At 72.9% G+C, this 114,435-nt stretch carries 93 protein-coding genes, 3 pseudogenes and 1 riboswitch (1 of these 97 only partly in view); of the genes and pseudogenes, 40 read left to right on the top strand and 56 right to left on the bottom strand.

All coding sequences use genetic code 11. The annotated features are described in order from the left end of the window. Together ACIBEA_RS05190 and ACIBEA_RS05185 are read right to left on the bottom strand one after the other, a co-directional pair. On the bottom strand, positions 1-819 hold the 5' portion of the coding sequence (locus ACIBEA_RS05190) for a GMC family oxidoreductase (protein ID WP_399258144.1). Its footprint begins 756 nt before the window's first position; 819 of the gene's 1,575 nt are visible here — the first part of the coding sequence; it begins with the start codon at positions 817-819; its stop codon lies off the left edge, out of view. Continuing rightward, positions 816-2,318: an aldehyde dehydrogenase family protein gene (locus tag ACIBEA_RS05185; protein WP_399258142.1), complete on the bottom strand. Its 1,503-nt coding sequence runs from the start codon at positions 2,316-2,318 to the stop codon at positions 816-818. The genes ACIBEA_RS05190 and ACIBEA_RS05185 overlap by 4 nt, the downstream gene beginning before the upstream one ends. Positions 2,319-2,557: 239 nt before the next feature. Between ACIBEA_RS05185 and ACIBEA_RS05180 the strand changes: the two genes are divergently transcribed. After that, positions 2,558-4,069, top strand: a complete 1,512-nt coding sequence (locus ACIBEA_RS05180; protein ID WP_399258141.1) for a glutamate synthase subunit beta — start codon at positions 2,558-2,560, stop codon at positions 4,067-4,069. Positions 4,070-4,299: 230 nt separating this feature from the next. Here the strand turns inward: ACIBEA_RS05180 and ACIBEA_RS05175 are convergent, their stop codons facing one another. The 9 genes and pseudogenes from ACIBEA_RS05175 to ACIBEA_RS05135 form a co-directional block, all read right to left on the bottom strand. Then, entirely contained in the window at positions 4,300-5,139 is an 840-nt protein-coding gene (locus ACIBEA_RS05175) for a PaaX family transcriptional regulator C-terminal domain-containing protein (RefSeq protein ID WP_399258139.1), read from the bottom strand. Positions 5,140-5,213: 74 nt separating this feature from the next. Beyond that, on the bottom strand, positions 5,214-6,011 hold the full coding sequence (locus ACIBEA_RS05170) for an Asp/Glu racemase (protein ID WP_399258137.1): 798 nt from the start codon (positions 6,009-6,011) through the stop codon (positions 5,214-5,216). Positions 6,012-6,067: 56 nt separating this feature from the next. Next, positions 6,068-6,985, bottom strand: coding sequence for a fumarylacetoacetate hydrolase family protein (locus ACIBEA_RS05165; protein ID WP_399258135.1), 918 nt, complete (start codon positions 6,983-6,985; stop codon positions 6,068-6,070). A gap of 68 nt (positions 6,986-7,053) precedes the next feature. Further along, a complete protein-coding gene (locus ACIBEA_RS05160) occupies positions 7,054-8,166 on the bottom strand; it encodes a cupin domain-containing protein (RefSeq protein WP_399258133.1) in 1,113 nt (370 codons plus the stop codon). Further along, positions 8,163-9,236, bottom strand: a complete 1,074-nt coding sequence (locus ACIBEA_RS05155; RefSeq protein ID WP_399258131.1) for a carbon-nitrogen hydrolase family protein — start codon at positions 9,234-9,236, stop codon at positions 8,163-8,165. Before ACIBEA_RS05155 ends, ACIBEA_RS05160 begins: the two co-directional genes overlap by 4 nt. A 37-nt stretch (positions 9,237-9,273) precedes the next feature. Continuing rightward, positions 9,274-11,565, bottom strand: a complete 2,292-nt coding sequence (locus ACIBEA_RS05150) for an FAD-dependent monooxygenase (protein ID WP_399258129.1) — start codon at positions 11,563-11,565, stop codon at positions 9,274-9,276. Beyond that, positions 11,556-11,909 (bottom strand): annotated as a pseudogene (locus ACIBEA_RS05145) (acyl-CoA thioesterase); the annotation flags it as partial. The pseudogene ACIBEA_RS05145 and the gene ACIBEA_RS05150, both read right to left, overlap by 10 nt. Before the next feature lie 93 nt (positions 11,910-12,002). Beyond that, a pseudogene (locus ACIBEA_RS05140) lies at positions 12,003-13,637 on the bottom strand (AMP-binding protein); the annotation flags it as partial. Between the two features lie 136 nt (positions 13,638-13,773). Then, on the bottom strand, positions 13,774-14,241 hold the full coding sequence (locus ACIBEA_RS05135; RefSeq protein ID WP_399258126.1) for an ATP-binding protein: 468 nt from the start codon (positions 14,239-14,241) through the stop codon (positions 13,774-13,776). Between the two features lie 295 nt (positions 14,242-14,536). Between ACIBEA_RS05135 and ACIBEA_RS05130 the strand changes: the two genes are divergently transcribed. Together ACIBEA_RS05130 and ACIBEA_RS05125 are read left to right on the top strand one after the other, a co-directional pair. Further along, positions 14,537-15,496 carry an alpha/beta hydrolase fold domain-containing protein gene (locus ACIBEA_RS05130; protein WP_399258123.1) on the top strand — a complete coding sequence of 320 codons (960 nt, stop codon included), beginning with the start codon at positions 14,537-14,539 and terminating at the stop codon, positions 15,494-15,496. Between the two features lie 128 nt (positions 15,497-15,624). Next, positions 15,625-16,416 (top strand): phosphatase PAP2 family protein, encoded by a 792-nt coding sequence (locus ACIBEA_RS05125; RefSeq protein WP_399258121.1) that lies wholly within the window; start codon positions 15,625-15,627, stop codon positions 16,414-16,416. Positions 16,417-16,429: 13 nt separating this feature from the next. On the opposite strand, the gene ACIBEA_RS05120 is transcribed toward ACIBEA_RS05125, so the two are convergent. The 3 genes from ACIBEA_RS05120 to ACIBEA_RS05110 form a co-directional block, all read right to left on the bottom strand. Then, entirely contained in the window at positions 16,430-17,437 is a 1,008-nt protein-coding gene (locus ACIBEA_RS05120; protein WP_399258119.1) for a LacI family DNA-binding transcriptional regulator, read from the bottom strand. A gap of 207 nt (positions 17,438-17,644) precedes the next feature. Further along, a complete protein-coding gene (locus ACIBEA_RS05115) occupies positions 17,645-19,252 on the bottom strand; it encodes a carboxylesterase/lipase family protein (protein ID WP_399258117.1) in 1,608 nt (535 codons plus the stop codon). A 118-nt stretch (positions 19,253-19,370) separates the two neighbouring features. Further along, positions 19,371-20,102: a phosphatase PAP2 family protein gene (locus tag ACIBEA_RS05110; RefSeq protein WP_399258115.1), complete on the bottom strand. Its 732-nt coding sequence runs from the start codon at positions 20,100-20,102 to the stop codon at positions 19,371-19,373. 799 nt (positions 20,103-20,901) lie between these two features. Between ACIBEA_RS05110 and ACIBEA_RS05105 the strand changes: the two genes are divergently transcribed. The 3 genes from ACIBEA_RS05105 to ACIBEA_RS05095 all read left to right on the top strand — a co-directional run bounded on the left by ACIBEA_RS05105 (position 20,902) and on the right by ACIBEA_RS05095 (position 24,878). After that, on the top strand, positions 20,902-22,167 hold the full coding sequence (locus ACIBEA_RS05105) for an MFS transporter (protein ID WP_399258113.1): 1,266 nt from the start codon (positions 20,902-20,904) through the stop codon (positions 22,165-22,167). A 72-nt stretch (positions 22,168-22,239) separates the two neighbouring features. Beyond that, the gene (surE, locus tag ACIBEA_RS05100; protein WP_399258111.1) at positions 22,240-23,157 is read left to right on the top strand and encodes a 5'/3'-nucleotidase SurE; all 918 of its coding nucleotides are present in this window, start codon (positions 22,240-22,242) and stop codon (positions 23,155-23,157) included. 152 nt (positions 23,158-23,309) lie between these two features. Continuing rightward, on the top strand, positions 23,310-24,878 hold the full coding sequence (locus ACIBEA_RS05095; protein ID WP_399258109.1) for a carboxylesterase/lipase family protein: 1,569 nt from the start codon (positions 23,310-23,312) through the stop codon (positions 24,876-24,878). Between the two features lie 92 nt (positions 24,879-24,970). Here the strand turns inward: ACIBEA_RS05095 and ACIBEA_RS05090 are convergent, their stop codons facing one another. The 4 genes from ACIBEA_RS05090 to ACIBEA_RS05075 form a co-directional block, all read right to left on the bottom strand. Next, entirely contained in the window at positions 24,971-27,886 is a 2,916-nt protein-coding gene (locus tag ACIBEA_RS05090; protein WP_399258107.1) for an ATP-binding protein, read from the bottom strand. A gap of 151 nt (positions 27,887-28,037) precedes the next feature. Beyond that, the gene (locus tag ACIBEA_RS05085) at positions 28,038-29,387 is read right to left on the bottom strand and encodes a cytochrome P450 (RefSeq protein ID WP_399258105.1); all 1,350 of its coding nucleotides are present in this window, start codon (positions 29,385-29,387) and stop codon (positions 28,038-28,040) included. Positions 29,388-29,401: 14 nt separating this feature from the next. Beyond that, positions 29,402-30,334, bottom strand: a complete 933-nt coding sequence (locus ACIBEA_RS05080) for a terpene synthase family protein (protein WP_399258103.1) — start codon at positions 30,332-30,334, stop codon at positions 29,402-29,404. A 479-nt stretch (positions 30,335-30,813) separates the two neighbouring features. Then, entirely contained in the window at positions 30,814-31,764 is a 951-nt protein-coding gene (locus tag ACIBEA_RS05075; protein ID WP_399258101.1) for a VanW family protein, read from the bottom strand. 225 nt (positions 31,765-31,989) lie between these two features. Here ACIBEA_RS05075 and ACIBEA_RS05070 point away from each other — a divergent pair, with 225 nt between their 5' ends. Beyond that, positions 31,990-32,700, top strand: a complete 711-nt coding sequence (locus ACIBEA_RS05070; protein ID WP_399258099.1) for a YitT family protein — start codon at positions 31,990-31,992, stop codon at positions 32,698-32,700. 30 nt (positions 32,701-32,730) lie between these two features. Here ACIBEA_RS05070 and ACIBEA_RS05065 read toward each other — a convergent pair whose 3' ends face one another. Together ACIBEA_RS05065 and ACIBEA_RS05060 are read right to left on the bottom strand one after the other, a co-directional pair. After that, positions 32,731-33,993: an MFS transporter gene (locus tag ACIBEA_RS05065; RefSeq protein WP_399258097.1), complete on the bottom strand. Its 1,263-nt coding sequence runs from the start codon at positions 33,991-33,993 to the stop codon at positions 32,731-32,733. Beyond that, positions 33,990-35,360 (bottom strand): GH1 family beta-glucosidase, encoded by a 1,371-nt coding sequence (locus tag ACIBEA_RS05060; RefSeq protein WP_399258095.1) that lies wholly within the window; start codon positions 35,358-35,360, stop codon positions 33,990-33,992. Before ACIBEA_RS05060 ends, ACIBEA_RS05065 begins: the two co-directional genes overlap by 4 nt. A 274-nt stretch (positions 35,361-35,634) precedes the next feature. On the opposite strand from ACIBEA_RS05060, the gene ACIBEA_RS05055 reads away from it, so the two are divergent. Continuing rightward, positions 35,635-36,030, top strand: a complete 396-nt coding sequence (locus ACIBEA_RS05055) for an ATP-binding protein (protein ID WP_399258093.1) — start codon at positions 35,635-35,637, stop codon at positions 36,028-36,030. 54 nt (positions 36,031-36,084) lie between these two features. Here ACIBEA_RS05055 and ACIBEA_RS05050 read toward each other — a convergent pair whose 3' ends face one another. Continuing rightward, a complete protein-coding gene (locus tag ACIBEA_RS05050; RefSeq protein ID WP_399258091.1) occupies positions 36,085-36,312 on the bottom strand; it encodes a DUF6296 family protein in 228 nt (75 codons plus the stop codon). 133 nt (positions 36,313-36,445) lie between these two features. Here ACIBEA_RS05050 and ACIBEA_RS05045 point away from each other — a divergent pair, with 133 nt between their 5' ends. Next, positions 36,446-36,895, top strand: coding sequence for an SRPBCC family protein (locus ACIBEA_RS05045; protein ID WP_399258089.1), 450 nt, complete (start codon positions 36,446-36,448; stop codon positions 36,893-36,895). Positions 36,896-36,900: 5 nt separating this feature from the next. Further along, the gene (locus ACIBEA_RS05040) at positions 36,901-37,725 is read left to right on the top strand and encodes a DUF1206 domain-containing protein (RefSeq protein WP_399258087.1); all 825 of its coding nucleotides are present in this window, start codon (positions 36,901-36,903) and stop codon (positions 37,723-37,725) included. A 36-nt stretch (positions 37,726-37,761) separates the two neighbouring features. Here ACIBEA_RS05040 and ACIBEA_RS05035 read toward each other — a convergent pair whose 3' ends face one another. From ACIBEA_RS05035 to ACIBEA_RS05025, 3 genes are all read right to left on the bottom strand, one after another. Further along, on the bottom strand, positions 37,762-40,116 hold the full coding sequence (locus ACIBEA_RS05035) for a SpoIIE family protein phosphatase (RefSeq protein ID WP_399258085.1): 2,355 nt from the start codon (positions 40,114-40,116) through the stop codon (positions 37,762-37,764). Next, positions 40,113-43,646 (bottom strand): HAMP domain-containing protein, encoded by a 3,534-nt coding sequence (locus tag ACIBEA_RS05030; protein ID WP_399258083.1) that lies wholly within the window; start codon positions 43,644-43,646, stop codon positions 40,113-40,115. Before ACIBEA_RS05030 ends, ACIBEA_RS05035 begins: the two co-directional genes overlap by 4 nt. 195 nt (positions 43,647-43,841) lie before the next feature. After that, positions 43,842-44,189 carry an STAS domain-containing protein gene (locus ACIBEA_RS05025; RefSeq protein WP_399258081.1) on the bottom strand — a complete coding sequence of 116 codons (348 nt, stop codon included), beginning with the start codon at positions 44,187-44,189 and terminating at the stop codon, positions 43,842-43,844. 189 nt (positions 44,190-44,378) lie between these two features. Between ACIBEA_RS05025 and ACIBEA_RS05020 the strand changes: the two genes are divergently transcribed. From ACIBEA_RS05020 to ACIBEA_RS05005, 4 genes are all read left to right on the top strand, one after another. After that, the gene (locus tag ACIBEA_RS05020; protein WP_399258078.1) at positions 44,379-45,296 is read left to right on the top strand and encodes a SigB/SigF/SigG family RNA polymerase sigma factor; all 918 of its coding nucleotides are present in this window, start codon (positions 44,379-44,381) and stop codon (positions 45,294-45,296) included. Between the two features lie 145 nt (positions 45,297-45,441). Further along, on the top strand, positions 45,442-46,410 hold the full coding sequence (locus ACIBEA_RS05015; protein ID WP_399258076.1) for an anti-sigma factor RsbA family regulatory protein: 969 nt from the start codon (positions 45,442-45,444) through the stop codon (positions 46,408-46,410). A gap of 171 nt (positions 46,411-46,581) precedes the next feature. After that, the gene (locus ACIBEA_RS05010; RefSeq protein WP_399258074.1) at positions 46,582-47,025 is read left to right on the top strand and encodes an ATP-binding protein; all 444 of its coding nucleotides are present in this window, start codon (positions 46,582-46,584) and stop codon (positions 47,023-47,025) included. A 154-nt stretch (positions 47,026-47,179) separates the two neighbouring features. Next, positions 47,180-47,629, top strand: coding sequence for a CBS domain-containing protein (locus ACIBEA_RS05005; RefSeq protein WP_399258072.1), 450 nt, complete (start codon positions 47,180-47,182; stop codon positions 47,627-47,629). Between the two features lie 230 nt (positions 47,630-47,859). On the opposite strand, the gene ACIBEA_RS05000 is transcribed toward ACIBEA_RS05005, so the two are convergent. The 9 genes from ACIBEA_RS05000 to ACIBEA_RS04960 form a co-directional block, all read right to left on the bottom strand. After that, positions 47,860-48,288: a hypothetical protein gene (locus tag ACIBEA_RS05000; protein WP_399258070.1), complete on the bottom strand. Its 429-nt coding sequence runs from the start codon at positions 48,286-48,288 to the stop codon at positions 47,860-47,862. Positions 48,289-48,402: 114 nt separating this feature from the next. Further along, on the bottom strand, positions 48,403-49,737 hold the full coding sequence (locus ACIBEA_RS04995) for a hypothetical protein (RefSeq protein WP_399258068.1): 1,335 nt from the start codon (positions 49,735-49,737) through the stop codon (positions 48,403-48,405). Between the two features lie 222 nt (positions 49,738-49,959). Beyond that, on the bottom strand, positions 49,960-52,737 hold the full coding sequence (locus ACIBEA_RS04990; protein WP_399258067.1) for an AfsR/SARP family transcriptional regulator: 2,778 nt from the start codon (positions 52,735-52,737) through the stop codon (positions 49,960-49,962). Between the two features lie 105 nt (positions 52,738-52,842). Next, on the bottom strand, positions 52,843-53,859 hold the full coding sequence (locus tag ACIBEA_RS04985; protein ID WP_399258065.1) for an ArsR/SmtB family transcription factor: 1,017 nt from the start codon (positions 53,857-53,859) through the stop codon (positions 52,843-52,845). 255 nt (positions 53,860-54,114) lie between these two features. Continuing rightward, positions 54,115-54,558 carry a hypothetical protein gene (locus tag ACIBEA_RS04980; RefSeq protein WP_399258063.1) on the bottom strand — a complete coding sequence of 148 codons (444 nt, stop codon included), beginning with the start codon at positions 54,556-54,558 and terminating at the stop codon, positions 54,115-54,117. Between the two features lie 45 nt (positions 54,559-54,603). Continuing rightward, entirely contained in the window at positions 54,604-55,419 is an 816-nt protein-coding gene (locus ACIBEA_RS04975) for a 3-hydroxybutyrate dehydrogenase (RefSeq protein WP_399258061.1), read from the bottom strand. 79 nt (positions 55,420-55,498) lie between these two features. Further along, positions 55,499-56,551, bottom strand: a complete 1,053-nt coding sequence (locus tag ACIBEA_RS04970) for an alpha/beta fold hydrolase (protein WP_399258059.1) — start codon at positions 56,549-56,551, stop codon at positions 55,499-55,501. Positions 56,552-56,703: 152 nt separating this feature from the next. Further along, positions 56,704-58,113 (bottom strand): APC family permease, encoded by a 1,410-nt coding sequence (locus ACIBEA_RS04965; protein WP_399258058.1) that lies wholly within the window; start codon positions 58,111-58,113, stop codon positions 56,704-56,706. Positions 58,114-58,421: 308 nt separating this feature from the next. After that, entirely contained in the window at positions 58,422-58,700 is a 279-nt protein-coding gene (locus tag ACIBEA_RS04960) for a WhiB family transcriptional regulator (RefSeq protein WP_399258056.1), read from the bottom strand. A gap of 170 nt (positions 58,701-58,870) precedes the next feature. Here ACIBEA_RS04960 and ACIBEA_RS04955 point away from each other — a divergent pair, with 170 nt between their 5' ends. Next, complete coding sequence (locus tag ACIBEA_RS04955) at positions 58,871-60,283, top strand: serine hydrolase domain-containing protein (protein ID WP_399258054.1); 1,413 nt, start codon at positions 58,871-58,873, stop codon at positions 60,281-60,283. Here the strand turns inward: ACIBEA_RS04955 and ACIBEA_RS04950 are convergent. The 3 genes and pseudogenes from ACIBEA_RS04950 to dhaK form a co-directional block, all read right to left on the bottom strand. Beyond that, on the bottom strand, positions 60,268-60,618 hold the full coding sequence (locus tag ACIBEA_RS04950) for a PTS-dependent dihydroxyacetone kinase phosphotransferase subunit DhaM (protein WP_399259032.1): 351 nt from the start codon (positions 60,616-60,618) through the stop codon (positions 60,268-60,270). The two genes, ACIBEA_RS04955 and ACIBEA_RS04950, sit on opposite strands and share 16 nt — an antisense overlap. Positions 60,619-60,786: 168 nt before the next feature. After that, positions 60,787-61,437 (bottom strand): annotated as a pseudogene (gene dhaL, locus ACIBEA_RS04945) (dihydroxyacetone kinase subunit DhaL); the annotation flags it as partial. Between the two features lie 107 nt (positions 61,438-61,544). Beyond that, positions 61,545-62,543 carry a dihydroxyacetone kinase subunit DhaK gene (gene dhaK, locus ACIBEA_RS04940; RefSeq protein ID WP_399258052.1) on the bottom strand — a complete coding sequence of 333 codons (999 nt, stop codon included), beginning with the start codon at positions 62,541-62,543 and terminating at the stop codon, positions 61,545-61,547. Between the two features lie 262 nt (positions 62,544-62,805). Between dhaK and ACIBEA_RS04935 the strand changes: the two genes are divergently transcribed. After that, positions 62,806-63,924, top strand: coding sequence for a glycerol dehydrogenase (locus ACIBEA_RS04935; RefSeq protein WP_399258050.1), 1,119 nt, complete (start codon positions 62,806-62,808; stop codon positions 63,922-63,924). An 18-nt stretch (positions 63,925-63,942) separates the two neighbouring features. On the opposite strand, the gene ACIBEA_RS04930 is transcribed toward ACIBEA_RS04935, so the two are convergent. Further along, positions 63,943-66,114 (bottom strand): SpoIIE family protein phosphatase, encoded by a 2,172-nt coding sequence (locus tag ACIBEA_RS04930; RefSeq protein ID WP_399258048.1) that lies wholly within the window; start codon positions 66,112-66,114, stop codon positions 63,943-63,945. 19 nt (positions 66,115-66,133) lie between these two features. After that, positions 66,134-67,567, bottom strand: coding sequence for an MFS transporter (locus tag ACIBEA_RS04925; RefSeq protein WP_399259031.1), 1,434 nt, complete (start codon positions 67,565-67,567; stop codon positions 66,134-66,136). Between the two features lie 128 nt (positions 67,568-67,695). On the opposite strand from ACIBEA_RS04925, the gene ACIBEA_RS04920 reads away from it, so the two are divergent. The 6 genes from ACIBEA_RS04920 to ACIBEA_RS04895 all read left to right on the top strand — a co-directional run bounded on the left by ACIBEA_RS04920 (position 67,696) and on the right by ACIBEA_RS04895 (position 73,680). Further along, positions 67,696-68,625, top strand: coding sequence for a LysR family transcriptional regulator (locus ACIBEA_RS04920; RefSeq protein WP_399258046.1), 930 nt, complete (start codon positions 67,696-67,698; stop codon positions 68,623-68,625). A 45-nt stretch (positions 68,626-68,670) separates the two neighbouring features. Next, positions 68,671-69,912: a glycosyltransferase gene (locus ACIBEA_RS04915; RefSeq protein WP_399258044.1), complete on the top strand. Its 1,242-nt coding sequence runs from the start codon at positions 68,671-68,673 to the stop codon at positions 69,910-69,912. A gap of 148 nt (positions 69,913-70,060) precedes the next feature. Then, positions 70,061-70,288, top strand: coding sequence for a FeoA family protein (locus ACIBEA_RS04910; protein WP_354381035.1), 228 nt, complete (start codon positions 70,061-70,063; stop codon positions 70,286-70,288). Next, on the top strand, positions 70,285-72,516 hold the full coding sequence (gene feoB, locus ACIBEA_RS04905) for a ferrous iron transport protein B (RefSeq protein ID WP_399258042.1): 2,232 nt from the start codon (positions 70,285-70,287) through the stop codon (positions 72,514-72,516). Before ACIBEA_RS04910 ends, feoB begins: the two co-directional genes overlap by 4 nt. After that, positions 72,513-72,851 carry a FeoC-like transcriptional regulator gene (locus ACIBEA_RS04900; protein ID WP_399258040.1) on the top strand — a complete coding sequence of 113 codons (339 nt, stop codon included), beginning with the start codon at positions 72,513-72,515 and terminating at the stop codon, positions 72,849-72,851. Before feoB ends, ACIBEA_RS04900 begins: the two co-directional genes overlap by 4 nt. Positions 72,852-72,930: 79 nt before the next feature. After that, positions 72,931-73,680, top strand: a complete 750-nt coding sequence (locus tag ACIBEA_RS04895; RefSeq protein ID WP_399258038.1) for a class I SAM-dependent methyltransferase — start codon at positions 72,931-72,933, stop codon at positions 73,678-73,680. Between the two features lie 19 nt (positions 73,681-73,699). On the opposite strand, the gene ACIBEA_RS04890 is transcribed toward ACIBEA_RS04895, so the two are convergent. Beyond that, a complete protein-coding gene (locus tag ACIBEA_RS04890) occupies positions 73,700-74,683 on the bottom strand; it encodes an alpha/beta hydrolase fold domain-containing protein (protein ID WP_399258036.1) in 984 nt (327 codons plus the stop codon). Positions 74,684-74,878: 195 nt separating this feature from the next. Between ACIBEA_RS04890 and tdh the strand changes: the two genes are divergently transcribed. The 3 genes from tdh (at position 74,879) to ACIBEA_RS04875 (ending at position 78,199) form a co-directional block, all read left to right on the top strand. After that, a complete protein-coding gene (gene tdh, locus ACIBEA_RS04885) occupies positions 74,879-75,907 on the top strand; it encodes an L-threonine 3-dehydrogenase (RefSeq protein WP_399258034.1) in 1,029 nt (342 codons plus the stop codon). 153 nt (positions 75,908-76,060) lie between these two features. Beyond that, the gene (locus tag ACIBEA_RS04880) at positions 76,061-77,272 is read left to right on the top strand and encodes a glycine C-acetyltransferase (RefSeq protein WP_399258032.1); all 1,212 of its coding nucleotides are present in this window, start codon (positions 76,061-76,063) and stop codon (positions 77,270-77,272) included. A 12-nt stretch (positions 77,273-77,284) separates the two neighbouring features. Further along, on the top strand, positions 77,285-78,199 hold the full coding sequence (locus tag ACIBEA_RS04875; RefSeq protein ID WP_354381028.1) for a LysR substrate-binding domain-containing protein: 915 nt from the start codon (positions 77,285-77,287) through the stop codon (positions 78,197-78,199). A gap of 25 nt (positions 78,200-78,224) precedes the next feature. Here ACIBEA_RS04875 and ACIBEA_RS04870 read toward each other — a convergent pair whose 3' ends face one another. Further along, the gene (locus ACIBEA_RS04870; protein WP_399258030.1) at positions 78,225-78,602 is read right to left on the bottom strand and encodes a putative quinol monooxygenase; all 378 of its coding nucleotides are present in this window, start codon (positions 78,600-78,602) and stop codon (positions 78,225-78,227) included. Between the two features lie 59 nt (positions 78,603-78,661). On the opposite strand from ACIBEA_RS04870, the gene ACIBEA_RS04865 reads away from it, so the two are divergent. The 3 genes from ACIBEA_RS04865 (at position 78,662) to ACIBEA_RS04855 (ending at position 81,963) form a co-directional block, all read left to right on the top strand. After that, on the top strand, positions 78,662-79,021 hold the full coding sequence (locus ACIBEA_RS04865) for a MerR family transcriptional regulator (RefSeq protein WP_399258028.1): 360 nt from the start codon (positions 78,662-78,664) through the stop codon (positions 79,019-79,021). Between the two features lie 63 nt (positions 79,022-79,084). Further along, entirely contained in the window at positions 79,085-79,486 is a 402-nt protein-coding gene (locus ACIBEA_RS04860; protein ID WP_399258026.1) for a hypothetical protein, read from the top strand. A gap of 8 nt (positions 79,487-79,494) precedes the next feature. After that, a complete protein-coding gene (locus ACIBEA_RS04855) occupies positions 79,495-81,963 on the top strand; it encodes a DUF4132 domain-containing protein (protein WP_399259030.1) in 2,469 nt (822 codons plus the stop codon). A 96-nt stretch (positions 81,964-82,059) separates the two neighbouring features. Here ACIBEA_RS04855 and ACIBEA_RS04850 read toward each other — a convergent pair whose 3' ends face one another. Beyond that, positions 82,060-82,848, bottom strand: a complete 789-nt coding sequence (locus ACIBEA_RS04850; RefSeq protein WP_399259029.1) for a DeoR/GlpR family DNA-binding transcription regulator — start codon at positions 82,846-82,848, stop codon at positions 82,060-82,062. A 187-nt stretch (positions 82,849-83,035) separates the two neighbouring features. Between ACIBEA_RS04850 and ACIBEA_RS04845 the strand changes: the two genes are divergently transcribed. The 4 genes from ACIBEA_RS04845 (at position 83,036) to ACIBEA_RS04830 (ending at position 86,554) form a co-directional block, all read left to right on the top strand. Further along, complete coding sequence (locus ACIBEA_RS04845) at positions 83,036-83,938, top strand: SIS domain-containing protein (RefSeq protein WP_399258024.1); 903 nt, start codon at positions 83,036-83,038, stop codon at positions 83,936-83,938. Then, entirely contained in the window at positions 83,935-84,780 is an 846-nt protein-coding gene (locus ACIBEA_RS04840; RefSeq protein WP_399258022.1) for a class II fructose-bisphosphate aldolase, read from the top strand. Before ACIBEA_RS04845 ends, ACIBEA_RS04840 begins: the two co-directional genes overlap by 4 nt. Before the next feature lie 90 nt (positions 84,781-84,870). Next, positions 84,871-86,061 carry an acyl-CoA dehydrogenase family protein gene (locus ACIBEA_RS04835; RefSeq protein WP_399258020.1) on the top strand — a complete coding sequence of 397 codons (1,191 nt, stop codon included), beginning with the start codon at positions 84,871-84,873 and terminating at the stop codon, positions 86,059-86,061. A gap of 124 nt (positions 86,062-86,185) precedes the next feature. Next, positions 86,186-86,554 carry a VOC family protein gene (locus ACIBEA_RS04830; protein WP_399258018.1) on the top strand — a complete coding sequence of 123 codons (369 nt, stop codon included), beginning with the start codon at positions 86,186-86,188 and terminating at the stop codon, positions 86,552-86,554. A gap of 17 nt (positions 86,555-86,571) precedes the next feature. On the opposite strand, the gene ACIBEA_RS04825 is transcribed toward ACIBEA_RS04830, so the two are convergent. Then, positions 86,572-87,711 carry a PucR family transcriptional regulator gene (locus ACIBEA_RS04825; RefSeq protein WP_399258016.1) on the bottom strand — a complete coding sequence of 380 codons (1,140 nt, stop codon included), beginning with the start codon at positions 87,709-87,711 and terminating at the stop codon, positions 86,572-86,574. Between the two features lie 87 nt (positions 87,712-87,798). Here ACIBEA_RS04825 and ACIBEA_RS04820 point away from each other — a divergent pair, with 87 nt between their 5' ends. The 3 genes from ACIBEA_RS04820 to ACIBEA_RS04810 all read left to right on the top strand — a co-directional run bounded on the left by ACIBEA_RS04820 (position 87,799) and on the right by ACIBEA_RS04810 (position 91,296). Then, a complete protein-coding gene (locus tag ACIBEA_RS04820) occupies positions 87,799-88,854 on the top strand; it encodes a ferredoxin reductase (RefSeq protein WP_399258014.1) in 1,056 nt (351 codons plus the stop codon). 7 nt (positions 88,855-88,861) lie between these two features. Beyond that, a complete protein-coding gene (locus ACIBEA_RS04815) occupies positions 88,862-89,980 on the top strand; it encodes a fatty acid desaturase family protein (protein ID WP_399258012.1) in 1,119 nt (372 codons plus the stop codon). A gap of 89 nt (positions 89,981-90,069) precedes the next feature. Beyond that, positions 90,070-91,296 (top strand): VWA domain-containing protein, encoded by a 1,227-nt coding sequence (locus tag ACIBEA_RS04810; protein ID WP_399259028.1) that lies wholly within the window; start codon positions 90,070-90,072, stop codon positions 91,294-91,296. A gap of 32 nt (positions 91,297-91,328) precedes the next feature. Here ACIBEA_RS04810 and ACIBEA_RS04805 read toward each other — a convergent pair whose 3' ends face one another. The 7 genes from ACIBEA_RS04805 to ACIBEA_RS04775 are packed head-to-tail and all read right to left on the bottom strand — an operon-like array spanning position 91,329 to position 98,655. Beyond that, positions 91,329-92,759, bottom strand: a complete 1,431-nt coding sequence (locus tag ACIBEA_RS04805) for a cytochrome P450 (protein ID WP_399258011.1) — start codon at positions 92,757-92,759, stop codon at positions 91,329-91,331. Positions 92,760-92,796: 37 nt separating this feature from the next. Then, positions 92,797-94,047: a beta-ketoacyl-ACP synthase II gene (gene fabF / locus ACIBEA_RS04800; RefSeq protein ID WP_399258009.1), complete on the bottom strand. Its 1,251-nt coding sequence runs from the start codon at positions 94,045-94,047 to the stop codon at positions 92,797-92,799. Next, entirely contained in the window at positions 94,044-94,523 is a 480-nt protein-coding gene (locus ACIBEA_RS04795) for an SCP2 sterol-binding domain-containing protein (RefSeq protein ID WP_399258007.1), read from the bottom strand. The genes fabF and ACIBEA_RS04795 overlap by 4 nt, the downstream gene beginning before the upstream one ends. Beyond that, positions 94,520-96,205 (bottom strand): FAD-dependent oxidoreductase, encoded by a 1,686-nt coding sequence (locus ACIBEA_RS04790; RefSeq protein WP_399258005.1) that lies wholly within the window; start codon positions 96,203-96,205, stop codon positions 94,520-94,522. Before ACIBEA_RS04790 ends, ACIBEA_RS04795 begins: the two co-directional genes overlap by 4 nt. Continuing rightward, positions 96,202-97,206 carry a hypothetical protein gene (locus ACIBEA_RS04785; RefSeq protein ID WP_399258003.1) on the bottom strand — a complete coding sequence of 335 codons (1,005 nt, stop codon included), beginning with the start codon at positions 97,204-97,206 and terminating at the stop codon, positions 96,202-96,204. The genes ACIBEA_RS04790 and ACIBEA_RS04785 overlap by 4 nt, the downstream gene beginning before the upstream one ends. Positions 97,207-97,210: 4 nt before the next feature. Next, complete coding sequence (locus tag ACIBEA_RS04780; protein ID WP_399258001.1) at positions 97,211-98,347, bottom strand: 3-oxoacyl-[acyl-carrier-protein] synthase III C-terminal domain-containing protein; 1,137 nt, start codon at positions 98,345-98,347, stop codon at positions 97,211-97,213. Between the two features lie 47 nt (positions 98,348-98,394). Continuing rightward, positions 98,395-98,655, bottom strand: coding sequence for an acyl carrier protein (locus ACIBEA_RS04775; protein WP_399257999.1), 261 nt, complete (start codon positions 98,653-98,655; stop codon positions 98,395-98,397). Between the two features lie 478 nt (positions 98,656-99,133). Between ACIBEA_RS04775 and ACIBEA_RS04770 the strand changes: the two genes are divergently transcribed. Together ACIBEA_RS04770 and ACIBEA_RS04765 are read left to right on the top strand one after the other, a co-directional pair. After that, positions 99,134-100,810, top strand: coding sequence for a carbohydrate binding domain-containing protein (locus tag ACIBEA_RS04770; protein ID WP_399257997.1), 1,677 nt, complete (start codon positions 99,134-99,136; stop codon positions 100,808-100,810). A 46-nt stretch (positions 100,811-100,856) separates the two neighbouring features. Then, positions 100,857-101,639 (top strand): aminotransferase class IV family protein, encoded by a 783-nt coding sequence (locus ACIBEA_RS04765; RefSeq protein ID WP_399257995.1) that lies wholly within the window; start codon positions 100,857-100,859, stop codon positions 101,637-101,639. A gap of 46 nt (positions 101,640-101,685) precedes the next feature. Here the strand turns inward: ACIBEA_RS04765 and ACIBEA_RS04760 are convergent, their stop codons facing one another. From ACIBEA_RS04760 to ACIBEA_RS04730, 7 genes are all read right to left on the bottom strand, one after another. After that, complete coding sequence (locus tag ACIBEA_RS04760; protein ID WP_399257993.1) at positions 101,686-102,390, bottom strand: hypothetical protein; 705 nt, start codon at positions 102,388-102,390, stop codon at positions 101,686-101,688. 152 nt (positions 102,391-102,542) lie between these two features. Next, positions 102,543-103,322, bottom strand: coding sequence for an enoyl-CoA hydratase (locus ACIBEA_RS04755; RefSeq protein WP_399257991.1), 780 nt, complete (start codon positions 103,320-103,322; stop codon positions 102,543-102,545). Then, positions 103,319-104,281 (bottom strand): 3-hydroxyisobutyrate dehydrogenase, encoded by a 963-nt coding sequence (mmsB, locus tag ACIBEA_RS04750; protein ID WP_399257989.1) that lies wholly within the window; start codon positions 104,279-104,281, stop codon positions 103,319-103,321. Before mmsB ends, ACIBEA_RS04755 begins: the two co-directional genes overlap by 4 nt. Beyond that, positions 104,278-105,363, bottom strand: a complete 1,086-nt coding sequence (locus tag ACIBEA_RS04745; protein ID WP_399257987.1) for an enoyl-CoA hydratase/isomerase family protein — start codon at positions 105,361-105,363, stop codon at positions 104,278-104,280. Before ACIBEA_RS04745 ends, mmsB begins: the two co-directional genes overlap by 4 nt. Beyond that, positions 105,360-106,505, bottom strand: coding sequence for an acyl-CoA dehydrogenase family protein (locus tag ACIBEA_RS04740; protein WP_399257986.1), 1,146 nt, complete (start codon positions 106,503-106,505; stop codon positions 105,360-105,362). The genes ACIBEA_RS04745 and ACIBEA_RS04740 overlap by 4 nt, the downstream gene beginning before the upstream one ends. A 4-nt stretch (positions 106,506-106,509) precedes the next feature. After that, positions 106,510-108,009 (bottom strand): CoA-acylating methylmalonate-semialdehyde dehydrogenase, encoded by a 1,500-nt coding sequence (locus tag ACIBEA_RS04735; protein WP_399257984.1) that lies wholly within the window; start codon positions 108,007-108,009, stop codon positions 106,510-106,512. Positions 108,010-108,218: 209 nt separating this feature from the next. Further along, a riboswitch (cobalamin riboswitch) is annotated at positions 108,219-108,405 on the bottom strand. 137 nt (positions 108,406-108,542) lie between these two features. Next, the gene (locus tag ACIBEA_RS04730; protein ID WP_399257982.1) at positions 108,543-109,949 is read right to left on the bottom strand and encodes a short-chain fatty acyl-CoA regulator family protein; all 1,407 of its coding nucleotides are present in this window, start codon (positions 109,947-109,949) and stop codon (positions 108,543-108,545) included. A 322-nt stretch (positions 109,950-110,271) separates the two neighbouring features. On the opposite strand from ACIBEA_RS04730, the gene aceA reads away from it, so the two are divergent. From aceA to ACIBEA_RS04715, 3 genes are all read left to right on the top strand, one after another. Further along, on the top strand, positions 110,272-111,609 hold the full coding sequence (gene aceA / locus ACIBEA_RS04725) for an isocitrate lyase (RefSeq protein ID WP_399259027.1): 1,338 nt from the start codon (positions 110,272-110,274) through the stop codon (positions 111,607-111,609). A gap of 127 nt (positions 111,610-111,736) precedes the next feature. Further along, the gene (aceB, locus tag ACIBEA_RS04720) at positions 111,737-113,329 is read left to right on the top strand and encodes a malate synthase A (RefSeq protein WP_399257980.1); all 1,593 of its coding nucleotides are present in this window, start codon (positions 111,737-111,739) and stop codon (positions 113,327-113,329) included. After that, complete coding sequence (locus ACIBEA_RS04715; protein ID WP_399257979.1) at positions 113,326-114,258, top strand: 3-hydroxybutyryl-CoA dehydrogenase; 933 nt, start codon at positions 113,326-113,328, stop codon at positions 114,256-114,258. Before aceB ends, ACIBEA_RS04715 begins: the two co-directional genes overlap by 4 nt. Positions 114,259-114,435 lie beyond the last annotated feature (177 nt).

Raw genomic sequence — 114,435 nt, 5'->3', positions numbered from 1 at the left:
GTGCAGCAGCAGTCGCGGGGTGTCGACCGCGCCGGCGCACACGACCACCTCGCGGCGGGCGAGGACCAGCGACTCGGCGCCGTCCGCGGACCGTACGTGCACCCCGCGCGCCCGCGTCCCCTCCAGCTCCAGTCGGTGCGCCCAGGTCTCCAGCAGCAGGGTGAGGTGGGGCCGCTCGGCCATGACCGGGTGCAGGTAGGCCACCGACGCCGAGGAACGCTTGTTGTCCTGCGGGTGGTAGGCGAGGTCGAAGAAGCCGACGCCCTCGTGGAAGGGCTTGGCGTTGAACCCCTCGATCCGGGGCACGCCCAACGCCTGCTCGGCCGCCGCCACGAAGTCGCGTGCGATGGCGTTGCGGTCGGCCTCGCCGACGGGGACGATGTTGTTCAGCAGCCTGTCGAAGTAGGGGTCCATGGCGGCTGCGTGCCAGCCCTCGGCCCCCGCGTCCGACCATTCGTCCCAGTCCGACGGAAGCGGCTTGAAGGCGATCAGCGTGTTGTGCGAGGAGCACCCGCCGAGCACGCGGGCCCGGCTGTGCCGGATGTGCGAGTTGCCGCGCGGCTGCTCGGTGGTGGGGTAGTCGTAGTCGAGTTCGCCGCCGAGCAGCCCCATCCAGCGCCGCAGGGTGAGCACGTCGGGGCGGTCGACGTCGCTCGGCCCGCCCTCGATCACGGCGACCGTGACGTCGGGGTCCTCGGTCAGCCGGGAGGCGATCACCGAACCGGCGGTGCCGCCACCGACGATGACGTAGTCGAACTCCCGAACGGTGCCGGGGGCGGGCTGTGCCGGGGCGGTCCCCGGGTGTGACTGCGCCGTCATGCGGAGCTCTCCTCTCGGCCCGCGAACCAGCGGACGGGGCGGGGTGCGAGGTTCTGGTAGACGTGCTTGGTCTCGCGGTACTCGGCCAGGCCCGAGGGCCCGAGCTCGCGCCCGATCCCGGACTTGCCGAAGCCGCCCCACTCGGCCTGCGGCAGGTAGGGGTGGAAGTCGTTGATCCAGACCGTGCCGTGGCGCAGCCGGCCCGCCACGCGGCGGGCGCGACCCTGGTCGGCGGTCCACACCGCGCCCGCCAGCCCGTACTCGGTGTCGTTGGCGAGGGTCACCGCCTCGTCCTCGGTGACGAAGGTCTCCACCGTCAGCACCGGCCCGAAGACCTCCTCGCGCACGACGCGCATCCGGCGGTCGCAGCGGTCCAGGACGGTCGGACGGTAGAAGTAGCCCGGCCCCGCCGGGCGTTCGCCGCCCGCGCGCAGCACGGCGCCCGCGGCGAGCGCGGAGGCGACGTACGACTCGGTGCGCTCGCGCTGGGCGGCGGAGACCAGCGGGCCGCACTCGACGCCCGGGTCGGTGCCCCGGCCGAGTCGGATCCGCTCGGCGCGGCGGGAGAGTTCGGCCACGAACCGGTCGCGCACCGACGCCTCGATGATCAGCCGGGAACCGGCCGAACAGACCTGGCCGCTGTGCATGAAGGCGGCGTTGAGGGCCTGGTCGACGGCCGTGTCGAAGCCGGCCGCGGTCGCGCAGGCGTCGGCGAAGACGACGTTGGGGTTCTTGCCGCCCAGTTCGAGGGCGAGCTTCTTCACCGTGTCGGCCGCCGCGTGTGCGACCTTCGTACCGCTGTCGAGGCCGCCGGTGAAGGAGACGAGGTCGACGTCGGGGTGGGCGGCGAGCCGCGCGCCGACGGGGTCGCCGGCGCCGGTCACCAGATTGGCGACGCCGGCCGGCAGCCCGGCCTCCACCAGCAGCTCGATCAGGACGACCGTGCTCAGCGGGGTCAGCTCGCTCGGCTTGATCACGAAGGTGTTGCCCGCGGCGAGCGCCGGGGCCACCTTCCAACTCGCCTGGAGCAGCGGGTAGTTCCAAGGGGTGATCAGGGCGCACACGCCCACCGGCTCGTGCACGACCACGCTGTGGATCTCCGGCGATCCGGCGTCCACGACCCGCCCGCCGCCCTCGCCGAGGACGAGATCGGCGAAGTACCGGAAGGCGTCGCTGACGCAGTCCACGTCCGTGCGGCCCTCCGCGAGGGTCTTGCCCGCGTCCAGGCTCTCCAGGAGCGCGATCCGCTCCCGCTCGCGCTGGAGCAGGTCGGCCGTGCGCCTGAGCAGCGCCGCGCGCTCGGCCACCGGGGTCCGCGGCCACGGGCCGTGGTCGAAGGCGGCGCGCGCCGCGCCGACGGCGTCGTCCGCGTCCGCGACGGCGCCCTCGGCGACCACCGCGAGGACACTGCCGTCGGCGGGATCGAGGACCTCCCGCGTGGCGCCCGTCGAGGACGGCCGCCACCTTCCGGCGGTGTGGATGCTCTGCTGCTCGGACACGACGCGCTGTACCTCCGGATATCGCACCGCGGCCTGCCCGCGGTGTCGGTACGGTGCGGCTCGCGTGCCCCGGCTTTCGCCACTCATGTCCCACACGTCACGGGAAGTGACTGGTGTCACGTGCAGGTGACCGGCCCGAGAGCTTCGGGAAGGGGCGATTCCGCCGCCGGGAACTGTGGACGAACCGGGCGTAACCTGGTCGGACCGCCGTATCCGCACGGGAGTCATGGAGGCGGCGCATGACCGACCCGTTCGGCTTCCTCAGGACACCGCGACGCTCCGTACCGGCGCGCCCCGCCGACGAGCGGCTCGGCGACTGGTGCGAGGTCCACGCCGGGCAGAGCTCGCTGCCCCTGGTGTCCGAGCAGGCGAACCGCTGCATGGACTGCGGCATCCCCTTCTGCCACGCGGGCTGCCCGCTGGGGAACCTCATCCCCGAGTGGAACGCCTACGCCGCCCACGGCGACTGGCGGGCCGCCTCGGACCGGCTGCACGCGACGAACAACTTCCCCGAGTTCACCGGCCGGCTCTGCCCGGCGCCCTGCGAGGACGCCTGCGTCCTGGCGATCAACGCCGATCCGGTGACCATCAAGAACGTCGAACAGGCCATCGCCGACCAGGCCTGGGCGCACGGGTACACCGCCCCCGCGCCGCCCGCCCGCCCCAGCGGCAGGTCCGTCGCCGTCATCGGCTCCGGCCCCGCCGGTCTCGCCGCCGCCCAGCAGCTCCGGCGCGCCGGGCACGACGTCGTGGTCTTCGAACGGGCCGACCGGATCGGCGGACTGCTCCGCTACGGCATACCGGCCTTCAAGATGGAGAAGTCGCACCTGGACCGCCGCGTCCAGCAGCTGCGGGACGAGGGGACCGTCTTCCGCACGGACGCGGACGTCGGCGGCCGGATCGACGCGGCCGGGCTCCGGGCCACCCACGACGCGGTGATCGTCGCGGTCGGCGCGACGGAGCGCCGGGAACTGCCGGTGCCCGGCCGCGGGCTACGGGGCATCCACCAGGCGATGGACTACCTGACCGAAGCCAACCGCGTCGCGCAGGGCGACCTCGCGGCGCCCGGGGTGAATGCCGAGGGACGCCACGTGGTGATCGTCGGGGGCGGCGACACCGGCTCCGACTGCCTGGGCACCGCGCTGCGCCAAGGCGCCCGCTCGGTGGTCCAGCTCGACATCAACCCGGAACCGGGCCCCACCCGCTCCGCCGCCCAGCCCTGGCCGCTGTACCCGAAGGTCTACCGGATCTCCCATGCCCACGAGGAGGCACGGAGCCGCGACGGCGCCGACCCGCGGGCGTTCTCCAGCGCGACCGTGCACTTCGAGGGCGACGCCGAGGGGCGGGTGCGCGCCCTGCACCTGACCGCGGTGGAACCGGCGGAGCGCCGCTCCCTCCCCGGCACCGAGCGGGTGATCGAAGCCGGGCTGATCCTGCTGGCCCTGGGGTTCACGGGCCCCGAGCGGGCCTGCCCCCTGGGCGAACAGCTCGGACTCACCCGCGACGAACGGGGCAACTTCGCCCGGTCCGCGGACTTCGCGGCGCTCGGGCAGCCGGGCCGGCCCCCGGAGGGGGTGTTCGTGGCGGGCGACGCCGGGCGCGGCCAGTCGCTGGTGGTGTGGGCGATCGCGGAGGGCCGCTCCGTGGCGGCCGCCGCCGACCGCTACCTGACCGGCCGCACCACTCTGCACGCGCCGGTCCGGGCCCAGGACGGGCCGCTGCTCCGGCCGCCCGACGGACGCGCCTGGTGACGCGGGCGCTGGGCGGGGGTCGGGGCCTTGGCCGGGGGCCGGGCCGGGGCCTTGCCGGGGGCAGGGGGCAGGGGGCCGGGCCGGGGCCGGGGCCGGGCAGGAGTGTCTCCTCGGCTCGCGGCTGCGGGGTTGTCGGAGAAAGCGGGCGGTGGGGACCGCTCGTCATGCGGGGACACTCCTGCCCGGCCCCGGGCCCGGCCCTACTGGGGCAGGGGCGGTGGGGAGGGGGCCTACGGGGTGGTGGGCGGAGCTGCGGCGATCACGTTCTGTACGTGGCGCAGGCTCGGGCCGGCGAGCACCTCGTGGAGTTGCTGGAAGACCTGCCGTGCCCCGATGGCGTTCCAGTCCGCGGGCAGCAGCTCGGCGGGCAGGCCGGGGTCGAGGTAGGGCAGGCGGCGCCAGGCCGTGAGCATCGGCACGTAGTGGCGGAACGCCTCGGCCGGGTCGGTGTCGCGCTGCCCGGCCAGCCGCGCGGCGACCGGCGCGTACGCGCCGGTGAACTCCGCGTACTGCCCCTGGATCGCGGGGAAGTCCCACCAGGAGCTGACCGCCCCGGGCAGGTCGCTGAAGGCCGCGTAGTCGGCCGCCGCGAAGAGGTGGACGTACTCGCTCAGCCCGAGCCGGACCAGCACGGCCCGCGCGTCCTCCAGCACCCGGCCCGGCGCCAGCCACACGCCGGAGGCGATGTTGCCGAAGCCGAGCCAGGTCAGCCGGGTGCGCAGCTGGTAGCGGTGGGACCGCTCGGACTCCGGTACGGAGAACACCGCCAGGGCCCAGCCGTCCGCCAGGTCCGCCGGCTCCAGGCTGGCGAAGATGCGGCGGTCGCCCGCGTCGAAGACCGGGTGCACGGCCGGGCTGAGCCGGTACCCGGTGGCGCCGCGCCGCTCCGGTTCCAGGACGCCCTTCTTCTTGAGTCGCGAGATCGCCGAGCGGACGGCCTGGCTCTCCACGTCCAGCTCCGACATGAGGGTGATCAGGTCGGCGATGGAGATCCAGCCGCCGATGCCGCGCAGAAACGCCCCGTAGACCGTGTTGATCAACGAGCTGGGCCTGAGGGGGCTGTCCGACATGATCGCCTTCCGTTGGATGCGGTGGCGATCCTACCGAGCGCCCGGGCCCGGCACCCGGCGCGGTCCCGGCCGGCTCAGCCTCCCGAGGCGGCCCCCCGGACCAGCGGCGCCTCGGCGTACGCACCGGACAGCAGGTGCCCGGCCCCGGGCGCGACGGCGGGCAGATCGAGGGCCCGCAGCAGCTGGTGGGCCGTGCAGACGGCCGCGGAGACGACCGGCTTGCCCAGGATCTGCTCCGCCTCCTCGATGGCCCCGAGCGAGGGCATCTGCACGCAGGCGGAGAGGACCACCGCGTCCGCGTCCCCGTGGTCGAGGGCGCGGGCCAGCTCGGGCAGCCGGGCCGGGTCGTGCGCGGCCACGTCGAGGTTGTTCGGTATCTCCAGCGCCCGGTAGTCCAGGACCTCGATCCCCTCGTGGGTGAGGTAGTCGACGACGGTCCGGGTGAGGGGGCGCATGTACGGGGCGAGCAGCGCCACCTTCCGTGCGCCCATCGTGTGCAGGCCCTGCACCAGGGCCCCGGCGCTGGTCACCACGGGCGCGGGCGCCGCGTTCTCCACGGTCCGCGCGTGCAGCCGCTGCTCCGCTTCGCGGTGGTAGCCCAGGCCCATGCTCATGATGGCCACGAGACAGGCGTAGCCGAGTACGTCGACGTGCGCGTCGGACAGCTCGACGGCGCAGCGGTCGGAGTCGGCGTCCATGGCCCTGAGCTGCTCCGGCGTCACGTGCGTCATCCGCATGCGGCTGGAGTGGAAGGTGAAGCGCTCCGGTGCGACGCGCTGCCGGGCGCGCAGGATGGCCGGCACCTCCGTCTCCATCGTGACGTTCGAACTCGGCACGATCTGGCCGATGCGGTAGGTGGGCGGATGCGGCATGTGGGCTCCTCGGTTCGGTACGGCGACGGGCGCCGCGGGCGGGCGCGGCTGGAAGGTCAACGGGCGTCCACGACGGGGTTGGTGAGGGTGCCGATGCGCTCGACGGTGGCCTCGACGGTGTCGCCCGGCACCAGGAACTCGGGCGGGACCATGCCGGCCCCGACGCCCGAGGGGGAGCCGGTGGCGATCACGTCGCCCGGCTCCAGGGTCACGCCGGAGCTGATGTCGGCGATCAGGCGGGCGATCGGGAACAGCATGTGGCGGGTGTTGGACTTCTGCTTGGTGACGCCGTTGACGCGCAGGTCGAGGTCCAGCGCCATCGGGTCGGGGATCTCGTCGGCCGTGACCACGACGGGCCCGAAGGGGGCGTAGGAGTCCTGGCCCTTGGAGAAGAACCACTGGCCCGAGCGGCGCTGGTCGCGGGCGCTGATGTCGTTCACGATGCTGTAGCCGAAGACGTGCTCGTACGCCGCCTCCTCGCTCACCCGGAAGGCGGTGCGACCGATGACCACGGCGAGTTCGCACTCCCAATCCAACTGGGCGGTGAGGTCGCCGTTGTGCAGCACCGGGGCTCCGGGCCCGGTGACGGCGGTGGCGGGCTTGCTGAACAGGACCGGACGCGGCGGGAGTTCCTTGTCCGTGTCCAGGCTGCGGCTGGATTCCGCGACGTGTTCCACGTAGTTGAGACCGACCCCGATGATCTTTCCGGGCCGGTGCGGGGCGCACAGCCGGACGTCTTCGATCCGGTGGACGGCGTGCCCGGGCAGCGCACCGCCGAGGAGGGCGCGGACGACGTCCAGGGCGGCGGGCCCGGCCTGGACGAGCGAGAGCAGGTCCGGCGGGATCCGGACGCCCGCGTGCGCGGCCAGGGCGGCGAGGTCGTGCACGAGGCCGTCGCGCTCCGCGCCCAGGCGCGGCGCGGGGTCGACGGGCCCGCCGGCGGGGGACCCGGTGGTGAAGGTCAGCAGTCGCATGGTGTCTCCGGGAGTCGGGGAAGGGAGAGGGGAGGGAGAGGGGGAGGGGAAAGGGGCGGCGCGCGCGGTCAGGAGGTCGGTTGGTGGCCGCCGTTGTCGGCGTAGACCTCTTCGCGGTGGAATCCGAGCGAGCGCATGACCGGGAAGTCGTTGAAGGAGAAGAGGCAGGCGTCCTCGGCCGGGTCGAGGTTGTGGTGCTCGTGCCAGGCCCAGGACGGCACGCAGAAGACGTCGCCCTCCTGCCACGCGAAGCGCTGCCCGGCGATCACCGAGACGCCGCGCCCCTTGGCCACGGTGTAGATCACCGATCCCGTGTGGCGGTGGGCCAGCGTGGCCTGGCCCGGCCGCAGCAACTGCATGTGCGCGCCCATGGTGGGCATCACCGATCCGCCGGTGACCGGGTTGGTGTACTCCGCGATGATCCCGTCGTAGGGGGACCCCTCGGTGGCCCGGGCCAGGCCGAGCAGCGCCTCGTACGTCGCCTCCCACGGATAGGCGAGCAGCGGGGAGTAGGGCCGGGTCCAGCGCTCGACGCCGTGCGGGAGCAGGTTCGCCGCGTACGTCAGGACAGAGGAGTTGATCACCTTCCCGGGCTGCTGGTACAGCTCGGGGTGGACCTCGTAGAAACCGGCGTCGAGGGCGTTGACCAGCGGGATGTCCAGCCCGTCCTGCCAGATGACCGGGGCGTCGTCCGCGTCGTTGCCGTGCTCGTGCCAGGTGCCGTTCGGGGTGATCGCGAAGTCGCGCGGCCCGACCTTCAGCTTCTGCCCGTCGACGATCGTCCACGCACCGGTGCCCTCGTGGACGAAGCGCAGCGCGGCGGCCTGGTGGCGGTGGGCCGTCATGGCCTCGCCGGGGCCCATGATCTGCAGGCCCGTGTAGAGCAGCCCGGCCGCCGCGCTCACGTCCTTGCGGCCGGGGTTGACCAGCATGACCACGCGGCGGCCCGCGTCGTCCGCCTTGACCAGGGCGAGCGCCTTGTGGACGAGCGGGCGCAGCTCCTCGTAACGCCAGAGCACGGGAACGGACCGGGGCTGCGGGTACCAGGGTTCGATGTCATTGGCGACGGTCCACAGCGCACCCGCCTCGCGCGCCGCGAGCTCGGCGTAGTAGGCGGTGAGCTCGGGGGTGTCGAGGACCCGTGCGCGGCCGAGCGCGGTGTCGTCCTGTTCGGGGGTCATGCGTCCTCCTCGGGAAGGGCGGTCGTCCGGGGACCGGATCGGGGTGCGGTGGAGGGGATGGTGGCGGGCGTGGTGAAGGGGGCGGTGAAGGTCACGGGCGTGCGCGGCCGGTTGTCGACTTCGAGGTGGAAGACGTCGAAGCGGTTGTAGTGACCGGTGATGTCGTGCATCTGCTTGGGCTGGATGCACCGGCCCAGGTCGATCTCCGCGTAGACGATGCCCTCGTCGTCCACCAACGGCGGCGTGACCGGTCGGCCGTCGGGGCCGAAGATGCCGGACAGCGCGCTGCGCGGGCGGCCGAACAGGGCCCGCAGCTCCTCGTCGTCCCCCGCGAGGAGATCGATGATCTCCGGGGAGACGGTGGAGCAGGCCACGACGGAGAAGACCTTGCCCTCGAAGCTGTGGGCGGCCGTCCGCACGGCGATGGCATCGGCCATGTCGTAGTCGGCGGGCGCCACGGGCAGGGCGATGTAGCTGGAGGCGTGGACGAGCTCGCCCTGCGCGAGGAGGGCGAACCGGGCCAGCGTGTTGGTGTTCTCGCCGCAGGCGAGGGCGCCGAGCGGGCCCACCGGGGTCCGGTGGACGCGCAGCGAGCTGCCGTCGCCCCCGGTCCAGGTGAGCTTCTCGGCCCAGGTCGGCACCAACTTGCGGTGTACGCCCAGGAGTTCGCCGTCCGGTCCGATGGTCAACAGGGTGTTGTACAGGACGCCGAGGCTGTTCGGGCCGCGCTCGTTGATCCCGATGACCAGGACGACGCCGTACTCGCGGGCCGCCGCGCGCAGGGTGTCGACGTGGGGGCCGGGGAGGTCCACGGAGGCCCGGTACAGGCGCTCGAACCAGGGCGAGCCCTGCACCGGGTTCATGGTCCAGTTCCAGTACGGGTATCCGGGGACGAACACCTCGGGGAAGACGACGAGCGTGGCGCCGTTCCCGGCGGCCTCGGCGATCAGGGCGACCGCCTTGTCGACGGTGGCGCCGGGGTCGAGGTAGACCGGGGACGCCTGGACGGCGGCCGCCGTGAAGCGGGGCAGGTCGTACGGGGGTGGGTCGTACGGGGGTGGGGTCTCCACGGAATCTCCTGGTGGTCAGCAGGTGGTCAGCAGGTGGTCAGCAGGCGGGCACGGGGAGCCGGGGGCGCCAGCGCTGGTGCACCGGCGCGGCGGCCTGCCGCAGCAGTTCGAGGCGGGGCGGCACCCGGTCGGTACGGGCCGCCGGCGGCCGGCCGCTGCCGGCGGCCCAGGAACGGGCCCAGGGCGCCGCGGACCCGCGGTAGCCCTGGGCCGCGGCCGCGTGCAAGGTCCACAGCGGGTCGTGGAGCTGGGCGCGACCGAGGGCGCACAGGTCGGCCCGGCCGGCCAGGATCACCGAGTTCACGTCGTCGTACGTGGAGATCGCGCCGACGGCGATGGTCGCCAGCCCGGTGGCGTTGCGGATCAGGTCGGCGTACGGCGTCTGGTAGCTGCGGCCGAAGCGCGGTCGTTCGTGGGCCACGACCTCACCGGTCGAGACGTCGATCCCGTCCGCGCCCGCCGCCCCGAGGGCCCGGGCGATCTCCACGGCCCCGGCCTCGTCGAGGCCGCCCGCCGCCCAATCGGTCGCCGAGATCCGCACCAGCAGCGCCTTCCCGGCGGGCCACACCGCCCGTACCGCGCCCAGCACTTCGAGCGGGAAGCGCAGCCGCCCGGCCGGACCCGCGCCGTACGCGTCGGTGCGCCGGTTGGTCAGCGGCGACAGGAAACCGGACATCAAGTGGCCGTGACCGTACTGGAGTTCCAGGGCGTCGAAGCCGGCCCGGTCGGCGCGCTCGGCCGCCCGCACGAAGTCCCGCACGATCAGGTCCATGTCCGCCCGGTTCGCCTCGCGCGGCACCGGGCCGTGCTCGTCCCAGGCCAGCGCGGACGCCGCCAGCGGTGAGCCGTCGGCGGCCCGGCGGCCGGCGTGGGTGAGCTGGATGCCCAGGCAGGCGTCCGACTGGCCGTGGACCAAGCCGGTGATCCGCCGCCAGGCGGCCTCCTGTTCGTCGGTCCACAGCCCGGGACAGCCGGCGTCGGTGCGGCCCGCGGAGCTCACCGCGGTCATCCCGGCCAGCACCAGGGCCGGTCCGCCGAGGGCCTGCGTGGCGAGGTGCACCAGGTCGAAGTCGCCCGGCACCCCGTCGCGGGCCGTGGACAGTGCGACGGGCGCCGCCACGACCCGGTTGCGCAACCGCAGACCGCCCAGCGTGAACGGCCGGAACATCGGCGGCACCGGGGCGGAGGCGTTGACGGCGGTGGTGAAGCCCTCGTCCCGCGCGCGCAGGCCGTCGTAGGTGACGCGCCGGCTGCGGGTCAGCAGGTTGAAGGCGAACTGGTGCGGATCCTGGTCGGTGTACCGGTGGAGGTGCTCGAACCATTCGAGGCTGGCCTGGGCCGCCCGCTGGGTGGACTCCACGACGGGCCTGCGCTCCTCCTCGTACGCCGCCAACGCACTCGGCACGTCGGGGTGTTCGTGCAGGCAGGCGGCGAGGGCGAGCGCGTCCTCCATGGCGAGCTTGGTGCCCGAGCCGATCGAGAAGTGCGCAGTGTGCGCGGCGTCCCCGAGCAGCACCGTGTTGCCGTGCCGCCAGGTGCGGTTGCGCACGGTGGTGAAGCGCAGCCACTTCGAGTTGTTGGGCAGCAGCCGGTGCCCGTCCAGGTGGGCGGCGAGGATCTCCTCGCAGCGGCGGATGCCCTCCTCGTCGCTCGCGCCCGGCGGCAGGTCGAGCTCTTCGGAGCGGTCGAAACCGCCGCGCCGCCACGCCGCCTCGTCCATCTCGACGATGAAGGTGGAGCGGGTGTCGTCGTACGGGTAGGCGTGCACCTGGAGGGTGCCGAAGTCCCGCTCCTCGACGATGAAGGTGAAGGCCTCGAAGACCTTGTCGGTACCGAGCCACATGTAGCGGCCGGAGCGCTCGTCGAGGTCGGGGGCGAAGGTGTCGGCGTAGGCGGCGCGCGTGGCCGACCGTACGCCGTCACAGGCGACCACCAGGTCGTATTCGGCCGCCAGTCGCTCCGGCGGCGGGGCCAGGGTGCGGTAGCGGACGTCGACCTCCAGGGCGGCGCACCGGTCCTGGAGGATGCCCAGCAGCCGGCGGCGGCCCAGGGCGGCGAAGCCGTGGCCGCCGGAGGTGAGGGTCGTGCCGCGGTGGCGGACGTCGATGTCGCTCCAGCGGGCGAATTCGGCGGACATCGCGGCGTGCACGACCGGGTCGGCCTGCGCGATGCCGTCGAGGGTCTCGTCGGAGAAGACGACCCCGAAACCGAAGGTGTCGTCGGGGGAGCCCCGCTCCCAGACGGTGATCTCCCACTGGGGGGACAACTGCTTGGCCAGGGCGGCGAAGTACAGGCCGCCGGGCCCGCCTCCGATGACTGCTACGCGCACGGGGCGCCTCCTCGGGTGTGCTCGAACAGTTCGGGGGCCTGCGGGCCCGCCGTGGTGAGGACCTCGCGGACCTCGGCCGGCCAGGGGGTGGACCCGGTGGCCCGGGCGGCGGAGTGGGCGATGACCATGCGGCCGCTCGCGGCCCGCGCGCCCTCCTCCCCGTGGACGGTGAAGGCGTAGTGCAGGGAGCTGTTGCCCACCTCGGTGACGCGCAGCTCGGTCCGCACGGCCTCGCCGAACCAGAGCCGGGCCCGGTAGTCGGCCTCGAAACGGACGCGGGGCGTGCTCCCGAACAGGTGGGACAGGCCCAGGCGCCGCAGCAGCACCGCCTCGGCCGCCTCGACCCAGCGCACGACGGTGGAGTGGTGGTAGTGACCGGCCGCGTCGGTGTCGGGCCACTCGACGCGTCGCTCGATGACGACGCTGGGCAGGTTCGAGGGCGCGGGATCGGCCGATTCCCGTGCCAGGAGCCTGAGTTGGCCGCGCCGGAGCTTGCCGGTCTCGGTGCGCGGGAGTGCGTCGACGAACTCCACGGCGCGCGGGTACTTGAAGGGGGCGATGGTCGCCTTGACGTGGTCCTGGAGCTCCCGGGCGGTGGCGTCGCCGGCCACGACTCCGTCGCGCAGCACCACGTACGCCTTGACGAGCATGCCGCGGCGCTCGTCGGGGACCCCGACCACACCGCAGTCGGCGACGTACGGATGGTCGGCGAGGGCCTTCTCGACCTCGGGCCCGGCGATGTTGTAGCCGGAGGAGACGATCATGTCGTCGCTGCGGGCGACGTACCAGAAGTAGCCGTCGGCGTCGCGCGTGTAGGTGTCACCGGTGATGTTCCACCCGCCGCGGACGTAGGTGGACTGGCGCGGGTCGTCGAGGTAGCGGCAGCCGGTGGGGCCGGTGACGGCCAGCAGGCCGGGCTGCCCGTCGGGGACGGGGTCGCCGTTCTCGTCGACCACGGCCGCGCGGTAGCCGGGGACGGGCCTGCCCGTCGATCCGGGGCGGATGTCCTCGTCGGCGGCCGAGATGAACACGTGCAGCATCTCGGTGGCGCCGATGCCGTCGATGATGCGCAGCCCGGTGGCGGCGCGGAACTCCTCCCACACGGCGGCGGGCAGCGGCTCACCGGCGGACACGCAGCGGCGCAGGCCCGCCAGGCGGTCGGCCACGCCGTCGGTGAGGATCGCGCGGTAGGCGGTCGGCGCGGTGAACAGGACGCTGACCTCGTGCTCGGCGACGAGATCGGCCAGCTGCCCGGGGGTCGCCCGCTCGATCAGCAGGGTCGAGGCCCCGACCCGCATCGGGAAGACCACCAGCCCGCCGAGGCCGAAGGTGAACGCGAGGGGCGGTGTGCCGGTGAACACGTCCTCGGGCTCGGGGCGCAGGACGTGCCGGGAGAACGTGTCCGCGTTGGCGAGGACATCGCGGTGGAAGTGCAGGGTGGCTTTGGGCCGCCCCGTCGTACCGGAGGTGAAGGCGATCAGCGCGACGTCGTCCGCGGCCGTCCGCACGGTGTCGAAGCCGCCGTCCTTGGCGGCGCAGCGGGCCGTGAGGTCGTCGTCGCCGGAGCCGCCGTACGCGATCACCCGGAGGGCGGCGGGATCGGCGGCCGAACGGAGCTCTTCGAGGTGGCGGTGGTCGCAGAGGGCGATCGCGGGCCTGCTGATCCCGCACAGCTCGGTGAGTTCGGCGGCGCGCAGCAGCGGCACGGTGGTGACGGCCACCCCGCCCGCCTTCAGGACGCCGAACCAGGCGGCGACGAGCCACGGATTGTTGGGCCCGCGGAGCAGGACGCGGTTGCCGGGCAGTAGGCCGAGGTCCTCGGTGAGCACCTGGGCGACCTGGTTGGCGCGGCGCAGCAGGTCGCCGTACGTCCAGCGCTCGGTCGGGGTCAGCAGGCAGGGGCGGTCGGGGCCCCAGCGCTCGACGGCTTCGTCGAGCAGGGCGTGGGCGCAGTTGAGCCGGTCCGGATAGCTCAACTCCGGGAGGTCGAAGTGGAGTCGGGGCCAGAGCGCGGCGGGTGGCAGCCGGTCGCGACAGAAGGAATCGGCATGTGCCGAGGGGGAGAGCTCCATGGGGCGGCACCTCAATCAGGGAGCAGCGGGGGAGATGGGGCAAGTATCTCGATATTTTGGCGATCGTCAATTGTTCGCGATATCTCGATGTCGTGAACGCCTCGCGTCGGCCGCCGTCACCGCCCCCCGGTCGACCTCAGACGGCTGAGGTGCGGGCCGGCGTGCGGGCCGGCGTGCGGGCCGGTACGCGGACCTTGGCGCGGTTGCCGAACTCGCCTGCTGTGAAAGTGAGTTCGCCGCCCGCCTCGGCGGCCATGAGCTGGATGATCAGCAGGCCCCGCCCCGTCTCCGCGTCCGGATCCGTCGCGGTGCGCGGCAGGGGCGGTCGGGGCGGTGTGGGTGCCCCGTCGGTGACCTCCAGGTGGAGCCAGCCCGCGCGCAGGGTCACCCCGACCCGCATGCGGCGCGTGGTGGCGGCGTGCAGGACGACGTTTCCGGTGAGCTCGCTGACCGCCAGTAGGAGGACGTCCGCGATCTCGGCGGTGACCGGCCAGCCGTCGAGCACGGCCCGGACGCGCGACCGGATCAGCGGGACCACCGCCGCGGTCGGCTCGACGGCCCAGCGGGCGAAGGCGCGCGCATGGCGGGTCGCGGTCACGGTCACGGTCCCGGTCGTGGCTGAGGCTGCGGTCGCGGTCGTGGAGGGGGGTGTGGAGGGGGAGGTGGCGGCGAGCATGGCGTGCTCCCTGGAGGGGAAGGCGACGCCGCCCGCGCTGCGGCTCGTGTAACGGGTGAGGAAGTCACTCGGCCCGAGGGCTTGTGGTCAGCGGAAATGCGTCGCTAGAGTCGTGATTACACGTGTAACACGTTAAGCCTCCCGGGTACCCTGCGCAAGCAATTCGGACATACGTTACGAAGCCTTGCCCGTACCGAGGCCGCGCAGAATTGGAAGGGCCGCAATGACGCAAGCTCCGCCCGCAGCCGACATGCCCGACATGACCTGGCCGCCCCCGCCCTACCAGGCGCCCGTCCCGCCCGTCACGGACGAGCACGGGATCCGCCGCCACGACGGGATCACCTACGCCACCACGCCCGGATACCGCCCCCGACTGCTCGACGTCCAGGTGCCGGCGGGCGAGGGCCCCTTCCCGGCGGTCGTCTGGATCCACGGCGGCGGCTGGATGGACGGCGACCGCCGCTACCCGCCGCCGACCGTGCCGGCCGCCCTGCTGCACGGATCGGTGCTGGGAGCCGGGCTCGCGCTGGTCTCCATCGACTACCGGCACAGCCTGGAGGCCCCCTTCCCGGCCCAACTGCACGACGTGAAGGCCGCGATCCGCTACGTCCGCAAGTTCGCCGGAGTCCTCGGCATCGACCCCGACCGGATCGGCGTCTGGGGCGAGTCCGCGGGCGGCCACCTGGCCGCGCTCGCGGGCCTCGTGGGCCCGCACAGCGCGGACGGCGAGTCCCTGGAGGGCGCGCACGGCGTGGGCTCCGGGGACACCGCGGTCCGCGCCGTCGTCGACTGGTACGGCATCTCGGACCTGGTCTCCTTGTCGGCGCACCCGATGCCGGAGCTGCCGGCGGCACCCGGGGTCGAATTCCCCGACCCCTACGTCGCCCTGCTCGGCGCGCCCGTCGCCGAGCGCCCGGATCTGGCGCGGGCCGCCAGCCCCGTCACGCACGTCAGCGCGGGCTCGAACCCGCCGCCGTTCCTGCTCGTCCACGGACGGCAGGACGGGTTGGTCCCCTACAGCCAGAGCGAGTTGCTCGCCGAGGCCCTGACGGAGGTGGGGGGCGAGGTCGTCCTGGAGCCCGTCGAAGACGCCGACCACATCTTCCTGGGCTCGCCGGACGTCCCGCAGATCGTCGCGGACAGCGTCGCGTTCCTGGCCCGCCACCTGGGCGCGGGCGCCTGAACGGGTCGTCACCACCCAGCCACCCGGCAGTGGGGGCGCGGCCCGTAGCGGCCGCGCCCCCGCGCGAGCTCGGCTCGGACGAACAGCGAGCAACGAACGACGAACGACGAACGACGAACAAGGCAGCCATGTCCAAGAACCCGGTCACCCGTCAGTCCCGCATCACCACAGCCACCACGGCCACCACTCCCGACCCCGAGCCCCCGCGGAGACCCGCCCGGCGCCGTCCCGGCGTCCTGATCGCGGGACTCCTGATGCTGGGCCTACCCGTGGGGCTCGGCCTCGTCGTCCGGCAGGATCCGGCGGCCCCGCCCTTCCAGGGCGCGGACGAGCGCTGGCTGTCCTGGATGGGCGGCCCGCACGAGGGCCCGTACGCCTGGGCCGCGGCGGCCCTGAACTGGTTCGGCGGCCCGGCCGGCGTCGTCGTGCCGCTCGCCCTGCTCGTCCTCCTGCTCGTGCGCGCGCGGTGGGCGTCGGCGGGCTTCCTGCTCGGTGCCTACCTCTTCGGCAACATGGTCGTCGTCCAGGGACTCAAGTACCTGGTGGACCGGCCGCGCCCGACCGATCCCCTGGTCCGCGTCGACCACGGCTCCTTCCCGTCCGGTCACGCTGCGGGGGCCGCACTGCTGGTCGTCCTCGTCGGCGTGCTGCTGGTGCCGGCCGCACGGCGCCGGGGCTGGTGGGCCGGGGGAGCACTCTTCACCCTGACCATGATGTGGAGCCGTACGTGGCTGCACGCGCACTGGATCAGCGACACCTTCGCGGGCGCGGTCGCCGGGGCGGGGGCCGGGCTGCTGGCCTGGTGGCTGTGCGCCCCCGCGCTCGCGCGCGAGGCCGCCCGCGTCCGGGACCGCCGGGGGGCGGCCACGCGCGCGCCCGGCCCGCTGCCCGCGCCCGAGCCCGTACCGGCAACCCGCTGATCCGCAGCGGCTGTTACGACGTCTGGCGGTGCACCAGTGCCGCCGTCGTCCGCGGTATCGGGGCCGTCGTCCCCGTCGTGATCAGCTCGTGAACGGCGTCCGCGACCCGCGCCGGCGAGACGAGGTCCAGCCGGATCGACGTCAGCGGGGGCTGTTGGAGCGAGGAGAGGATCAGGTCGTCGGAGCCCACGACCGCCACGTCGTCCGGTACGACGATCCCCTCGGCCCGCAGCGCGTGGAGCAGCAGCGCCGCGTACTCGTCGTTGTAGGCGAACACGGCGTCCAGCGCGAGGTCGGCCCAGCGCCGGGCGAGGGCGGTCGCGGACTCGCGGGTGTAGGACAGCTCGACCGGCGTCACGGTGGCCATGTGCCGGGCCGCGACGGACTCGGCGCCCGCCAGCCGAGGTGCGGCGAGCGTGCCGAGGCCGCGCTCCTGGGGCATGATCACGCCGATGCGGGTCCGGCCGCGGGCGATCAGGTGCTCGGCGGCGGTGGCACCGATGAGGGCGTGGTCGAAGCCGATGGTGTGCACGCCGGGCACGGGGTGGGAGGCGAAGGCGAGCATCCCGCGCACGCCCGCGCGGTGCAGCAGTTCGGCGGCCTGCGCGGTCAGCCGGTCGCCGTCGATGGCGATGACGGCGGCCGGGCGCAGCTCGGCCCAGGCGCGGGCGGCGTCGAGGGGATCGGTGAAGCGCCCCGCGTGCAGGACGGCGGTGTAACCGTGCCGGTCGAGCTCGCTGTGCAGGTCGTCGACCCAGTCGCTGACCAGGCGGCCGACGGCCGAGATCGACGCGGGCATCAGGACGAGGTTGCTGCGCCCGGCGCGCAGCGAGCGGGCCGCGGCGTGCGGTACGTAGCCGAGCTGTCGGGCGGCGTCGAGGACGCGTGCCCGGGTGGCCGCGCTCACGCGGTGGCCCTGGGTGTCGTTGAGTACGAAGGAGACGGTGGCGCGCGACACCCCGGCGAGCCGGGCCACGTCGGCGCTGGTCAGGGAGGCCGGGGCGGGAAGGTCTTTGGCCATGGCGTCCCTCGACGCTCCTTTTGATCGATCCGGTGCTCTCCCTTCGAAGGTTACACGAGTTAGATCACTGGAGCGGGGGCCCGCCCGGACGTGCACCGTCCGGGCGGGCCCCCGCTCGCCTGCCCGGATGCCCGCCCGGCCCGGCAGCCCGCGCGCCCCGATACGACGCGATTCCGCACCCCGTTGCGACGCGATCCCCGCGCCCCGTCAGGACGTGAGCCTGCGCAGTGCGCCCTCGTGCAGCCGCCGGGAGTCCCCGGCGAGATCGTCCAGGGCGGTGACGACCGAGTCGAAGCGCATCGTCGTGCGGGTGTCCGCCCCGTACGGGCTCCAGTGCGGCATGTCGGGGTGGTTCGGGTCGCCGGTGCGGGCGAAGGCGATCCACGCCCGGTGCATCGCGTGCGCGAGGCCGTCGCGCACGGCGGGGGCCAGTCCGGCCACGAAGGGGGCGTTCGCCCACTGGTCGAAGTTGTCGAAGGCGAAGGGCAGTTCGAGGCAGTGCGCGGCGCCGAGGCGGCCCTCGTACGCGGGGGAGGGGAGGTCGAACTGGTAGGCCCACACCGGACGTCCCGCCGCGGCGCGCGCCTCGGCGAGCCGCACGGCGGGCATTCGGAACAGCTCGTCGGTGATGAGGTCCATCAGGACGTCGGCGGGACGGGCCCCGGGACGGGTGCGCTCGTACGCCGCGTACACCTCGGGGGCGGCCCCGGCGCCGAAGGTCTCCGCGATCCTGGCGGTCACCCGCTCGCGGTCGGCGTCCGCGTGGCCCGGGTCGAGGGCGAACCCGAAGTTGGCCTCCTCGCGCGTCCAACCGATCAGTACCTCGATCCCGGCCGCCGCCCCGTGCAGCAGGGCATCGGCCGGGTGGCGGTGGAAGGTGACCCCGTCGATCACGGGCAGGAAGGGAGTGGGCCAGTACCCCCAGCGCGCCGTCCGGGCGAAGAGCCCGCCCGCGGCGGCGATCAGGGCCGGCCAGTCCTGCGAGCGCAGCTCGGCGAGGCTCTCGGCCCCGGCGAGTTCCAGATAGGCGGCGGTGCGTTCCAGGGAACCCTCGGGCGAGGGGAAGTCGAGCCCGAAGGGCGGGCTCATCAGGATGACCCGCCGGATCAGGTCCGCGGCTCCCGGGGCTCCGGCGAGTGCGGCGGTGGACACCGCGCCCCCCGACTGGCCCGCGACGGTGATGGAGTCCGGGTCGCCGCCGAAGGAGGCGATGTTCTCGTGCACCCAGCGCAGCGCGGCGAGCTGATCGCTGAGCCAGTGGTTGCCGCTAGCCGGCCGCGCGGCGTGGCCGGCGCCGTCGGTGTCGGCGGCGCCCTCTCCGTCCCGGTACCCTTCCCCGTCCTCGGGGGTGGGGTGCAGGTAACCCAGGGGCCCGATGCGGTAGTTGATGCCGACCACGACGAGGTCCCCGTCGCGGGCGAAGGTGGCGCCCGAGTAGGTGGGCAGGGACCCGGAACCGGAGACGAAACCGCCCCCGTGGATCCAGAGGAGCACCGGCCTGCGCGCGTCGTCGATCGCGGGCGTCCAGATGTCGAGGGTGAGGCAGTCCTCGTCGAAGGGCGGTTCGCCGTGACCACCGAGGACCGGGTCGCCGCCCTCGCGGTACATCTGCGGAGCGCTGGGGCCGTCCGAGGTGGCGTCCCGGGTACCGCTCCACCCGGGGTGCGGCCGGGCGGGCCGCCAGCGCAGTTCGCCGACCGGGGAGGCCGCGTAGGGCACGGCCCGGAAGACGGTGAGTCCGTCCTCGACCGCGCCGCGCAGCCTCCCGGCGGGCAGGTCCACCACCGTTTTGTCCGGGCCTGGGATGTGAGCCATGAGCCGATCCTTCCTGGGCCGCGCGCAGGGCGCGCGCCGACCCGTCGAGAGTATGATGGAAAATCAACGATCGTCAATCATTCGCGATATCCGTGTCGGGTGGTGCGGTGCGCGGTGCTCACGTCCAGAGGGTGTTGGCCGCCGTCCGTTCCGCCTCCGTGGCCAGCGGCCGGGAGAACGCCCACCACAGGAGCAGGCACGCCCCCGCCCCCACGAGGGCGCCGGCGAGGGTGTCGCTCGCCCACTGGGCGTGCAGCCAGGTGCGGCTCCACATCATCGCCGCCGCGTACCCGGCGCCGAACAGCCACCACCAGCGCCTCGCGCGCGGCGGAATCGCCACCACCGCGACCGCGACGACGAGGGCGACCGCGCTGAAGACCTGCCCGGAGGGGTACGAGCCGTCGTTCACCAGGACCCAGGTGTGCGGGGGTCGGGGGCGGTCGGCGAGGTCCTTGAGGGGGAGTACGACGGCGACGTTGGCCAGGACGTTCGTGGCGAGGACGAAGAGCGCCGAGCGCCAACGCCCGTACACGCAGAGGCAGCCGGTCAACATCAGCGGCAGGATCAGCCCCAGTGGTCCGCCGAGCCGGTCGAGCGCGAGGGCGAACTCCGTGGCGGCGCCCGCGGACGAGCCCCCGGCGGAACGGGCCCAGGCGTCGTCGAGGCCCTGGAAGAAGGGTCGTTCGTCCGCCCGCAGGAGCCATCCGGCCAGCAGGGGGACGAGGAGCAGCGACGCGCCCGCGACGAGGGCGCGTCGGGGCGGCTCCGCGGGCAGATGGTGGCGGGGCGGCCGGGCGGGAGCGGGGGTGCCGGAGGGTGGCGGCGACGCGGGGACGGCGGGGCGCGGCATGGCGGGCCTTTCGGGGTCGACCCGCTGGGGGCGGGGTCGGGGCGGGGGCGCTCGGTGAGCGGGTGAGCGGGTGAGCGGACGCGTGGCGTCGGGCGCGGGCCGGTCGCGGCAGGCCGCGGCAGGGTCGCGGAAGAGCCGCGGCAGGCAAGGGCCGGGCGCGCCGGGAGGGGACGTGGCGGGCGAGTGGGGTGGAGGCGGCAGCGGCGGCGGGGGAGCGGAAGAGGCCGGTCCGGGTCCGGCCTGGGCCGGGGCGTCGCGCTGCGGCACGGAGTATTGCGGATGCGTGACCGCCGCCACAAGGGCAAGAGGGTTTTAGGACGCGACCGGCCTGGTCAGTGGCTGTGACAGGCCAGTTACACGTGTCCGACGTGCCGTTCGCCCGTGGGTCACGATCTGTGCATCGCCCGGCATCAGCTCTTGGCGAGGCCCCGGATGGGGTGCTACACAGTGTCAGGCGCCGAAAGTGACACGTGTAACAACATCGCGTTAACCCGCCGCGTCGAGCACCCCGAGCGCGTCGCACCACGGCATGTGAACCAGCACGTCGACCACATCGACCACATCGACCACATCGACCACACATGGCCACGTCGACCACGTCGAGCGCGCCGCACCGCCCCGCCCCGCACCCACGTTCGCGGAGCCCGCACCTCCGTAACCCCGCGCACCTCGTATCCCCGCGCACCTCGTATCCCCGCGCACCTCGTATCCCCGCGCACCCCGGCGGCACGCCGCGCCACCCGACGCGCGCTCCGCACGCTCCACGCCACCTCCCCGCTCCGTCCCCCGAGGAGTCGTCATGGTCACGAACGAGCTGATCGATCCGCCCGTACCGGCGGATCACGAACCGCCCCACAGACGGGGGCTCCTGCTCCTCCTGCTGGTCGCCAACTCCGCGATGATGGCGGTCTACATGGGCGTCGGCTCCATCCTGCTCCCCACCCAGATCGCCGCGATCGCCGGCGATGACAAGGTCGCCGTCCTGGGCCTCGTCGGCGGCATCAGCGCGATCTTCGCGACCGCCTTCAACCCGATCGCCGGAGCCCTCTCCGACCGCAGCGGTCGCCGCAGCCCCTGGATCCTGGGCGGCGCCCTCGGCTCGCTCGCGGGCCTGGCCTTCCTCGGCAGCGTCACCACCGCGCTGCTCGTGGGCATCGGCTGGTGCCTGATCCAGGCGACCATGAACGTCTACCAGGCCGCCGTCACCGCGATCGTCCCCGACCGGATCGCGGTCGCCCGGCGCGGCACCGCCTCCGCGGTGGTGGGGCTGGGCCTGCCCATCGGCGGCACGGTCGGCGTACTGATCGCCTCCCAGGCGGCGGACCACCTGCGCACCGGGTACCTCGTCTTCGGCGGGGTGATCGCCGCGGCCGCGATGTTGCTCACCGCCTTCTGCCGGGACCTGCCGCGCACCACGAGCCCGGTCGCGCCCGCGGCCGATGTCCCGCCCGCACCCAAGGGGGCGCAGGTCAAGGCGTTCCTCTCCGCGCTCGGCCACCACGACTTCCGCTGGGCCTTCATCGGCCGGGCCCTGATGGTCCTCGGCTACTTCTCGGTCGTCGGCTACCAGCTGTACATCCTGGACGATCACATCGCGCTGCCCGACGGATTGACCCCGCCCGACGCGATGGCGGTGCTCACCCCCGTCTCCATGGTCGCCATGGCCGTTTCCACGGTGGTCGGGGGGATGCTCTCCGACCGCTGGAACCGCCGCAAGGTGTTCGTCGGGGTGTCGGCGGCCCTCGCAGGGTTGGTGATGGTCGTCCCCGTCGTCAGCCCGACCTGGACCGGCATGCTCGTCTTCAGTGCGCTCAACGGGCTCGCCTTCGGTTGCTTCATGGCCGTCGACACGGCGCTCGTCACCCTGGTCCTGCCGCGGGCCGAGGACGCCGCCCGGGACATGGGCGTCCTGAACATCGCGAACGCCGGGCCGCAGATCATCGCCCCGTTCGTCGCCTCCGCCGTGGTCACCGCACTCGGCGGGTACACCCCGCTGTTCCTGGTCGGCGGCGCCCTCTCGCTGATCGGCGCCCTTGCGATCCTCCCGATCCGCAGCGTGCGCTGACCCCCAGGGCCTCACCTCCCCTCCCCTCCACCTCCACACCTCCTCATCTCCGCCTATTTCAAGGAGCGTTCCGTGCAACGCAAGCGTGTTCTGCCGCTGGCCACCCTGCTGCTCTGCGCACCCGCCCTCGCCGGTACGGTGCCTGCCGCCGCCGCCTCACAGGCCGGACCGGCATCCGGGCCCGCGCGCCCGCTGCGGATCCTGCTCACCAATGACGACGGCTACAACGCCCCGGGCATCCGCCTGGCGTTCGCGCGGCTGACCGCCGCCGGACACGACGTCACCATCGTCGCGCCGCTCACCAACCAGAGCGGTGCCGGGACGAAGGGCTCGAACGCCCCGGCCATCACGGTGCGCCACCCCGAGCCGAAGGTGTGGGCCGTCGACGGATCCCCCGGCGACTCGGTGGCCTTCGGCCTCTCCGAGGTCTTCGAGGGCAAGGCCCCCGACCTCGTCGTGTCCGGCACCAACTACGGCCCGAACGTGGCGGCCCTCGCCACCCACTCCGGTACGGTCGGCGGCGCCGTCGCCGGGCTGGAGGCCGGCATACCCGCCATCGCCCTGAGCACCGGTGGGGTCGCGGCCCCCGACCCCGTGACCACGATCAACGCGATGGGCCCGACGCTCGACTTCGCGGTCAGGCTGATCGACCGGCTGCGCGCGCGGGCCGGTTCCGGCCGTCTGTTGCCCGAGGGCGTCGGCCTCAACGTCAATCATCCCGTCATCGGAGCCGACGGCAAGGGCACGCCCGCCGCGGTGGCGACCACCTTCCAGGACCCGCAGCCGGTGTTGAAGTCCGACTTCACCGATGCGGGCGACGGCACCTGGAAGGTCGGCGTGAAGGTCGACCTGCGCACCCCGGCCCGTGGCGGCGACGTCGAGGCCGTGAGCGCGGGGAAGATCGCCATCAGCCCGATCAACGCCGACTGGAACACCGGTCCTCTCGACCTCGCCGTTGCCCGGGCCCTGCTGGCCGGGCTGCGCCCGTAGCACCTGCCGGGCCACCCACCACCCGTCCGGTGGGGCGCGGGGAGCGACCCGCGTCCCACCGGACGGCCTCGAACCCAGGAGCACGGATGCCACGCCCCGCGACCGGGTCCACCCGGTCCAGTACCCCGAGACCCTTACCCCGTACGGCACGGATGCTGAGCGTCCTCGCCGCCCTCGCGGCCCTCGCCGCGCTGCTCGCCCCCGCGGTCCCGGCCGCCGCCGCACCGCGCGATCCGGCCCGCCCCGTGGTCGCCGTGGCCCAGGGCGCACTGCGCGGCCGGGTGCACGACGGCGCGCAGGAGTTCCTCGGCGTGCCCTACGCCGGAGCGCCGGTCGGCGACTTCCGGCTGCGCGCCCCCGTGGAGCCGCGCCCCTGGCGCGGGGTGCGCGAAGCCGACCGACAGGCGCCCGCCTGCCTCCAGTTCTCGCCGTTCGGCCTGCGGGATCCGCTGGCCGTGAGCGAGGACTGCCTCTACCTCGACGTGTACCGGCCGGGGGGAGCCCGGGCGGGGGAGCGGCTGCCGGTGATCCTCTGGATGCACGGGGGCGCGTACAGCCAGGGCACCGGCACGCAGTTCGGCGGCCGCACGATGGCCGCGCTCACGAACAGCGTGGTCATCACCATCAACTACCGCCTCGGGCAGCTCGGTTATCTGGGCCTGCCCGAGCTGGCCGGGGTGGATCCGCGGCGCTCCGGTTCCTTCGGCCTGATGGACCAGATCGAGGCGTTGCACTGGATCCGGCAGAACGCCGCGGCGTTCGGCGGGAACCCGGGCAACGTGACGGTCTCCGGCCAGTCGGCGGGCAGTGGTTCGGTGTGCGCACTGCTGGCAGCCCCCGCCGCGACGGGACTGTTCCACCGGGCCGTGCTGCAGAGCGGGCCGTGCACGCTGCTCCGCACGCCGGACGCGGCGCGCGCCGCCTCCGAGGCGTGGGCCTTCGCCGCGCGGGCGGGCTGCGCCGATCCCGGGGCGGTCGTCGCCTGCCTGCGGGCCGCCACGGGTCCGGCGCTGGTGGACGCGGCCCGTACGCTGCCCACCTCGGGCCCGGCGTCGGGCGACGGACTGCTCCCGCGGGACCCGGCCGACGCGATCGCCGCCGGGGCCTGGAACAAGGTCCCGGTGCTGATCGGCAGCACCCGCTCGGAGGCCCGGTTCTTCGTGGCGCTGACGCAGCCCCGGCTCACGGAGCAGGAGTACGCGCGGCAGGTGCTGGACACCTACGGCGCGGCGGGACCGGAGGTACTGGCCCGCTATCCGGTGGCGGCCCACGGATCCCCGTACCTGGCGCTGTCGGCGCTGATGACGGACTCGACCTTCGCCTGCCAGACGGCGCGAACCACCGGCCTGTTCGCCCGTCAGGTACCCACCTACGCCTACGAGTTCGACGACCCCGACTCCCCGACCCTGGCGGGCGCCCAGGTGCCGGGACTGGACGAGTCGAACGCGCACAGCGCCGAGCTGGCCTACCTGTACGACTTCACTATGGGGGACCGGCCGCTGACCGCGGTCCAGAACGCCCTGGCGACCCGGATGAAGCGGTACTGGGGCGCCTTCGCGCGCTACGGGACCCCCGTGGTGCGAGGCCAGACTCCGTGGCCGGCGGCCGGCCCCACCGGCGCTGTGCTGACGCTCGGTCCGGCCGGGACGCGGCCGGACCCGGGCTTCGCGACGGCGCACCAGTGCGCCTTCTGGCAGACCCGGCCCGACCGGCAGCTCTGACGGATTCGCCCGAGACGGCCACAGGGGGTGTCGACCGGATGTCCGCTACGCCGCGGAGATCCGTCGGCCACCCCCTGGGGCCGTCGACCGGCTCAGTCTCCCAGCGCGCGGCGGAGGCCGGACCGGTCGGTGCCCAGTTTGGTGAAGGCCGCGCAGAGCAGCTCGGAGACCGACTGCGCGTCCGTCTTGAGCTCCGCGGCGATCGCCGTGTTGTCCAGTCCGTGCGCGGCGTGCCGGGCCGCCGCGTTCTCCGCGACGGTCAGGTTCTCCTGCTCGGCGGTGTGCAGCCGGCGCGGCCGCAGACCGGCCGACGCGAGCTGCGTGCGGGCCCGGGCCGCGAGCCCGTCGGCCCCGCACGCCACGGCGGTCTCCATGCCCCGGTAGAGCTGCTGGGCCGCGTGGTGACGGCTGCCGATCGTGTGCAGGGCGGTGCCGTGGTCGACCAGCGCGTACGCGAGTTCGCAGGCCGCGGGGGACTGTTCGAGGTGGTCCACCGAGTCCTGGAGCAGGGTGGCCGCCCGGGCGGGATCGACGGTGGTCGCCGCGGCCACCCGCAGCGCGTGGCCGATCATGCTGGAGGTCCCGAAGGCACGTGCGCGCGAGAGCGCCTCGGACGCGGTCGCCCGCGCCTGCTCGGGCTTGCGGGCGACCTGCCCCAGGGCCAGATCGAGCTGCCAGGGACTCCACGAGGGATTGCGCGCTCCGCGCAGGTCGAGCCGCCGGCCCGCCGAGACGAGGTGGTGCTCGCCCTCCTCGATCCTGCCCCTGGCCAGCAGGAGCTTGCCCCACACGGCCTGCGGGTCCGGATAGACGACCGCGGGAGGCCAGCCGTCCGCCAGCTTGTAGGCGTCGGCGACCCGCTGGGCCTCGGCGGTGTTCCCCCGGGCCAGCAGGGTCTCGATCAGGGTGCCGATCGCGTACCACTGCGCCGGGATCCCCTGGCCGACGCGATCGGCGATCTGCAGGCCGTTGCGCACGAAGTCCTCGGCCTCGGCGAGCCGCCCGCGCCGGTAGTGGACGTAGCCGAGCAGCGTGTACACGAACGACAGGTGCGCCCCGCGCCAGCCCTTCGCCTCGAACTCGACGATGCCGGTGTTGAAGAGCTCCTCGGCGCGGCCGGGCTGGTCGCAGTACATCAAGGTGAGCGCCACGACGGCCGGCACCTCGAAACCGAAGTCCTGGTCGGTCCAGCTCAGACCGCCGTCGAGGGCCTGCTCGGCGTACTCCAGGGCGGTGGCGGCCGGTTCGCCGCGCAGGACGGCGTCCCAGGCCCGAAGTCCCAGGATGTGCCGCTCGGGCAGCCCGCGGCCGGTGAGTCGCTTGGCGAACTGGGCGAGGAGCCGGGAACGGGCGGGCGAGTTCTCCTCGTCGACCCGGACCGAGTTCCACTTGAACTGCTCCGCCTGCATGCGCAACCGGGTGCGCGAGCTGGTGGCCCGCCGGGCCTCGTCCGCGAGGAGCGCGGCCGCATCGGCCAGCTGACCGGTGTGGCCGAGCGCCTGGGCGAGCCGGTAGGTGATCGCCTCGCGCAGGCCCTGCTCGGTCCTGGGCTCCTCCAGCGCGGCTCTGAGCTGGTTGATCGTGGTGCCGGGATCGTGCAGGAGGTTCGCGGAACCGAGTTCGAAGAGCACCTCGGCCCGGTCCTCCACCTCCGGAGGTTCGCGCAGCGCCCGGGCCAGGTAACGGCGGGCGGCGTCGGGAGCGCCCGCGGAGAAGCTGTCGCGCGCGGCCTGCCGCAGCTGCTGCACCACCCAGGGGTCGCCCTCGGGGTGCATCTCCAGCAGGTGACGGGCGGCGGCAGCGGCGCCGTGGCCGTCGTCGACCAGCGCCGTCGCGGCCATGCCGTGCATGGCGACGCGCACACCGGGCGGGATCGAGCGGTAGACGGCGGTGGCGATGAGCGGGTGGAAGAACTCCACCACCTGCTTGCGCCGCACGCTCGTCAGCACGGTCAGGATGCGCGCGTCGCGCAGTTGGGCGATGGCCTCGGCGGCCTGCGCCTCGCCGAGCGCGGCGACGCCACCCACGATGTCGGTCGGGACGGCGGTGCCCAGAACGGCGGCGGCCCAGGCGAGCCGCACGGTGGACGGCCCGAGCTGTTCCAGGCGTTCGATGAGGCCGCTGCCCTTGACGGCGGAGGCCAGGTCGCGCAGCTGCGGGATGCTGTCCTGGTGCGGTTTGAGCCCGCGGTCGCGGCCCTTCATGGCCAACTCGACGACCTCGAAGGGGTTTCCGCCCGTGATCGCCCAGCACTCGCGGCAGAACACGTCGTCCGCGTCCTCACCGAGGGCGTCGCGGACGATGCGGGCCACCGCGCTCGTGGTGAGGGGCGCCAGCTCGTGCGGACGCGATCCCTGGCGCCCCATGAGGGCGCGTAAAGTCGCGGCGTCGGCGGGGATCTCGTCCGGTCGGCAGGCCACCATGATCAGCATGGCCAGTTCTTCCGCCCGGGCCGTGAAGGCGGTCAGCCAGGCCAGTGACTCGGCGTCCGCCCAGTGCGCGTCGTCGACGATCAGTACGACGGGGGCGCTGCGCACCGCTAAATGCGTGACGACCCAGTCCAGGCCGTCACGGACGCCCTGCGGGTCGGGCGCCGTCGGCCCCTTCGGCGCGGCGGTGAGCCCGAGGGCCGGGGCGACGATGCTGTACCAGTTGCCGAGCGCCTCGCGCCGTTCGTCCTCGCTCATGGCGGCGAACGTCGGCTGGATGAGCTGGCGCATCACGTGGAACGGCACCTGCCGCTCCTGCTCGCCGCCGCGTGCGAAGAGCACGGTGCAGGAGCGCTCGGCGGCCAGCCGCCGGGCCTCCGCCAGCAGGGTGGTCTTCCCTATGCCGGCCGACCCGGCGAAGGTCAGGACGCCTCCACGACGGGCGGCCGGGCCCGGCCCCTGTCCCTGGCCCGAAGCTCCGCACAACTCGTCCACCGCGCGGTGGATCGCCAGGAGTTCGGATTCCCGTTCGAGCAGAGGCTTGAGCGCCCCTCCTCGTGGTTCCGTGACATGTGACACTCGTGCCCCCTCCAGCGCGTGCGCCCGAGTGTACGGGCCAAGGGGTGAGTTGTTCCTGCTTAAGCACATTCTTGCGGTATCTCGCCACCCGTACGAGAACAACCGTGTACCCTCCGCGGTCGCCGGGCCCGCTGCCGCACGGGCCGCGGCGTCAGCGTCGCGCCGCGGGGATCATGGGGAGTTCGCTGGGCTGCGGGATCCCCGCGGGGACCTCACGGACGGTGACTCCCGGCGCGGGGACCAGGCGCCACCGGGACGCCACGCTCGCCACCGCGGTCAGGATCTCCGCCACCGCGAACGAATCGCCGATGCACTTGTGCTGGCCCGCCCCGAAGGGGAGGTACCGGTGGGCGCGCGGCCGTTCGTCGGTGTCCTCGTGCCAGCGGTCCGGGTCGAAGCGCGCGGCGTCGCGGAACAGCGCGGGGTCCCGGTGCAACGCGTGCGGGCTGTAGGCCAGTTCGGCCCCCTCGGGGATGGCGACGCCGCCCAGGGTCAGCGGGACGAGCGCACGCCGGGTGAAGAGCAGGGGCGAATGCAGGCGCAGCGTCTCCTGGAAGACGCTGTGCGTGTAGGTCAGCCGGGGGAGGTCCTCGGGGCGGACCGGGCGGTTGCCCACGACCGCGTCGACCTCGGCGTGCAGGCGCTTCTCCACCTCGGGGTGCCGGCCGAGTTCGTGGAAGATCCAGGACAGGGTGGTCGCCGAGGTCTCCGTGCCCGCGAACATGATGGCGATCACCTCGTCCCGCACCTGCTCGGCGCTCATCCCCTCGCCCGTCTCCGTGTCCACGCTGGAGAGCAGCAGGGACAGGAGGTCCTCCCGGTCGCCCGGCTCGTCGCCGTAGCGCGCGATGACCTCGTCGATGATCCGGCGCAGGCGCGCGGCCGCGCCGTCGAACCTCCGGTTGTACGGAATGGGCAGCCCGTCGAGGAACTTGGGCATGACCGCGCGGACGAGCATGCCCTCCAGGACGATGGGCAGCGAGCGGTGCACCTCCGCGACGGCGGGGCGGCTCATCTCCCCCGAGAAGATCATTTCCGCGACCGAGGAGAGGGCGTAGCGGCGGGCCTCGGTGACCATCGAGACCTCCCGGCCCGCAGTCCAGGAGGTGGCCATCTCCTCGGCCTGACGACACATCACCTGTGCGTAGTCGGCGATGTGGTTGCGCTGGAAGGCGGGCTGCATCATCCGGCGCTGCTTGCGGTGGAACTCCCCGTCGGTGGTCACGATGCCGTTGCCGAACACCGGGCGGAGCCGGTCGAAGATCCGGCCCCGCCCGAACTGGTGGGCCTGGACCAGTACGGCATGGACGTGCTCGGGGTCGGTCAGCACGTGGACGGGCCAGGTGCCGATGTCGATCCGGACGATGTCGCCGTGGTTCCGTAAGGACTCGAAGAAGGCGATCGGCTCCCGCCACAGCTGGAGCGCGTGGCCGAGGAGCGGCAACCTCCCCGGAACCACGGGTGCTTGGGATGCGGGGCCGTTGTGTTCTACCTGTGTCATGGGCCCACTCCCTGTCATGCCACGGAAACCAGGTCCGGGCGGGTGTACGCAGACTCCATCCCGGCCGCGAACCGTTCGTCGCTGTACCGCGTGCACTCGTAACGCTGCCACAGATCCGCGCCGATCATCCAGTCCTCGTAGCTGCGCACGTACCGGTCGACCGCGGCGCGGACGGACGGATCGGTGGCGTCGTCCGCGTCCATGACCTGGAACAGCCGCCGCTCCGCGACCAGATACTCCTCGATGCGGGCCTGGATGCGGGCCTCCACCAGCTGGACGGCGGCCGGCAGCGAGCAGCCCTCACAGGCCGCGATGAGGGAGACGAGGTTGTTGTTGTCCCCGCAGGCGTGTTCCTTGGGCAGGGAGAAGACGTCGTTGCCCCAGGAGATGACGTCCAGGGCGCTGGCGGTGAGGTCCTGGAACTCGGGCAGGTCGTGGACGTGTTGGGGCAGGTCGATGCCCAGTCCGGCCTCGACCATGTCCATCATCGGGAGGATCTGGGAACTGTGGCGGCGCATCAGGATGTAGTCCTGGACCGAAGGGTGGCCGCCGGTACGGCGGTTTCCGGCCTCCTGGTCCAACGAGTGCAGCATGAGCGGGACATGGGAGCGGTAGCGCGCCGCGTTCCCCTCGCCCATCCCGGCGACGATGCGGTCGCACAGATCGATGAAGCCGTTCACCAGCGGATTGCCGAGGGCCGCCGCCGTGTCGCTGCGCCCGGTCTCCAGGTGCTCGGTGATCGCATCGGTGACGGGCCGCCAGGCCCCCAGTTCACCCGTCCTGATGAGGTGGTCGTGCTGGTCGTCCAGGACGAAGGACCACGCCATCCACTCGGCGAGCAGGACGACCCGCTCGTACGGGACCTCACCGCTGACCCGTCCTGCGAGGTGGCCGAAGCCGATGCCCGCGAACTGCTCCACCGCGTTGCTGACCAACTCGTGCTGCACGGCCCAGGCCGTGGCCTCGGCATTCGCCCGGGCGGCCTGTGGATGCTTGGAGTTCCCGAACGGAAGGTGAAAGTCAGGAACAGAGAATGAGTCGAGCTGGGTCATTGATCCCCCCACGGAAAGTCGGATTCGCCAATACCCGCTCAATGTACGATCACGATTGCGGTCACGACGCTGCACACCCCCCTACTCCTGCGCCGCCAGTGACGACAGCTCACTGCAACCGGCAGGGTAGGGACCGGTCATGGACTGACCTGATCCCGCCATGTGCGACCACATCCGGCCACCCAAAGAGTAATTAACTCTCAGGGCGGAGCGCACTGTCAATGTGGGACGAGGGGGTACCTGGAATTCATTTCGCGGTTGTCGAAAGCATAATCACCGCGAATATGCACACAGCACGCGCGGTGTCGCGCACGTGCTCGACCAGGGACGGTCGAGGGGGAGACGTCCGGTGGCCGAAGATCGACGTCCTGCGGTCAGGCCCGGGGGGTGGGCGTCGCGGTGGGCGCGGGCGCGGCCGGGGGCGTGGCCGGGGGTGTGCTCGTGGGCGTCGACGCGGCGCCGGAGGGTGCGTCGGACGTGGGGGGAGTGGGGGTGGTCGAGGGGTCCGGGAGGCAGGTGACCTCGTCGCGCGGAGTGTAATGGGTCCGGTACGTCTCGCGCTTGACCTCCTGCCCACCGCGTACGAAGACGCGGTCGACCGCCACGTCGAAGCCCTCGGCCGGGGTCTGCGCCTCGCAGTCGGGGCCGGTGGCCGTGCGCTTGGCCGGGGGTGTGACGTGGGTGCGCGGGCCCCGGGTCGCGCGTATCTCGTCGTACCCCGGAGTGCCGCGGAGGGCGATGGTCACCGAGGTGTCGGTGGAGGTGGCGCGGATCCGGACCGGGTGGCCGGAATCGTTTCTCCAACGCAGGTCGAGGGTGCCCCACGCGACGGTGGCCTCGCGGCCCTCGGGGTAGCGCTCGATGTAGAACGAGTGGGCCCCGTGCTCGACCGGCGCCAGGCCCGCGAAGAACATGGCGTTGTACATCGTGGTCGCGACGGCGGAGACGCCGCCGCCGGGCGCCTTCACGTAACGGCCGTCGTTGATCATGATTCCGTCGACGAAACCGTTCTGTTCGGTCCGCTCGCCGACCGCTCCGTTGAAGCTCCACGTCTCGCCGGGGCGGACGACGGCCCCGTCGATCAGTGCCACGGCCCGCGCGATGTTGTGGGTGCGGTAGGGCGCGCTGGGGAAGTCGACGGTGAAGGAGGAGAGCGGGCGCATGGCCTGGGCGGGGGCCGCGGCGGTGCCGGCCGCCGGACCCGCGGGGCGCTCCGCCGCGGTGGCGGAACCGGGGAGGAGGGCGGTCAGGGCGAGCGCGGCAGCCGCGCCCGCGGTGGTCAGGGCGATCCGCCTGGAGTCCGTCCGGTCGTGTGCGCGTCGCATCTCTCTCCCAGTGCTTCTGGACGTGTCGGTACAGCCCCAGCGTGATCTAATTTCTGGCAAATAGGGCAAAGTGTGCAGATTCTCACGATGGCGGACGGATCCGTCCGTCGCCACGACCGCGGGGGCAGGAGCAAGGCCACTCGGGTCGAATTGGCCCTGTGTGGTGTCCGGAGAGGTGCCACATGATGGCACGATCCACTCTTTGGCCCTCGGAAAGGTTCCACAGTGTCCAGCGCAGCACCCCGATCCCCGGGCCGCCTCCCCCGTCGGCTGCTCCAGCTCTACGTCGGGCTCGCCCTCTACGGCGCGAGCTCGGCGTTCCTGGTCCGGGCGGGCCTCGGACTGGATCCCTGGGACGTCTTCCACCAGGGCATAGCGCAGCGCACCGGGTGGACCATCGGCACGGTCTCCGTGGTCGTCGGCGCGCTCGTCCTGCTGCTGTGGGTGCCGCTGCGGCAGCGCCCGGGGCTGGGCACGGTGTCCAACGTCTTCGCGGTCGGCCTGTCCATGGACGGCACGCTGGCGGTGCTCCCGGACGTGCGCGGCGCCGTGGCGCAAGGCGCGCTGCTGGCGGCGGGCATCGTCCTCAACGGCGTCGCCACCGGCCTCTACATCGCCGCCCGGTTCGGTCCGGGGCCCCGTGACGGCCTGATGACCGGCCTGCACCGGCGCACCGGCAGGTCGCTGCGGTTGGTGCGGACCGCGATCGAGGTCACCGTCCTCGCGGCCGGATTCCTGCTCGGCGGCACCGTCGGCATCGGCACCGTCGCCTACGCGCTGGCCATCGGCCCGCTCTCCCAGGTCTTCCTCCGCGTCTTCGCCCTCCCCGCCCCGCCGCCCCGCCCGGACGAGGTCCCGGAGCAGCCGTCCCCCGGCGCGGAGCACCCTCCGTCGAAGGCGCGGCGCCGTTCCCCGCAGCCGGAGCGCACGCCGTAGTGCCGTGGACCGCTGCGGTCACGGCGCCGGCTACGCCACCGAGCGGATCCGGCGGACCAGTACCGATCCCACCAGGGCCAGCGCGCCCGCGAGGGCGTACAGGGCCGTGTACCCGCCGAGGTGGGTGACCACCGGGGCCGCGATCACCGGGGCCAGGACCTGTGGCATCGCGTTGGCGATGTTGATGACGCCCAGGTCGCGGCCCCGGTCCTGCGCCGTCGGCAGTACGTCCGTGAGCAGGGCGAAGTCCACCGAGGTGTACACGCCGAAGCCGATCCCGAGGATGAGCGAGGCGACGACCGCGCCCGTCCAGGTCTGCCACACGGCGAGCAGCAGGGTGGCCGCGGAGATGACCAGCCCCGACCGGATCACGTACGGCTTGCGGCGCCCGCTGCGGTCCGACCGGGCACCACTGATCACCACCGTCGCGAGCATGGTGAGCGCGTTGAGCGCGGTGAGGACCAGCACCCCGGTGTCCGCGTCGTCGGCGTAGTGCACGGCGTCGGTCAGGTAGTACAGCAGGTACATCGTGCTGATCGAGTACGACAGGTTCATCAGGAACCGGGTGAGCCACGCCCACGCGAAGTCCGGATGGCGGCGCGGGTCGATCCAGAAGCCGGTGAGGAAGGCCCGCCAGCGGAACGCGGGCCGGGCGGCGGGCAGCAGCGCGGTGTCGCGCCGCATCAGTACGTACGGCAGGGCCGCGACCACCGAGAAGGTCGCGCAGGCCAGGTACCCGGCGCCGGTGCCGCCCGCGACGGTGGCCAGCGCCGTGCCGACCAGGATGCCGACGACCTGGGAGACGCCGAGCCAGCCGCCGACGAGCCCGCGCCGCCGCCGCGGCACCTGGTCGGGTACGGCCGCGGTCAGGGCGGCGAACGAGGCGTTGAGGGCGAGTTGGACCAGGCACCAGCCCGCGATGACGGTGGGCACGCTCCGCGCGAGGGCGAGGACGGCCAGCCCGGCGGCGCCGCCCGCCGTACCGGCGACCACCCAGGGGACGCGCCGCCCCACGCGCGCCGTCGTGCGGTCGGACAGCGCCCCGAAGACCGGGTTGGCCACCATCGACACCGCCGCGCCCAGGCCCGTCACCAGGGCGAGCGTGGCGGCCTTGTGGTCGGGTGCGAGCTGCTGCGCCTGGCGCGCCAGCAGCAGTTGCAGCGGGCCGAACCAGCCGACCCAGACACCGAGGTTGGCGAGGGAGAGGGCCCCCACCCACCATCCGTCCGCCGCGGCCTTCGTGGCTCCGGCCTCCGTGGCTCCGTCCTCCGTGGCGGGCCGCCCGACGCTCACCGGTCGCGCCTGATCAGATCGCGGTACCAGGCGTAGGACTCCTTGGGCGTGCGCCGCAGGGTCTCGTAGTCGACGTGGACGAGCCCGAACCGCTGCCGGTACCCCTCGGCCCACTCGAAGTTGTCGAGGATCGACCAGATGAAGTAACCGCGCACGTCGGCCCCTTCGGCCATCGCCCGGTGCAGGGCCCGCAGGTGCCCGTCGTGGTAGGCGATCCGGCGCGCGTCCTCGATCCGGCCCGTCACGGGGTCGGGCCCGTCGCCGTACGAGCAGCCGTTCTCGGTGATGTACAGCGGCGGCAGCCGGTCGCCGTAGCGCTCGCGCATGACGCCGAGGAGTTCGTGCAGCCCCTCCGGGACCACCGGCCAGCCGAAGTCCGTCCGCTCGCGCCCCTCGATGGGGTGGATGGCGAAGGGCAGGTCCGAAGGGATCTCGATGCCGCCGAAGTCCCCCGCCTCGGAGGCGGGTCGGGGAGCGCCGACGAGCATCGGGTTGTAGTAGTTGATCCCGTACCAGTCCAGCGGCGCCGAGATCGTCTTCAGGTCCTCCGCGACCGGCCCGGGGAGCAGGTCGGCCAGGCCGTCCGGGTAGGCGCCGGTCAGGATCGGGTCCGCGAAGAGCCGGTTGGTGAGGGTGTCGTACAGCTCGGCCGCGGCGCGGTCGGCCTCGTCGTCGCCGGCTGTCCGGACGGGGCTGTGCGAGGCGGCGATGCCGATCCCGCGGGCGCCCGCGGCGCGCAGGGCCTGTACGCCGAGGCCGTGGGCCAGGAGTTGGTGGTGGGCCACGGGCAGCGCGTCGAAGACGAGTCGCCTGCCGGGGGCGTGCTCGCCGAGTCCGTAGCCGAGGAGCGTGACCTCGGCGGGTTCGTTGATGGTGATCCACAGCGGGACGCGGTCGGCGAGCCGTCCGGCGACCACCGAGGCGTACTCGGCGAACCGCTCGGCGGTGTCGCGCTCCAGCCAACCGCCCCGCTCCTCCAGGGCGAGGGGGGTGTCCCAGTGGAAGAGGGTCGGCGCCGGGGTGATCCCCGCGGCGCACAGCTCGTCGACGAGCCGGTCGTAGAAGTCCAGCCCCTTCCGGTTGACCTCGCCCCCGCCCTCGGGCAGGACGCGGGACCAGGACACCGAGAACCGGTAGGCGCCGACGCCGAGTTCGGCCATCAGCGCCACGTCCTCGCGGTAGCGCCGGTAGTGGTCGGTGGCCACGTCCGCGTGCGAACCGTCCTTGATGCGGCCCGCTTCCCGGGTGAAGGCGTCCCAGGAGGAGGGGCCCCGGCCGTCGGCCGTGAGCGAGCCCTCGATCTGGAAGGCGGAGGCGGAGACGCCCCAGAGGAATCCGGCCGGGAACTCGGGTACGGACGCAGTCATGCGGACTCGCTTCGCTCAAGGGAGGGGCTGCGCGGGGCGCGCTCGCTGACGGAACTCTCGGGTCCCGGGGCCCGGCCTGTCAATGGAAAGTGAACAATCCTCAAGTTTCCCCGGCGGGCGTTCACCGCGTACGGGCGCGCGCCGCAAGATCCGAGCACAGGGCGGGTGTACCCGCGCCACGGGAGGGCAGACGGCACGGGAGAGCGAGCGAAGAGGGACGGGTGCGAGGGCTGTGATGGTTGTGAGCGAGCGTGTGGTGCGTACGACCGGGCCGGTGACCCCGTCGGATGCGGCCGACGCCCGCGCCCGCGTGGCCGCCCTGCTCGACGGTGGACCCGAGACGGGCGGACCGGTGGTGAGCGGAGCGGCCCGGGCCGATGCCCTGCTCGTGACGTCCGAGCTGGTCACCAACGCCTTCCGGCACGGCGGCGGCCTCGCCGGCTTCGAAGCAGCGGTCGACCGCGACGCCCTGGAGATCACCGTGACCGACCGTAGCTGCGAGGTCCCGCACAGTGCGGCCGGACGCCCGATCCGGCCCGGCGCACCCAACGGCGGCGCGATCGAGGGGGGCTTCGGGTGGCCGCTGGTACGGCTCCTCGCGGACCGGGTATCGGTGGCCCCGCTGCCGACGGGCGGCAAGAGCGTCCGGGTCCGGATGCGGTTGCACTGACGGACCGGGGGAGCGGGGGCCCGCGCACGGGGCCGGATCGGTCCAGGGGTCGGATCACTCCAGGGGGCGGGCCCGCACCGGCGACGTGGTGTCCTGGTGGCCGCCCGTGGCGAGGATCCGCACCTCGCCCTGATCGCTGATCTCCGCGCGCAGGATTCCGGACTCGTCGGCGTACACGGGGTGTCCTCCGGGGCCCGTCTGTGCGGTGCGCGCGACCACGACGATGTCCTCGCCGGGCTCCGCGGACCCGACGCTCCTGAACACCAGCTCGTACCGGTTCACCGTTCCATTGTGGAATGCGTGCGGGGCGGCCGCCAGGCGGGCCCGCCCCCCGGCCGGCGCCCGGGCACATGGACCGGGGAGTCCGGGGCACAAGGGTCCTCACAGTGTCCAGCGCCGAGGGAAGGACCCCGTGATGTCGCACGTCGAAGAACACGTCGAGGTGAACGTCCCGCTGCGGACGGCCTACAACCAGTGGACCCAGTTCGAGGAGTTCCCCGCCTTCATGGAGGGCGTCGAGCGGGTGGAACAGCGCGGCGACACCCTCACGCACTGGGTGACGAACGTCAACGGCGTGGAGCGCGAGTTCGACGCCCGGATCACCGAGCAGCTCCCGGACCGGCGCGTCGCGTGGATGAGCGTGAGCGGCGAGGCCCGCCAGGCCGGGCTGGTCACCTTCCAGCCGGTCGACGCCACCACCACCCGGATAGAACTCCACCTGAACTGGGCCCCCGACGGCCTCGCCGAGAGCGCCGCGGACAAGCTCGGCTTCGTCAAACGCCAGGTCAGCGGTGACCTCAAACGGTTCAAGCTGTTCATCGAAGCCCGCGGGGTGGAGACCGGCGGCTGGCGCGGCGAGGTGTGAGCCCGGTGAGAGCGGACGTCGCGAAGGAGGGTGTCCGGACCGCGTCCAGGGGCGGTACGGGCCGGGCGGTCACCGCGCGCTGCGGACTGGCGACGCGCGGAGTGCTGTACGTGCTGACCGGACTGCTGGCCGTACGGGTCGCCTTCGGCGAGCCCGTCGGCGAGGCGGACCGGCAGGGCGCCCTGCAGACCCTGGCCGGGCAGCCGTTCGGCGGCGTCCTGGTGTGGGCGGTCGGGATCGGGCTCGTGGGCATGGTGCTGTGGCGCGCCTCGGAGGCCGTGTTCGGCGCGGCCGGGCCGCGCGGCGACCGGACCGGGAAGCGACTGGCCTCGGCGGCCCGCGCCGTCTTCTACGCGGGCGTCGCGTTCTCCGTGCTGTCCTTCGCCGCCGGGTCCGGTGGCGGCGGCTCCGGCGACGACCAGTCGCGCGACCTGACCGCGCGGGCGCTCCAACTGCCCGCCGGGCAATGGCTGGTGGGCGCGGCCGGGCTCGGCATCGCCGCCGCGGGCATCGGCATCGCCGTGCGGGCGGCCCGGTGCCGCTTCCGCGACCACCTGCGCATGGGCGGTGCGTCGGCGGGCTGGCGGCGGGCCGTCGACTTCCTCGGGGTGAGCGGCGGGGTCTGCCGCGGCGCGGTCTTCGCCGTCGCGGGCGGCTTCGTCTGCTACGCCGCCCTGCGCTACGATCCCGGCCGCGCCAAGGGGGTCGACGACACCCTGCGCTCCTTCACCGCCACCCCGGCCGGCCCCTGGCTGCTCGTGGCGGTCGCCGTCGGCCTCATGCTGTTCGGGGTGTTCTCCTGGGCGATGGCCCGCTGGCGCGAGGTCTGACCTCGGCTCCGCGCCCCCCGGCCCGCGGCGCGGGGGTCAGCTCACGCGTACGCCGATGAGGCAGGTGTCGTCGTCCGTGTCGGAGCGGCTGTCGGTGAGCAGCCGGTCCAGCAGCCCGTCGAGGTCGGCCGCCCGGCCGGACGCGGTGCGCATCAGGTGGCCGAGGGAGTCCTGCACCGAGGAGTCGCGGCGCTCCACCAGCCCGTCGGTGTACATCAGCAGGGTGTCCCCCCGTGCCAACTGCACCTCCCGCTCGGCGTACTCGGCTTCCGGGAGCGCGCCGAGCAACAGGCCCTCGATGAGGGGGAAGGCCCGCGCCCCGTCCCCGCGCAACAGGACCGGCGGCAGGTGGCCGGCCCGCGCCCAGCGCAGGATCCGCGTGCGCGGGTCGAAGAGGCCGCACACGGCCGTGGCCGTCACCCGTTCCGTCAGGTGGTGGGTGACGGTGTTGAGCCAGGACAGGAGCTGCGCGGGTCCGGCGCCCGTGACGGCGAGCCCGCGCAGCGCGTTGCGCAGCACCACCATCGCGGTCGCCGCACCGATGCCGTGCCCCGCGATGTCGCCGACGGACAACAGGACCAGCCCCGACGGCAGGACCACCGTGTCGTACCAGTCCCCGCCCACCAGCGACTCGGACGCGGCGGGCCGGTAGCGCACGGCGACCCGCAGCCCGGGCGCCTCGATGACCGGCGGGGTCGGCGGCATGATGGCGTGCTGGAGCTGGAGGGCGAGCCGGCTGCGCTCGGCCGACTCGGCTGCGGTGTGGGCGAGTTGGTCGCGGGTCGCGGCCAGCGCGACCTCGGTCCAGTGCTGGGCGGAGATGTCCTGGTAGGCGCCCCGCACGGCGTACAAGCGCCGGTCGGCGTCCAGGACGGGTTCGGCGATGACCCGGATGTGCCGGGTGATCCCGTCCGGCCGTCGCAGCCGGAAGTCGACCGAGGCGGGCCGCCGGTAGTGGAGCAGCGCCCGCAGGAAGCGGCCCAGACCGGCCGAATCGTCGGGGTGGGCGCGGCGCGGCAGGTCCCGGAGCGGGACGGGGTCCGCGGCGGGCGGGAGCCCGTGCAGGGCGAAGAGCTGCGCGTTCCAGGTGATCTCGCCCGAGGTCAGGTTCTCCTCGAAGCCGCCGATCCGGCCCAGGCGCTGCGCGTGCTGGAGCAGGCCGGCGAGCCGGGCCGTCTCGTCCTCCACCCGCCAGATGAGCAGGAGCGCCACCCCGTGCCGGCTGATGCTGATGTCGGCGACCGAGGTGAGGGGGACCTGGTCGACGAGCGCGGTGAGGTGCATGCGCTGGGCGCGGAAGGGCTCGCCGGTGGCGTGGACGTGCTCGATGGCGTCGAACAGGCCGCTGTCGCCCGCGGCCATCGGATAGGCCTCCAGGAGCAGGGAGCCGCCGACGTCGCCGCGCGGGCGGCCCGCCGGGTCGACGAACTTGCCGCTGACGTGGCGGATGCGGAAGTCGTCCAGGCGCCCGGCGGGGTCGAGCACCGGCGTGAGGACCACGGCCGGGTCGTGGAGCCCCTCGGCGAGGTCGATCAGCTCCCTGACGTCCGGCGGCGTGCCCTGCGCGGGTCCCGTACCGGGCGCGGGCCCCGCGTCCATGGTGTGCGCGCACAGTTCGGCGAGGGTCTCGATCTGCCGCTCGACCGGCGGCGGTTGCGGCGCCAGCGGCTGCGGCCAACACACTTCGAGCACGCCGTGGACGCGACCGCCGGTCCCGGCCGGTACGGCGATGCGCCCCCCGCTCGGCCACTGGAGGCGGCCGATCGAGGGCGGGCCGTCCTCGTCGGGCCCGGCCAGGGTCACCAGAGCGCGCTCGTGCAGGGCGAGCCGGGCGACCGTCCGGACCCCCGGCGGTACGTGCCGCCAGCGCGCGGCCTCCCCGGCGGCGAAACCGGCGTGCCCCGCGAGGCTGAGCGAGCCGTCCGGCGCCGCCGTCCACACGGCGACGGCCACGGCCCCGAGCGGGGTGAGCGCATGGGTCAGCAGGGATTGGGCGACCGCCTGCGTGTCCCCGGCGGCGGCCAGTGCGCCGCTCTCGGCCGTGCGCAGCCGTACCTCGGCGCCCGGGTCGGCCGGGAGGGAGCCCGGCGCGCCGATCCGTTCCAGGAACTCGGCGGCGACGTCACCGACGTGGTCGCGGGCCGCCTGGTTCACGATGTCGGCGGCCAGTTCCAGCGGGGAGAGGCCGGACTGCCGGCACAGCTCGTCCAGTTGCCGGGCCGCGGTCGCGGGGGTGCAGTGCAGGCGCCCGATGAGGACGCCCTTGGCCAGCTCGATCAGCGCCCGGCCGTCGGCCGCCGCGTGCGCCGCCCGTACCTCTTCCCGCAGCCGCTCGACGGTCGCGACGAGCCGTCCCAGGGCCGGCGGGGGCTGCCCGGCGGAGGGCGTCATGCCAGCATCCAGCGCCGTACGCGGCCGATCAGGTCGTCGGCGTCGACCGGTTTGGTGACGTAGTCGCTCGCCCCCGACGCGAGGCTCTTCTCCCGGTCGCCGGGCATCGCCTTGGCGGTCACCGCGATGATGGGCAGGTCGGCGTACCGGGGCATGCGCCGGATCTCCGCGGTCGCGGCGTATCCGTCCAGCTCCGGCATCATCACGTCCATCAGGATCAGGTCGACCTCGGGGTGGGCGACGAGGGACTCGATGCCCTTGCGGCCGTCCTCCGCGTGGAGGACCCGGACACCGTGCAGTTCGAGGATCCCGCTCAGCGCGAAGAGGTTGCGCGCGTCGTCGTCCACGACGAGCACCGTGCGTCCCGCGAGCCCCTCGCCGCCCCGGCGGCCGGAGCGCGGCCGGATCTCCCGCACCGGGGCGGGCGGCCGTACGTCCCGCGGCGCGTCCGCGGTCGCGGCCGACAGGTGTACGGCGATGCGTCCGCGGAGCTCGTCCAGACCGGACAGCACCTCGAGGTCCGAGGAGGCGGCGCGCGTGCGCAGTTCCTGTTCCCGGCCGGGGTCCAGCGCGCCGTTGTCGTGGGCCAGGACCGGCAGGGAGGCCGGCGCCGCGTCCGCGTCCAGCGCGTCGAGGAAGCGGTCCGCCTCGCCGTCGGGCAGGTCGAGGTCCAGCACCACGCAGTGGAAGGGCCCGGCCGCCAGGGCCGCTGCCGCCTCCCTGGAGTTCGCGGCCTGTACGACCTGTACGACCTGTACGCCGTGCGCGCCGTCGACGACCTGTACGCCGTCCACGACCTGGGCGCCGACCGGGTCCCCGCCCGCCCCGCGGGCCGGGGCGACCTCACGGGTGGCGCTCTCGGCGACGAGGGCGAGCAGGCCGTTCGGGCGCTCCTCGATGACCAGGATCCGGCGCGGCGGACGCGGCGCGGCGCGCTGTGGATCGGGCCGCTGGACCGGCAGCGCGGCGGGCAGCGGGAAGGCCCGGTCGTCGAAGGGCCCGCGCCCGCCCGCCGCCGGGTCCGGCTGGTCCTCGTAGTCGGGCCGGGTGACGGGCAGGTAGAGCGTGAACGTGCTGCCCTGGCCGGGGGTGCTCTGCGCGGTCACGGATCCCCCGAGGAGCTGGGCGATCTCACGGCTGATGGACAGCCCGAGGCCGGTACCGCCGTACTTGCGGCTGGTCGTGCCGTCGGCCTGCTGGAAGGCACCGAACACCGAGCCCAGTTGCTGCGGCGGAATGCCGATCCCGGTGTCGCGGACCCGGAAGGCCACCATCGCCCCCTGGCGGGGGAGCCCCGCGGGGAGCGAGGCGTCGGGGGCGCGCTCGACGTGCAGCGCGACGCTGCCGCGCTCGGTGAACTTGACCGCGTTGGAGAGCAGGTTGCGCAGCACCTGGCGCAGCCGCGAGTCGTCCGTGAGCAGGTCGGCGGGTGCCTCGGCGGCCGTGGTGACCGTGAAGCCGAGGCCCTTCTGCGTGGTCATCGGGCGGAAGGTGGCCTCGACGTACTCCAGCAACTGCGGCAACTGCACCCGCTCGGGGTGGACGTCCATCTTGCCCGCCTCGACCTTCGACAGGTCGAGGATGTCGTTGATCAGCTGGAGCAGGTCGGATCCGGCGGAGTGGATGATGCCCGCGTACTCGACCTGCTTCGGCGTGAGGTTGCGGTGCGGGTTCTGCGCGAGGAGCTGGGCGAGGATCAGCAGGCTGTTGAGCGGGGTGCGTAGTTCGTGGCTCATGTTCGCCAGGAATTCGGACTTGTAGGTCGAGGCGAGGGACAACTGCTGGGCGCGGTCCTCCAGTTCCTGGCGCGCCTGCTCGATCTCCAGGTTTTTCGCCTCGATGTCGCGGTTCTGGCTGGCGAGCAGCGCCGCCTTCTCCTCCAGCTCCGCGTTCGAGCGCTGCAACTCGTCCTGCTGGACCTGGAGTTCGGTCGAGCGGGCCTGCAGCTCGCCGGTGAGGCGCTGGGATTCGTCGAGGAGTTCGTCGGTGCGCGCATTGGCGACGATGGTGTTGACGTTGACGCCGATGGTCTCCATCAACTGGCCCAGGAAGTCCCGGTGCACGGGGGTGAAGGCGCCGAAGGAGGCCAGTTCGATCACGCCGAGGACCTGGTCCTCCACCACGATCGGCATCACGATCAGGCTGCCGGGCGTGGTGTGCCCGAGCCCCGAGGAGATGAAGTAGGTCCCGGGCACCTGGTCGGCGGCGATGGTCCGGCGGCTGCGCGCCGCCTGCCCGACGAGGGACTCGCCGAGGGCGAACCGGGCGCCCTCCACCATGGAGGCGGGGCGCCCGTACGAGCCCACCAGGGTGAGCACGGTGGTGTCCGCGGAGTCCTCGGCGAGGTAGAACGCGCCGTACTGCGCCGCGACGAGCGGGGTCAGCTCGTCCATCACGAGCGCGGCGACGACCGCGAGGTCGCGGTGGCCCTGCATGAGCCCCGACAGGCGGGCCAGGTTGGACTTGAGCCAGTCCTGCTCCTGGTTGGCCCGCGTGGTCTCGCGCAGCGAGCCGACCATCGAGTTGATGTTGTCCTTGAGCTCGGCGACCTCGCCGGAAGCGTCCACCGTGATCGAGCGGGTCAGGTCGCCCTCGGCGACCGCGCTCGCGACCTCGGCGATCGCCCGGACCTGCCGGGTCAGGTTCCCGGCCAGCTCGTTGACGTTCTCCGTCAGCCGCTTCCAGGTGCCGGAGACGCCTTCGACCTCGGCCTGGCCGCCGAGCCGCCCCTGACTGCCCACCTCGCGCGCGACCCGGGTGACCTCGGCCGCGAAGGAGGACAGCTGGTCGACCATCGTGTTGATCGTCGTCTTCAGCTCCAGGATCTCGCCCCGGGCGTCGACGTCGATCTTCTTCGACAGGTCGCCGTTGGCGACGGCCGTGGTGACCAGGGCGATGTTGCGGACCTGGCCCGTGAGGTTGTTCGCCATGGAATTGACGTTGTCGGTGAGGTTCTTCCAGGTGCCCGCCACGTGCGGGACGCGCGCCTGGCCGCCGAGGATCCCCTCGGTGCCGACCTCCCGGGCCACCCGCGTGACCTCGTCCGCGTAGGCGGAGAGCTGGTCGACCATCGTGTTGATGGTCTCCTTCAGCTCCAGGATCTCGCCGCGCGCCGTCACCGTGATCTTCCGCGAGAGGTCGCCCTCGGCCACGGCGGTCGCCACCTGGGCGATGTTGCGCACCTGTGCGGTGAGGTTTCCGGCCATGAAGTTGACCGAATCCGTGAGGTCCCGCCAGACACCGCCCACGCCCGGCACGTCGGCCTGACCACCCAGCGTGCCCTCGGTGCCGACCTCCCTCGCCACCCGCGTCACCTCGGAGGTGAACAGCGACAGCTGGTCGACCATCCCGTTGAAGACCGTCGCGATCTCACCGAGCAGTCCTTCGGCCTCCTGCGGCAGCCGGGTGCGGAAGTCCCCGTCGCGCACGGCCGTCAGTCCGGCCAACAGCCGGCGCAGCTCGGCCTCGCCGATCGCGCCCGGTACCACCGCATCGCCGCTCCCGGACCCGGGGGCAGGGGGCTCAGCCATCCGTCAACCTCACTCCAGTAACGACCGTCATCGCGTGGAACGCCCGCCTGTGGCCGCCCGATCCCGGATGGTGGAGGACGGCGGACGGGGGGTGATCACTGCGCACACGCCACGGTACGACAGCCCGCCGGCGTGCATGGCGGGCGGGTTGCGGGGTACCCGGACCGGTACGCCGCCTCCCGCCCGGCCTCCCGATCAGGCCGGCGCGGCGAGCGCGTCCCGGACGTCCGGGTGGAGGGAGAGCACCGTGTCCGCGCCGGTCAGCTGGAACAACCGGGTCAGCTGGTCGCCGGGTGCGGCCACGCGCAGCGTGGTGGTCCGGTGCAGGCGCAGCAGCATGTTGAGGAACGAGGAGTCCCCGAAGGTGATGGCCGCCGCGTCCAGGACGACCACCGGATGGGCCCCGGCCGCCTCGGTCAGGGCGTCCTCCAAGGGCGCCAGGGTGTCCTGGTCCAACTCGCCGCGCGCCTCGACCACCCAGCCGGGACCGGCGGGGTAGCTCTTGGCGACCACTCCCGCGTCGTGTGCTTCCGTCTCCCGCACCGTGTCCGCCTCCCCGTGGTCGTGTGCGTGGTTTCCGAGAGTGCGAGTATGCCTGCTCCGCGCATCGAGAGCGACGGCCCGGGTGCCGATCGAGGCTCATCCGGAATTTCTCGGGCCGCATGTGTGTAAGGGCCCGGAATGTGGGCACGAGCGGTTGCGCAGCCATTCGCCACAGGGAGGAACGGCCACATGTCCCGGACGGAAACACTGGTAAGCCGCGATCTTGAGGCGGGAGCAACGAGCACGGACGCAGGGCCGCTTGCGGGAGAGTCCGTCATGGACCTGCCGCAGGTCGACAACGCGCGTGAGGTCGCGCCCGCCGACGCGCGGGAGATGTCACGGGTGTTCCTGGTCCGGCTGCGCTCCCTGGAGGAAGGGACGCGCGAGTACCAGTACGTCCGCAACACCCTGATCGAGATGAACGTCTCACTCGTGCACTTCGCCGCCCGGCGCTTCCGCTCGCGCGCCGCGGGCGCGGGCGGGGTGGACATGGAGGACATCCTCCAGGTGGGGACCATCGGGCTGATCAAGGCCATCGACCGGTACGACCCGGCGCGCGAGGTGGAGTTCTCCACCCTCGCCCTCCCGTACATCACGGGCGAGATCAAGCGGTACTTCCGGGACACCACCTGGGCGGTGCACGTCCCGCGCCGCCTCCAGGAACTGCGGACCGAGCTCGCCCAGAGCCAGGAGGCCCTCAACAACCTCCTCGGCCGGGCGCCCACGGTCCGGGAGCTCGCCGAGCACCTCGACCTCTCCGAGGAGGAGATCATCGAGGGCCTGGTGGCCGCCAACGGCTACACCAGCGGCTCCCTGGACACCACCGCCGACTCCGACGAGCAGGCCCCCGCGGGCCGCAGGACGCGCCCGCTGGCCGAGAGCGTCGGCGAGGCCGACGCGGCCATGGAACTGTTCGAGGACTTCCACACCCTCGCGCCCCTGCTGGAGGAGCTCTCCGAGCGGGACCGCCGCATCCTCCAGATGCGCTTCGGACAGGAGCTGACGCAGGCCGAGATCGGCGCCGAGCTGGGCATTTCCCAGATGCAGGTGTCCCGACTGCTGACCCGCACCCTGGCGCGGCTGCGGACCGGCATGCTCACCGCGTAGGGTCGGCGCGCAGCCGGGTCCGGGCCGCCCGCCGCTGCGCCCGTCATACTCACTGCGACGAGTGAACGAGCGGACGAGCGGACGAGCCGACGGGCCGATGAGGGCCGCGGCCGTCCTGGAAGCGCGCCGCGCAGGAGGGTGCAGCATGAGCCACCGCACCACTGCTGCGCGCGCGCATCCCGGCGCCTTCGACCATCCGGCCCTCTTCTACCGGAACCCGCGGGAGTACGTGACGGGGGTGCGCGGCTTCGTACGGGACGCGCTGCGCGCCGCCGAGCCGGTCCTCGTCGCCGTTCCCGGCCCGCACCTGGCGGCGCTCCGCCGCGCTCTCGCTGCGGACGGGGCCGGGGCGGCGGAGGGCATCGAATTCGTGGACATGGCACGGTTGGGCCGCAACCCCGGCCGCATCCTGGCCGCCCTGCAGGAGTTCGCCGACCGGCATCCGGGCCGCTCCGTCCGGATCGTCGGCGAGCCGATCTGGCCCGGGCGATCCCCGGCCGAGGTCCGCGAGGCGACCCGGCACGAGGCGCTCATCAACACCGCCTTCGCGGGGCGCGCCGCCGGCATCCTCTGCCCGTACGACACGACCGGACTCCCGGCGGCGGTCGTCGCCGACGCCCGGCGTACGCACCCCACGCTGATCGAAGCCGGCCGCCCCGCGGACAGCCCCGCCTACGCGGACGCCACGACGGTCTGCGCCGACTGCGACACCCCGCTGCCCGAGCCCGCCACCGCGGCCCCGGTGCTGGAGTACGCCGCGGGCGAGCTGGCCCGGGTACGGGAACACACCCAGGCCTGGGTGCGCGGCAGCGCCCTCGACCCGGCCCGCCGGGACGACCTCGTCCTGGCCGTCAGCGAAGCGGCCGCCAATTCCCTCGCCCACGGTGGTGGCCGCGGCACCTTGCGGCTGTGGGCCGCGGGGACCGGCGCGGTGGTGGCGGAGGTGCACGACGACGGGCGGCTGACGGACCCACTGGCCGGGCGCCGCCGCCCGCCCGTGGCCTCCGGCGACGGCGGCCGCGGATTGTGGATGATCCACCAGCTCTGCGACCTGGTGGAGGTCAGGGCCCTGGAGACGGGTCTCACCCTGCGCCTGCACATGGTGACCGGATGAGCTCGGCGACGACGTACAACCAAGTCGTGGCTCGGTCGGTCCAAGAAGGCAGCGGTTTGTCATCATTGAGGATCAACCATCGAGGATCAGTGCCAACGGGGGGCAGGTGAGGTCACAGTGACGGCCATCGGATCGGATGCCGGCGATCCACTGCGTGCGCGATCGCCGGTCATGGGGCAGCGTCGCCGCCTCGCCCTGCGCGGTGTGCGAGGACACGTGGCGAAGGGCCGCGACTTCACCCGCGAAGCCATCCGGGACTGGGGCTGGCCGTCCAACCAGACCAGCGAGGACGCCCTGCTCGTCGTGTCGGAGCTGCTGACCAACGCGAGCCTGCACGCGGGCGGGTGCGACGAACTCGTCCTGACCTACGGCACGGCCCTGCGCATCGAGGTCCTCGACGGCGAGACGGAGCTGCCCGCCCCACGGGTCACACCGCGCGGCACCCCCGGAGGCCACGGGCTCGCCATCGTCCAACGGCTCTCCGACCGCTGGGGCGCCGACGCGCACGCGAGCGGCAAGGTCGTCTGGGCGGAGATCGAAGGCTCCCGACTGACCACGGGCGGCCCCGCCCCCGTTCGTGTCCGGCCGGGTCCGAACGGCCCAACCGTGCAGTAGGAGCCCTCCGTACGGGGAACCGATGGGGCGCCGGCAGTCCGCTCGGGCGGCCGGGGCAACAGCGGATTCCTTCCGTACGGAGAGAGGCGCACCCCATGAACTACACGGAACGCACGGCGCACACGGCGCACGCGGTCGGCGCGGGGGGACGGGGATGAGCCCCAACGCCACCCACCTGCCCAAACCGGGCGTCAAGACCGCCCGCGACCTGATGACACCGGGCGCGCACTGCGTCGGCCACGACGAGCCGGTGCTCCGGGCGGCCCACCGGATGGCCGAGCTGGGGGTCGGCGCCCTGCCGATCCGGGACGGCGGCGACCGCATCATCGGCATGATCACCGACCGCGACATCGTCGTCCGGGTGCTCGTGCCCGGGAAGGACCCCGCCACGACCCCCGCGGGTGAACTCGCCGGGGGCGCGGTCACGGTCGGCCCCGACGACGACGCCGAGAAGATCCTGCGGACGATGGCCGCGCACAAGGTCCGCCGGCTCCCCGTCCTCGACGGCCACCGCCTCGTGGGCATGGTCGCCCAGGCCGACATCGCCCGCGCCCTGCCCCACCCGGAGGTCGGCGCCCTGCTGGGAGCCCTCTCCAGCGACTGACGCCGTACGCCGGCCCCAGGTGCATCGACTCGGAGGGTCGTCGACGCGGCTGACCGGCCGCTGGTAGCCCCATTCCTCGGCGAGGGTGCGGTTGAAGCGTTCGACTCTTCCGTCGCTCTGGGGCCGGTAGGCGCGGGTGGGCGTACCGCTCGCGCCGAGGCCGGCCAGACCGGCCTTCCAGGCGAGGCCCTTGGTTGTGCCCGACAGTCTGAGACCTCAGAATGATCGGCTCACGGACGCGGATCCTTCGCCCGGGCCCAGGGGCTCCAGGGGCCTCCGAAATATGTCCGCTCCCTTGACCAGGGCTTGCCGTCGCCCCCGACCACGATGATCGTGGTGTGGAACGGGCCGGACGCGCTGTCGACGTATTCGCTCTCGATGAAAACCTGGCTCTGGGCGATTCCGTTCATGGTTTCCCAGGCGGTCCAATGGCCTCTTTTCGTGTAGCGCGTCCACACGGCCTTGTCTGTTCCGATGACAAACTGCTCCAGGGACCTGTCAGGGAGGGGCCTTTCGGTGATCCCGTACTCGCAGATATATGCGGACTCCCCCTCCCCGTAGCAGGTTGCCGCCTGGGCCGGTGCTGAACTCGTAGCAAGTCCCGCCGCGACGACGACTGTCGCAACGACCGCGGCGCAACTGGCTTTCATTTTCTTCATGCTGACTCTCATGTTCGGCCGGGCCTTCACTGACGCCCGTGAATTGTGGGACCGGAAATTTCTGTGCACGCATTTCTGTCCTACGCGGCCCGTGACGAGCGGCGTCAGTGCGCACTAACGGTCGAAGGCCTGCACGCGCAACGACTTGACCGCATCGTTGTGTGAAGTCGTGTTCTCGTAGATGTTTGTGATCCAAGCATGTTCCGAGCAGCCCGTCCGAGTATTCTTGCCCGTCGGCAGGGGGTTCTTGCAGCTATAACCGTGGATGGTCATGGACAGAATGCCGCGGGCTGAAATCTTCCCGTCCACTCCGTAGGCGAAGACGGAGCCGCCACTGTCCCCCGCGCCGGCGAGGATCCTGCCCGCCACTTGCTCCACTTTGTTCACGTGCCGCAGATGGCCGGTCTCTGATTTGACATACTGGTCGACTTTGGTGACCTTCGCACCGCACGTCTCGCCGCGAAGGGCCCCATTGGTGCAGAGCAGCTCACCCTCGAATGGGCGGCCCTCCGACAGCACCTTTCGCCCACTGGGGTCAAGCCCTACTCCGTATCCGGAAAAGACCCAGTCCGTCGCACCGATCTCGGGAAAGAGCTCGATGAGGGCGGAGTCGGGCGACTGCTGCACGTCGACAACCCTCCCGATGGGGGTGCCGACGCCGGTCGTGATGGAGTCACCGACTCCATTGACGCAGTGTGCGGCTGTGATCAAGTAGTAGCGGTTGGTCGCGGGAGAAAATGCGGAAAAGCCGCTGGTGCATGTCCCCTTTGCTCTGATGACTATCCCTCCAGCGACCTTTTTTCCTGAAAATGAACCGGTATACCGTGCGCCATAGCCGATGTCGGCCGGGGTCTCCTCCTCGGTCACCTTGACAGGAATCCCGCCGGAGAGGGATTTCGGAAGAGCATCAGTCCCCGCCTCGTCGCGCAGATTATTTCTGGCAGGCAGACCGGAGGAGTCGACGCCGATGGTCAGTGAATTGCCATCACTGCTTGGACCGGCACTCACGACCGGAGCCCCGCCCGCCGTGGCACCCGACTCCATGATGACGCGTGCCTTTTCGTCCAGCTCCTTGAAGGTGTATGTGGAGGCTGCGACGGTAACCCGGATCCCCTTTCCGCGGTGGGCGGTGACCAGACGGGAGACCGCCTGGGGAAGATCGCCCTTCCAGCTGAGGGTGTATCCGGCGTCCTGCGTGGACAGCACAATGCCGGCGTACCCTGTGCCCGGGTCTTCCTGGGCCAGCCGGTAGATCTCGTTGGCGGCGGCGGAGATCGGAGCCTGACCTCCCGTGCCGGCATTCTGAGCCGTCATCGCAGTGCGCGACCCGCCCGGCACGGAAACCGGATCATCTTCGGCGCGTGCCAGGTTCGGCAGGACGAGCAGGGACCCGGAAAGGGCGAGCGAGAGCCCCAGGACCGTCTTCCCTCTGGATATTTGGTACTTCACACTTCCGCCTTCGGATATGTATCAGTAGAATACGGTCGGCACAGGACGGCCGGCACGGGAGGATTTTCGTCCCGGCCGTTCCCTTGCTGCCGGAATGAGACCGGCATATACCGACGTGAGCTGCCCTATGGAGCGCAGAGAGATCAGACTCCCATTCCCCGCTCACGCCTTGCTCACGTATTCCTCACGCACCGCTCACGCGGCCGGGCCGCAGACGACGGGTCACGACCGCGTCGTGAGTCGCGCGACCGCCGCGTCGTACCGCCCCTGGAGTCCGGCATCCGCCGACACCCGCAGCAGCACACCCAGCACCCGTACCGCCCCGTCCTCGTAGCCGGACGCCTCCGCCTCCCGGGCCGCCCGGTCGAGCTGCCGGATGCCCTCGGCCTCGTCCCCGAGCCCCAGTAGTGCCTCTCCCTTCACCTGGAGCAGCAGGATCCGGGGCACGTCGGCGGTGCCGGGTCGGTCGTCGAAGGCGAGCGCCTCGGTCGCGGTGTCGAGGGCCTGGCGCCATTTCCCGGCGTCGGCCCGGTGCCGGGCGAGGTGCTGCAGGGCCAGTCGCTCGGTGGTCCGGTTGCCGGTCGTGCGCGCCAGTTCCACCGCGCGCTCGCATCCTTGGGCGGCCTGGTCCAGGCCCCCGAGCGCTGCTTGCGCCACGGCCAGGACGACCAGCGCGTTCGCCTCGGCGACCGGGTCGCCGGCCCGGGCGGCCAGCGCGGAGGCGGCTCCCAGGCGAGTCTGCGCCTCTGCGATGCGCCCTTCCTCGATCAGCACCCAGCCGAGCACGTTGAGCACCCGCGCCTCACCGTGCGGATCCGCGTCGGCCCGTACCGCCGCGATCGCGGTCTCCAGGAGCGGGACCCAGCCGTCCCGCACGCGCCACACGATCAGCGGCCACAGCGTCAGGACGATCCGCCAGGTCCTGCCGTGCAGTCCGGCGGCGTGTGCCGCGGCCACTGCCAGCGTGAGGTCGTCCCGCTCGGCGGCATACCAGGCCACGGCAGCGGACCGGTCGCCGAACTCCCGCACGGCGGCGGGCGGCAGATAGTCCGCCGGCAGCGGGAAGTCCCCTTCGTTGCCGGGCTCGGCTGCCGCCATGGCCGCGAGGGCCGTGGCGATGTAGTGGTCGAGCAGGCGCTTGAGCGCGTCGGGCCCGGCGTCCAGACTGCGCGCATAGAGCCGTACGAGATCGTGCAGCGTCCAGCGGCCGGACGCCGTCTCCGTGGCCAGGTGCGCGGCGGCCAGGCGCTCCAGGCAGCCTTCGGCGGCCGCCGGATCCGTACCGGCCAGGGCCGCCGCCGTATACCGGTCGACGTGCGTGCCGGGATGGCGGCCGAGATGGGCGAACTGACGCGACACGTGCCGAGGGAGCTGTTGCAGCGTCAGGTGCAGCGCCGCCCGCACCCCGGTGTCCTCCACGTCCAGCAGGCCCAGCCGGCGCGTCTCGTCGGACAGCTCGTCGGCCATCGCGCCCAGCGGCCAGCCGGGCCGTTGCACCAGCCTGGCGGCGGTCACCCGCAGCGCGAGCGGCAGCCCGCCGCACAACTCTGCCAACCGGCGCGCGGCCTCCGGCTCCGCGCGCACCCGGTCCGTGCCGAGCACCCCGGCCAGGAGCATCGTGCCGTCCTGCGGCTGCAGCACATCCACGGCAACGGGCCGGGCGAAATCGGTGACGATCAGCCCCGGCAGCCGGTGTCTGCTGGTGACGACGGTGACGCAGCGGCGGCCGCCCGGAAGGAGCGGCCGGACCTGCCCGGAATCCCGCGCGTTGTCGAGCACCACGAGCAGCCGGCGGTCGGCGGCCAGCGACCGGAACAGCGCGGCCGCGCCGTTCGCCGACTCCGGTATCCGGCTCTGCGCGACACCCAGCGCCAGCAGGAACTCGCGCAGCACCTCCACGAGGGGCGGCTCGCCCGTGTCACCGAACCCGCGCAGGTCGGCGTAGAGCCGCCCGTCGGGGAAACCGGCGCGGCCTCGGTGTGCCCAGTGCAGCGCCAGGGCCGTCTTCCCCACCCCGGCCGGCCCGGTGACCAGACAGACCGCCGCCTCACCTTCGGCGGCCCGGGACAAGGCGACGAGCTCCGCCGCCCGCCCGTGGAAGCCACGTGGCGCGCGCGGCAGCAGATCGGGCACACCGGGCCGAGCGACGACATCCGGTACGGCGGCAGGCAGCGCAGCGTCCCTCGCGGTGACCGGGCAAGGAATCCCCACCGCGGCGGCCTGCGTCCGGTCCCCTACGGTGGCCTGCGCCACGTCACCTTCCGCACCGCGCAGGGCCGCGGTGTAGGCATCCGCCAGTTCCCTGCCCGGATCCACACCCAGCTCCTCGGCGAGCAACCGCCGCGTGCGATGAAACCAGTCAAGGGCCTCCGAACGACGGCCCGCCCTGTGGAGCGCCCCCATGAGCGCAGCGGACAGCGATTCGCGCAGCGGATGGGCAACCGTCTCCGCACGCAGGACCGCGACCGCCCCGGCATGCTCGCCCAACCGCGCGTACCCCGCGGCCAGCTGCTCGACCGCCCCCAGCCGCACCTCCTCCCACGCCTGCGCCGCCGCCAGCAGCGGCGGACTCGGGCAGACACCGGCCAGCGCAGGCCCCTGCCACAGCGACAACGCCTCCCGGTACATCGCAACCGCCTCACCCGGGTCACGCTGCCCACGGGCCCCGGCCACCAGCTCCTCGAAACGGTGCACGTCCAGCAAGGCCCTCGGCATGCGCAGGAGATACCCCCCGCCCTGGGTCACCAACTCCACGCCATGCGCCCGGGCATCAGCACCCGTCAGCAACTCCCGCAACTGCGACACATGCCCCTGAATGACACCGCGAGCGCGCGCCGGGGGCTCCTGTTCCCACAAAGCAGCCATCAGGTACTCGACCAGCACCGGGCAATTGGGCCGCAACAGCAAGGCGGCCAGCAGACTGCGCCGTTTGACAGGGCCTAGCGACAGACCACCGGCCTCGGTGACAACTGACACCGCTCCGAGCAACCGGAACTCCATTTGCCCAATGCCTCCCAGCAAAAGACCCCAGAATAACGCCACGGCCCCCACCCTCACGTCATGGACACCATCAAGGTCCGCCGGGCGGGGCCCGGCCGACACGGCCTAGCCCGCCGGGTGCTCCGGGGCGTCTCCCAGGAGCGCCCGGCCGAGGGGCGTCAGGGCGTGCCGGACGGCGGATCCGGCACGCTCCGTCGTCAGCAGGCCCGCCGCGCGCAGCACGCCCGCGTGGTGGCTGGCCGTCGCGGGGGAGGTGCGGGTGCGGCGGGCGAGTTCGCTCGTGCCGGCCGGGGTCGACGCGGCGCGTAAGGTGCGTGCCCGGGTGGCGCCCAGCAGCGCGGCGAGCGCGCCGCCCGGCTCGGCGCCGGCGTCGCCCGCCGCCCACACGGCCCGGTAGTCGGCGAGGTCACGGGCGACCGGGTACCGCAGCACGAGCGGTTGCCCCGGATCGGCGTTGTCGAGCAGCACGAGGGGGCCGGGCCAGAAGAACGTGGGCACGAGGAGCAGGCCGCGCCCGTCGAGCCGCAGGTCCGCGTCGGTCGCGCACGGCACCTGGAGCACGGGCGAGGTCCAGCGGATCTCCGGGTGCAGCGTGCCGAGCAGCCCGTCCACACCGGAGTCGGCCGCGACCAGCGCCCGGCGGGTGCGGTCGTCGTGCGCGGCGGCCAGGAGTTGGGCCCAGTACGGCGCCACCGCCACCGCGTGGTAGTCCTCCAGCGCCCGCCGGACGAGGTCGCCCCACTCGGGCGACCCCTGGTGGAGGGCGTGGATCCAGCCCGGTGCGCCCGGTCGGAGCAGTGCGGTGGCCCGGAGGTCCGCCGCCCACTGACGGCGGGGCAACGACCAGGTGTGGTCGAGGCCCTCGACGAGCGTGTGGGCGCCGGCGTGGGTGAACACCTCGGGGACGTATTCCCCCGCGTGTGCCGGGGCGAGCTCGAACAGGGGCCGCATGGACGGCCGCAGGCCCTGTCGCGTGCGCTCGCGCCATCCGGCCAGGGCGACTCCGGCGGACCCCGGGTCCTGGAGCACGGGCAGGCTGAGGACCGTCTCGGCGAGCGGGTCGGGAGAGCGGGCCGTGCGCACGCGAGCCAGGTCGTCGGCGGTGAGGTGGATGCGCAACACCGTCGTTCCTCCAGGGGCCTCAGGGCGTGCGCAGCACGGTAGTCGGCGCGTACGCGGGCGACGGCCCGGGCCGGCGATCCCACCCGTGATCTGGCCGGTATCCGGTGCGGGGGCCGGGCCGATGTCCGGATTCGGGGTGCGTCGAAAGGGCTTGGGCCCCTTCGGTGGGGCCCCTGACACTGGTGGAGCGGCCGACGCCGGGGTGTCTCAGGGGGGCCCACGGCGTCGGCCGCCGCAGGACCGGGACGACGCGGGTCAGTCGCCCTCGTCGGGGGGAACGGGGCGGACGTGGCGCGCGGGGAGGACGGCGTGGGCGCCGCGGCCCGTCGCGTCGACGTGGACGACGTGGGGGCCCACCCGGACCGTCATCGTCGCGCCGGTGGTCCAGCAGCCTTCGGGGCCGTCGGCTCCGGGCAGCGGGGTCCACACCTCCAGGAAGGTCGAACCGTCGGGGTTGGTGCCGGTCTCGACCATGCCGGCGCCGTCGGCGCGCAGGGCACCGACGTCGACGCCGGGCTCGCCGACCTCGTGGTGGAAGGTGACCCGTTCCCCGTCGTAGGAGGTGCGCCCGGCGAAACCGCGGCTGTCGGCGTACAGGGCGCCGGTCTGGAGCCACACGACGTGCTCGGTCTCCAGCAGCGGGCCGCCGTCACGGCTGATGCCGGCGCGCAGCCACGCGCCGCGGGTGGGTGCGTCCATGCCCCCAGGGTGCCAGAGCCCCCGGTCACGGCGCGGGCGGGGCGTTCAGTGCGCGCCCCAGCCGCCGTCCAGGGGAAGGGAGGCTCCGGTGAGGTACCCGGTGTGCGGTCCGCACAGCCAGAGCACGGCCGCCGCGACCTCCTCCGGTTCGATCAGGCGTTTGATCGCCGAGCGGGTCAACAGCACGTCCGACACCACGTCCGCGGGACTGATCCCGTGCGCGGCGGCCTGGGCCCGGATCTGGTCCTCGACCAGCGGGGTGCGGACGTACCCCGGATTGACGCAGTTGCTGGTCACGCCGTACGGCGCCGCCTCGATGGCGGTGACCTTGTTCAACCCCTCCAGGCCGTGCTTGGCGGCGACGTAGGCGGACTTGTAGGCGCTGGCCCGCAGCCCGTGGACGCTGGAGACGTTGACCACCCGGCCCCAGCCGCGCGCGTACATGTGCGGGAGGGTGCGGCGCAGCAGCAGGAACGGCGCGGTCACCATCACCTGCTGGATCAGGGTGAACCGCTCGGGCGGGAACTCGGTGAGCGGCGCCACGTGCTGGAGCCCGGCGTTGTTCACCAGGACGTCCACGGCGGTGGGCAGCGATTCGATGGCGGCCGGGTCGGACAGGTCCACGGTGTGCGCGTGCCCGCCCACCGTCGCGGCCGTGGCCGCGGCCGACTCCCCGTCGATGTCCACCGCGTGCACCGTGGCACCGGCGGCGGCCAGAGCGATGGCGCAGGCCCGGCCGATGCCGCTGCCCGCGCCCGTCACCAGGGCGACCCGCCCGGTCAGGGCGGCTCCGTCGGAGGGGGCCGCGGCGGCCGCGGGGGTCGCGGGCCGGGTCGCCGGGGGAGGAGGAAAGGTCGTCATGGCGCGCAACAGTAGGCACCGCCGACGACAGCCGACATGGCGCTCACCGCCACACTGCGGTTGACCGACGTGGTGGTCGTCACCACTCGTCGTGCCCGCTCCACCCCGCGCCGACCCCCGCCGGGGACCCCTCGCCCCGGCCGTGCGCGGCCGCGCCGCCGACGAAGGACTCCGGGGCCGTGGCGTACGGCAGCCCGGTCACCGGCCGGCCGCCGAGGAAGCGGGCCATCAGGTCGGCGAAGTCCGCGCTGCGCTCCAGCGGCGCCAGGTGGTCGGTCTCCAGCACGGTCAGGAACTGCGCGTCGGGCAGGACGGACGCCACGCGGCGGCCCATGTCGGGGGTGGTGAGCGTGTCGTGCTCGCCGGTGACGACCAGCGCGGGCACCGCCGGGCAGGGCTCGGGGCGGTACCACTCGTGCCGGAGCAACCGCCGGTTGTGCTCGGCCGACTTGCGCAGGGAATCGGGGCTCTGCCCGGCGATCTGCTGGTAGACGAGCCGGGCGACCGCCGCGTGCTTGCGCACGGTGCCGGTGCCGGGGGGCGACATGAAGCGGTCGGTGAGCTCGCGGGCGATGTCCAGGGTGTCACCGCGCGCGATCATGCGGTCCCAGCGTTCCATCGCCGCCGTGTACTCGTCGGTGACGGCCGTCGTCATCCCGCTGAGCAGCAGCCGCTCGACGTACGCCGGGTAGTGCTGGGCGAAGCGCAGCGCGATCGCCCCGCCGAAGCAGGTGCCGAACAGGCCGATCCGCTCCAGTCCCAGCGCGTCCACCATGTGCCGGGTGGCGGCGGCGAGGTGGTCGACCCCGTAGCGGGCCGGGAGGAAGTCGGCGCCGCCGTAGCCGGGCAGGTCGACGGTGACCACGGGAGCGTCCTGGACGATCCGCTTCTCGTGCCGGGTCCAGGAGGTCCGGTTCTGCTCGGATCCGCCGAGGATGAGGACCGGCGTGCCCGTGCCGCCCGCCCGGGCGATCCGGCAGACGTAGGTGAGCCCGTCGAAGACCAGTTCCCGCTCCTCCACTCTCGCGGCGACGGAGTCCGGGCCGCTGCCCTGAGCGGGGACGGGCAGGGGGACGGCCGGGTCCCGGTGCGTGAACGATCCCTGGCCCTGGACCGTGGCGGAACTCGGCATGAAAGTCATTGATCGCTCCAAGAGGCGCCGGAAGGACAAAGCGCGCTGTACAACCCTCCCCGGCGGCGAAAGGTGTCGGCGCCGGCCGCACGGGTGCGCCACCCGGCCGATGACTCGGACGGGTGGCGCGGGGAGGGGGAGCGGGAGCGGGGTCAGGACGCGGGGGCGTCCTCCGTCTCCGGGATGGTGACCAGCCAGCGGGAGTCCTGGCGCGGGCGCAGGTAGAGCGCCCAGTAGAGGGTGGCGACCCCGGTGATCCCGCCCGTCCAGAGGAGGTACTGGGTCTCCTGCTGGGTCAGGATGTAGGCGAGTACGAGGATCAGCGCCACCGGCACCGCGGGCCACAGCGGCATCCGCCAGGCGGCCACCGTGCGGTGTGCGCCGCGGCGGCTGTACAGGGCGGCCACCGCCACCAGCAGGTACATGCCCGTCACCGAGACGCCGGTCACGCCGTAGAGCGTGTCCAGGTTCACGAAGCACAGGGCCGCGCCGGGGACGCCGACGACCAGGGTGGCGACCCAGGGGGAGCCGGTGCGGCCCAGCCGGGACAGGGCGTTGTTGACGGGCTCGGGCCACGCCTTGTCGCGGGCGGAGGCGAAGAGCACCCGCGAGTTCTGGATGACCATCACGATGCCCGCGTTGACGATGGCGAGGGCGACGCAGAGGCTGACGAAGGTGCCGACGGCCGAGTTGGACCAGGCGGTGACCATTCCGCCGATGTCTCCGCTGGTCAGGGCCGCGAGGTCGGGGGCGCCGACGGTGATGGCGATGACCGGGACGAGGATGACGGCGGTGGAGATGGCCAGGGTGGCCAGCACGGTGCGGGCGACATTGCGCCGCGGGTTCTCCAGTTCCTCCGACAGGTAGACGGCGGTCGAGAACCCCTGGGTGATGAACAGGGCGATGGCGAGGCCGGAGACCACCATCATCGCGGTCACCGTGGAGGTGGAGGCACCGCTCTCACCGGCGACCGAGCCGTGGACCAGGGCCGAGGCGCCGCGCTCGCTGTGGGCGAAGCCGAGGACGGCGACCAGGGCGGCGGCCACGACCTCCAGTACCAGGAAGATGCCGGTGATCCAGGCGTTGGCGCGCAGGTCCAGCAGGCCGGCGAGGGTGGCGAGCAGCATGACCGCGCCGCCCGCGACGGGGGCCGGGATGTGGACGATGGGCGCCAGGTAGTCGGCCGTACCCATGGCGATCACGGGTGGCACGATCATCACGACCAGCAGGGACAGGACGAAGACCAACCATCCCGCGAGCCGACCCGCGAGCGTCGACACGATGGCGTACTCGCCGCCCGCGCTCGGGATCAGCGTGCCCAGCTCGGAGTAGCAGAACGCGACGCCGATGCACAGCAGCGAGCCGATGGCGATGGTGAGGGCGGCGTAGGTGCCGAGGCTCGAGAACAGGTCGGGCACGACCACGAAGAGGGTCGAAGCCGGCGTCACGCACGAGAGGGTGAGCAGGGTCCCGCCCACCACGCCGATGGAGCGCTTCAGCTTCTGGGGGACGGGGCCGGTCGCGGGGGCGAGCGCCTGAGGAGCGCTGATCGTGTCGGACATCAGTGCGGGTTCCGATCGGCAGATGCGGGGTGATGAGTGCGGGAGCGGTATCGCCTCCGAGGCGGCTGGTGATCAAGTGGTTCCGTGTGCTCCCGGGCCGCTATGCAATCTCCGCGAGATCCGCTGGTCAATAGCTGTTTACCTGCGGAATCCATCGTTCCGACGCGCCGGTGGTGTCCGTTTCGACGTTAAGGCCGCGTGAATACTGCTCTCCGGGGGATGCGGGAACCGCAGCTCGCCCGGCAGAATATTTCCCCCGGCTTTGCCGATGGGGCCCCTCCGGCCCCTCCGGCCCCGCCGACGCCGCCTCAGAGCGACCCCGGGCTCATCCCGCGGCGCTCGTCCTCGGTCAGCCCGCCCCACACCCCGAAGGACTCGTGGGTGCGCAGCGCGTGTTCCAGGCACATGAGCCGCACCGGACAGACCGCGCACACCCGCTTGGCCGCCTCGTCCCGGTCCTCCCGTTCGTCGCCGCGCTCACCGGCGGGGTGGAAGAAGCGGTTCGGGTCGAGGCCGCGACAGGCCGCGTCGGCCTGCCAATCCCAGTGGTGGAGCGCTTGTCCGGGCAGCAGTGTCAGGTCGGGCACGACAGTTCCCCTCTCGTCGGTCCTTTCGGGTTCTGAACGCGTCTGACCACTCGAAGGGGCTTGAAACGTCCCGCGCGTGACGGGCCGTGAGGGGACGTACCCGATACTCGGGGGCGCAAGGACCAGCGGGCGCCGCGAGTCCGTGACAGGGACGGCGCGGAACGGGAGACATGATGCAGGTACGGGCGAACCGCTCGCTCCCGGCTCGGCTGGCGCGGCTGCGGAACCCGGCGGCCGCGGTCGCCCTCTGCCTCGCCTGCCTCGCCACGGCGGCTCCGGTGGTGACCGCCGCCGCCGCGGGCCCCCTGGAGACGGCCCCGCCGCCCGCGGGCTCCCTCGCCGCCGCCCCCCGGTGGACCGCGGGCCCCGAGTGGACCGCGGGCCCCGACCGTGCGGCCCTTGCCCGGGACCTCGACGCCGTGCGCGACGCGGGCATGTACGGGGCGTACGCCTCCGTCCGCGACGGAGCCGCCGGATGGGACGGCGCCACCGGGGTGGCCGACCTGGACACCGGCCGCCCCACCCGGCCCGGCATGGAACACCGCGTCGGCAGCGTCACCAAGTCCTTCACCGCGGTCGCCGTCCTCCAGCAGAGCGCGGCGGGCCGGATCGGGCTGGACACGCCGATCGGCGCCTACCTCCCCGACCTGGTCCCGGGCGAACGCGGCCGGCGGATCACCGTCCGCATGCTGATGAACCACACCAGCGGCATCGCCGACTACGTCCCGCGGGCCTTCCCCTCCCTGGCCCGCGGCTCCGCCGCGAGCCTGGACGAGTTCCGCCACCGCACGCTGCTACCGGCCACGCTGATCGGCTGGGGCCTGGACGCACCGCAGGTCTTCGCGCCCGGCACCGACTGGTCGTACTCCAACACCAACTACGTCCTGCTCGGCGAGCTGCTGCGCGAGGTCACCGGCCGCGATCCCGAAGAGGTCATCACCCGGGACGTCATCCGCCGTGCCGGGCTGCGCCACACCTACTTCCCGGGGACGGATCCGCTCATCGCCGGCCCGCACGCCAAGCTGTACGAGAGCTTCCACGGGCTGATCGACCCGCCCCGCGACTTCAGCGAGTACGACATGACCATGGCCGGCACGGCCGGGGCGCTGATCTCCACCCCGCGGGACCTCAACACCTTCTACCGGACCCTGCTCCGGGGCGGCCTGCTGCCCGCCGCCCAGCTCCGCGAGATGCGCACGACCCACCCGGTCACGGACGACGCCGGCCGGGTCATCGCCGGTTACGGCCTCGGCATCTACACCGTCGACACCCCGTGCGGACCGGCCTGGGGCCACGACGGTTCGGTCTGGGGCGCGGGCACCACCGCGCTGTCCAGCGCGGACGGCAGCCGACAGTTCGCCCTCGGCTTCAACCTCGGCAAATACCAGCTGAACGACGCCGAGGGCCGGCCGGTCCCGCACCCCGTGGACGCGGCACTCGACCGGCTCCAGACCCGGGCCCTGTGCGGTGCGGGCGCACCCGCACCCGCACCGCTCCCGTTCGCGCCCCCGCAGGCCGACCCGCGGGAGGCTCCGCTGGTCCCGCCGTCGCTGTCCTCGGCGACCGGTCAGCGCTTGCGGTAGTCCCGCGCGTCCGCCGCGGCGGCCAGCACCGCGTCCAGGTCCCCGCCGATCGCGGAGGTCAAGGTGAGGGCCACCGCTCCTTCCAGGAACGGCGCGTCCACGATCCGGGTACCGGCGGGCAGTCCCGCCTCCTCGTCGCCGATCAGGGACTTCACCGTGAGCACCGCGCTGCCCATGTCGCACAGCACGGCCACGCCCCGACCCTCGTCCACGGCGCGGACGGCCTCGCGGATCAGCGCCGCGCTGGTGCCGATCCCGCCGTCCCGGGTGCCGCCCGCCAGGGCGAGCGGGCCGGACTCGGCCGAGCCGAGCAGGGCCCGGGTCAGCTCGGCCACCGACTCGGCGACCGCCTTGCTGTGGGAGACCAGGACGACGCCGACCCGGCCGGTCGTGACGCCGGCCCGGGCCCGACGGCCCTCCCCGGCGACGGGCTCCCCGGCGACGGGCTCCTCGGCGACGGGCTCCCGCGCCGCGTCCGTCCCCGTCTCGATCCCGATGTCGCCGGCGGCGCCGTCGACGGCCGTCCGCAGCGCCTCCATCAGCAGCGCCACCGAATTGGCGCCCGCGTCCTGGTGTCCGACACTGCGCTCGCCCAGATAGCTGGCCCGCCCCTTGCGGGCCTGCAACCCGGCCGTGACGTCGGCTCCCGCGCGCGCCGCCTTCGAAGCCTCGTCCAGGGCCTCGCGCAGCGGGCGTCCCGCCTCGGCGGCGTCGGCCAGGGCGAGGACCGCCGGAGCCAGCGCGTCCACCATCGTCGCGTCGCCGACCTCGGCGCCGCCGAGCTTCTGGACCGACCGCAGACCGGCGCCGAGCGCGGCGCCCAGCTCCCCGGCGGTCGGCTGTTCGGTGTCGCCCAGCACCTTGCCGGTGCGCCGCAGCGCGGTGCCGAAGAGCGGACCGGAGGCGCCGCCCACCGTGTTGGTCAGCGTGGACCCGGCCAGGGTCAGCAGGGCGCCCGGGGTGCGCGGGCGGGTCTCGGTCACGGCGGCGGTGACCGCGCCGAAGCCGCGGACCAGATTGGCGCCGTGGTCGCCGTCGCCGATGACCGCGTCCAGCTCGGTGAGCCGCTCGGCGTCGCGGCGTACCAGACGGGTGGTCTCGGCGAGCCAGCGCTGGAAGCAGGCGGCGTCGAGAACGGGTGCTTCCGGCTGCATGGTCGTCATGCGTGTCACTCCTGGCGGCGAAGGGTGGTGGAGGCGGGGGAGGTGGGGGAGGTGGGGGAGTTGGAGGGGGCGGGGCGGGTTCGCGGTGCGGTCGGGGTTCAGCAACCCCAGCGCAGGGAGGGGGTGTTCACCGGCGCGTCCCACAGCCGCAGCAGTTCGGCGTCGGCGCGGCACAGGGTGAGGGTGCAGCCGGCCATGTCCAGGCTGGTGACGTAGTCGCCCACCAGGGAGCGGGCCACGGTGACGCCCCGCTCCGCCAGGACGCGCCCGACCTCGGCGCGCATCACGTACAGCTCGACCGGCGGGGTCCCGCCGAGCCCGTTGACCAGCAGGATGACCGGGTCGTCGGAGCACTGCGGGAGGTCTTCGAGGATCGCGTCGAGCATGGCCACGGCCGTGTCGGCGGCGCTCATCGACAGGCGCCGCTCGCGCCCCGGTTCGCCGTGGATGCCGATGCCCAGCTCGATCTCGTCCTCGCCCAGGGCGAAGTTGGGGCTGCCCTTGGCCGGGGTGGTGCAGGAGGACAGGGCGACCCCGTAACTGCGCGAGCGCTCAACCACCTTGCGGGCCACCGCCGCCACCTCGGCCAGTGGCGCGCCCTCTTCGGCGAGGGCGCCCGCGATCTTCTCCACGAACAGGGTGGCGCCGGTGCCCCGGCGGCCGGGACCGGCCGCGTCCGCGGCCACGGCGACGTCATCGGCGACGACGACCTGGGCGACCTCGATGCCCTCGTCCTCGCAGTCCTCCGCGGCCATCGTGAAGTTGAGGATGTCCCCGGTGTAGTTCTTCACGACGTGCAGCACGCCCGCGCCGGTGTCGGCCACCGCGGTGGCGCGGGCGATCGCGTCCGGCACCGGCGAGGTGAAGATCGGCCCGGCGACCGCCGCGGCCAGCATGCCGCGACCCACGAACCCGGCGTGCAGCGGCTCGTGTCCGCTACCGCCGCCGGAGAGCACCGCGACCTTCCCCCCGGCGGTCCCGCCGGCCCGCGTGACGATGCCCGCGCCCGCGTCGACGTCGAGTTCCGGGTGGGCCGCGGCCATTCCCCGGAGGGCGTCCTGGACCACGGTTTCCGGGGAATTGATCAGCTTCTTCACTGCGGGCCTCTCCTGATGGCTTTCGGTGCGCTTCATTGCGCCTCAATGCGTTAATGCGGAAAGAAAATGCAACTCATGTGGAGATGGCTCCATCGGCCCTTGACCAGGCCGGTTACTAGGAACCCTACGTCGCGGGCGCGGCGGTCGGGGTGGGGTACTTGGTCCTTTGTTTACCTGCGGAAAGGCCCGCGCGGGGCCCTTCGGTGCGTGATAGGCATGAATAAGACGCCAATTGAGTCGTCTGAAATTCAGGAGGATTTCCGTGAAGACCGTCGGTACGCGCATGCTCATCAGCCCGCCGAAGTACGTCCAGGGGGCGGGGGCGATGAACGACCTGGGCGAGCACGTCGCCCACCTCGGCGGCCATGCCGTGGTCATCGCCGACAAGGGGGTCTGGGGCTTCGTCGACGCGGCCGTCACCGACTCGCTCGCCGCCGCCGGGGTCCGCCTGACCAAGGAGGTCTTCGGCGGACTCTGCACGCAACGGGAGATCGACCGGGTCGCCGCGGCCGCCCGCGCCGCCGGCGCGGACGTGGTCATCGGCATCGGCGGCGGTACCGCCATCGACACCGCCAAGGCCGTCGGCCACGCCCTCGGCGACATCGCCGTCGTCAGCGCCCCCACGGTGGCCTCCACCGACGCCCCGACCAGCGCACTCGCCGTGATCTACACCGAGGCCGGCGCGTTCGAGCGGTACTCCTTCTTCCGCCGCAACCCCAACCTGGTCCTGGTCGACACCGCGCTCGTCGCGAACGCGCCCAGCCGCTTCATCGTCTCCGGCATGGGCGACGCCCTCGCCACCTGGTACGAGGCCCGCGTCTGCGTCGCCGCGGAGCGCACCGCGATGGCGGGCGGCCTCGCCACGGCCGCCTCCCTGAGCCTGGCCCGGCTCTGCTGGGAGACCCTCATGGAGTACGGCCACCAGGCCCGCCTGGCCGCCGAGGCCCACGTGGTCACCCCGGCCCTGGAGAAGGTCACCGAGGCCAACACGCTGCTCTCCGGCCTCGGCTTCGAATCCTGCGGGCTCGCCGCCGCCCACGGCATCCACAACGGCCTGACCGTCTCCCACCGCACCCACGGCATGATGCACGGCGAGAAGGTCAACCTCGGCACCCTCGCCCAGCTCGTCATGGAGGGCGCGCCCACCGAGGAGCTCGACACCTACCTGCGGTTCAGCCGCAGCGTCGGCCTGCCGACCACGCTCGCCGAGGTGGGCCTGGTCGACCCGGACCGCGAGGAACTCCTCGCCATCGGCCGCGCGGCCACCGCCGAGGGCGAGACCACGCACAACATGCCCTTCGCGGTCACCCCGGACATGGTCGCGGACGCGCTGCTCGCCGGGGACGCGTACGCCCGCGCCACCGCCGGCAAGCACTGCTGAGCACGGGCCGGGCGCGGCTCACCCCCGCCGCTGGCCGCCCGGGGTCCGGGCGGCCAGCAGCAGCGCGATGTCGTCCGGGCGGTCGGTGGCCTGCCCCGCCTCGCTGATCAGCAGGTCCGCCGTCTCGGTCAGGGGACCCGGCCCGGCGGCGGCCAGCGCCGCCCGCAGCCGCTCCACCCCGACGTCGATGTCCGTACCCGGTTCCTCCACCAGCCCGTCCGTGTACAGGGCGAGCACCGCGCCCACCTCCAGGGTGAGTTCGGTGACCGGGTACGCGGCCCGCGGGTCGATGCCCAGCACCACGCCGCCCGGCAGGTCCAGTACCTCGGCCCGACCGTCGGGGCGGCGCAGCAGCGGCTGGGGGTGCCCCGCCCGCACGGCGCGGGCCCGGCCCGACGCCGGGTCGAGCAGGACGTAGCAACAACTGGCGAACTGCCCCGGATCCAGTCCGATCAACAGCCTGTTGGTGCCGCTCACCACCTCCTGCGGGCTGCTCCCGCTCAGCGCGAAGGCCCTTACGGCGCTGCGCAGTTGGCCCATGGTCGCGGCGGCCGCCACCCCGTGTCCCTGGACGTCCCCGATCACCAGCGCCAGCAGTCCGGGCTCCGTCTCGATGACGTCGTACCAGTCCCCGCCGACGTCCATGCCCTGGGTGCCCGCCAGATAGCGGGCCACCGTGTCCACCTGGTCCAGCACCGGCAGCCGGGCCGGGAGCAGCGCCGACTGGAGGCCGCGGGCGAGGGCGGCCTCGGTGTCGTAGCGCTGCGCCCGCTCCAAGGCCTGCGCGATCAGCCCGGCCAGCGCGGTCAGCACGGTGCGCTCCTCCGGGCTGAAGCCCCGGGGGGCGTCGAAGCCCAGGATGCACGAGCCCACCGGGCGGCCGGAGGCGATCAGGGGCAGGAAGGCCCGGGCGCCGACGTCGGTGTCCATCGGGATCCCCGGGTAGGCCGCGGCCAGGTGCTGCATCGACTCGAAGAAGATCGGCCGCCCCGACGTCAGGGTCTCCACCCCCGGCAGCCGCACGTCCAGCGCCACCCCGTCGAACCGGTTCAGGAAACCGGCGGGGAATCCCGTCTCCCACGCCAGGTGCAGATGGCGCTCGTTGAGCAGGTAGATCGCCAACTGGCGGCCGCCGAAGGCCGGCAACAGCTCCTCGGTCACCACGGCCGACACCTGACGGGCGGTCACCGCCTCCGTCAGCGCGATGGCCATGGCCACCGGCCGGTACACGGCCGTCGCCCGGTCCGCGGGCGAACCGAGCCCGGCGCCCGGGCGCGTCACCGAGCCGGGTGCGTACGCGGGTGGCCGGGAGGCCGCGAGCAGCACGCTGACCCCGCCCGCCCCGGAATACAGGTCCACCGAGATCCACTCCCCGCCCGGATGGCGGGCCAGGAACCCCACGGGCTCCCCGGACATGTACACGGCCCGGAAGTGGTCCTCCTGCACGGGCTGGCCCAACCAGGGCAACGCCTCCCACAGGACGCGCCCCCGCAGCCCGGCCGCCTCCGGTCCCAGCAGCGCGTCCGCCCCGGCACTGGCGAACTCCACCCGGCCGTGCCGGTCCAGGGAAAGCAGCGCCTGCGGCATCCGGTCGACCGCCTGTTCGGCGTCGGCCGCGGGACCGGGCGGCTCCACGCACAGCGGGTCGCCGTCCCACACCACCGGCGCGCCCGCCGCGGTCAGCCGCGCCAACTCCCGCGCCAGCGCCGCGGCCGCCCCGCGCAACCGCTCCCGGTCCGCGGGGCCGACGGGCGTGCCGGGGCTCGCCGTACGCAGCACCATCAGCACCCCGTACCGCTCGCGCCCGGCGGTCACCGGCTCGTAGAGCGAGCCGAAGGCGAACGGCAGCCCGGCCATGAGCTGCGGGAACAACCGCATCGTCGATTCCGCGTCGGGCAGGTGCACGGCGTGCCCGGAGCGGTACGCCTCGGCCACCGGGTACGGGCGGTTCACCTGCATCCGCCACCAGGGACGGAACAAAGGCCCCGGCAGGCCCGACAGCACCGCGAGCCGCAGCAGACCCGCCGTTCCGGAGCGCAGGTACACCCCGCCCGCGTAGCCGCCGAGTGCCAGGGCCGCGTCCACCGCGGCCCGCACGAGTGCCCGGCCCGTCTCGTCCGGGGCGGGCCCGCGGCTGTCCGGTCTGGCCGTCACACAGACAGGATGCGCCCGCACCGGCGGCCGATGCATCCCGGGGGCGCGCGCCGTTCTACGCGCCAGAGCGCGCGCCGGGGCGCACACCGCCCCGGTAGCCCGTCACCACGGCCACCGTCACCGCCAGCAGCACCACGGCCACCATCCGCAACGCCGTCCCCATGGCATCGGTGAAGGCGGCGGCCTGCGCCGCGTCCCGCGGGATCCCGTGGAAGCGCGAGGCCAGCACCGTCCCCACCACCGCCACCCCGAGCGCGGCGCCGATCTCCCGCGCCGCCGTGTTCAGCCCGGACCCCAGCCCGGCCTGGTGCACCGGGAGTTCGGCGACCACCGTCAGGGTCAGCGCGGGCGCGCACAGACCGGTGCCGACGGAGAGGATCAGCAGGTAGCAGGCGTACACCGGGTACGGAGTGCCCGCGTCCACCGTCGACACCAGCAGCAGGCCCACCCCGATCAGGGCCAGCCCCGCCCCCGCGGGCAGCCGCGGGCCGGTCCGCTGCTGCAGCCGGGCGCCCAGCCGGGGCACCAGCACCATGCCCACGGTGAGCGGCACGATCGCCAGGCCCGTCAGGGCGGGGGAGAAGCCCTTCGCGTACTGGAGGTACTGCGCGTTGACGAAGAACAGGGCGAAGAGCCCGAAGAAGGCCGCCCCGATCCCGAGGGCGCCGGCCCGCAAGCGGCGCGAGGCGAAGACCCGCGGGTCCAGCAGCGGCCGCGCGACGCGCAGCGCGTAGCCGGTGAAGACGGCCAGCAGCGCGGCCCCCGCTCCGAAGGCGCACAGCACCGGCGCCGACGCCCAGCCGAGGGCGGGACCCTCGATGATCCCGTAGACCACCGCGAACAGCGCCCCCGCCAGCAGCAGGGCGCCCAGCGGGTCCACCGCCGCATCGGCCCGCGCCGGGGTGCGCGGGACCGTACGGGCCACCACGAGCGCGAGCAGGACGCCGAGCGGCACCACCGCCCAGAACAGGGCGCGCCAGGTCAGGAACTCGCCCACCAGCCCGCCGCCCACGTTGCCCGCCAGCCCGCCGAGGCCCGCGGACAGGGTCCAGGTGGCCAGGGCCTGGCCGCGCCGCTCCGGCGCGCTCAGGTGGATCAGTACGGACATGGTGGCGGGCATGATCAGCGCCGCTCCCGCCCCGCACAGCCCGCGCCCCGCGATCAGCACGGCGGGGGAGTCGGCCAGCGCGCTGAGCGCGCCGCCCGCCGCGAACAGGCCGAGCCCCGCGAGCAGGGCGCCCTTGCGGCCGTACCGGTCGCCGAGGGCTCCGGCGGGGATCAGCAGCGCGGCGAAGACGATGACGTACGCGTCGACCGCCCACAGGAGTTGCCCGGGCGCGGGGCGCAGCGACGACGCGGCGAGCTGCGGGATCAGCAGGTTGACGGCCGCGACCATCGCCTGTGCGACGAGGACGCAGGCGCACAGCACGAGCACCACGGCCCGCGGCGGACCCGACGGGGCGGCCGCGGCCGTCGGCGGGGCGGGCACGGAGGGCCCGGGGCGGTTCTGGGCAGGGCGGAGCACGGCTCCTCCTCGGAGCTGGAAGGGGTGATCTGGATGCCCTCACCGTAGGGTTGGCGTGACCTGCTTTCCAGTGCAAGTTATGCAAGGAATGAATGCGTGTGACGCAATCCGGGCTGGACCTCAACCTGCTCGTGGCCCTCGACGTGCTGCTGGAGGAGTCGAGCGTCTCCCGCGCGGCCGCCCGGCTGCACCTGTCCGAACCCGCCATGAGCCGCACCCTCGGCCGGATCCGCAAGGCCCTCGGCGACCCCGTCCTCGTCCGTGCCGGACGCTCCATGGTGCCCACCCCGCACGCCCTCGCCGTGCACGGCGAGGTGCGCGCCGTCGTCGAGCGGGCCCGCTCCGTCTTCCTCTCGGGCGGGCGGATCGACCTGGCCACGCTCCAGCGCACCTTCAGCGTCATCGCGAACGACGCCTACGTGGCCACCTGCGCGGCCACGCTCTTCGACCGGGTGGCCCGCGAGGCCCCCGGCGTGCGGCTGCGGTTCCTGCCGGAGAGCCACGCGGACCTGGCCGCCCTGCGCGAAGGCGTCGCCGACCTGGAACTCGGCGTCGTGGACACCCGCTCGCCCGAGGTGCACGTGGAACACCTCGCCGACGAGCGGGTGTTGGGCGTCGTACGCACCGGGCATCCGCTGCTGCGCGGTCGGGTCACCGCCCGGCGGTTCGCCGCCGCCGAACACCTGATCGCCTCCCGGCGCGGCCGCCTGGAGGGACCGGTGGACGCCGCGCTCGCCGAACTGGGCCTGACCCGCAAGGTGGTGGGCAGCGTCGGGACCTTCCCCGCCTCCCTGTTCGTGCTGCGCCGCAGCGACCTCGTCGGGCTGATCACCCACCAGGCCGGGCCGCTCGCCGACGCGCTGGGGCTGGAGACCTTCCCGATCCCGCTCGACCTGCCCACCATGCCCTTCGGGATGGCCTGGCACCCGCGGCACGACGCCGACCCGGCCCACGCCTGGCTGCGCTCCTGTGCCCGCGAGCTCACCCGGGCCCCCGACGGCCCGCCCGTCCCGCCCTCCTGAGCTGCGAACTCGCGCGGGCCGAGGGCGGGATGACACAGTGAAACCATGCGCGTACTGATGGTGACAGCGGGTTCCTGGGGCGACGTCGCCCCCTACACCGGACTCGGGACGCGGCTGCGCGCCGCCGGACACGAGGTGGTCCTCGCCACCCACGGCCGCTTCGAGGGCGCCGTCACCGCGCTCGGCCTGGGTTTTCGGCCGCTGCCCGTCGACCCCCGGGTGGAACTCGCCTCGCCCGTGGGCCAGCGGCTGACCCGCGCGGTCAGCGCCCCCGTCGCCATGGCCCGGGTCGTGCGACTGGCCCGCGAGTTCATCCCGCCCCTGACCGATGGGGTCGCCGCGGCGGTGCGCGCCGGCGCCGACGTCGTCCTCGCCTCCACCCTCACCGAACCGCTGTGCGCCACCCTCGCCGAGGGGTACGGGCTGCCCTGCGTCGGCGCCCACCTGCTGCCCGTCACCCCCAGCCGGGCCATCCCGCCGCTCGTCGCGGGCGGCCGCTCGCTGGGCCCGTACGGCAACAGGCTGACCGGACGGGCCATCTGGGCCTGCGGCGACCGGGCCTTCGCCCCCGGAGTGCGCGCGCTGCGCCGCGAACTCGGCCTGCCGCCGCGCCGGTTCAGCGGCCCCCTCGGCATGGACCCGGACCGGCTGATCCACCACGGATTCAGTCCGCTCGTCCTGCCGCGCCCCGCGGACTGGCCCGCCGGACACCACGTCGGCGGCTACTGGTGGCCGCAGCGGCCCCCCGGCTGGCAGCCGCAGCAGCGGCTCCTCGACTTCCTCGACGCGGGCCCGCCCCCCGTCTTCGCCGGCTTCGGCAGCCTCGTCGCCGGGGACGCGGAACGCCTGGGCGCGCTGCTGGCCGCCGCCCTGCGCAAGGCGAAGGTGCGCGGGATCGTCCAGGCGGGCTGGAGCGGGCTGAGCGCCGAGGGGGACGACCTGATCGCCGTCCCCGAGGTCCCGCACGACTGGCTCTTCCCGCGGACGGCCGCGGTGATCCACCACGCGGGCGCGGGCACCTCCGCGGCCGGGCTGCGCGCGGGGGTGCCCGCCGTCCCCGTGCCCGTCCAGCTCGACCAGCCGTTCTGGGCCGCCCGGCTGCACGCCCTCGGCGTCGCCGCCCGCCCGGTCCGCTACCAGCGGCTCACCGTCGACCGGCTGGCCGCCGCGGTCCGCGAGGCCACCACCGACCCGGGAATGCGCGCGCGGGCCCGCGACCTCTCGGCCGCACTGGCCCGGGAGGACGGCGCCGCCCCGCTGCTCAAGACGCTCGCGGAACTGGGCTGAGCGACCGGAAGGACGAGCCGGCCCTGCCGGCGACGGGCTGAAAGTCCCGTGCGATCGGGGACTTTGCGCGGCTTCCGGTCCGATCGAAGCTGCTTAGGCTTGCCTAAGTGGAATCGATCAGCGAAGAATCAGCGAAGAAGGTGTACTGGTGCCGTCGCTCAACGACAGCCGTCCCGGGACGACCGTGAGGATCACCGGGATCGACCCCGGCCACCGCGGCGGCAGCCGCAGACGGCTCCTGGAGTTCGGCTTCGTACCGGGCGCCGAGGTCACCGTCATCGCCCGCGGCGCGACGGGCGGACTGCTCGTCGGCCTCGGCGCCACCCGGGTCGCGCTCGACTCCCGCACCGCCGACCGGCTGCGGTGGGCCCGATGAGCTGCCACGCGCCCGGCGCGCGCAGCACCCCCGGCGCGGGCACCGCCCTCGCGGACGACGGCGCGGCCGGCGGCTCGCAGAACGCCGCCGCCCCGCTCGTCGCCCTCGCGGGCAACCCGAACGTCGGCAAATCGACGCTCTTCAACGCCCTCACCGGAGCCCACCAAAGGGTCGGCAACTGGCCCGGCAAGACCGTCGCCGTGGCCCAGGGCGACTGGCGGGGCGCCCTCCCCGACGGCCGCCGGCTGCGCGTCGCCGACCTGCCCGGCTCCTACAGCCTGCTGCCCGACTCCCCGGACGAGGAACTCGTCCGCGACGTCCTGAGCGCGCCCCCGGGAGCCCGGCCCGCCGTCGTCGTCTTCGCCCTGGACGCGGCCAACCCGGCCCGCAACCTCTACCTCCTCTCGCAGGTCCTGGACACCGGCATCCCCGTCGTCGTCGCGCTCACCATGACCGACGTCGCCGCCCGGCGCGGGAGCGCGCCCGATCCCCACCGGCTCTCCCGCGAACTGGCCCTGCCCGTGGTCGTCGTCGAGGGCCGCACCGGCACCGGACTGGACCTGCTCGCCGACGCCGTCACCGACGCCCTGCGCGCCCCGGCCGCGGCCGCGGCGACCGACCCCGGCTGGGCGGCCGGCTCACCCGTGGAAGCCGAGCTCGCCCCGCTCGTCCGGGCCGCCGAAGCCCTCCACCACCCCTACCCGGCACGCTGGTTGGCCGTGAACCTGCTCTGCGCGGAGGAACCCCCCGCCGCGCCCGAGCCGCTCACCGCCCTGGCCCGCGCGGCCGCGGCCCGCCTTGCCGCCGCGGGCGCGTGCGGCGACGTACCCGCCGACACCGACACCGACACCGTCGCCGAGGGGGAAGCGGACGCCGACGCCGAGCTGCTGATCGCCGAGGCCCGCTACGCCTGGGCGCACCGGGTCATCGCCCGGGCCACGCCCACCGGCGCCCGGCCCCGCCCCACGCTGACCGACCGGGTCGACCGGCTGCTGTTGTCCCGTTCCTTCGGCATCCCGTTCTTCCTCGCCGTCATGTGGGGCGTCTTCGAAGCCACCACCACCTTCGCCAAACCCCTCCAGGACGGCCTGGGCGACTTCGTCTCCGGTCCGGTCAGCAGCGGGGCGACCCGGCTCCTGGAGGCGGCCTCGGCCCCCGACTGGCTCACCGGCCTGCTGGTGGACGGCCTGATCAACGGCGTCGGGCAACTGCTCACCTTCGTGCCGCTGATGATCATCATGTTCGCGCTGCTGGCGTTGCTGGAGGACTCCGGCTACTTCGCCCGCGCCGCCTTCGTCGCCGACCGTCTGATGCGCACCCTGCGGCTGCCCGGCCGCGCCTTCCTCCCGCTCGTCGTCGGCTTCGGCTGCAACGTGCCCGCCTTCGCGAGCACCCGGATCCTCAGCCGGCGCTCGCACCGGCTCCTGGTCGGCATGCTCATCCCGTACATGAGCTGCACCGCCCGGCTCGCCGTCTACGTGATGATCGCGGGCGTCTTCTTCGGCTCGAACTCCGGCACCGTCGTCTTCTTCCTCTACGTCGGATCCGTCCTGCTCGTCGTCGGCATGGGCCTGCTGCTGCGCCCGCTCCTCTTCAAGGACATGCGCGAGGAGCCGCTCGTCCTGGAACTGCCCCCGTACCGGCTCCCCACCCTGCGCGTCACCGGAGCCCAGGTGTGGCAGAAGCTCGCCGCCTTCCTGCGCACCGCGGGCGGGATCGTCGTGGCCACCGCCGCGGCCGTCTGGCTCCTGATGGCCGTCCCGGCCGGCGCGGGTGCGGCTGCCGACGGCTCCGGCGGGCCCGCGGGCTTCGGGAACGTCGCCGTCGAGCAGAGCGTCTTCGGCCGGGTCACCGAGGCCGTCGCGCCGGCCGTGGCCCCCGCGGGCTTCGGCGACTGGCACGCCACGGCCGCCCTCGGCACCGGACTCATCGCCAAGGAGGGCGTGATCTCCACCCTCGCCCAGACCTACTCGGCGGAGGAGGACGGCGGGCCCGTGCTCAGGAACAGTCTGCGGGCGACCTTCGCGCAGTCCTCCGGCGGCCACCCGGAAGCCGCCGCGCTCGCCTTCCTCGTCTTCGTCCTGGCCTACACCCCCTGCATGGCCACCCTCGCGGCGCAGCGCGCCGAGATCGGCACCCGGCTCACCCTGATCGGCTTCGGCCTCCAACTGGCCGCCGCCTGGCTGCTCGCCACCGGGGTCTTCCAGCTCGCGAGGCTGGTGTGGTGACCCGCGCGCGGGACGGGGGCCGGGGCGGGGCCACCGGGCCCGGGATGCTGCGCCGACTGCTGCGGGAGTTCGAGGAGGCCGCCCCGGGGGAGGGGCTCGCGCAGATCGCCGCCCGGCTCGACATCAGCACGGCCGAGGCGGCGGGCCTCGCGGACTACTGGGTCCGCAAGGGCCGGCTGAAGCGGGAGGAGATCGGCGCCCCGGACTGCTCCGGCTGCTTCTTCGCCAGCCGCGGTTGCACCACGTGCCCGGACGACCCGGGCGGTGCGGCCGGCCGTACGGGCGCCACGGCGCGCCCCGTGCTGGTCGCGCTGACCCCCGTACGCCCCCGATAGGCCTACGGTTTCCCTCGTCCGGGGGACGGGGCACCGGCCCGACCGGCCCCGCCGCCCCGCACGGGGCACGATACGGATCATGCGGAAGCAGTACGACACCATCGGCGCGCGCTACGCCGAGTCCAAGACCACGGCCGCCTTCTCGGCCGCCGACACCTGCACCCTGCTGGGCGCGCTCGACGCGCTCGGCGGGGTGCACGGGCTCGACGCCCTCGACCTCGCCTGCGGATACGGCTACAACACCCGACTGCTCGCCCGCGGCGGCGCCCGGCGGACCGTCGGCGTCGACATCTCCGAACGGATGATCGCGCTCGCCCGGGCGGAGGCCCACGAGCCGGCGGCCGCGGCCACCGGGGCACGGATCGAGTACGTGGTCGGCGACGCCGCCGCGATGCCCCAGCTCGGCCCCTTCCACCTGGCCACCGCCGTCCACCTGTTCAACTACGCCCCCGACCGGAGCGCCCTGCACGCGATGTTCCGCTCGATCCGGACCAACCTGCGCCCCGGTGGGCGACTGCTGGCCATCGTGCCCAACCCCGGCGCCTTCCCGCACCAGGACTGGTCGCCGTACGGCGTCAGGATCCTGGACCGGGAACCGTCCGGGGACGCGCCGCTGCTGCGCGCCCAGTTCCTCACCGATCCGCCCGTGCCCTTCGAGTTCCGCGAATGGGCCCACGCCGACTTCGCCGAGGCGGCCGTCGAGGCGGGCTTCGCCACCGTCGCCTGGCAGCCCGCCCGCACCCCGCCGCCGGACGCGGACCGCGACGAGGCGTTCTGGGCGGCGTACCGGGCCCGCCCGATCAGCTCCCTCATGACCTGCGCGGCCTGACCGGCTCCCGTACGGCCGCTCAGTCGGGGACGGGGGCCGGGGCCGGTGCGGTGTCGGGGTCGGCGGCGGGGTCGGGTTCGGGTTCGGGGTCGGGTTCGGGGTCGCCCGCGGAGCGGACCAGCCGGACGATCTCCGCGCGCGCCGCGCGCCCCTCCGGGACCGGGAGCAGCGGGTAGACGTGCGGCAGGCCCGACAGCTCGTGGTAGTCCACCTCGACGCCCTCGGCCCGCGCCCGGCGCACCAGCTCCCGGCTGTCGGTGACCAGGACGTCCCGCGAGCCCGTGAACACCGTCAGCGGCGCCAACCCGGCGAAGGAGCCGCGCAGCGGGCTCACCCGGGGGTCGTCGGTGGCCAGCGTCCCCGCGTACAGCCGCCCCGCCTCCACCAGCCCCGGCCGTGCGAGCATCGGATCGGCCGCCTCCAGCGCGCCCTGCTCGGGATGGGTCATCGTCACGTCCAGCCAGGGGGAGACCAGCACGATCCGGGAGGGCTGCGCGCCGGTCCGGTCGCGCAACCGCTGCGCGGCCGCGAGCGCCAGCCCCGCGCCCGCGGAGTCCCCGATCAGCACGGTGCCACCGGCCCCGCCGCTCGCGATCAGCCCGCTCAGCAGGTCCGCGGCCACCGGGACGGTCCGGTCGGCGGTCCCGCGCGGCGCCAGGATGTAGGCCGGTACGACGCAGCGCGCCCCGGCCTCGCTCACCAGGGTCCGCACCAGCGCCCAGTGCGGCCGGACCAACTCGCCCACGTAGCCGCCGCCGTGCACGTAGAGCACGCGGGCCGCGGGCTCCGCGTCCCGCGGCGCGACCTCGTACACCGGCCACGCCCCGACGAAGGTGCGCGAGACCTCGGCGACCTTGCCCAACCAGCGCGGCGGCAGGTGCGAGGCGGGCCTGCGGGCCGACTCGGCCACGCGCGCCCGCACCGCCTCGGCACTCGCGAACCTCTTGCGTCGTCCCGCCGCGATCAGCGCGGCCGACAGCGCGCGACTGCGCAGACTCGGCACCCGCCGCCACCTCCCTGTTCCCCGTCGTGCCCCGGCCCCGTCACGGGAGGAGCATAGGCGTGAAGCTGGGCTGTCGACCCGCTTAAGAAATCCTCGATGGACTGATCGTTACCGGGTCGGCAGATTGGTGTCCGTCGATGCGCCGCACCCGTCCCAGGGGTCGCTGCGCCCCCTCCGCATGCCTGGAGCCACCCCATGAAGGCACTCGTCAAGCACAAGGCCGAGCCCGGACTGTGGCTCATGGACGTGCCCGAGCCCGAGTACGGGTCCGGAGACGTGCTGATCAAGGTGCTGCGCACCGGCATCTGCGGCACGGACCTGCACATCCGTTCGTGGGACGGCTGGGCCCAGGGCGCGGTCAAGACCCCGCTGATCCTCGGCCACGAGTTCGTCGGCGAGGTCGCCGCGGTCGGCGCGGACGTCCAGGACATCGAGATCGGCGCGCTGGTCAGCGGCGAGGGCCACCTGGTGTGCGGCAAGTGCCGCAACTGCCTCGCCGGCCGCCGCCACCTGTGCCGCAGCACGATCGGGCTCGGTGTCGGGCGCGACGGCGCCTTCGCCGAGTACGTGGTCCTGCCCGCGCAGAACGTATGGGTGCACCGCACCGAGGTCGACCTGGACGTGGCGGCGATCTTCGACCCGTTCGGCAACGCCGTCCACACGGCCCTGTCCTTCCCGCTCGTCGGCGAGGACGTGCTGATCACCGGTGCGGGACCCATCGGCATCATGGCGGCGGCCGTCGCACGGCACGCCGGCGCGCGCAGCGTGACGATCACCGACGTCAGCCCCGAGCGGCTGGAGATCGCCCGCAAGGCGGGCGCCACGCTCGCGCTCGACGTCCGCGACGCCACGATCGCCGACGCCCAGGCGCAGCTCGGCCTGCGCGAGGGCTTCGACATCGGCCTGGAGATGTCGGGCCGTCCCGAGGCCATGCGCGACATGATCGACAACATGACCCACGGCGGCCGGATCGCGATGCTGGGCCTGCCCGCGCAGGAGTTCCCGGTGGACTGGGCGAAGGTGGTCACCTCGATGATCACCATCAAGGGCATCTACGGCCGCGAGATGTTCGAGACCTGGTACGCGATGACGGTGCTGCTGGAGGGCGGGCTCGACCTGACCCCGGTCATCACCGGCCGCTACTCGCACCGCGACTTCGGCGCCGCCTTCGACGAGGCCGCCACCGCCCGCAGTGGCAAGATCATCCTGGACTGGACGGCGTAACCGTCCGGCCCGCTCGACCCGCACCACCCCCCCGGCGCTCCCTCCCGCGCGCCGCCCCGAACCATCTCCCCCCGGCCGGGCCCCGCACCACCCTCCCCCTCCGCGGGGCCCGGCCCCCTCCGTCCGCCGCCGCTCCAGTGGAAAGAGAGCACCATGTTCGATTCCGTACGTGACGACCTGCGCACCACCCTCGACGAGATCCGCTCCGCCGGGCTGCACAAGCCCGAGCGCGTCATCGGCACCCCGCAGAACGCGTCCGTCGGCGTCACCTCCGGCGGCGTGGCGGGTGCCTCGGGCGAGGTGCTCAACTTCTGCGCCAACAACTACCTCGGCCTGGCCGACCACCCCGAGGTGGTCGCCGCCGCGAAGGACGCGCTGGACCGCTGGGGCTACGGCATGGCCTCCGTCCGCTTCATCTGCGGCACGCAGGAGGTGCACAAGGAACTGGAGGCCCGACTCTCCTCGTTCCTCGGCCAGGAGGACACGATCCTCTACTCCTCCTGCTTCGACGCCAACGGCGGAGTCTTCGAAACCCTGCTCGGCGCCGAGGACGCGGTGATCTCCGACGCGCTCAACCACGCCTCGATCATCGACGGCATCCGCCTCTCCAAGGCCCGTCGCTACCGCTACGCCAACCGCGACCTCGCGGAGCTGGAGACCCGGCTCAAGGAGTCCCAGGACGCGCGCCGCCGCCTGATCGTCACCGACGGCGTCTTCTCCATGGACGGGTACGTCGCCCCGCTCGCCGAGATCTGCGACCTGGCCGAGCGCTACGACGCCATGGTCATGGTCGACGACTCGCACGCGGTCGGCTTCGTCGGCCCCGGCGGTCGCGGCACGCCCGAACTGCACGGGGTCATGGACCGCGTCGACATCATCACCGGCACCCTCGGCAAGGCCCTCGGCGGCGCCTCCGGCGGTTACGTCGCCGCCCGCGCCGAGATCGTCGCCCTGCTGCGCCAGCGCTCGCGCCCGTACCTCTTCTCCAACTCCCTCGCCCCGGTCATCGCCGCCGCCTCGCTCAAGGTCCTCGACCTGCTCGAATCGGCCGGCGACCTGCGCGAGCAGCTCGCGGCCAACACCTCGCTCTTCCGTACGAAGATGACCGAGGCGGGCTTCGAGATCCTGCCCGGCGACCACGCCATCGCCCCCGTCATGATCGGCGACGCGGCGGAGGCGGCCCGGATGGCGGAGCTGCTGCTGGAGCGCGGCGTGTACGTGATCGGCTTCTCTTACCCCGTCGTTCCGATGGGCGCCGCCCGGATCCGCGTCCAGCTCTCGGCCGCCCACTCGACGGCCGACGTGGAGCGCGCCGTGGCCGCCTTCATCGACGCCCGCGCGGAACTCGGCTCCTCCGCGGGCTGACATCATGGAGGGGTGATCGACCCCCGCCGGCTGCGCATCCTGCGGGCCGTGGCGGACCACCGTACGGTGACCGCCGCGGCCGCAGCCCTGTACCTGACCCCCTCCGCCGTGTCCCAGCAGCTCGCCGCGCTGGAACAGGAGAGCGGGCACGTACTGCTCACGCGCAGCGGGCGGGGCGTACGGCTCACCGCCGCCGGGGAGATCCTCGTCGGGCACGCCCACGAGGTACAGGCCCAGCTGGAGCGCGCCGAGGCCGAGCTCGCGGCCTACGCGGGCGGCGTCGCGGGCGAGGTCACGGTGGCCGCCTTCGCCACCGGCATCACCGAAGTGCTCGCCCCGGCCATCGCCCGGCTCGCCCTGGACCACCCCGGCATCCGACTGCGGGTCCGGGACGCGGAGGGCGACCAGAGCCTGCCGCTCCTGCTCGACGGCGAGGCCGACGTGGCGCTCGCCGTGGAGTACCGCGGCGGCCCGGGCGCCGACGACACCCGGCTGTCGGTCCTCCCGCTGTACGCCGAACCCTTCGATGCGGTGCTCCCCGCGGGGCATCCCCTCGCGGCGCTCCCCGAGGTGTCCCTGGCCGGGCTCTCCGACACGGACTGGGTGGGCCAGTATCCCGGCAATCCGTGCCACGACGTGACCTTGCTGGCCTGCGAACTGGCCGGCTTCCAGCCCCGGTTCAGACACTCCTCCGACGACTTCCGGGCCGTGATCGCACTGGTCGGCGCGGGCGCGGGCGTGGCCCTGGTGCCGCGTTCGGCGCTGCGCGGCACCGACCTCAAGGAGGTCCAGGTCCGCCCGGTGGAGGGCCCGGCGGCCACCCGTCGTGTCTTCGCGGCCACCCGCAGGGGCGCCGAGACCCACCCGCTGATCGCCCCGGTCCTGGCCGGCCTGGCCCGCGAGGCGGGGCGGCTTCCTGCGCACTGACGCGGAGTTCCGCACCCGGGCCGCCTCAGGCCGTGGCGGGCGCCGGTGTCGTGCTCGGGTAGGGGCTGACCATGGTGTCGAAGTAGCCGTCCGGGGCCTCCTCCAGGAAGGTCGACAGGTCCTCCAGGAAGGCGCGCAGCGGCGGTGTCGCGTTGTGCCGGTCCAGGTCTTCCTGGGAGCGCCAGACCTCGTACAGGAAGAAGCGGCCGTCCTCGTGCTCGTGGAGGTGGTACTGGAGGTTGCCGGGCTCCTGCCGGGTGGGTTCCACCAAGGAGGAGAGGATGCGCCGGACTTCGTCCGCGCGGTGCGGCCTGGGGCGCAGGAAACCGTAGAGGGCCAGGGGGCGTTCGGCGTTCGTGCTCGTGCTCGTGCTCGTGCTCGTGTTCGTGTTCGTGTTCGTCATGATCCTCACGCTAAGATCTCACATCAATGTGAGATTCAAGGGGCTGTGAGGAGCACCACATGAAGATCGGTGAGCTCGCCGCCGCAACGGGCACCTCCGTCCGGCTGTTGCGCTACTACGAGGAGCAGGGCCTCCTGGAATCCCAGCGCCTCGGCACCGGCCACCGCCGTTACGACGGCGACGCCCCGGCCGTGGTCCGGCGCATCCGCGCGCTCCTGGACGCCGGCCTGCCGACCCGGGTCATCCGTGACCTCCAGCCGTGCATCCGTCAGGACGGCACGGTCGCCGGATGCAAGCTGGAGACCCTCCAGGAACACCTCGACGGCCTGGACGCCAGGATCTCCGCACTGTCGGAGACCCGCGCGTCCCTGGCCGGCCTCGTCTCCGACACCCGGGCCCGCGAACAGGTCAGCGTGTAGGTCCGCGTGCGGGGCGCCCCGGGCTAGGGGTCGTTGTCAGTGGTGGCCCGTAGCGTCGTCGGCATGGGAACGGTGACGTTCGTCGACGAGACGACATCAGGGGACAGGGGCGCGGCCTTCGGGCTCGACATCGCCGAGGAGCGGCTCACGGCGCGCGAGTTGATCCGGCGCAGGGTCTTCCAGGAGGTGGCGGAGTTCAACGCGCGGGCGCAGTCGCAGCCGCAGGTTTTCCAGGGCCTCGTGCAACCGCACGACACGGAGCGCGTGTTGAACGGGTACGCGCTGCGCACCCCGCGCCACATCGACCCGCAGGCCCAGACGGAGCGCGCGCTGGCCGCGTTCGCGGGGAACGGCTTCCTGGTGCTCGTCGGGGACCGGCAGGTCACGGACCCGGACGAGGAGATGGAGCTGCCGCTCGGCGTCGAGGTCACCTTCCTGAAGCTCGTGCCGCTGGTGGGTGGCTGACCGTGGACGTGCTGGACAATCTGGGCAGGATAGAGGGCCACGCGGCCGCGCTGGAGATCGGTCCGCTCGCGTACGAGGCGCTGCGTGCGGCGACGGACCGTTCGGCCAACAGCTGGCAGGTGTGGGGCCGGATCGTCGAGGCCCTGGAGGGCCTCGACGCCACGGTGCGCGTGGCCGTCGCGGAGGAGACGGGCCGGCTGTACGCCGAGTTCAGCTCCCCCGAGCGCATGGAGATGAGGGTGTTGCAGCTGCTGCAGGTCGTGGGCGCGGACCTGCCCGGGGATCCGCTCGCGGCCGAGCGGACCACCGAGCTGGAGAAGCTCGGCACGCAGGTGTCCACCTGGGGGACGGGCGAGTTGTTCGTCGCCGAGCACGAACTGACCGCGGGCCGGGCGCTGTCGGCGCCCGTCGTGGCGTATCTGCGCCGCAGCGCCCTGGAGACGTACGGCCGACCGGAGACGGCGGCCTTCGCCAAGGAGCTGATCGAACCCGTGCTGAACGTGGGCGAGGCGTGGGCCGAGCGGGCCGTGGCGGAGGGCGCCGAAGAGCCCTGGCGGGCCCTGCTCCTGCACGCCACGACCGCGACGTCGGCCAAGCCCACCGCCAAGTGGGACGCGGCCGCGCGCACCCTCGTCGCACCGCTGGGCGCCGATGCCGTGCGTGTGGCGGTGCTCGGCTGGCTGGCGCTCGTCGGCCGCCCCCGCACCTTCGCCTTCACCGGTGTGCGGTACGGTCCCGACGCGAACCTCGCCTTCGACCCGTACAACGCCAACGCCCTGCGCGGCCTCGCCTGGATCCTGGCCCTGCTGCCCGCCCACCCGGACACGGCCCGCGCGCTCGGCGTGCTCGTCGAGACCTCCCTGAGGAAGGTCCCCGGCCTCGGGCCGGTGAACCCCAAGGTCGCCAACGCCGGGGTCACGGCCCTCGCCCGCATCGACGGCGGGCCGGCGCTCGCCGAGCTGGCCCGGCTCGCCACCCGCACCACCTACAAGGGCACGCTCAAACTGCTCAACACCGCCCTCGACAAGCGGGCGCAGGCCCTCGGCCTCGGCCGGGAGGAGGTCGAAGAGCTGGCCGTGCCCGCCTACGGCCTGACCGAGGTCGGCCGCGGCAGGGTCGAGCTCGGCGAGGTCACCGCCCTGCTGGAGGTCCAGGGGGTCAAGGCCGTCCTGCGCTGGCGCTCCGCGACGGGCAAGGAGGTCAAGTCCGTCCCCGCCGCGGTCCGGCGCGACCACCCCGAGGAGCTGAAGGAGCTGGGGGCCGCCGTCAAGGACATCGACAAGATGCTCGGCGCCCAGGTCGAACGGCTGGACCGGCAGTTCCTCGCCCGGCGCACATGGTCCTACGACGCCTGGCGCGAGCGCTACCTCGACCACCCCCTCGTCGGCAGCCTCGCCCGCCGCCTGCTGTGGACGGTCGACGGCACCCCGGTCGGCTTCGCCGACGGCGCCCTGCGCACCCTCGCCGACGCCCCGGTCGAGCGCGGCGCGGAGGTCACGCTCTGGCACCCCGTCGGCCGCGAGAGCGCCGAGGTGGTCGCGTGGCGGGACTGGCTGGAGCGGCACGCCGTCACCCAGCCCTTCAAACAGGCCCACCGCGAGGTGTACCTGCTGACCGACGCCGAGCGGGCGACGGGCACGTACTCGAACCGGTTCGCGGCGCACATCGTCCGCCAGCACCAGTTCCACTCCCTCGCCGCGGTCCGCGGTTGGCGCAACAAGCTGCGGATGTGCGTCGACGACACGGCGCCGCCCGCCACCCGTGAACTCCCGCAGTGGGGCCTGCGCGCCGAGTACTGGATCGAGGGCGAGGGGGAGGAGTGGGGTGTCGACACCACCGAGTCGGGCAGTTACCTGCGCCTGCGCACCGACCAGGTGCGCTTCTACCCGATCGGAGCACCGGAGAACGCGGCGCACTGCTACGCCGGCGGGTACACCATGCGGCTGCGCGACGGCGCGGAGCCGGTCGAGCCGCTCCCGCTCACCGGGATACCGCCGCTCGTCCTGTCCGAAGTCCTGCGGGACGTGGACCTGTTCGTCGGCGTGGCCAGTGTCGGCAGCGATCCGACGTGGCAGGACGGCGGGCCCGACGGGCGGTTCCGCGAGTACTGGACGGCGTACGGCTTCGGCGAGCTGAACCAGAGCGCCGAGACGCGCCGCGTCCTCCTGGAGCGCCTGGTGCCGCGGCTCGCGATCGCCGAGCGGTGCCGGATCGAGGGCCGGTTCCTGCACGTCACGGGCGACCTGCGGACCTACAAGATCCATCTCGGCTCGGGCAACATCCTGATGACGCCGAACGACGAGTACCTCTGCATCGTCCCCAAGTCCTCCGCGGGCACGGCCGCCCGGACCGGCTACGTGCCCTTCGAGGGCGACCGCACCCTGGCCGTCGTGCTCAGCAAGGCGCTGATGCTCGCCCAGGACACCGAGATCACCGACCCGACGATCGTCAGCCAGATCCGCCGGGCGCGCGACTGAGCGGCCGGGGGCCCCGCGCCGGCCCCCTCATCCGCGGATGACCTCCCCCTTCATCCGCGGATGACCTCCCCCTTCACCCACGGATGAGCTCCACCCTCACACCCGGATGACCTCCACCCCCGCCTCCTCGAAGGCTCGGGCGCCCGAGTCGGTCAGGCCCGTGTCCGTCACCAGGACGTGCACCGACGAGGCCGGGCAGATGCGGGCGAAGGCGCGGACGCCCAGTTTGCTGGAATCCGCCGCGATCACCACGCGGCGGGAGCGGTCGCACAGCAGGCGGTTGACCGCGGCCTCGTCCTCATGGCGGGTGGCGGCGCCGTCCAGCGGGTCGAAGCCGTCCACGCCGAGGACCGCCGTGTCCACGGTGAGTTGGCCCAGGACGCCCTGGGCCAAGGGGCCGGTCAGCTCGTAGGACTGCGGGCGCGCCACGCCCCCGGTGAGCACCGTCTTGAACTGCGGCCGGATCACCAGCTCGCCCGCGATGTTGAGGGCGTTCGTCACCACGGTCAGCGCGGGCGCCCCGCCGGTCCCCGCGTTCAGGTCCGCCCGGCCGGCGAGGGCGCGGGCGACCTCGGTGGTCGTCGTGCCGCCCGTCAGGCCGACCACCTCGCCCGGGGCGATCAGCGCGGCCACCGCCTCGCTGATCCGGCGCTTCTCCGCCGCGCGCCGCGTGGTGCGGTAGCGCAGGGGGAGCTCGTAGGACACGCCGTGCAGCACCGCCCCGCCGCGCGTGCGCACCAGCAACTGCTGCTGGGCCAGCTCGTCGAAGTCGCGCCGGATGGTGGCGGCGGAGACGCCGAGGGCCTCGGCGGCGGGTTCGACCTCCAGGCGGCCGCGTTCCACCAGTAGATCCAGCAACGTTTGCCAGCGCACCTCCCGGGACATGGACCCCACGGCGGCGTACCCCCTTGTGTGCGTTCGTGTTCGTTCGTGTGTGTTCACGTCTGTGCGTTCGGGCTATCCGTCGACATTAACTCAGGCCACCACCCCGCCGATGCTTGAAGTTGCGCGAAACCACCGGCTATCTTGCAGAAAAATGCATTACACGCACTCCATTGCACAGGGAGCCGACATGAGCCATGTCGCGTACGAGCTGACGACGCAACCCGACTGCTGGGAACGGGCCGCCGAGATGGCCCCGGCGCAGCGGGCGGTCCTCCCGCAACCGGGGGAGCGCACCGCGATCGTCGGGTGCGGGACCTCGTACTACATGGCGCAGGCCGCGGCCGCGCTGCGCGAGGAGTCGGGTGCGGGGGAGACCGACGCCTTCCCCGCCTCCGAGTTCCCGCGCCACCGGCGCTACGACCGGGTCGTCGCCCTCACCCGCTCCGGCACCACCACCGAGGTCCTGGACCTGCTCGCGCAGCTGCGCGACGCGGGCATCGCCACCACCGCCGTCATCGGCGACCCCGACACGCCCGTCATGACCCTCGCCGACGACCTGGTCGTGCTGGACTTCGCCGACGAGCGCTCGGTCGTGCAGACCCGCTTCGCGACCACGGCGCTCACCCTGCTCCGCGCCCACGTCGGCCTGCACAGCCCGTCGGTGGTGGCCGACGCGCGCGCCGCGCTCGCCGAACCGCTGCCCGATCAGTTGGCGGGCCGGAGCCAGTTCACCTTCCTGGGCCGTGGCTGGAGCGTCGGGCTCGCCCATGAGGCCGCCCTCAAGATGCGCGAGGCCGCGCTGTCCTGGTCCGAGTCCTACCCGGCGATGGAGTACCGGCACGGACCCATCAGCATCAGCGGTCCCGGCACCGTCACCTGGGCCCTGGACGAGGCCCCGGACGGCCTGGCCGACCAGGTCCGCGACACCGGGGCGCAGTGGGTGGAGGCCCGGCACGACCCGTTGGCCGAGCTGGTACGGGTGCACCGCCTCGCGATCGCGGTGGCCGCGCACCAGGAGCTGGACCCCGACCGGCCGCGCAACCTCACCCGCTCGGTGATCCTCAGCAGCGAAGAGGAGGTCGTCCGATGAGCCTCGTGCCGGCGGGGGACCTCGTCCGGGAGGCGGCCGCCACCGGTCGGGCCGTGGCCGCCTTCAACATCATCACCCTCGAACACGCCGAGGCCGTCGTCGCCGGGGCCGAGCAGGTCGGTGCGCCGGTCGTCATCCAGCTCAGCGAGAACGCGGTCCGCTTCCGGGACGGCCGGTTGCTGCCCATCGCCCGCGCCGCGGTCGCCTGTGCCGAGGCCGCCGGGGTGCCGGTCGGCCTGCACCTGGACCACGTCAAGAGCGTCGACCTGCTGCGCCGGGCGGTCGACGCCGGCTTCGGTTCGGTCATGTACGACGCCGCGCACCTGCCGTACGGGGAGAACCTGGAGGCCACCCGCTCGGCCGCCGACTGGGCGCACGCCAACGGCCTGTGGATCGAGGCCGAGTTGGGCGAGGTCGGTGGGAAGAACGGCGCCGCCCCGCTGGACCCGCACGCTCCGGGCGCGCGGACGGACCCGGACGAGGCCCGGCGCTTCGTCGCGGACTCGGGCGTGGACGCGCTCGCCGTCGCGATCGGCAGCAGCCACGCGATGACCTCGCGGACCGCCTCCCTGGACCACGCGCTGCTCGCCCGGCTGGCCAAGACGGTCGAGGTGCCGCTGGTCCTGCACGGCTCCTCCGGGCTGCCGGACGCGGAACTGGCGGCGGCGGTGCTGGGCGGGATCCGCAAGGTCAACATCGGTACCGCCCTGAACGTGGCGATGACCGAGGCCATCCGCACCCACCTGACCGAGGCCGACCCCCGCCCGTACCTGACGGCGGCCCGCACGGCGATGACGGCCACCACGGCGGCCATGATCACGGCGCTGGACGCCTCCCGCTGACCGTACGGCGCAGGCCCTTCCGGATTCTTGGAACACGTTCTACTCTACGCCCGCCAGCGACGGACGGACCGTGAGACTCCCGGAGGGGCCGTGCACCTCGAATACACGCCTGAGCAGCAGCAGTTGCGCACCGAGCTGCGTGCCTACTTCGCGGAGCTGGTCCCGGAGGACGTCTACGGGCGCTACCAGGACGCCGCCGCGCAGAAGCGCTTCTACCGCGAGACGATCCGCCGGCTCGGCGCCGACGGCTGGCTCGGCGTCGGCTGGCCGAAGGAGTACGGCGGGCGCGGGATGTCGCCCATGGACCAGTTCATCTTCTTCGACGAGGCCGCGCAGGCCGTGGTCCCGCTGCCGCTGATGGCCCTCAACACCGTGGGGCCGACCATCATGCAGTTCGGTACGGACGAGCAGAAGGCCTACTTCCTCCCCAAGATCCTGGCCGGGGAGATCGACTTCGCCATCGGCTACAGCGAACCGGACGCGGGCACCGACCTCGCGGCCCTCAAGTGCAAGGCCGTCCGCGAGGGCGACGAGGAGAGCGGTACCTACGTCGTCAACGGGCAGAAGATCTGGACGACCAACGGCGACACCGCCGACTGGGTCTGGCTCGCCGTGCGCACCGACCCCGACGCCCCGGCCCACAAGGGCATCACCATGCTCCTGGTCCCCACCGCCGATCCGGGGTACTCCTGCACCCTCATCAACACCCTCGCCTCGCACGACACCACCGCGAGCTACTACGAGGACATCAGGGTCCCCGCGAACCGCCGGGTCGGCCAGGAGAACAAGGGCTGGCGCCTGATCACGAACCAGCTCAACCACGAGCGCGTCACCCTCGCCGCGCACGGCACGATGGCCATCCGCGCCCTGCACGACGTACAGCGCTGGGCCGCCGACACCAAGCTCGCCGACGGCCGCCGGGTCATCGACCTCGGCTGGGTGCGGGGCCGCCTGGCCCGGACGCACGCCCGGCTCGATGCGATGAAGCTGCTCAACTGGCAGATGGTCAACGCCGTCCAGAGCGGCACCCTCACCCCGCAGGACGCCTCCGCCGTCAAGGTCTACGGCTCCGAGGCGCGCCGGGACGCGTACGCCTGGCTGATGGAGATCGTGGGCGCGGCGGGCGCCCTCAAGGACGGCTCGGCGGGCGCGGTCCTGCACGGCGAACTGGAACGCGGCTACCGCAGCGCGGTCATCTTCACCTTCGGCGGCGGCAACAACGAGATCCAGCGCGAGATCATCTCCTGGATCGGCCTGGGCATGCCCCGGGTCCGCCGCTGAGCGACCGGGACCCCAGGTCTCCCGCGCCCACGGGTGCCGAGAGAGCTCGCCGTCGGTCATGCCGATGAGTTCACGGTCCGAGAACGGTCCACCCAGCGACACGACCGTTCTCGACAGGAGTGCCATGTCCACCATCCAGCCAGTGATCATCACCGCCCACCAGGAGGTTCTGGTCGGCTTCTACACGACCTTGTTCGGCGCCGAGGAGATCTTCCGGGTCCCGGAGCAGGGCCCGACCTTCTACCTCGGCCTGCGCATCGGCGACACCGACCTCGGACTGGTGACCACGACGGACCCGGGGACCGGGGCCGCACCGCGGATCCTGCTCAGCATCGACGTCGCCGACGTCGACGAGACGCTCGCCCGGGTGACGGCGCTGGGCGGCTCGGTCCAGGGCGGCCCCACCGACATGCCGTGGGGCCGGCGCGTCGCCCACATCCAGGATCCCGACGGCAACGCGGTGAACCTCACCCAGCCGATCCCGGCCCGGTGACGGTGTCGAAGACCGCGTCAGCCCACCCGGACTCCGACCGCCAGCGTCAGTTCGAGGACCCGGTGCGGCGAGCCGAGGTCCGGGAACAGCTCCCGCAACTGTGACATCCGGTACCGGACGGTCTGGGGATGCACGAACAGCGCCGCCGCCACCTCGTCCCGCCTGCCCTGGTACAGCAGCCACGCCCGCAACGTCTCCTCGAGCCGGCGCGCGGTCGCTGCGGACACGGTCCGCAGCGGTGCGAGGGCCCGGGCGCGCAGGTCCGCGAAGGCGTCCGCGTCGGCGCTCAGCACCAGCTCGGGCAGGTGGTCCTCGGTGTCCCGGATGTCACCGGAGAGGGAGCGCGCGCGTACGGCCCGTGCGTACGAGGCGGACGCGCGCGTCCACGGCCGGGCCGGGCCGACCACGGCGGTGCGGTCGGGCAGCTGCCGCAGCAGACGCGCCCGGTCGGCATCGGGGACGAGCAGCACGCCGGAGGCGTCCGGCAGATCGTCCAGGACGAGGGTGCCCGGGTCGAGCGCGCGGTAGGCGGGCCGGGCCTGGGCGGCCGGCAGGAGGACCGCGGTCAGCGAGACCGGCGGCTGCCACCCGGCCCGCCCCGCAGCCGCGAGGAGCGCGTCCGGGCTCGCGCCGGCGAGGAGGTCGCGGGCCAGTTCTTCCAGGTGGCGCTCGTGGGCCCGGCCCCGTGCGGCCAGTTCGTCGGCGTGGCCCGCGGCGCTCGCGGCGGAGAGCTCGTCGATGTAGGCGAAGGTCAGCTCGGCGAACTTCGCGACCTCGGCGGCGGGCAGACCCGCGGGTACGGCACCTGCGGCCAGACCTCGCCAGGCCACGCGGGCGCCGACCCGGTACGCGCTGAGCAGGGCGTCCATCGAACGGCCGTCGCGGACCTCGCCGCGGCCCAGCTCGTAGGCCGCTTCGCCGGCGTCGCCGCCCGTGGCGTTCCCGCTCGCGAGGTCCAGGTAGAGGCCCAGGGCGGTGCGGACGGCTCGGCGGATGGTGGCACCCATGCGGCCGGAAAGGGCGTTGGCATAGGGAGGGACCTCGTCGATGATCGCCTGGACGACCTCGTCGGCGGTGGTCCTCAGCGCGGCCCGAATCGCCGCGACCGTCGTCTCGTCCAGGACCAGCTCGCTGGCCCTCCGGGTTGCATGGCTCACGTTTTTGTTCCCTGCGAACAAATCAACCGATCAGATTCACGTCCTACGGACAGGACTTTACCCCCTCAAGCACACCAAGCTGGGGCCATGACGAGTGCAGCCCTCCGCAGTAGGGCGTGGAAACTGCTGGAGATGGTCACGACGCCGCTACTGCCGTCGGACTACCTCGACCTGGTCAGCCCGCTGCGTGCGGGCGGCGACCTGCGGGGGCGCATCGAAGCCGTGCACCCTGAGACGGATGACGCCGCGACCATCGTGATCAAGCCGGGACAGGGCTGGCGCGGCCACACGGCCGGTCAGTACGTGCGGATCGGGATCGACGTCGACGGGGTGCGCCTGTGGCGCGCCTACTCGGTCACCTCGCCGACGGACCGCCGGGACGGCCGGATCACGATCACCGTGAAGGCGATACCGGACGGCAAGGTCAGCAACCACCTGGTCCGCAGGGCGCAGCCGGGCACGCTGATCCAGCTCGACCAGGCGACGGGTGACTTCGTGCTGCCGCAGGCCAAGCCCGCCAAGGTGCTCTACCTGACGGCCGGCAGCGGCATCACACCGGTGATGGGCATGCTGCGCGACGTCGAGTTCGACGACGCCGTCATGGTCCACTCCGCTCCGCGGCCGTACGACGTGATCTTCCGCAAGGACCTGCACGACCTGGTCGCGGACAAGAAGCTGCGGCTCACCGAGGTGCACACCGACACGGACGGCACGCTCGACATCGCCCGTCTCGGCGAACTCGTGCCCGACTGGGCCGAGCGCGAGACCTGGGCCTGCGGGCCCGCGGGCCTGCTCGACGCCGCCGAGGACCACTGGAGCGCGCACGGCGTCCCGGAACGCCTGCACACCGAACGCTTCCGCCCCCACGTCGTCGTCGCCGGCGACGGTGGCGAGGTCACCTTCGCCACCACCGGCACGACCGTCGACGCGGACGGCGCCACGCCGCTGCTGGACGTCGGCGAGGAGGCCGGCGTGCTCATGCCGTCCGGGTGCCGCATGGGCATCTGCTTCGGCTGTGTCACGCCGCTCACGGCGGGCGCCGTCCGCGACCTGCGCACCGGCGAGATCACCGAGGCCGGGCCGGGCGTCCTCATCCAGACCTGCGTGTCCGCCGCGGCGGGCCCTTGCGACATCGAACGGTAGGAGCACCTTGACCGCCATCGACCCCACCGCCCACCTGACCGCGGAGCAGATCGAGGAGCTCGGCCGCGAGCTGGACGCGATCCGCGACGAGGTGATCGCCAGCCGTGGTGAGAAGGACGCCGCCTACATCCGCAAGGTGATCTCGGCGCAGCGCAAGCTCGAACTGGCCAGCAGGGGCGTCCTGCTGTTCTCGATCTTCCCGCCCGCGTGGCTGATCGGCACCGCCGGCCTGTCCGTGGCGAAGATCATGGAGAACATGGAGATCGGCCACAACGTCCTGCACGGCCAGTGGGACTGGATGCGGGACCCGAAGATCCACTCCACCACCTGGGACTGGGACCACGTCTCGCCCGCAGAGCAGTGGAAGCACTCGCACAACGAACTGCACCACACGTACACCAACGTGATCGGCAAGGACAACGACCTCGGCTACGGCATCATGCGCGTCGACGAGGACCAGCGGTGGCACCCGTTCCACCTCGGCCAGCCGCTGTGGAACTTCCTCAACGCCTGCTTCTTCGAGTACGGCATCGCCGCCTACGACCTGGAACTCGGCAGGAACCTGAGCAAGCGCCGCCGCAAGAACCCGGAGTTCCGCGCGCGGGCCAGGGCCGTGGGCCGCAAGATCCGCAAGCAGGTGCTCAAGGACTACGTGATCCACCCGCTCCTCTCGGGTCCGTCGTTCCTCACCACACTCGCCGCGACGTTCACCGCGAACCTGGTCCGCAACATCTGGACCCACTCGGTCATCATGTGCGGGCACTTCCCCGAGGGCGTCCAGGTCTTCGAACGCCGGTCGATCAACGGCGAGACGCGCGGCCAGTGGTACCTGCGCCAGATGATGGGCTCGGCGAACATCAGCGGCAGCAAGGCCATGCACTTCATGACCGGCAACCTCTCGCACCAGATCGAGCACCACCTGTTCCCGGACCTGCCGAGCAACCGGTACGCCGAGGTCGCGGTGAAGGTGCGCGCCCTGTTCGACAAGTACGAGCTGCAGTACGTCACCGGACCGCTGCCCAAGCAGGTGTACTCCGCCTGGCACAGGGTCTTCCGCCTCTCCCTGCCGAACAAGAAGCCCAAGGTCACCACCCCGGACCGCGAACAGGAACTCGTCGCTGCCTGACCGGGTGTCGAGGGCCTAATTCTCTCCAAAGCCGGGACGGTCGGGCGGCAGGGGTCTAGCGTTTCCCTCTCGGAGATCGAGGGGTGAAGATGCAGGTGACGGCATTGCGCAAAGGGGAGAACGTCGGGCTTTCGACGGCGGCAGTGGTGCTGGCGGTGTCGGTGCACGGCTTGGCTGCGGACGTCTCGGCGCTGTTGCTCGGAGCGGACGGCAGGGTCCGGAGCGACGACGACCTGGTCTTCTACAACCACCCGGCCCAGGACGGGGTGTCGGTCGCCGGTTCCGTGGTCACGGCCGACCTCTTACGCGTGCCGGCCGGCGTGGACCGGCTGGTGGTCGTGGTGAGTGCCGATCCGCTGCAGCCGGGTGCGGTCTTCACCCGTGCACCGCATCTGTCCATCGCCCAGGCGGGCTCGCCGGCCCGGTCGTTCACGGCGCCGGACTTCACGTCCGGGGAGACCGTCGTGGTGCTGGCGGAGCTCTACCGGCGCGGCGGCGAATGGAAGATCCGGGCAGTGGGACAGGGCTACGCCTCCGGCCTGGCCGGTCTCGCGACCGACTACGGGGTCGATGTGGAAGCCGAGCTCGACGTGGCCCCTGCGCCACGTCCGGCCCCGGCCCGCTCGCACCCCGTCCTCGCGGGCCCCGCGGTGGGTCTGTCGAAGGTCGAGCGGCTGGCCCCCGCACTGCTGTCTCCGGCGCGCCACGCCAACAAGGCCCTCGTCGACCAGCGCATCGCCAACCGGCGGGCAGCGGTGTACCTGATCCTGGATCACGACCTGCACATGGAGGAGTTGTACGACTCCTTCGCCGTGCAGGCCTTCGCCGAGCGGGTCCTGGCACTGTCGGCCACCCTCGACGACGACGGCACCGTGCCCGTGGTCTTCTCCAGCGGACAAGAGCCCTTCCTGGAGGAGATCCGGCTGGACAACTACCGCGGCCGCATCGGGCAGTTGCACACCCAGGTCGACTGGGGGTGGGGCAACGTCGCCGAAGCCATGCGGCGTGCGGTGGGGCACTACCAGGAATCCGGCGCCGTCGACCCCGCATTCATCGTGACCCAGGTCGGTGACGAACCCTGGGACAAGGCCGAGGTGCGCTCCTTGCTGCAGAACACCGCACCGCTCGGCGTCTTCTGGTTGTTCGTCGGATTCGGCCGCGGCAAGCTCGCGTTCTACAAGAACCTCAACGCCTCCACCTCCGCCACCTTCACCAACGTCGCCTTCTACGACGCGAGCAAGAACCCGGGATCGGTGCCCGACGAGCGGTTCTACGCCGGCCTCGTCGACGCCTTCGCCGCCTGGCTGCGGCATTGAGGCGTCGGCCGCGGCCGGACGGTTCGCCCGGCTCAGGCGCGGTGGCGGCGTCTGGCGGATACCGGGAGGCCATGGCGGGGGCGGATCGTGATTCTTGCCAGGGAGTCGACCGTGAAGCCGGGGACGGGCTCGAACTCCCAGTGGCGCCCCAGGGTGGCCAGCGCCATGACGCCCTCCATCCGCGAGAAGGTGTTGCCTATGCACTGCCTCGGACCGCCGCCGAAGGGGAGGTAGGCCAGGCGCGGGCGGCCCGGCCGTACCGCGTGGCCGGTGAGCTCGTCCGCCGCGTCGGCGGACGGCGGGGACTCGATCCAGCGCTGCGGGGCGAAGCGCTCCGGCTGCGGCCACCACCGGGGATCGCGGTGGACGACCCACGGGACGATCGCGACGAAGGCGTCCTTGGGCACGCGGCGGCCGCAGACCTCGAAGTCGGTCAGGGCGCGGCGGGCGACGCCCAGGATCGGGGGGTAGAGGCGCATCGCCTCGGAGAGGACCGCGTCGGTCCAGGCGAGGCGGGGCAGGTCCTCGACCGTGGGCAGCCGGTCGCCGAGCACCTCGTCGATCTCCGCGTGCATCCGCTCCCGGGCCCCGGGGTCGCTGCCGAGCAGGTGGTAGGCCCAGGCGAGGGCGCTGGCCGTGGTCTCGTGGCCGGCCATGAGCAGGGTGATCGCCTCGTCCCGCACCTGGAGGTCGTCCATCGGCTCCCCGGTGTCGGCGTCGCGCGCCGCGAGCAGCAGGGAGAGCAGGTCGGCGCCCTGCCCGTCGCCCCGCCTGCGCTCCGCGACGAGCCGGTCGACGATGGCGTAGAGGTCGGCCCGGCCCTCGTAGAAGCGTTTGTTGCCGGGCAGCGGCAGCTTCGCCAGATGACGGGCGAAGGGCAGGGAATCCCAGCGCAGCGGACCCTCGTGGCGCGGGACGGCGGTGCGGATGGTGCGGGCCACGTCGCTGTCGAGGGAGACGTCGAAGAGCGTGCGGGCCACGATGGCGAGGGTCAGCTCGGTCATCTCGACCTGCATGTCGAGCCGGTCTCCGTCCTTCCAACCGAACTGGATGTCGTCGGAGAGCTCGGCGAAGGCGCGACCGTAGCCGGCGATGCGTTCGTGATGGAACATCGGCTGGATCAGCCTGCGCTGCTTGCGGTGGAAGGCCCCGTCGCTGGTGACCAGGCCGTTGCCGAGGATCACTTCGAGCGGGGCGGCCCACGTGCCGCGCCCGGCGCTCATGACGTCCTTCGCGAAGTTGCGGTGCGAGGTCACCAGGACCTCGTGGGCCGCCTCCGGGTCGCTGATCATGTACATATCGCGCCAGCCGAGCGGAATGCGCACGACCGGGCCGTAGCGGTCGCGCAGCCCGCCGACGTAGTCCAGCGGATGGCCGGACATCGCGAGCAGGGGGCGGATCCGGCCGCCGGGGCCGGGGGCCGCGGTGGCGGTGGCCACGGGGGCGGTGGAGACCTGGGTCATCGAGGTGCCTTCCTGAGCTCCATGGACACGGGCGGGGTCACTCCCTGACGAAGCGTCGGAGGGCGAGCGAGACGTTCTGCCCGCCGAAGGCGAAGGAATTGGAGAGGGCTGCCCGGACCGCGTACGGACGGGCGGTGTTCGGCACGTAGTCGAGGTCGCACTCCGGGTCGGGCGCGTCCTGGTTGATGGTGGGCGGGATGACCCCGCGGTCGATGGCCAGGGCACAGAAGGCCGTCTCGGTCGCGCCGGCCGCGCCCAGCAGGTGACCGGTCATCGACTTGGTCGAGCTGACGGCCAGCTTCCCGCTGTGCGTGCCGAAGGCGGCTCTGATCGCTTTCGTCTCGGCGGCGTCGGAGAAGGTGGTCGAGGTGCCGTGCGCGTTGACGTGGTCGATCTCGTCGGGCTTCAGGTCGGCCTCGCGCAGCGCGGCGAGCATGGCGCGGGCGGCGCCCTGCCCGCTGGGATCGGGGGCGGTGACGTGGTGGGCGTCGCTGGTCTGGCCGTAGCCGCAGATCTCGGCGTAGACGTACGCGCCCCGGGCCCCGGCCGACTCGGCGGTCTCCAGGAGCATCATGGTGGCGCCTTCCCCCATGACGAAGCCGTCGCGGTCCGCGGTGAAGGGGCGGGAGGCACGCTGGGGATCGTCGTTGCGGCGGGAGAGCGCGCGCAGGTTGGCGAAGCCGGCGATCAGGGGCGAGGCGATGCAGGCCTCGGAGCCACCCGCGAGCGCGGCCCCGGCGTAGCCGTCGCGGACCAGGCGGTAGGCCTGTCCGATCGCGTCGGCGGAGGAGGCGCAGGCGGTGACCGGTGCGCCGCCGGGGCCGCGGAAGCCGAAGTGCTGGGAGACGGAGCCCGCGCCCATGTTCACGATGGAGCCGGGCACGAAGTACGGGGAGACCGACCACGGCTCCGCCGCGTCCTTCAGCACCCCCGCCATCATGGTGGCGGCGCCGCCTATGGCGCTGCCGATCACGGTCGCCGCGCCGTCCCGGTCGATGCCGTTCAAACCCGCCCGCTCCACGGCGAGTTCGGCCGCGACGAGCGCGAAGTGGCAGAACCGGTCGAGGCGCCTGACCTCCAGGCGGGTCAGCCAGGCCGTCGGGTCGAAGTCGGCCACCTCGGCGGCGATCCGCACCGGCAGCCGGTCGGCGTCGAAGCCCCGGATCGGCCCCACGCCGGATGCTCCGGCGAGCAGCCGCGTCCAGACCGTCTCGGTGCCGATGCCGAGCGGGTTCACCATGCCGATGCCGGTCACCACCACCCGGTGGCGACCGGCGGCGGTGTTCATCCGGACTCACCCGGTTCGGCGAGCCCGAAGAGGGACTCCATCCGCATCGCGAGCTGCACGTCGCCCTGGATGTGCAGCCGGCCCCCCAGCAGCAGGTCCATGCCCTGGACCGAGGCGGAGGCCATCTCCACGAAACTGACCGCGTCCAGGGCGAGGGTGACCGCGGGCTCGCCCGAGATGCCCGTCTCGCGCACGTCACAGGTGTCCCCGGCCAGTACGAGGTCGTAGGCGACCGTGGCGGCCGGTGACCTCGAAACCTCCCAACGGGCGGTCTGCGCGGGGCCCGTGAGGCCCCCGGTGTAGCGCTCGGGCATCCGCTCGAAGGCCGAGCGCAGTACGTCCCCGCCCTCGGGCGTGGCCAGCCAGGCCGCCAGCTCCTGGCGCGGCAGCCCGGCGAGGACGGCGCGGATGTCGGCGAGGTCGCCGGAGTGCAGCCCCGCGAGCAGCTCCGGGGAGAAGGTGGGTTCGGCTGTCATGAGGACTCCTCCGCTCCTGCGGGCACCCGCCCGCTGTCGACTGTTCGGTCGGCCGCCTGCCGGAGCTCCTGCCGTGGTGCGATGCCGGGCAGTCGGGCGAGGACGTGGCCGTCGGGCCGTACGAGGACCGCTTCCGGCCCCTCCAGCGCGTAGACGTCGGCGAACGCTCCCGTGACGTCGCGCAGGTGGGGCCCGTCCGCGGCGATCACGGCGGCCGTGAGGGGCAGGCCCAAGAAGGTCGCGGCCTCCTGCGCCACGTCCTGCCATACGGCCCCCTCCGGCCCCGTGAGCAGGGAGAATCCGGATCGGTTCAGGTCGGTCGTGGAGATCCGGTCGCCGGCCCGGTCGAGCCAGGCGTGCGGGGCCCGGTGGCCGGCCCGGGCGGTCGGCCGGTAGGTCACGATGTCCTGGACCACCGGCTCTCCGGGGCCCGGCGCGTAGGTGAAGCCCAGCGCCTGCCCCTCGAAGTCGAAGTGCGGCCGGTGCTGTTCGATGTTCCGGGCGAACTCCGCCTGCTCCACGTCGGATTGGAGCAGTGCCCGCTTCTGGAGGGCGTTGCTCTCGCTGTGCCGGGCGTTGAACTCGGCGACCGGGCGCCGTTCGCGCTCGTAGGAGTCGAGCAGGGCATCGGGGGCGCCGCCGTGCAGCACCGCGGCCAGCTTCCAGGCGAGGTTGTGGGCGTCCTGGATGCCGGTGTTCATGCCGAAGCCCCCGGTGGGCGGGAAGGTGTGGGCGGCGTCTCCCGCGGCGAGCACCCGGCCGTCGGCACTGCGCCAGGAGTCGAGACCGGTGGAGCCCATCACCCAGTTCCGTACGGAGTGGATGCGCAGGCCATCGACCGACGTGCCGATGGCGGCCTCGATCAGCTTCAGGTGATCGACCTCCTCCTCGAAGTAGGTGTGTTCCTCTTCGGGGGTGAGGGCGGGGATCTCCAGGAGCCATTCGCCGCGCGCGGGGTCCACGGTGATCAGCACGCCCCGCACGAGGGAACCCATCACCCAGTACAGGGCGCTCTCCCGGCCGGCGGTCCAGGGCGAGAGGTCGGCGCTGAAGTGGATGTCGAGGAGCCGCCCGAGCGGTGTGGCCGCGGTCCGCCGCAGCCCGACCGTCTCGCGCAGCGGGCCGTGCAGGCCCTCGGCCAGGACGGCGTAGCGGGCCTCGACGACGAGGGGACGCTCGCCCGCGGCCGTCACCCTGACGCCGGAGGGGGTCCGGGTCAGCTCCTCGGCCCTGACGCCGCGGATCACCCGAGCGTTCGCGGGGAGCCGCTCGACGAGCAGTGCTTCCACCCGGTTCTGCGAGCAGATGACGGGCAGGACGGGGCTGATGGCCGCGCGCCGCATCAGGGATTCGGCCGATTCGATGACGTCCAGGGCGGCGAGTTCGGTGCCGGCGAGTTCGGTGCACCAGGTGATGCGCGCCGTGTTCGGCAGGGGCACGCCGACACGACGGACCTCGGCGTCGACGCCCAGGTACCTCAGCAGCTCCATCGTGCGCGAGTTGATGACGGTGGCGCGCGGATGGCCGGAGGGTGCGGGGCGCTGTTCCAGCACGACCGTCCGCACGCCGAGTCCGGCGAGGAAGTGGGCCGCGGCGAGGCCGGTGGGCCCACCGCCGACCACCACGACGTCGGCCTCCAACCGTTCGCCGGTCTGCGGGGGTCGGGGTTCGGCCGCGTTCATCGTCGTGCCTCCCCGAGGGCGGCGACGACCGGCGCCAGGCGCCGGGCCACCGCGGCGTCGAAGCCGGCCTTGAACAGGACGCGGGCGACGACGACCGCGGGCAGCCCGGCCAGTACGGCGCCGATCAGCCAGAGCACGAACACCCCGGTGAACGCCTTGCGCGGGAGGTCTCCCCGCCGGTCGGCGGCGCGGATGATCCGGCCCCAGACCCGGAAGACCCTTCCGGCCAGGAGGTCGGCCGCAGCCAGTGGCGGGTTCACGGGGGCCGCGTCATGGGCGGCGAGTACGGCGCGCACCCGCTCGGCCAAGGCCTCCTCGGCCAAGACCTCATCGGAGGTGGCGCCGGAAGCGGGCCCGTCCTGGTCCGGCGCGAATTCCCGCTGTGCGGGGGAGAGTTCGGCGAGGCGCTCGCCGAGGAACGCGAGCCGCTCCAGCTCGTCAGCGCCGACACCGGCGCGCGGGAAGCCCCAGGACGCCTCCCGCTTGCCGGCGAGCAGCCAGCGCAGCGTGGTGACGAAGGTGACCCCGGCGGAGGCGGTGTCCACGGAGGCGATCGTGCCCACGTAGCGGCCGCCCGCGCCCTCGATCAGCTGCCGCACCTCGATGGCGGCGGAGTACCACATATTCCGGCATGCCACGAGGCCGACGACACCGCGCCCGTCGAACGCCTTCGGCTCGGCGCCGACGAAGGCCCGCATGGGCAGCGCCGGGGCCAGGTACCAGACGGGGAAGGCGAAGACGACCAGGTCCGCGTCGTCATCGTCGGCCACCGGCGGCCGGGCAGTGATCCCGGGCGCCGCGTCAGGGTCGACGGAGGCGGGGAAGACGCCGAAGAAGCGGCGTAGGGGCCAGGGGAAGGGAAACGGTTCTCGTGGCCTGATCTCGACCTTGCGAATGTCCCAACCCGCCTTTTCCAGCGGGTCGGTGACGGCGGAGACGGATTCCAGGAGCTGACCGGTCTGCGAGTACCAGTAGACGGTCACCCGGGGCCGTGGGGCCACCACCTCAGACCTCCCCGCCGGAAACGGCCGTCAGATGCGCGAAGGACACCGCGAACCGCCCGGATTCGGGAACCATCAAAAGGAGCTTGTCACCAGCGGAAATCATGCCCTCGCCGAGCATTTCCTCCAGGATCACGTAGATGCTCGCGGAACCGATGTTTCCGACCCGTGTCAGATTGCTGTACCACTTCTCGACGGAGGGGCCCCGGAGTTTCTTCTTCTCGATCTCCTTGAGCACCATGGACTTCATGCGTTCGCTGGAGTAGTGCGCGGGGAACCAGGCAAGCTCGTCCGGGTCGAAACGGCCCTCGTCGAGCAGCCGTTGGTACTCCTTGACCCCGAGCCGCACGAGGTGCGGCAGCAGGCCCAGGTCCTGGCGCAGCGCCAGCGCGCCGTCGACGGCCGCCTCGGCCGCGGAGGGGTAGTCCAGCCAGCTCCGCTTCCCCGAGTTGTCGGCCGCGCCCATGTACATGCAGGTGCGCTCGGTGTTGGCGTAGGAGGTGAGCGAGATCCAGTCGATCCGCAGGCTGATCCCTTCGGCCGCCGGGCGGTCCTGCACCAGCGCGGCTCCGGCGCCGTCCGAGAGCATGTAGCGCAGGAACGCGATCTCCATGGCGATGGCGCCGTCGTCCGAGACGGGCCGGACGTCGGTGAACCGGTCGCTCTTCATGAGCCGCGAGATCAGTTCGGACGCGCAGGCGACCGCGTTCTTCTTCTCCCCGGCCACCACTTGGAGGTAGGCGTTCTTGAGCGCCATCATCCCGGAGCTGCAGATCCCGTGGGTGCTCACGATCTCGCAGGGCGGGCTGCCCAGTTCGCCGTGGACGCCGCTGGCGAAGCCGGGCGCGATGAGGTCCGGGAGGCCGGTGGCCGCCGCGATGAGGTCGATGTCGTCGAGGGTGATGTTCGAGCGCTCCACCGCCCGGCGGATGGCGCCGACCGCCAGCTCGGTGTTGGAGAACAGGGTCTTCTGCTGCTTGTCGATGGCGTAGTGCCGCGTCTTGATCCCGCAGTTGTCGAGGGTCTGCTCGCGCAGCCCCGAACTCGCGCGGCCCACGCTGCCGATGTACTCCTCGACCTCTTCGTTGGGCACTGGTTCGCCGGGCAGGAAGCTTCCCATGGCGGTGATGTAGGCAGGCATTGCGGTGTCTCCCCGTGATCTGGGCGGTTGCTTCTATGCCGTGGCTTCTATGCGGTTGCTTTGATTTCGATCTTGGAGACGGCGAGGTCCAGGATGTCGCCGACGGTGCGGATGCCACCGATGCGCTCGTCGTCCATCGATATGCCGTACGCGCCCTGAAGGCTTTGCGTCATGGCGATGAGATCGAGCGAGTCGATGCCGATGTCGTAGTACAGATCGGATTCCGCGGAGATTTCCTCCGGGTTGGCATCGCACTTGGCCACGAGGAATCCCGTGATATCCGCGTAGAGATCTGTCCTCAGAGACATGTTCACCTCCCGTGCCTCACCCCCTGTGCGGCACGGGCTTCACTCTGACCCACGCCACGGGACGGGACAAGGCCGAATTTCCGGGGGGAGATCGACTTCGACCGAACCTCCAACGCGCTCAAGCCGGTGGCCGAGCCTCCGCTACCGGGCGGAAGTCGGCGGCATTTGAAATCGGCCTGAATCCGGGGTCGAATATCCGAAAGAGCGACGGGACCTCGCTGTTTTCGGACACGCCCGCACGGTCGAATTCACGGCCATCCGGCAGGAGCGGCCGAGGGAGAGGCCCGAGGTGGGCGGCGCGGGCCGCTGTGCGGGCGGAGCGGATCCGAGGGGATTGGTCCAGACCTATTGACGGCCGATTCCAGCCCTCCTACGATCCGGTCGGCACAGCCCCACATGTCCACCTCACCCAGAGCCGGGCGTCACGCCCCCACGCGCCGGTCCATGACCACGTCGCCCGGCGGGAAGGGAGCACCGCGTGTTCCGTCGCAAGCCGCGCACCTCACGCCCGTCCGCCGACCCCCACCCCCGGACGGACCCAGGCCGCCGCCGCACCACCGCCTCCAGGAGGACACTCGCCGGGGTCAGCGCGATCGCCGTCGTCGCCGCCGGCCTGGCCGCGGCCGGATCCGTCACCGCCGGCGCCGCCACCCCCAACCTGGTCGCCAACTCCGGTTTCGAGAGCGGGTTGTCCGACTGGACCTGTTCCGGCGGCTCCGGCGCGGCGGTCAGCAGTCCGGTCCACTCCGGTACCTCCGCGCTCAAGGCGACCCCCGCCGGCTCGGACAACGCCCAGTGCACCCAGACCATCAGCGTGCAGCCCAACTCCCAGTACACGCTGAGCGCCTTCGTCCAGGGCAGCTACGTCTACCTCGGCGCCACCGGAACCGGAATCACCGGCACCACGTCCACCTGGACGCCCAACAGCCCGTCCTACGGCCAGCTCGGCGTCACCTTCGCCACCGGGGCCAACACCACCTCGGTGACCGTCTACCTGCACGGTTGGTACGGGCAGCCCGCCTACTACGCGGACGACGTGGCCCTCGCCGGACCCGGCGGCACCAACCCCACCCCGACCGCCACCGCGCCCACCACGGTCCCGCCGACCACCGCGCCCCCCACCACGGCCCCACCGACCACCGCCCCGCCCACGACCGCACCCCCCACGACCGCCCCGCCGACCACGCCACCGCCGGGTGACACCTGCCCCACGAAGCCCAAGCCGTCGGGCAAGGTCCTGCAGGGCTACTGGGAGAACTGGGACGGCGCCTCCAACGGGGTCCATCCCGGCATGGGGTGGGTCCCCATCACGGACAGTCGGATCGCCGCGCACGGCTACAACGTCATCAACGCCGCCTTCCCGGTGATCCTCTCGGACGGCACCGTGCTGTGGCAGGACGGCATGGACGCCGGCGTCAAGGTCTCCACCCCCGCCGAGATGTGCCAGGCCAAGGCGGCCGGGGCGACGCTCCTGATGTCGATCGGCGGCGCCGCCGCCGGCATCGACCTGAGCTCCGCCGCCGTCGCCGACAAGTTCGTGGCGACCGTCGTCCCGATCCTGAAGAAGTACAACTTCGACGGCATCGACATCGACATCGAGACCGGCCTGACCGGGAGCGGCAACATCAACACCCTGTCCGCCTCCCAGTCCAACCTGATCCGCATCATCGACGGCGTCCTCGCGCAGATGCCGGCCGGCTTCGGCCTCACCATGGCCCCCGAAACCGCCTACGTCACCGGCGGCAGCGTCACCTACGGCTCGATCTGGGGCTCGTACCTGCCGATCATCAAGAAGTACGTCGACAACGGCCGCCTGTGGTGGCTGAACATGCAGTACTACAACGGCAGCATGTACGGCTGCTCCGGCGACTCCTACCAGGCGGGCACCGTCCAGGGCTTCACCGCGCAGACCACCTGCCTCAACAACGGCCTGACCATCCAGGGCACCACCATCAAGGTGCCCTACGACAAGCAGGTGCCCGGCCTGCCCGCCCAGCCCGGCGCCGGCGGCGGCTACATGGCGCCGAGCCTGGTCAGTCAGTCGTGGAACGCCTTCGGCGGTTCGCTGAAGGGGCTCATGACCTGGTCGATCAACTGGGACGGCTCGAAGGGCTGGACCTTCGGCGACAACGTCAAATCCCTCCAGAGCCGCTGACCGCCCGCTGACCGTCGGCAACGGATGTCCTGACATCCTGTGAGGTATGGCGACACTGAACGGAAAGCCCGTCACCACCGATGACCTGCTGCCCCTGGCCCTGGTCAACGTCGGTCACTTCACGTCCATGCGCGTCGACGACGGCGCCGTGCGCGGGCTGGAGCTGCACATGGCGCGGCTCGCGAAGGACTGCGAGGTCGTGTGGGGCGCCGACCTGGACACCGGGCGCGTGCGCGCCTTCGTCCGGGAGGCGCTCCACGGGCAGTCGCAGCCCTGCGTCGTCCGGGTGACCGTGTACGACCCCGCGGTCGACATGGGGCAGCTCGCGGCGCCGGGGGACCCGCGGGTCCTGGTCACCGTGCGCGGAGCCGGCGCATTGCGCGCGCCGGCTCCGCTGCGCGCCAAGAGCGTGCGGTACGAGCGGGAGCTGCCCGAGGTGAAGCACGTCGGCCTCTTCGGGGCCCTGCACACCCGGCGCGGCGCCCAGCTCGCCGGCTTCGACGACGCCCTGTTCGTCGGACGCGACGGACTCGTCAGCGAAGGCGGCACCTGGAACGTCGGATTCGTAGACGCCGACGGCGGCGTCGTGTGGCCGCAGGCTCCGGTGCTGCCCGGAGTCACCAAGGCGCTGCTCCAGCAGCGCGCCGCACATCGGGTCGCCCCCGTCACCCTGGAGGAGGCGAAGGGCATGGCGGCGGCCTTCGCGACGAACACCAGCATCGGTGTCCGGGCGCTCGCCGCGATCGACGACACCGCACTGCTCGCCGAGCACCCCGTACTGGACCGGCTCCGCGAGGCCTACCTGTCCGTTCCCGGCGAGCGGCCGTAGGGCCGGCGGGAGCGTCGCCCCGTGCGGGCGGCCCGCCGCCCGCACGTCACGCCATGCGGGCGCCCAAGGTGCGCACCACCTGGGTCAGGACCTTCTCGCGCCAGTTCTCTTCGGACTCGGGGTACTTCCCCATGCCGTCCGCGGTCGACAGACCGCTCACCTCGAACTGGTACGGGCCCTGGTGGCAGATCATCGTGATGGACACGCCCTGGACGTAGCAGCCTGCCGTACCGAGCGAGTTCCCCAGGTCCCGGAACTTCTTGGTGTCCTGGCCGGCCCGCTTCGCCTCGGCGTCGCGGTCCTCGGCGTAGGCGTTCGCCACGAGCGCGGGATCGGCGACGGTCTTGAAGACGATGCGGAAGCTGCTGTTGTGCTTGGCCTTGTACTTGGCGGGCAGGCCGAACTCGGTCTTGCAGCCGCCCGCCGGTACGTCGCCCGTGGTGCCCGGATCCGATTTCGCGAGCGGGTTGAAATTGATGACGGTCACCTTGATCGGCGTCCGCTGGAAGTCCTTGGCCTGCGGCAGGATCGCGCGGATCTCCTCGTCGCCGAGCACGTCGCACGCGTTGGGCCACTGCGCCAGGGGCACCGACCCCCCCGCTGCGGGACGGGCTTCCAGTCGTGCACCGGAGGGCTTGGCGGACTCGATCTTCAGCGCCGGCGGCTCGCTGCTACAGCCGGCCAGTACGGCCGCCGCGGACACGACTGCCGCGACGGCCAGGACGCTACGGCTCGGTTTCGTGGTGGGCACGGTCAACTCCCCTATGTGGACACGGGGGATCCCCCCTCTTCCGGGCCCATTGTGGACGTGCGCGCCCGATCCCTCCCGCCGAAGCCGCCACGCGCCCTGTGATCTTCCCGACAGCAGGGCCGTCGTCCACGAGTCGGGCGGCCGGGTACCGGTCAGCCGTGGACGAACTCCGGCGGGCGCTTGTCCACGAACGCCGTCATGCCCTCCTTCTGGTCGGCGGTGGCGAACACCGCGTGGAAGAGGCGGCGTTCGAAGCGGACGCCTTCGGCGAGGGTGGTCTCGAAGGCGCGGTTCACAGCCTCCTTCGCCATCATCGCCACGGGCTTGGACATGCCCGCGACCGTCTCGGCCACCGCGAGGGCCTCGGCGAGCAGCGCGTCGGCGGGGACGATGCGGGAGACCAGCCCGGCCCGCTCCGCCTCGACGGCGTCCATCGTGCGCCCGGTCAGACACAGCTCCATGGCCTTGGCCTTGCCGACGGCACGGGTGAGCCGTTGGGAGCCGCCGATGCCCGGGATGACGCCCAGCCTGATCTCCGGCTGGCCGAAGACGGCGGTGTCGGCGGCGAGCAGGACGTCGCAGAGCATGGCGAGCTCGCAGCCGCCGCCCAGGGCGTAGCCGGACACCGCCGCGACGGTGGGGGTACGGAGCTGGCCGAGCCGGTCCCAGGCCGTGAACCAGTCGGAGAGGTACATGTCCATGTAGCTCCGCGGCCGCATCTCCTTGATGTCGGCCCCGGCGGCGAACGCCTTCGCCGAGCCCGTCAGGACGATGCAGCCGACCTCGGGATCCCGATCGAGCGCCTCGGTGGCCGCGACCACCTCGGTCATGACCTGGAGGTTCAGGGCGTTCAGGGCCCGGGGGCGGTTCAGGGTGACCAGCGCGACCCGGCCCTTGCGCTCGACCAGGATGGTCTCGTACGTCTGCGTCACGGGGCGGTCGTTCCGTTCTGCTCGGTGTGGGTGTGGGTGTGGGTGTCGGGACCGGCTTCGAGTGCGGCTCCGGCCGCCGGGCGCAGGGTCCGTACGATCGCCGAGAAGTCCAGCTCGCGCCCCGCGCCCGCGGCGAAGTCGGCGTACAGCTCGGCGGCCTTGAGACCCAGGGGCGCGTCCACGTTCCCGGCCCGCAGGGCGTTCGCCGCCAGCCCCAGGTCCTTGGCCATCAGGGGAGCCGCGAACCCGGGCCGATAGTCCCGGTTGGCGGGGCTGCCCGGTACGGGCCCGGGCACGGGGCAGTTGACGGTGAGCGCCCAGCACTGACCCGACGCCGTGGAGGCGACGTCGTACAGCGCCTGATGCTCCAGGCCGAGGCGCTCGGCCAGGACGAACGCCTCGCTGACGGCGATCATGGAGATGCCGAGGATCATGTTGTTGCAGATCTTCGCCGCCTGCCCGGCGCCCGGCGCGCCGCAGTGCACGGTCTTCTTGCCCATGACGGCCAGCAGCGGCTCGGCCCGGGCGAACTCCTCGCCGCCGCCGCCCGCCATGAAGGTGAGGGTCGCGGCCTGTGCGCCCGTCACCCCGCCGGAGACCGGTGCGTCCAGCGCCCGGTGGCCGGCCGCGACGGCCGCCGCGTGCGCGGCCCGGGCATCGGCGACGTCGATCGTGGAGCAGTCGACGAACAGGGTGTCGGGCCGGGCCGCCGCGAGGAGCCCTTCCTCCTGGTAGAGGGAGAGGACGTGGCGGCCCGCGGGGAGCATCGTGATGACGACGTCCGCCTCGGCCGCGGCCCGGACCGCCGAGGGCGCGGCCTCCACCCCCGCGGCCGCCGCGGCGGCCAGGGCCTCGGGCACCAGGTCGAATCCGATGACCCGGTGTCCCGCCCGGACCAGCTGGGCGGCCATCGGCCCGCCCATGTGCCCGAGCCCGATGAACGCTACGGTCGTGCTCACCACGGCACCTCCTGAGGAGAGTCGGTCACGGCGAGGCGCAGTTCGCGCTCGCCGAGCGGGGCGAAGAACCGGGCCACATCGGCCGCACCGACCTCGGCGAGCGAGGCCGGGCTCCAGTGCGGCGCGCGGTCCTTGTCGATCACCTGAGCGCGGATGCCCTCCACCAGATCAGGGCAGGTCAGAGCCGCGCAGGAGACCCGGTACTCCTGTTCCAGGACCCGTTCCAGCGGGCCCAACGTGCGGGCGCGGCGCAGCGCGGCCAGGGTCACCTTCAGCGCCGTGGGCGACTTCGTCAGGAGCAGGTCGGCCGCCTCCTTCGCGGCCGGTGCGCCGCTGGCGCGGAGCCGGTCCAGGATCTCCTCCACGGTGTCCGCCGCGTAGCAGTGGTCGATCCACTCCCGGCGGGCGTGGAGCCCGCCGCCGGGCGCGGGCACGACGTACCGCTCCAGCACCTCGTGCACATCGGCGTGGGCGAGGTCGGCGGACAGCTGCGGCAGCAGCGCCGCGGGTACGAAGTGGTCGGCGAGGCCGCACAGCAGTGCGTCGGCGGCGTCGACCGGCGTGCCCGTGAGGGCGAGGTGCGTGCCCAACTCGCCGGGCGCCAGCGTCAGGAGGTAGGTGCCCCCGACGTCGGGGACGAAGCCGATGCCGGTCTCGGGCATGGCCACGCGGGAGCGTTCGGTGACGATCCGGACGCTGCCGTGGGCGGAGATCCCGACGCCGCCGCCCATCACGATGCCGTCCATCAGGGCGACGTACGGCTTGGGGTAGCGGGCGATCCGGGCGTTGAGCCGGTACTCGTCGCGCCAGAAGTCCGCCGAGGCGGTGGAGCCGCTGCGGGCGTCGGCGTGGATGGAACGGATGTCGCCGCCCGCGCACAGGCCGCGCTCGCCGGCGCCGCGCAGGACGACGGCCTCGACGGCCGGATCGTGCTCCCACGCGGTCAGTACCGCGTCGATGCGCAGGGCCATGGCGTGGGTGAGCGCGTTCAGCGCCCGGGGGCGGTTCAAGGTCACGTACCCGACCCGTCCCTCGGTGTGCAGGAGGACGTGGTCGGCGCCTTCGGCGGCGGTGGGGCTCATCGCAGGGCCTCCGTGAGTCCCCGGGCGACGATGATGCGCATGACCTCGTTCGTTCCTTCCAGGATCTGGTGCACCCGCAGGTCGCGGAGGATCTTCTCGATGCCGTACTCGCTGAGGTAGCCGTACCCGCCGTGCAGTTGCAGGGCCCGGTCGACGACGGAGTATCCGGTGTCGGTCGCGAACCGCTTGGCCATCGCGCACAGTTGCGGGGCCAACGGGTCGCCCTGGTCCAGCGAGGCGGCGGCCTGGCGGACCAGCGCGCGGGCCGCGGCCAGCTCGGTGGCCATGTCGGCGAGCCGGAACTGCAGCGCCTGCGCGTCCAACAGCCGTGCCCCGAAGGCCTCGCGGTCGGCCAGGTACGCCAGGCTGCGGTCCAGTGCGCTCTGCGCACCGCCCAGCGAGCAGGCGGCGATGCCCAGGCGGCCGCCGTTCAGGCCGTTCATGGCGATGCGGAAACCGTCGCCCTCGGCGCCGAGCCGACGGTCGGCGGGAACGCGGACGGCGTCGAGGACCACCTGCCGCGTGGGCTGGGCGTTCCAGCCCATCTTGCGCTCGTTGGGGCCGAAGGAGAGGCCGGGGTCGCCGCGTTCGACCACGAAGGCGGAGATCCCGCCCGAACCCTCACCACCGGTGCGCGCCATGACGACGTACACCTCGGCGGCGCCGGCGCCCGAGATGAACTGCTTGACCCCGCTCAGGACGTAGTCGTCGCCCACCCGTTCGGCCCGGGTGCGCAGCGCGGCGGCGTCCGACCCGGCGCCCGGTTCGGTCAGGCAGTAGCTGCCGAGGGACCGGGCCGAGCACAGCGCGGGGAGCCACCGGTCGCGCTGGACGGCGTCGCCGTAGCGGTCGATCATCCAGCCGACCATGTTGTGGATGGACAGGTACCCGGCGATGGAGGGGCACCCGGTGGCGAGGGCCTCGAAGACGAGGACGCCGTCGGCGCGGCTCAGCCCCGAACCGCCGTGTGCCTCGCCGACGTAGACGCCGCCGAGTCCGAGGTCGGCCGCCTTGCGGAGCACGTCCACCGGGAAGTGCTTGTCCTGGTCCCAGCCGACGGCGTACGGACCGAGCTGCTCCTGCGCGAAGTCGAGCGTGACCTCGGCCAGGGCGAGCTGATCGGGGGTCAGTGTGGTGGTCACCGGCTCAGCCCATCGTCGGGATGGTGAAGCTCGCGCCCTCCTTGGCCCCGGAGGGCCAGCGCGAGGTGACGGTCTTGGTACGGGTGTAGAAGCGGATCGAGTCGGGGCCGTGCTGGTTGAGGTCGCCGAAGCCGGACCGCTTCCAGCCGCCGAAGGTGTGGTAAGCGACGGGGACGGGGATGGGCACGTTGACGCCGACCATGCCCGCGCCGACGCGGCGGGTGAAGTCGCGGGCGGTGTCGCCGTCGCGGGTGAAGATGGCGACGCCGTTGCCGTACGGGTGCTCGGTGGGCAGCCGCAGCGCCTCCTCGTAGTCCGCCGCACGGGCGACGCACAGCACCGGACCGAAGATCTCCTCGCGGTAGATCCGCATGCGCGGGGTAACGCGGTCGAAGAGGGAGGCCCCCGCGAAGAAGCCGTTCTCGTGCCCGGGCAGGGTGAACCCGCGTCCGTCGACGACGAGTTCGGCGCCCTCGTTGACCCCGATGTCGACGTAGCGCCGGACCCGGTCCAGCGCGTCCCGGCTGACCAGCGGGCCGAAGTCGGCGGTGGCGTCGTCGGAGCGGCCGATCCGCAGGGTGGCGATGCGCTCCTTCAGACGGGTGACCAGCGCGTCGGCGGTCTCCTCGCCGACGGGGACGGCGACGGCGATGGCCATGCAGCGCTCGCCGGCCGAGCCGTAGCCCGCTCCGATCAGGGCGTCGATGACCTGGTCGAGATCGGCGTCCGGCATCACGACCATGTGGTTCTTGGCGCCGCCGAAGCACTGGGCGCGCTTGCCGTGGGCGGCGGCGGTGGCATAGATGTGCGCGGCGATCGGCGTGGAGCCGACGAAGCCGAGCGCCTGTACCCGGGGGTCCGTCAGGAGCGTGTCGACCGCCTCCTTGCCACCGTTGACCACGTTGAACACGCCGGGCGGCAGCCCCGCTTCGAGGAACAGTTCGGCGAGGCGCAGGGGTACGGAAGGGTCCCGCTCGGAGGGCTTGAGGATGAAGGCGTTGCCGCAGGCGAGCGCGGGGGCGGCCTTCCACAGCGGGATCATCGCGGGGAAGTTGAAGGGGGTGATGCCCGCGACGACGCCGAGCGGTGAGCGCAGGGAGTGCACGTCGATGCCGGTCCCGGCGTTGTCGGTGAACTCGCCCTTGAGGAGGTGGGGGATACCGGCCGCGAACTCGACCACCTCCAGGCCGCGTTGGATGTCGCCGTGCGCGTCGGCGACGGTCTTGCCGTGTTCGGCCGACAGCAGTCGCGCCAGTGACTCCCTTTCGCCCTCGATGAGTTGCAGGAAGCGCAGCAGGACGCGGGCGCGGCGCTGCGGGTTCCACTCGCCCCACTCGCGCTGCGCCGCCTCGGCGTCGGTGATGGCGGCCTCGGTGTCGGCGCGCCCGGCGAGCGGGACCCGGGCCTGGACGGCGCCGGTGTTGGGGTCGTGGACGTCGGCGAAGAGGCCGGACGTACCGGTGGTGTGCTTTCCGCCGATGAAATGGGTGAGTTCGCGGACCATGGGAGCCTGCTCTCGTCAGGTGAGGATCCGGGGACGGCACGGCGCACCGGCAACCGGACCCGGGTCGGGTCCGTCGCGTGGGGTGCCGTGGGACAGGGCTGCCGGGGGCAGCCGAAGAGCTAGAGCGCGGGGGTCGCCGCTCGCTCCGCCGGATCACCAGGGTCGTGGGTACGGACCGGTGCCATGCGTGTCTGCTCCATCCTCGTGGACAACACGGAACGTTCCGCGGCCGGTAACCTGACTCCCGGATCACCGCGTGCCGTCCGCCCTACCGACGTGAAGCCGTCAGTGGCGTGTGGAGGGCAGCACACTCCCCGGTCACAGTGGCGGGACCGTGCCGGATTCACACCGGCTTCCCTGCACCGCGGACCTTGTGCCACGAACATATAGTTGGACGTCCTAGTAAGTCCACCCCACCTTCGCCGCCCCCACCTTCGCCGCCCCCACCTTCGCCGCCCTGCACCTCCGCCGCCCGCACCTGTCCGGTCCGGCCGGCCGGACCGGACCGGACAGGTGCAGACGGCCGGCCCGGCTCAATCGTCTTCGGCGACGACCGGATAGGGCACGAAGGTGCTGCTGTTCTCGTCGACCGCGAGCGTGCGGCCGAGCGGGGGAGCGGCGCGCTGGGGGCATTCGAGGCGTTCGCAGAGGCGACAGCCCATGCCGATCGGCGTGGCGGCCGAGGCGTTGGCGAGGTCGAGCCCGTCGGAGTAGACCAGGCGGGAGGCGTGCCGGATCTCGCACCCGAGGCCGATCGCGAAGGTCTTGCCGGGCTCGCCCCAACCACCGCGGTGCCGGGTGACGGCCCGGGCGGTCCACAGGTGGCGCGCGCCGTCGGGCATGGCGGCGATCTGGACGTGGATGCGGCCGGGGGCGGCGAAGGCCTCGTAGACGTTCCACAGCGGGCAGGTGCCGCCCGCCCGGGAGAAGTGGAATCCGGTGGCGGACTGCCGCTTGGACATGTTCCCGGCCCGGTCGACGCGGACGAAGGAGAACGGGACGCCCCGCAGGCGCGGCCGCTGGAGGGTGCTGAGGCGGTGGCAGACCGTCTCGTAGCCCAGGCCGAAGTGCACGGTGAGCTTCTCGATGTCGTAGCGCTCCTCCTCGGCCGCCGTGTGGAAGGCCCCGTACGGGAGCACCAGCGCCGCGGCGAAGTAGTTCGCGATGCCGATGCGGGCCAGCGACCAGGCGGCCGAGCCCTCCTCGAAGTCCTCCGAGGCGAGGGCGGACAGGCCCGCTCCGTGTTCGAGGAGCGCGAGTTGGGTGGCCATGCGGAACGCCTGTTGGCCGGGGAGCAGTCGCGGCGACAGGTGCAGGGTCCGCCGCGCGGGGTCGTAGCGGTGCAGCCGGTCGGCGTCCGGGGCCAGGCGTACGCCGTGCCGTTCGGCCAGCCGGTCCGCGAGGGCGGGCAGCACGCCGCCGGGGCGGATGCCGATCGCGCCCGCCAGCTCCTCGGCCGCGAGATCGGTGGCGTGGAGGTAGTTCTGGCGGCGGTAGAAGAACTCGCGGATCTCCTCGTGCGGCGCCCGGGGTCCACCGACGGTCCCCCCGGCCCTGCCGTCCGCGGCGTCCGAGAGCCGCTCCGTCAGGGCGACGTTGCGCCGCCCCAGGTCGAGCAGGACCCCTGCGACGGTCGGCAACCGCTGGACCAGCTCGGCCAGTTCGGAAGCGGAGACCCGGGCGGCCGTGATGTCGTCGGCCAGGGCCTCGCGCAGGTCCGCGACCGTGCGCGCGCCGTCCCGTTCCGCGAAGAAGCCGGGATCGACGCCGAACGCCTCCGTGAGCCGGAGCAGCACGGGCACCGTGAGCGGGCGCGAGTCGTGCTCCATCTGGTTCAGGTAGCTGGGGGAGATCTCCAGCCGGCGCGCCAGCTCGGCCTGGCTGAGCCGCCGCTCCTCGCGCAGCCGCCGCAGCCGCGCCCCCGCATAGGTCTTGCCCATAGTGCCCCCGTACCGCCTACCAGTGAGTAGGGAAGTGAGTGTAGGCGCGAAGGCGGACCGTGCACCCTTCGCAAGCTTGGCAATCACGGCGAAGAAGATGCGCAGAACGTGGCATGCGGCCACGGTTGATGGCACTCGGTGCCACTGTCAGAGTCGGACTGCGGCCAGGAAAGCCCGCTGAAGCGTCCGGCGGGCGCGGAGCGCGGACCGCGCAGCACGGTGTGCAGGGTGCACCGAGTGTCACCCGGTGACTCGTAGATGTCTCATTCGCACATTTCACATGTCCACTTTTTGACGTGACTCAGGGGAGACGGCCATGGCCATGCAGCAGGCTCAGGCTCAGGCTCAAGACCAGATTCCGGCTCAGGCTCGGGCTCAGGCGGGAACGACGACGGCGGCGGCCCGGGAACTGGAGCAGCGGTGGGCCGGCGACCCCCGCTGGGCGGGCATCGAGCGGACCTACTCCGCCGAGGACGTCGTCCGCCTCTCCGGCAGTGTCCGCGAGGAGCACACCCTGGCCCGGCGCGGCGCCGAGCGGTTGTGGCGCCAGCTGCACGAGCAGGACTACATCCACGCCCTGGGCGCCCTCACCGGCGGCCAGGCCGTCCAGCAGGTGCGGGCCGGACTCCAGGCGATCTACCTGTCGGGCTGGCAGGTCGCGGCCGACGCCAACCAGGCCGGCCACACCTACCCCGACCAGAGCCTGTACCCGGTCAACTCGGTTCCGCAGGTGGTCCGTCGGATCAACAACGCCCTGCTGCGCGCCGACCAGATCGCGACCGCCGAGGGCGGTACGGACACCACCGACTGGCTGGCCCCGATCGTGGCGGACGCCGAAGCCGGCTTCGGCGGCCCCCTCAACGCCTTCGAGCTGACCAAGGCCATGATCGCGGCGGGCGCGGCGGGCATCCACTACGAGGACCAGTTGGCCTCCGAGAAGAAGTGCGGCCACCTCGGCGGCAAGGTGCTCGTCCCCACCGCCCAGCACGTGCGCACCTTGAACGCGGCCCGCCTGGCCGCCGACATCGCGGACACCCCGACCCTGATCATCGCCCGTACCGACGCCCTCGCGGCCACCCTGCTGACCAGCGACGTCGACGAGCGCGACGCCGAGTTCTGCACGGGCGAGCGCACCGCCGAGGGCTTCTACCACGTCCGGGGCGGCATGGCCCCGGTCATCTCCCGCGGCCTCGCCTACGCCCCGTACGCGGACCTGATCTGGGTGGAGACGGGCACCCCGGACCTGGCGCAGGCCCGCGAGTTCGCCGAGGCGATCCACGCGCGGTACCCGGACCAGATGCTGGCCTACAACTGCTCGCCGTCCTTCAACTGGAAGGCGGCGCTGGACGACGACCAGATCGCCAAGTTCCAGCGGGAACTGGGCGCGATGGGCTACCGCTTCCAGTTCATCACCCTGGCCGGCTTCCACTCGCTCAACCACGGCATGTTCGACCTCGCCCGCGGTTACGCCGACCACGGCATGACCGCGTACGTCGACCTCCAGGAGCGCGAGTTCGCCGCCCAGGCGCAGGGGTTCACCGCCGTCAAGCACCAGCGCGAGGTCGGCACGGGCTACTTCGACCTGGTCTCCACCGCCGTCAACCCGGCCTCCTCGACCACCGCGCTCGCGGGCTCCACCGAGGAAGAGCAGTTCCACTAGACCCCGCACCGACCGCAGCGCACGACACGGCACCGCACCGCACTGCCCCCGGGGCCCCGGACCGGAGCCCCGGGACCTCCCCCTTCCCCTCTTCCTCCGCTGCCCTTCCCTCCTTGAGGAGACCCGTATGTCCGTCCACGCGATCACGCGCCGCGTCGAGGTCCTCGCGGCTCCGGGCGAGCGCCACGACGAGATCCTGACGCCCGAGGCGCTCGACTTCCTCGCCCGGCTCGACGAGGCCTTCGCGGACCGGCGGCTCAGGCTCTTCAAGGAGCGCGAGCGCCGCTCGGCCAACCTGGCCGCCGGCACCCCGCTGGACTTCTCCCGCGCCACCTCGGCCGTCCGCGCCGACCCCGACTGGCGGGTCGCGCCCCCCGCGCCCGGTCTGACGGACCGGCGGGTGGAGATCACCGGCCCGCCCGAGCGGCGCATGACGGTGCACGCCCTCAACTCCGGCGCCCAGGTGTGGATGGCCGACTTCGAGGACGCCACCTCGCCCACCTGGGACAACGTCATCGGCGGGCAGCTGAACCTGCTCGATGCCATCGAGCGCCGCATCGACTTCACCACCCCGGAGGGCAAGGAGTACCGCCTCGGCACGGACCTGGCGACCATCGTGGTGCGCCCCCGCGGCTGGCACCTCACCGAGGAGCACCTGGAGATCGACGGCCGCCCCGTCCCGGCCTCCCTGGTCGACTTCGGCCTGTACTTCTTCCACTGCGCCCAGCGGCAGATCGACGCCGGCCACGGCCCGTACTTCTACCTCCCCAAGCTGGAGAACCGTAACGAAGCACGGCTGTGGAACGACGTGTTCGTGCGGGCCCAGGAACTGCTCGGGATCCCCCGCGGCACGGTCCGCGCCACCGTGCTCATCGAGACCGTCACCGCGGCGTTCGAGATGGAGGAGATCCTCTACGAACTGCGCGAGCACGGCTCCGGGCTCAACGCGGGCCGCTGGGACTACCTCTTCAGCATCATCAAGACCTTCGGCCACCGCACCGACTTCCAACTGCCCGACCGGGCCGAGGTCACCATGACCGCCCCCTTCATGCGGGCCTACGCCGAACTCCTCGTGCGTACCTGCCACCGGCGCGGCGCCCACGCCATCGGCGGCATGTCCGCCCACGTCCCCGGCAAGGACACGGCCGCGAACGAGGCGGCGCTCGCCAAGGTCCGGCTCGACAAGGAGCGCGAGGCGGAGGACGGGTTCGACGGCTCCTGGGTCGCCCACCCCGCCCTGGTGCCCGTCTGCCGCACGGTCTTCGACGGCGTGCTCGCCGACCGGCCGCACCAGCTCGACCGTACGCGTGAGGACGTCCGGGTCACCGCGGCCGACCTGCTGTCGGTCCGGCGGGTCGCGGGCCCGCCCACGGCCGAAGGTATCCGTGCCAATGTCGCCGTCGCCCTGCGGTACTTCGACGCGTGGCTGCGCGGCAGCGGCGCCGTCGCCCTCTACGGGCTGATGGAGGACGCGGCGACCGCGGAGATCGCGCGGGTCCAGCTCTGGCAGTGGCTGCGCCACGGCACGGCCGACCGCGCGGGCGTGCGGGAGGTCCTCGACGCGCAGTGCGCCGCGCTCGCGAAGGAGGATCCGGACGCCCGGGTCGCCGAGGCGCGCGCCGTCCTCGAGCGGACGGCGCTCCAGCGGGAGCTGCCGGCCTTCTTCACCCCCGACGCGTACGCCCGCCACCTCGTCCGCCGTCCGGAGGCCCGCGCATGAGCGCCGGCAGCGACAGCAGCGCCACCGCCACCGCCACCGCCACCGGCGCGGGCGCGGGCGCGGGCGCGGCGATCCGCAGGGTCGGCGTCGTCGGCGGCGGCCGGATGGGCGCGGGCATCGCCGAGGTCTGTGCCCGCGCGGGCCTCGACACCGTGGTGTGCGAGACCGACGCCGCGGCCGCCCTGGCCGCCCGCGAACGGGTGGCCGTCTCCCTCGAACGCGCCGTCCAGCGCGGCAAACTGGACCGGTTCACCGCCGAGGACACCCTGGCCCGGCTCGTCTTCTCCGGCAGCCTGGACGACCTCGCCGACCGGCAGCTCGTGATCGAGGCGGTGGTGGAGGACGCGGCCGTGAAGACCGAGACCTTCGCCGCCCTCGACAAGATCGTCGAGGACCCGGGGGCCATCTTGGCCACCAACACCTCCGCCATCCCCGTCATGCGACTGGCCATGGCCACCGGCCGCGCCGACCGCGTCGTGGGCCTGCACTTCTTCAATCCGGTGCCCGTCCTGCCCCTCGTGGAGATCGTGTCCTCGCTGCACACCACCCGCGAGACCGCGGAGACGGTGGAGGCGTTCGCCCGCGACGCGCTCGGCAAGACGGCCGTCCGCTCGCAGGACCGGGCCGGCTTCGTCGTCAACGCGCTCCTCGTCCCCTACCTGCTCTCGGCCATTCGAATGGCCGAATCGGGCTTCGCCACCGCCGCGGACGTCGACGCGGCCATGGAACTGGGCTGCGCCCACCCCATGGGCCCCCTCAAGCTCGCCGACCTCATCGGCCTGGACACCGTCGCGGCCATCGCGGAGTCCCTCTACGCCGAGTTCAAGGAGCCGCTCCACGCCCCGCCACCGCTGCTCCGGCGCATGGTCCAGGCGGGTCTGCTGGGCCGCAAGAGCGGCCGCGGGTTCCATACCTACGACCGGGGCTGACGAGGGACCCGGTGGTACGGCTCCCGGGTTGAGGGACCCGGGAGGCACGGAGCAGGAGCGGGGGGGGGGGCGGGGGGGCGCCGGCCGCGGGCGGGGGGCGGGGCGCGGGGGGCGGGGGGGCCCCCGCCGCGGGGTGGGGGTCAAAACCCCCCCCCCGCCCCCGCGCCCACAACAGAC

The organism is Streptomyces sp. NPDC051555 (genome assembly GCF_044454405.1).
GTDB lineage: Bacteria > Actinomycetota > Actinomycetes > Streptomycetales > Streptomycetaceae > Streptomyces.
This window is presented reverse-complemented; position numbering and strand designations above follow the sequence as displayed.

Excerpts from the sequence above, each read along its gene's own strand:
- ACIBEA_RS04840 (WP_399258022.1), top strand. The coding sequence starts at position 83,935 with ATGAGCCTCGTGCCGGCGGGGGACCTCGTCCGGGAGGCGGCCGCCACC.
- ACIBEA_RS04790 (WP_399258005.1), bottom strand. The coding sequence starts at position 96,205 with ATGAACGCGGCCGAACCCCGACCCCCGCAGACCGGCGAACGGTTGGAG.
- feoB (WP_399258042.1), top strand. The coding sequence starts at position 70,285 with ATGAGCTGCCACGCGCCCGGCGCGCGCAGCACCCCCGGCGCGGGCACC.
- ACIBEA_RS05160 (WP_399258133.1), bottom strand. The coding sequence starts at position 8,166 with ATGACCCCCGAACAGGACGACACCGCGCTCGGCCGCGCACGGGTCCTC.
- ACIBEA_RS04930 (WP_399258048.1), bottom strand. The coding sequence starts at position 66,114 with ATGCATCGGCCGCCGGTGCGGGCGCATCCTGTCTGTGTGACGGCCAGA.
- ACIBEA_RS04965 (WP_399258058.1), bottom strand. The coding sequence starts at position 58,113 with ATGTCCGACACGATCAGCGCTCCTCAGGCGCTCGCCCCCGCGACCGGC.
- ACIBEA_RS04975 (WP_399258061.1), bottom strand. The coding sequence starts at position 55,419 with ATGACGACCTTTCCTCCTCCCCCGGCGACCCGGCCCGCGACCCCCGCG.
- ACIBEA_RS04865 (WP_399258028.1), top strand. The coding sequence starts at position 78,662 with ATGAAGATCGGTGAGCTCGCCGCCGCAACGGGCACCTCCGTCCGGCTG.
- ACIBEA_RS05105 (WP_399258113.1), top strand. The coding sequence starts at position 20,902 with ATGGTCACGAACGAGCTGATCGATCCGCCCGTACCGGCGGATCACGAA.
- ACIBEA_RS05175 (WP_399258139.1), bottom strand. The coding sequence starts at position 5,139 with ATGTCGGACAGCCCCCTCAGGCCCAGCTCGTTGATCAACACGGTCTAC.
- ACIBEA_RS04880 (WP_399258032.1), top strand. The coding sequence starts at position 76,061 with ATGTTCGATTCCGTACGTGACGACCTGCGCACCACCCTCGACGAGATC.
- ACIBEA_RS05035 (WP_399258085.1), bottom strand. The coding sequence starts at position 40,116 with ATGACGCCCTCCGCCGGGCAGCCCCCGCCGGCCCTGGGACGGCTCGTC.
- ACIBEA_RS04915 (WP_399258044.1), top strand. The coding sequence starts at position 68,671 with ATGCGCGTACTGATGGTGACAGCGGGTTCCTGGGGCGACGTCGCCCCC.
- ACIBEA_RS04845 (WP_399258024.1), top strand. The coding sequence starts at position 83,036 with ATGAGCCATGTCGCGTACGAGCTGACGACGCAACCCGACTGCTGGGAA.
- ACIBEA_RS04805 (WP_399258011.1), bottom strand. The coding sequence starts at position 92,759 with ATGACCCAGGTCTCCACCGCCCCCGTGGCCACCGCCACCGCGGCCCCC.
- ACIBEA_RS05125 (WP_399258121.1), top strand. The coding sequence starts at position 15,625 with ATGTCCAAGAACCCGGTCACCCGTCAGTCCCGCATCACCACAGCCACC.
- ACIBEA_RS04775 (WP_399257999.1), bottom strand. The coding sequence starts at position 98,655 with ATGTCTCTGAGGACAGATCTCTACGCGGATATCACGGGATTCCTCGTG.
- ACIBEA_RS04730 (WP_399257982.1), bottom strand. The coding sequence starts at position 109,949 with ATGGGCAAGACCTATGCGGGGGCGCGGCTGCGGCGGCTGCGCGAGGAG.
- ACIBEA_RS05115 (WP_399258117.1), bottom strand. The coding sequence starts at position 19,252 with ATGGCTCACATCCCAGGCCCGGACAAAACGGTGGTGGACCTGCCCGCC.
- tdh (WP_399258034.1), top strand. The coding sequence starts at position 74,879 with ATGAAGGCACTCGTCAAGCACAAGGCCGAGCCCGGACTGTGGCTCATG.
- ACIBEA_RS04895 (WP_399258038.1), top strand. The coding sequence starts at position 72,931 with ATGCGGAAGCAGTACGACACCATCGGCGCGCGCTACGCCGAGTCCAAG.
- ACIBEA_RS05110 (WP_399258115.1), bottom strand. The coding sequence starts at position 20,102 with ATGCCGCGCCCCGCCGTCCCCGCGTCGCCGCCACCCTCCGGCACCCCC.
- ACIBEA_RS05060 (WP_399258095.1), bottom strand. The coding sequence starts at position 35,360 with ATGACTGCGTCCGTACCCGAGTTCCCGGCCGGATTCCTCTGGGGCGTC.
- ACIBEA_RS05045 (WP_399258089.1), top strand. The coding sequence starts at position 36,446 with ATGTCGCACGTCGAAGAACACGTCGAGGTGAACGTCCCGCTGCGGACG.
- ACIBEA_RS04795 (WP_399258007.1), bottom strand. The coding sequence starts at position 94,523 with ATGACAGCCGAACCCACCTTCTCCCCGGAGCTGCTCGCGGGGCTGCAC.
- ACIBEA_RS05075 (WP_399258101.1), bottom strand. The coding sequence starts at position 31,764 with ATGCGACGCGCACACGACCGGACGGACTCCAGGCGGATCGCCCTGACC.
- ACIBEA_RS05015 (WP_399258076.1), top strand. The coding sequence starts at position 45,442 with ATGAGCCACCGCACCACTGCTGCGCGCGCGCATCCCGGCGCCTTCGAC.
- aceA (WP_399259027.1), top strand. The coding sequence starts at position 110,272 with ATGCAGCAGGCTCAGGCTCAGGCTCAAGACCAGATTCCGGCTCAGGCT.
- ACIBEA_RS04780 (WP_399258001.1), bottom strand. The coding sequence starts at position 98,347 with ATGCCTGCCTACATCACCGCCATGGGAAGCTTCCTGCCCGGCGAACCA.
- ACIBEA_RS05120 (WP_399258119.1), bottom strand. The coding sequence starts at position 17,437 with ATGGCCAAAGACCTTCCCGCCCCGGCCTCCCTGACCAGCGCCGACGTG.
- ACIBEA_RS04850 (WP_399259029.1), bottom strand. The coding sequence starts at position 82,848 with ATGTCCCGGGAGGTGCGCTGGCAAACGTTGCTGGATCTACTGGTGGAA.
- aceB (WP_399257980.1), top strand. The coding sequence starts at position 111,737 with ATGTCCGTCCACGCGATCACGCGCCGCGTCGAGGTCCTCGCGGCTCCG.
- ACIBEA_RS05020 (WP_399258078.1), top strand. The coding sequence starts at position 44,379 with ATGTCCCGGACGGAAACACTGGTAAGCCGCGATCTTGAGGCGGGAGCA.
- ACIBEA_RS04920 (WP_399258046.1), top strand. The coding sequence starts at position 67,696 with ATGCGTGTGACGCAATCCGGGCTGGACCTCAACCTGCTCGTGGCCCTC.
- ACIBEA_RS04980 (WP_399258063.1), bottom strand. The coding sequence starts at position 54,558 with ATGGACGCACCCACCCGCGGCGCGTGGCTGCGCGCCGGCATCAGCCGT.
- ACIBEA_RS04970 (WP_399258059.1), bottom strand. The coding sequence starts at position 56,551 with ATGCCGAGTTCCGCCACGGTCCAGGGCCAGGGATCGTTCACGCACCGG.
- ACIBEA_RS04735 (WP_399257984.1), bottom strand. The coding sequence starts at position 108,009 with ATGGTCCGCGAACTCACCCATTTCATCGGCGGAAAGCACACCACCGGT.
- ACIBEA_RS05000 (WP_399258070.1), bottom strand. The coding sequence starts at position 48,288 with ATGAAGAAAATGAAAGCCAGTTGCGCCGCGGTCGTTGCGACAGTCGTC.
- ACIBEA_RS04830 (WP_399258018.1), top strand. The coding sequence starts at position 86,186 with ATGTCCACCATCCAGCCAGTGATCATCACCGCCCACCAGGAGGTTCTG.
- ACIBEA_RS05085 (WP_399258105.1), bottom strand. The coding sequence starts at position 29,387 with ATGACACAGGTAGAACACAACGGCCCCGCATCCCAAGCACCCGTGGTT.
- ACIBEA_RS04990 (WP_399258067.1), bottom strand. The coding sequence starts at position 52,737 with ATGGAGTTCCGGTTGCTCGGAGCGGTGTCAGTTGTCACCGAGGCCGGT.
- fabF (WP_399258009.1), bottom strand. The coding sequence starts at position 94,047 with ATGAACACCGCCGCCGGTCGCCACCGGGTGGTGGTGACCGGCATCGGC.
- ACIBEA_RS05005 (WP_399258072.1), top strand. The coding sequence starts at position 47,180 with ATGAGCCCCAACGCCACCCACCTGCCCAAACCGGGCGTCAAGACCGCC.
- ACIBEA_RS05170 (WP_399258137.1), bottom strand. The coding sequence starts at position 6,011 with ATGCCGCATCCGCCCACCTACCGCATCGGCCAGATCGTGCCGAGTTCG.
- ACIBEA_RS05095 (WP_399258109.1), top strand. The coding sequence starts at position 23,310 with ATGCTGAGCGTCCTCGCCGCCCTCGCGGCCCTCGCCGCGCTGCTCGCC.
- ACIBEA_RS04745 (WP_399257987.1), bottom strand. The coding sequence starts at position 105,363 with ATGAGCCCCACCGCCGCCGAAGGCGCCGACCACGTCCTCCTGCACACC.
- ACIBEA_RS05180 (WP_399258141.1), top strand. The coding sequence starts at position 2,558 with ATGACCGACCCGTTCGGCTTCCTCAGGACACCGCGACGCTCCGTACCG.
- ACIBEA_RS04860 (WP_399258026.1), top strand. The coding sequence starts at position 79,085 with ATGGGAACGGTGACGTTCGTCGACGAGACGACATCAGGGGACAGGGGC.
- ACIBEA_RS04765 (WP_399257995.1), top strand. The coding sequence starts at position 100,857 with ATGGCGACACTGAACGGAAAGCCCGTCACCACCGATGACCTGCTGCCC.
- ACIBEA_RS05130 (WP_399258123.1), top strand. The coding sequence starts at position 14,537 with ATGACGCAAGCTCCGCCCGCAGCCGACATGCCCGACATGACCTGGCCG.
- ACIBEA_RS04715 (WP_399257979.1), top strand. The coding sequence starts at position 113,326 with ATGAGCGCCGGCAGCGACAGCAGCGCCACCGCCACCGCCACCGCCACC.
- ACIBEA_RS04810 (WP_399259028.1), top strand. The coding sequence starts at position 90,070 with ATGCAGGTGACGGCATTGCGCAAAGGGGAGAACGTCGGGCTTTCGACG.
- ACIBEA_RS05030 (WP_399258083.1), bottom strand. The coding sequence starts at position 43,646 with ATGGCTGAGCCCCCTGCCCCCGGGTCCGGGAGCGGCGATGCGGTGGTA.
- ACIBEA_RS04870 (WP_399258030.1), bottom strand. The coding sequence starts at position 78,602 with ATGACGAACACGAACACGAACACGAGCACGAGCACGAGCACGAGCACG.
- ACIBEA_RS04955 (WP_399258054.1), top strand. The coding sequence starts at position 58,871 with ATGATGCAGGTACGGGCGAACCGCTCGCTCCCGGCTCGGCTGGCGCGG.
- ACIBEA_RS04820 (WP_399258014.1), top strand. The coding sequence starts at position 87,799 with ATGACGAGTGCAGCCCTCCGCAGTAGGGCGTGGAAACTGCTGGAGATG.
- ACIBEA_RS05010 (WP_399258074.1), top strand. The coding sequence starts at position 46,582 with ATGGGGCAGCGTCGCCGCCTCGCCCTGCGCGGTGTGCGAGGACACGTG.
- ACIBEA_RS05165 (WP_399258135.1), bottom strand. The coding sequence starts at position 6,985 with ATGCGACTGCTGACCTTCACCACCGGGTCCCCCGCCGGCGGGCCCGTC.